Here is a 113978-nt window from a genome sequence, read left to right as displayed (position 1 = left end):
CTGCACGCGATCGGCGCCATCGACGACGACACCTCGCCCGATCTCTGGGTGGAGATGGGCATCTGGTCCGAGGCGGGCCCCGAGCTCATCCTCGACCTGACCCGCGTGGACTTCCTGGGGACGGCGGGGCTGAACTCGCTGCTCCAGTCGCGCGACATGATGGGCTCCGAGGGCAAGCGGCTGCGGGTGTACTGCGGGTCGAGCCGGCCCGCACGGCGCGCGCTCCAGGTGACCGGCGCGATGGACCTGTTCGACGTCGTCGACCGGATCCCCGAGGAGCCGGCGTCGTCGCGGAACATGCTGTTCGGCGTGCCGGACCCGGACGTCCGCCTGAACGGTCAGCGCCGCTCGAACGACGAGTAGCCCGCGGCGGCCTCGTCGTCGCAGGCCCGCAGCACGCCCGCGACCCCGCCGGGCACCGCGTACGGCGCGACCGGCTCCGCCGGGCACGACAGCGCCTCGATCGTCGACAGGCCGTCGGCGTCGAGGGCGCCGATCGCCCGGTCGACCCACTCGACCTGTCCCTGCAGGCAGGCCGCGTCGTTGCCGTACCCGAGGGTCGGCGCCAGCGGCGCGAACAGGTTCGGGAAGCCGGGGTGCGCCATCCCGAGCAGGCCCGGCCCGGTGCCGAGCAGCCGCCCGTCGCGGCCGACGACGTCGATCCCGGCCCGGGTCGCGCCCGGGTCGAACCCGGTGGCCAGCACGATCGCGTCCAGACCGACGACGGTCCCGTCGGCCAGCCCGACCCCCTCCGGCCGGATCCGCGTGACCGGGTTCCGGGCGAGGGGGAGCACCTCGACGTCGTCGCGGTGGAAGCTCTCCAGCCAGCCCTGGTCGGTCGCGACGGGGCGCAGGCCGTAGTCGTCGCCGTCCGGGACCAGGGCCGCCGCGAGGCGGTCGTCGCCCAGCCGCGCCCGCATCCGGTCACGGACGACCGCGGCCGCCGCGGCCCGCAGTGCCGGGTCGGACGCGAGCCCGGCGAGCCGGGCCGGGTGCAGCGCCAGCGGGTCCTCGTCGTAGACCGTCCCCAGACTGTGGAGTCCTCTGTGGACAGACGGATGTCCGGTGCCGGACGGTGTGGACCGGACCGCCTCGCGCATCGCGGGCAGCCGGTCGCGGTAGGCCGCGCGCTCCGGCCAGCCGAACATCGGGTTGGCCGCGGGCAGCACGAAACGCGGGGTCCGGGCCAGGACGGTGAGCCGGCCGACCCGCCCGGCCAGGGCCGGGACCAGCTGGACCGCGCTCGGCCCGCAGCCGACGACGCCGACCCGCAGCCCGTCGAGCTCGGGTCCCCCGGCGGGCCACGCTCCGGTGTGGACGACCGGCCCGGTGAAGTCCGACCGGCCGGGGACAGCGTCGGTGCGGGGCGCGGTGAACGCCCCCGTGCAGCGGACCAGGAACCGGGCCGACAGCTCGTCGTCGCCGGTGCGGACCCGCCAGCGGCCGCCGTCCCAGCGGGCGGCGGTGACCGGTGTGGACAGTCGCAGGTCGCGGTGCAGGTCGAGCCGGTCGGCGACGAACCGCAGCCAGCGCAGCACCTCGTACCCGGCCGGGAAGCGCTCGCTCCAGCCCCAGTCGCGGTACAGCTCGTCGGAGAACAGGTACTGGTACGCGGCACCCTCGGTGTCGATACGGGCACCCGGGAACCGTTGGTGGTGCCACACCCCGCCGGGCTCGGGCGCGGCGTCGACGCAGGTCACCCGCAGACCGCGCCGGCGCAGCAGGTGCAGCGCGTACAGCCCCGCGACCCCGGCGCCGACGACCACGACGTCGTGCTCGTCCTCCACCGGCCCAGCGTGGCCGATCCGGGACGTCGCCGGACCGACCTGTCTCAGATCGACACGCGGCGCCCGGTGGGCGAGGCTGGGTCCGTGGTTTCCGGCAGGGCGCGGTAGCGCCGGTGGACACGGTCCTCCTCGGGGTCGGCGGTCTCGTGCTGCTGCTCGTCGGCGCCGAGCTGCTGGTCCGGTCCGGCAGCAGGCTCGCCACCCGGCTGGGTCTGTCCCCGATGGTCATCGGGCTGACCGTCGTCTCGGTCGGCACGAGCCTGCCCGAGCTGGCGATCGGCATCGACGCGGCGCGCTCGGGCAGCCCGGGCATCGCCACCGGCAACATCGTCGGCACCAACCTGGCGAACCTGCTGCTCGTGCTCGGTCTCGGTGCGCTGCTGCGGCCGGTCGCGTTCGACCGGCGCACGCTGCGTTACGACCTGCCCGCGATGGTCGCCGCCGCGCTACTGCTGTTCGCCCTGTCGCGCGACGGGTCGATCGGCCCGGCCGGCGGGGTCCTGCTGCTGCTCGCCGCCGTCGGCTACGTCGTACTGGTGCTGCGCACCTCCCCGCGCGAGGACGTCACCGCCGAGGCCGACGCCGGCGACGGGCGCGGCGGCCCGCTGGTGCAGCTGCTGGTGCTGGTGGTCTCGCTGGCGCTGGTCGTGCTCGGCGCGGAGTGGCTGGTCGACGGCGCGGTGCAGGGGGCGCTGGTGCTCGGCGTCGACGAGGCGGTGATCGGGCTGACGGTCGTCGCGCTCGGCACGTCGGCACCCGAGCTGGTGACGATGCTGGTCGCCGTCGCACGGCGGGAGACCGGGCTCGCCGTCGGGAACCTGGTCGGGTCCAGCGTCCTGAACATCGCGCTCGTCCTGGGGGCGACGGTGCTCGCCGCACCCGGCGCGACGATCGCGGTCCCGCCGGACGTCGTCGACGCCGACCTGGTGCTGCTCGTCGTCGCGACCCTGGGGACGGGGCTGGCGATGCGGACCGGGTCCCGCCTGTCGCGGCCCGAGGGCGGGCTGCTGGTGCTGGGCTACGCGGCCTATCTGACCTGGTTGGTCCTCACCCGGGTGTGAGCGGGTGTCGCACACTGGGCGCATGACCGCTTCCGACGACGCATGGTCCTGGCCCGACGCGACGACCGCGGCGCACGACCTCGCCGCGCACCTGGAGGACGCCGCCCGTGCCCTGCGCGACGGCCGCGCGGAGGTCCGCCGGTCCGCGACCGGCACCGCGTCCGACGGTCACCGGCAGCTGGAGATCGACCTGACCTGGAGCGAGGACGCGTCCTAGTACTACAGTCGCGTTTATGGGTTGTGGCTGCGGTGTTGGTAGTGGTGCTGTTGGGCGGTGTGTTGGTGTCTTCGTCGCCAGCGTGAGCGGCGCAGCACGTGGCCGGGGTCGGCGATCGTGTCCAGTGCGAGGGTGGCGATGAGGTGGCGGATCTCGGGCAGGCTCAGCGCGATGAGCTCGCCGCTGTCGGCGTGGAGAGCCCCCTTTTTGACCGTGTCACGGTGAGGAAGGCGTGCGCGAGCATGGAGAGAGTGATGTGCCGGTACCAGCCGGTGTATTGCCGGACTTGGTAATGATCGAGGCCGGTCTGGCCTTTCGCGGTCTGGAAGGTCTCCTCGATCGCCCACCGCGCGCCGGCGACCCGGGCCAGCTCGCTGAGCGCGACTCGCTTGGGCGTGTGGCAGAGGTAGTACGCCAGCTCTGAGGGGGCAGTCAGGCTGCGGCGGGCCAGCAGCCAGTACTCGGCGTCGGGATCGCGTTCCCCGTTGATCCGCGCCCGCGCCCACGCGTAGCGACGGTCGCCCTTCGATCCGGCGCCGGCTGACCTGCTGCGCCACGCGGTGGCCGGCAGTCCTGCGATGAGCGCGTCGGCCCGGTACTCGCTCCCGATGATCGACGAGGTGGTCTTGGCGATCACGCGCTGGTTGGAGGGGATCGCGAGCACGTAGCTCATCTGACGGTCTTCGAGGCTCTTGCGGAGCCGGTAGTGCTGTCCGTAGACGGCATCGCCGGTCACCCACGACGCCGGAACCCCGCCGTCGATCGCGCGGGCGATCATCTCGACCGCCAGCTCGGGCTTGGTGCGGAACTCACGATCAGCAGGGATCCCCGCACGGTCACATCGGGGGCGATCCTCGGTCCACGCCTTCGGCAGATACAGCTCCCCGTCCAGGAACGTCCGCCCATGCGGCGTCGCATAGGTCAGGAACACACCGACCTGCGCGTTCTCAATCCGACCCGCCGTGCCGGTGTATTGCCGCGCGACACCCGCCGACCGGTCTCCCTTCTTCAGGAACCCGGTCTCGTCGACGACGAGGATCCCAGCCCGGTCGCCCAGGTGCGCAACGACATACGTGCGCAGATCGTCCCGCACTGCATCGGGATCCCAGTCCGTCGTCGACAGCAGCCGCTGCATCGGATCCGGCACCGGCTGACCGGCCTGCTCGGAGATCGTCCACGAGTTCTTCCGCTCCCGCTCCGAGAGCAGCCCCCGCACATACGCGACCGCGTTCGCCCGCGGCTCCGAACGCGCGAACCGCGACCCAATCAACCGCGCGATCTCGTCCAGACCCGCCGCCCACTCCCGCACATCCGCCACACCAATATCGTCACCCACCGCCAAGGGTTAACACAGTCACGAACACCAGAACCGGAAACACACCGATCACCCTCAACATAAACGCGACTGTAGTACTAGGGCGGGATCAGCGCGCGGCGAGCTCGGCCCACACCCGCTTGCCTCGGCCCCGGGTGTCGCAGCCCCAGGCCTGCGCGACGGCGTCGACGAGCTGCAGGCCGCGCCCGCGCACCGCCCGCAGGTCGAGCGGCTGGAGCAGCGGGCTGCCCGCGCCCTCGTCGTCGACCTCGATCCGCAGGGCGTCCCGGCCCCGGACCAGGGTCAGGCGGAACGCGGTGCGGGCGTGGTCGACGACGTTCGCGACGAGCTCCTCGATGACCAGCATCGCGTCGGCGAGGGTGCCGGGGGCGAGGTCCCAGCCGACGAGGACGCGTTCCGCGGAACGCCGCGTCTCCCGGCCGACCCCGGCGTGCGGGACGTGCTCGGTGACGACCCGGTCGGCGTCGCCGGTGCCGGGCTCCTCGACCTGCACGACGACCACCCCGGCATCGTCGCTGAGGTGACCGCCGCAGTGCGCGAGGGCTGCGTCGGTGAGGGCGCGCGCGATCGTGTCGGCGTCGGCGCCCGGGTCGAGCGAGGCCAGCGTGCGCCGGGCGCCCTCCTCCCCCAGCTGCTCCCAGTGCCCGCGCACGTGCGCCTCGGTGATGCCGTCGGTGTAGAGGACGAGGCTGTCGCCCGCGGTGAGGGTGACGGCCTCGTCGGCCACCATCGGGGTGGTGCCGATGCCGAGGACCAGCCCGCCGCCGCCGTGGAACTCGGCGGTGCCGTCGGCCCGTCGCACGAGGGCGGGCGGGTGACCGGCCGAGGCGAGGTCGGCGTGCCAGGTGTCGGAAGGGCCGCGGCGCAGCGACGCGAGCGCGGCGGTGACGAAGCTGATGCGGCCGTCGAACCAGACGTGCAGGACGTCGTTGACGGTGCGGAGCACGGCGGCCGGGTCGTTCTCGAAGTGCGCGGCGGTGCGGGTGGCCGAGCGGGCCAGCGCGGTCGTCCGGGCGGCGCCGGCGCCCTTGCCCTGGACGTCGCCGATCACCACGGCGACGCCGTCGGGGGTGGGGACCGCGTCGTAGAAGTCGCCCATGACCTCCACGCCGGAGCCGCCGGGCAGGAAGCGGGCCGCGATGTCGACCCCGGGCAGCCGCGGGGGCTGCGCGGGCAGCAGCGACTCCTGCAGCGTCCGGGCCAGCGTCTCGGGTCACGTCTCGTCCGGCCGCGGGCCGACCGGTTCGCCGTGCCGGTGCCAGGCGGCGGACGGTGCCCCGATGACCGAGAGCAGCTGCAGCTTCTCGTGGGTCTCGCTGCCCGGGACGGCGGTGTAGACCAGCAGCAGCTGGGACTGCTCGGTGTCGAGCAGCGTCTGGCAGTGCAGCTCCAGTGCGCCGACCTCGGGGTGGAGGAGGCGCTTGACGTCGTCGATCCGGACGCCGACCTCGTGGCTGTCCCACAGCGCGCGGAACTCCTCGTTCTCCGGGTACAGGAGATCGGCGAGGTGGGCCGCGCGGGACCCCGGCCCGCGCCGGGCCGCGACCGCACGCAGGCCGGAGACGTAGCGCCGCGACAGGAACGCGTGGTCCTCCTGCGGGTAGAGCAGACGGGCGCCGGGCTCGGTGAACCAGCGGTAGCCGATGCTCCGCGACGGGCCGGTGAAACCGGTGGTGTCGCCGGTCAGCGCGACCCCCAGTGAGGTCTGGCGCAACGTCTCCCCGAGCTCGGTGACGATCTCGGCGGGGGTGTCGACGAGGCGGTCGAGGATGCGCAGCAGGCCGGGGCCGATGTGCTCGCTGGTCGCGCCGCGGGCGGGCGGGTGCTGCCCGGCGAGGCGGAACAGGTGGTCGCGCTCGTCGAGCGAGAGGTGCAGCCCCTGGGCGATCGCGGCGATCATCTGCTCCGACGGCCGCGGGCCACGCTCCCGTTCGAGGCGCGCGTAGTAGTCGGTCGACATGTGGCACAGCGCCGCGGCCTCCTCACGGCGCAACCCGCTGGTACGTCGGCGCTGCCCCCGCGGCAGCCCCACGTCCTCCGGTTGCAGTACCTCACGGCGCCGCCGCAGGAACTGGGCCAGGCCCACCCGGTCGATCATCTGTACCGCCTCTCGGTCGCTCCTGGCTCGTTCCTACCGGGTCGCGCAGCACGCAGCCACGGACTGTCGATCCGCCCCGGCGGCCCGGGGGGGCGGACCGCTCAGCCTCGGATCGTCAGGCCGTGGTTGCCGGTGCCGCGGGGGTCGAACGTGGTCGGCACACGGCCACCGACCCGAGGAGCTCACCGTGCCGAACGAACTCTTCCCGCTCGACCCGACCACCACCGTGCCGCCGGGCCGCCCGGAGGAGCACCGCACCGGCGAGCCGGCTCCGGCCTCGACACTCTCCGCGGCGATGCGGACCAGCCTGGACCGCTCCGGCGGCGCCGTCGGGATCCTCCTCGCCGCCACGCCCGCCGTCGCCTTCGTGGCCGCCGACGCGGCGGGTGGTCTGACCTGGGCGTTCATCGCTCTCGCCGTCGCCGCGCCGGTGACGTTCGGGGTGCGCCTGGCCCGCCGGGAGTCCCTGCGGGCCGCCGTCGTCGGTCTGGCGGTGGCCGGCGTGTGCGCCGCCGTCGCCGCGTTCTCCGGGGAGGCCCGGGCGTTCTTCCTGCTCCCCACCCTGATCCCGGCCGCGCTCGGCGTGCTGTTCCTCGGCTCGGTCCTCGTCCGCCGCCCGGTGACCGGGACCCTGTTCAACCGGCTGGTCGGCGGCCCCGAGGACTGGCGCGGACACACCAGGCTGATGCGCGTCTACACCGTCAGCACGCTGGCCGGCGTCGTGCTCCACGCGCTCAACCTCACCCTGCGCGCCGTGGCCTACCTCGCGGACCAGCCCGCCGTCCTGGCCGCGCTCGGCGTCGCCGCCGTACCGGCCTTCGCCGCACTCGCCGCGGGCACCCTCGTCGCCGCCCGCCGCGCGATCGGCCCCCGCGTCGCCACCGCCGTCGCCACCACCGCCTGACCACCGCCCGACCTCGAACACCGCACCCACCAGGGAGACACCATGTCCAGCACCCGCGACATCACCATCGGCGACCTCACCGGCCGGCTCGCCGTCGTCACCGGCGCCAGCGACGGCATCGGGCTCGGCATCGCCACCCGGCTCGCCGCCGCAGGAGCCGAGATCGTGCTGCCCGTCCGCAACCGGCGCAAGGGCGAGGCCGCGGTCGACGCGATCCGCACGCAGGCCCCCGGCGCGACCGTGTCCCTGCGCGAGCTCGACCTGTCGTCCCTCGGCTCCGTCGCCGCGCTCGGCGCCACGCTGCGGGGCGAGGGCCGCCCGATCCACATCCTGGTCAACAACGCCGGCGTCATGACCCCGCCGCGGCGGGTGACGACGGTCGACGGGTTCGAGCTGCAGTTCGGCACCAACCACCTCGGTCACGTCGCCCTCGTCGCGCACCTGCTGCCCCTGCTGCGTGCGGGCCGGGCACGGGTGACCTCCCAGCTCAGCGTGGCCGCCCGCCGCGGACGGATCGCCTGGGACGACCTGCAGGCGCAGGTCGGCTACGGCAACGGGATGGCCGCGTACGCCCAGTCGAAGGTGGCGTTCGGACTGTTCGCCCTCGAGCTCGACCGCCGCAGCCGCGCCGGGCACTGGGGCATCACCAGCAACGTGTCCCACCCCGGGATCGCCCCGACCAGCCTGCTCGCCGCGCGCGCCGAGGTCGGTCGCGAGCAGCCCGCTCGGGGACGACGGGTGATCGGCGCGCTCTCGGCCCGCGGCATCCTCGTCGGGACCGCGCAGAGCGCCGGGCTGCCCGCGCTGTACGCCGCGACCTCCCCGGACGCGCACGGTGGGCGGTTCTACGGGCCCGACGGGTTCGGGGGTCTGGGTGGTGCGCCCGCCGAGCTGAACCTCTACCGGCCCCTGCGCAGCACCGACGACGCCGAGCGCATCTGGCGGGTCTCGCAGGAGCTCACCGGGGTCTCGTTCGACGGTGGGGACACCGTCGCGACCGAGGACACGGTCGTCCTGCGCCGCGACGTCGGGTGAGGACGAGGGAGTCCGGCCCGGCGTCCGCGTACTGCGCCACCTCGTCGTCTGTGCGTGAGCACCGGACGACGGCGCCGCTCCTCAATCCTGGGTACAACGGGTGCCGACCCGCAACGCGTCCGTCCGGCCGAACGACAGTCCCGCCAGACGGACACACGGAGGGCGACCAGTGGCGATCTCGATGATGCGGGCGGCGCGGCTGACCCGGGAGAACCGGACCACGGCCCGAAGGCTCGCGGACAGACACCGGCGACTCGTCACCGACGTCGAGATCGAGCGCGACGCCCACGGTCTTCGGCGGATGAACCTCTACTACACGACCCTCGTGCCGTTCTGCGTCGCCTTCCTCCGACTGAAGAACGTCGACCTCGGCGTCCTCGAGGAGATCACCCTCCCGAGTCCGACGACGTTCTCGCCCGCTGAATCCGCCGGTCCGACCCGGACGACGGCGGCGGTACACGGACTCGCTGCGACTGTCGGAGGAGCGGTACTGGGCGCCGGGGCAGGGTCCGCGGCCTTCGCCGGGGTGGGTGCCTTCGCGGCGGCATCGACGGGAACCCCGATCTCGTCGCTCGCCGGTGCCGCAGCGACCAACGCGACCCTCGCGTGGCTGGGTGGCGGTTCACTCGCCACCGGAGGTGGGGGCGTCGCCGCAGGGACAGCAGTCCTGACGGGAGTCACCGCCGCCCCCGTACTTTTCCTCGGGGCCGCGTTCATCGAGTGGAAGGGACGTCGGGACCTTCGCGACCAACGCGAGGTCGAGGAGCAGCTGTCGACCCGGGAATCGGCGATGGCGGCCGACGAGCAGCGGTACGCGGAGATCATCGAAGGGAGCCGCCGGTTGCGCATGGTCCTCTCGGAGCTGCAGGACCAGATCGCGAGCAGGCTCGACGAGTTCGTGTCGTCGGTGCAGCGGAACGACGACTTCACCTCCTACTCCACCGAGGAGCAGACGGCGGTGATGACGATCGTCCGACTGGTCTCCACCGCATCGCGGACCATGTCGGCACGGCTGACGGACGACACGGGTTCGGTCAGCTACGACTCCGTTCGGATCATCGACCGGGCCCGGGAGGTCCTCGACGCCGTACGGACCACGGGCGGCGACCCGACGGCCATGGGGTCGGCGGCGTGAGCGAGCAGCGGAAGCCGCGGACCGACGACGCAGGACGTGACGCGATGTGGCAGGCGGTGGTCGATACGATCACCCGCAGGGCAAGAGCCCACACCCTGGAGGCGTTCTCCACGCGCGACGAGGCCGCCGCCCTGGCTGTCAGGTTCGACGGTCACCGCGTCGAACATCGCGCCGGCCATCTCTTCGAGCTGTGGCACAAGCACAGCTTCAACACCGACGCCATCACGAAGAACGCGACCGCACGTGCACGTGTCACCGCGTCCGACGGCGAGCCGACTGCCGCCGCAGATCTGCGCATTCTCGACGGCGGGCGCGTCGTAGGCGAGGTCCAGGCCAAGCTGTACGGACGCGCGTCCGCTGCCGCTCGTACGCTGGCGCACCCCCGGTACACGGGGATGCAGCGCCTCGTCGCGGCGGACAAGCGCGAGCAGGTCGAGAATCTCCTCGACAAGGCGCTGCGGCGCGACGCCGATGGCATCTATCAGGACGACTACTCGGACACGCGTGCCCACCTGGCGGAGATCGTGTCGCACGGCGATGTCACGAGCACCCCGGTCGACACGGGAGATGTCCACCGCGCCGCGGAGAACATCGCCCGCTGGGGCGACGGACTGGCGCTCCGAGCGGCGGGGCGGGAGATCGTTTCGGCTGCGGCTGCCGGCGCGGCAGTGAGCGGAGGTCTGGCCGGGGCGACGGCGGCGGTCCGTGAGGTCGCCCGCGTGCGTTCCGGTGAGACGACAGCCGTCGAGGCCGCCTGTTCTGCAGCCGGTGCCGCCGCGAGGGCCGCGGCCCGAGCTGGCCTCCTGTCAGGTCTGGGTGCCGGCGCGAAGGTCGCCATGACGGCGCTGAAAGCCCCCGCCCCGGTTGTCGCGAACGGTCTACCGGGAGCCGTCGCATCGGCGGTCTTCGGCGTCGCCGACGCGGCGGTCGCATTCGCGTGCGGCGACATCGACCGTGGGGAGTTCGCCGCCACCACCGGGGAGGTCACCTTCCAGGCCGGGATGGCGTGGGCAGGCGGAGCAGTGGGCCAGGCGGTGTTCCCTGTTCCGGTTCTGGGAGCTCTCGTCGGAGGCTTCGTCGGCCAGGTGTCCGCCACGGTGGTCGCACAGGGCATTCAGATGGCGATGGAGGTGCTCCGTTCGCAGGGACAGAGTGACTCGACGCTGTCGCTGCTCGACGCCGAGGCGGATGCGGCCGTGGAGATGGCGCTTCTCCTGAGCGAGGCCGAGCGGGCGCTGGGAGCCGAGAACTCCGCTCGCATCGGTGTCGCCGTCGTTCCTCAGCTCGAGCATGCTCTGAGGCTGGGAATCGCAGCAGGCCCGCAGACTGGCGTCGCAGAGCTGCTCGGTATCGCCCGTCGTACCGACGGCGAGTCACTGTTCGAGCAGATCGACGACTTCGGCCCGTGGATGGCGGACCCGACGACATCGTTGTCCCTGTCCACCGTCTAGAACAGGCCGACCACCGCGTGCTCACCTCGTCCTGACCGCCACAGCGGCAAGCTGACGTCGGCGGTCGGAGCGACCGGCGTTCACACCGGTCGGAACTGTGGAGACAAGGGGAATCGAACCCCTAACCCCCGCCTTGCAAAGGCGGTGCTCTGCCAATTGAGCTATGTCCCCTGGTGGGTCCCGATCACGGTACCCCGGGAGGCGGGGTCAGCGGGTGGTGGCCTCGTGCCACAAGTCGTCGGACCCGACGCCGCGGAAGCGGGACCAGCCGAAGTACGCAGCACCGGCGGCGACGGCCAGCACGAACAGCTTCTTCATCGGAGGTCTCCTCGCGAGTGACTGTCGGAGGGGGGAAGGTGTGGGCCTAGCTGGATTTGAACCAGCGACCTCATCGTTATCAGCGATGCGCTCTAACCAACTGAGCTATAGGCCCGTGCAACAGGAGAAACACTACCGCACGGGGTCGAGCGGGTTACGAGGGGGTCCCCCTCCGCCCGGCCCCGTGCGGGGTGCGCGACGACGCTCCGGTCAGTCCCGCTCGGAGAGCGTGACCTCAATACCGCCGACCAGGTCGGCGGCCACGTTGTAGACGAACGCGACCACGGTGATGGCCACCGCGAACAGCAGGCTGTTCACCGCGCCGACGACGGCGGCGAGCCAGAAGACCCGGCCGACGCTGATCAGCGAGCCCCCGGTCTCCTGCTGCGAGGTGACCAGGTCGGCATAGGTGCCGTTGAGCCGGTCCCAGACGCCCATCCCGCCGAGCACGCCGTAGAGGACGCCCGCGGCGACCATCCACACCAGCCACAGCACGACGGCCAGCGCCAGGGCCATCTTCAGCACCGACCACGGGTCGAGCCGCTTGAGCTGCAGCAGCGCCTGGCGCGGGGGCCGGTTGCGGACCGACGCGCGCGGCGTGTCCGCCGGGGCCGTGCCGTTCTCGCGCTGCTCCGGGTCGCGGACGGCGGTCGTCGCGCCGGCCGCACCGGCGCCGGGGGCGGTCATGAACGCGGTCGGGGCCTCGCTCAGCAGCGAGTCCGCGACCGAGCCGCCGTCGCGGTCGTCGTGGGTGTCGGGTACCCGGCGCCACGGGGGCGGCGAGGCCGCAGCCGGGTCGGCCGCGGGCTCGGCGTCGTCGCGCGGGCCGGGGACGTGGTCGGCCGGGGCCGCCGCCGTCGTCGACGGGTCGTGGTCGGCGTCGGTGGCGACGGTGCGGGCCTCGTCCTGCGACGGGGTGCGGTCGTCGGTGCTCACGAGTGGGAGCTCTCCTCGCTGGTCGTCGCTCGGTACTGCTCCGGTCCCACGGCGTGTACCGGGTGGCCGGTCCTGCGGACCGGCCACCCGACGTGCACTACGCCTGCTGGCCCGGGTCCTCCTCGGTCTCCTCCGCGTTGCGGGCGACGGCCAGCAGCGTGGAGCTCTCGCCCAGGTTCATCAGGCGGACTCCCTTCGTCTGCCGGCCGGCCTTCCGCACCTCGCGGGCGGAGGTCCGGATGACCCCGCCGGTGGAGGTGATCGCGTACAGCTCGTCGTCGATACCGACGATGAGCGCACCGACCAGCGTGCCACGCCGACGGTCGTACTGGAGGGTCAACACTCCCTTCCCGCCACGGCCCTGAACGGGGTAGTCCTCGATCGGGGTGCGCTTCGCGTAGCCACCGGTGGTGGCGACGAGCAGGTAGGTGTCGGAGCGGATCACGCCGAGGGCCAGCAGCTTGTCGCCCTCGTTGAACCGCATCCCGAGCACACCGGAGGTGGCGCGGCCCATCGGGCGCAGCGCGTCGTCGGACGCGGTGAACCGGATGGACTGGCCCTCGGCGGACACGAGGAGCAGATCGTCATCACCCGAACAGAGGACGGCGCCGACCAGCTCGTCGTCGTCGCGCAGGTTGATGCCGATGAGGCCGCCGGCCCGGTTGGAGTCGAAGTCGGTCAGGCGCGACTTCTTCACCAGGCCGTTGCGGGTGGCCAGGACCAGGTACGGCCGTGCCGAGTAGTCCTTGATCTGCATGACCTGGGCGATCTCCTCCTCCGGCTGCAGGGCCAGGAGGTTCGCCAGGTGCTGGCCGCGCGCGGTGCGGTTCGCCTCGGGCAGCTCGTAGGCCTTGAGCCGGTAGACCCGCCCGCGGTTGGTGAAGAACAGCATCCAGTCGTGCGTGGAGCACACGAAGAAGTGGTTGACGATGTCGTCCTGCTTCAGCTGCGCCCCCTGCACGCCCTTCCCGCCGCGCTTCTGGGCGCGGTACAGGTCGGTCTTCGTGCGCTTGGCGTAGCCGGTGCGGGTGATCGTGACGACGACGTCCTCGACCGCGATCAGGTCCTCGTCGGTGACGTCGCCGTCGTAGCCGACGATCCGGGTGCGACGGTCGTCGCCGTGGGCCTCGACCAGCTCGGCGAGCTCGTCGCGGACGATCTCCCGCTGACGCTCCGGACGGGCCAGGATGTCCTGGTAGTCCGCGATCTCGCGCTCGATCTCGGCGAGCTCGTCGATGATCTTCTGGCGCTCCAGCGCGGCGAGGCGCCGCAGCTGCATGTCCAGGATCGCCTGGGCCTGGATGTCGTCGACCTCGAGCAGGTCGATCAGGCCGGCCCGGGCGACGTCGACCGTGGCCGACGCCCGGATCAGGGCGATGACCTCGTCGAGCGCGTCCAGCGCCTTGACCAGACCACGCAGGATGTGGGCCCGCTCCTCGGCCTTGCGGAGCCGGTAGCGGGTCCGCCGGACGATGACCTCGATCTGGTGCCGCACGTAGTGCCGCACGATCTGGTCGAGGCGCAGCGTGCGCGGGACGCCGTCGACGATCGACAGCATGTTCGCGCCGAAGCTGTGCTGCAGCTGCGTGTGCTTGTAGAGGTTGTTCAGCACGACCTTGGCGACCGCGTCGCGCTTGAGCGTGACGACGATCCGCATGCCGATGCGGTCCGAGGACTCGTCGACGATCTCGGAGATCCCGGCGATCCTGCCGTCGCGGACCATACCCGCGATCGACTCGATCAGGTTGTCCGGGTTGACCATGTAGGGCAGCTCGGTGACCACCAGGGTGGTGCGGCCCTTGGCGTCCTCCTCGACCTCGACGACGGCCCGCATCCGGATCGAGCCGCGCCCGGTCCGGTAGGCGGACTCGATGCCGTCGCGCCCGACGATGAGGCCGTGGGTCGGGAAGTCCGGCCCCTTGATGCGCTCCATGAGCGCTTCGAGCAGCTCGTCGTCGGTGGCGTCGGGGTTCTCCAGGCACCAGGCGACGCCGGCGCCGACCTCGCGCAGGTTGTGCGGCGGGATGTTCGTCGCCATGCCGACCGCGATGCCGGAGCTGCCGTTGATGAGCAGGTTCGGTACCCGCGACGGCAGGACGACCGGTTCCTGGGTCTTGCCGTCGTAGTTGTCCAGGAAGTCGACGGTCTCCTCGTCGATGTCCTGGAGCATCGCCATCGCCAGCGGCGAGAGCCGGCACTCGGTGTACCGCATGGCCGCGGCCGGGTCGTTGCCGCGCGAGCCGAAGTTGCCCTGCCCCTGGATCAGCGGGTAGCGCATCGACCAGGGCTGGGCCAGCCGCACGAGGGCGTCGTAGATCGCCGAGTCGCCGTGCGGGTGGTAGTTGCCCATGACGTCGCCGACGACGCGGGCGCACTTGACCGGGGCGCGGTCGGGCCGGAAGCCGTTCTCCCCCATCGAGTAGAGGACGCGGCGGTGGACCGGCTTGAGACCGTCCTCCACCAGCGGCAGCGCCCGCCCGACGATCACGCTCATCGCGTAGTCGATGTACGAGCGCTGCATCTCCTGCTGGATGTCGACCGGTTCGACCCGGCCCCCACCCTCTCCGCCGCCTGCCGCGGGGGCGGCGGGGTCGATCGTGTCCGTCACGAAGTCTCCTCGTGCGTGTTCATACGTGCGTCTGGATCAGATGTGTGGATCAGACGTCCAGGAAGCGCACGTCCTTGGCGTTGCGGGTGATGAAGGACCGGCGGGACTCGACGTCCTCACCCATCAGCACCGAGAACAGCTCGTCGGCGGTGGCGGCGTCGTCCAGGCTCACCTGCAGCAGCAGCCGGTTCGTCGGGTCCATCGTGGTCTCCCACAGTTCCTTGGCGTCCATCTCGCCGAGACCCTTGTAGCGCTGCACGCCCTGGTCCTTGGGGAGCTTCTTGCCCGCGGCCCGACCGGCCTCGATCAGGCCGTCGCGCTCGCGGTCGGAGTAGGCGTACTCCGGCTCGGCCCCGCGACCGGACCACTTGAGCTTGTACAGCGGCGGCTGCGCCAGGAACACGTGCCCGTTCTCGATCAGCGGGCGCATGAAGCGGAACAGCAGCGTGAGCAGCAGCGTCCGGATGTGCTGGCCGTCGACGTCGGCGTCGGCCATCAGTACCAGCTTGTGGTACCGCAGCTTGGCCAGGTCGAAGTCGTCGTGGATGCCGGTGCCCATCGCGGTGATGATCGACTGAACCTCGGTGTTCTTGAGGACGCGGTCGATCCGGGCCTTCTCGACGTTGATGATCTTGCCGCGGATCGGCAGGATCGCCTGGTGCATCGAGTCGCGGCCGGCCTTCGCCGAGCCGCCCGCGGAGTCACCCTCGACGATGTAGAGCTCGCAGCTCTCCGGGTCGCGCGAGCGGCAGTCCGACAGCTTGCCGGGCAGACCGCCGATGTCGCCGGCGCTCTTGCGGCGCACGAGCTCGCGGGCGCGGCGTGCGGCCAGGCGGGCCTGGGCCGAGGAGACCGCCTTGGTGACGATCGTCTTCGCCTCGGTGGGGTTGCGCTCGAACCAGTCGGCGAGCCACTCGTTCGACACGCGCTGGACGAACGACTTGACCTCGGTGTTGCCGAGCTTGGTCTTGGTCTGGCCCTCGAACTGCGGCTCGGAGACCTTGACCGAGACGATCGCGGCGAGGCCCTCGCGGATGTCGTCCCCGGACAGCGCCGGGTCCTTCTCCTTGATGAGCTTCTTGTCGCGCGCGTACTTGTTGACCGTCGCGGTCAGCGCGTGGCGGAAGCCCTCCTCGTGGGTGCCGCCCTCGTGCGTGTTGATCGTGTTCGCGAAGGTGTAGACCGACTCGGAGTAGCCCGAGTTCCACTGCATCGCGACCTCGACCTGGTGGCCGGGGCCCTCGCCGGTGTAGCTGACGATCTTGCGGTGGATCGGGTCCTTCGACTTGTTCAGGTGCGCGACGAAGTCCTCCAGCCCGTTCGGGTAGTGGAAGACGTACTCCTTGGGCTTGGCCACGTAGCCCTCGGCGTCGGGCTCGGAGTCCGCGTCGATCTCCGGGACGGGCGCCTCGATCGGGTTGCCGTCCTCGTCGACCGCGTCCGACGACGGGACGCCCGCCGGCTTCTCCGGCCGCCGCTCGTCGCGCAGGACCATGGTGAGGCCCTTGTTCAGGAACGTCTGCTCCTGCAGCCGGCGACGGATCGTCTCCAGCGTGTAGCTGGTCGTCTCGAAGATCTTCGGGTCGGCCCAGTAGGTGATCGTGGTGCCGGTGTCGGCCTTCTTCGTGGTGCCGGCCTCGATGAGCTCGCCGGGCACGGCGTACTCGTAGTGCTGGCGCCAGATCTGGCCGTCGCGGCGGACCTCGACGTCGAGCGCGGTGGACAGCGCGTTCACGACCGAGACGCCGACACCGTGCAGACCACCGGACACGGCGTAGGACTTGTCGTCGAACTTGCCGCCGGCGTGCAGGCTGGTGAGGACGACCTCGAGGGTCGGCTTCTTCTCCACCGGGTGCATCTCGACGGGGATGCCGCGACCGTCGTCCTCGACGCGGATGCCGCCGTCGGACTGCAGGGTCACGACGACCTTCGTGGCGTGACCGGCCATCGCCTCGTCGACCGAGTTGTCCACCACCTCCCAGATCAGGTGGTGCAGGCCCCGCTCACCGGTCGAGCCGATGTACATGCCGGGCCGCTTGCGGACCGCCTCCAGGCCCTTGAGGACCGTGATGGACGACGCGCCGTAGGCGTTGTTCGCTGCCTTGTCGGAAGCCACGGGTAGCTGCTTCTCCTCGCCACGTGAACCGCCCGCGCGACGCGCGCACCACCGGTGCGACGACGACGGAGCGGTTCCACCGACCGGGCGCTCTGGTCATGTCTTGGGGAGCCACCCGGGAAACACCTGTCGATCCTACCCGTCGGGACCGACGGAAAGGCGGGAAGGACCCACCCAGAAGCGCCACAGACGGGCGAACGGCGTCCGGTGCGGGATCGGACGTGCCCCTGCGGGGCCGAGCGGACCGGCGGCCGTGTCATCCCGCGCTCACCGCCGACGAGAGCGGCGCGTGCGCCCCCGCGCAGCTCCCCACCCGATCCGGGCCCCCACACGCGTCCGTGGCGCCGTGACGCGTCCGCAACGTGAGCGGCCCGGTTCGCACCACCCGGTCGGCGGTCGATGTCCGTGCGGAACGGGGGCTCAGCCGTAGGTGTCGCGGGGGCCGCGGCCGCGGACGTGCCGCGGACCGTGCCGCCAGCTCGGCCCGCTCGGCCCGACGACCCGGATCCGGCGCACGACGTCCGGCCCGACCGCGGCGGCGAGCCGGGTCAGCAGCTGACGCTGCAGGGTCCGCAGCTGGGTGGCCCACGCCGTCGACTCGGCCTGCAGGGTCAGCTCGCCGTCGCGCAGCGAGACCGGTGTGCAGTGGTCGGCGACGTCCGGCCCGACCAGCTGCGGCCACCGGCCGAGCACGGTCGCGTCGGTCAGCCGGTTCGACCAGCCGCGGTCCACCGACACCCGCGACACCAGACGTCCGAACGGCTGCGGGTCCCGGTCGTCGGGCCCCGCCCCCGACCAGCGACGACGGCGCCCCCGCCCGGAGACCACGCGCAGCTTGGGCCGGTCGGCCTGGGCCCGCTCCTCGGCCTTGCGGGCCGACGCCTCGCGGGCCGCGCGCAACGCCTCGCGCGCGAGGTCGGCCCCGCGCAGGTTCGCGCGGTCGCCGGCGAGCAGGTCGCCCTGCTCCCCCGGGACGCCGCCGCCCGGTACGTCCCCGCCCGTGACCGCGTCGTGACCGGGTCCGGTGTCGCGTCCGTCCCCAGGCGCCGCGCCGTCGGTGTCCGGTCCCCGGCGTCCTGTCCTCCGGTTTCCGGTTCCGGAACGGCGTCCGTCCCCCGGCGCTCCTGAGTTATCCACAGTATCCACAGCCTTGTCCCCAGAATGCCGTGACACGTTCGAGACCTGCCGGGGTGATCACGCGGGCACCTCGCCGTCGCGGCTCACCTTCCGGTCGCCGACGGCGAACCGGACCCCGTCGAGCTCCGCGGGCACGTCCTCGGCCACCGCGGCGGTCACCAGGACCTGCTCCGCGTCGGCCACCAGCCCGGCCAGCGCGCGGCGGCGGGCCGAGTCCAGCTCGGCGAAGACGTCGTCCAGCACGAGGACCGGCTCGACGTCGTCGGCGTGCAGCAGACGGTAGGACGCCAGCCGCAGCGCCAGCGCGAACGCCCAGGACTCGCCGTGGCTGGCGTAGCCCTTCGCCGGTCCCTCGCCCAGGGCGAGGTCCAGCTCGTCGCGGTGCGGGCCGACCAGGCAGACCCCGCGTTCGACCTCCTGGGACCGCACTTCGGCCAGCCGGTCGAGCAGCAGCGTCTCCAGGTCCCCGGTCGACGACGGCAGCTCCGCGACCCCCGCCGTCCCGAGGCTGGACCGGTAGTCCAGGCCGATCGGGTCCGACGACGGCGCGATCGCCGCGAACGCCTCGCGGGCGTAGGGCGCCAGCGCGACGACGAGCTCGCGCCGCCCGGCCAGCAGCGCCGCGCCGGTACGGGCGAGGTGCCCGTCCCAGACCTCCAGCGTCGCCAGGTCGTCGGGCAGCTCCGGGTCCGCGGCCACCGGCGCCCGGGACCGGCCGCGGGCCCCGCGCAGTGCCGGCTTCGCGGACTTCAGCAGGGCCGAGCGCTGGCGCAGGACCTTGTCGTAGTCGGCGCGGACGCCGGCGTAGCGCGGGAACCGCGCGACGAGCAGCTCGTCGAGGAAACGCCGGCGCTCCGACGGGTCGCCCCGCACGAGCGCCAGGTCCTCCGGCGCGAACAGCACGCTGCGCAGGATCCCCAGGATGTCGCGCGGCCGCGAGACCGGTGAGCGGTTGACCCGCGCCCGGTTCTGCTTCCCGTTGTTGATCTCCAGCTCGACGCCGAGCTTCCGGCCGTGGTGGTGCACCTCGCCGCGGACGACGGCCTGCTCGGCCCCGCGCCGGATCAGCGGCGCGTCGGAGGAGACCCGGTGCGAGCCGAGGGTGGCGAGGTAGCCGATCCCCTCGACCAGGTTGGTCTTGCCGACGCCGTTGGACCCGACCAGCACGGTCACGCCGGGGTCGAGCTCCAGCTCGGCCTCCGGCCAGGACCGGAAGTCGGTGACCGAGAACCGCCTGAGGTACACCGCCTGGTCACCCTTCCCGTCCGGCTCGGCGCCGGGTCACTGCTGCGTCGAACCGCCGCCGGACGACGGTCCCGCCTTGTCGCCCGGGGCACCGGCCGGCCCGGACTTCTTCACCGCGTGCCCGCCGAACTGCTGGCGCAGCGCGGCGACGGCCTTCATCGCGGGCGACTCGGCCTGCCGGGAGGAGAACCGGGCGAACAGCGCCGCGGAGATGACCGGCAGCGGCACCGCGTGCGCGATGGCCTCCTCGATCGTCCAGCGGCCCTCGCCGGAGTCGTCCACCCAGCCCTCGAGCTGGTCGAGACGGGGGTCCTCCTTGAGCGCGTCGACCAACAGGTCGAGCAGCCAGGACCGGACGACGGTGCCGCGCGACCAGGCCTGGATCACCCCGGGCACGTCGGTGATCAGCTCGCTGGCCTCCATCAGCTCGAAGCCCTCGGCGTAGGCCTGCATGAGGCCGTACTCGATGCCGTTGTGGACCATCTTCGCGAAGTGGCCCGCGCCCACCGGCCCGGCGTGCGCGAACCCCTCCTCGCGCGCGCCCTCGGGCCGCAGCGCGTCGAAGATCGGCATGGCGCGCTCGATGTGCCCGGGCTCGCCGCCCGCCATCAGGCCGTAGCCGTTGTCCTTGCCCCAGATCCCGCCGGAGACGCCGCAGTCGACGTAGCCGATGCCGTGCGCGTCGAGCAGCGCGGCGTTGGGCTGGTCGTCGGTGTAGCGGGAGTTGCCGCCGTCGATGACCAGGTCACCGGGCTCCAGCGTGGTCGCCAGCGTGGCGACGGTGTTCCGGGTCGGCTCGCCGGAGGGCACCATGACCCACACGACGCGCGGCGCGGCCAGCGCACCCGCGAGCTCCGCGAGCGACGTCACGTCGCTGACCTCCGGGCGGGGGTCGTAGCCGACCACCTCGTGCCCGGCGGCCCGCAGCCGCTCCCGCATGTTGCCGCCCATGCGGCCGAGTCCGATCATGCCGATCTGCACGGCAGTGGCCCCCTTCGCGTCCGTGCCGCCGGCATGCCCCGCAGGGCACCGGTGGCCCTCGTCGATCACACCGGGGACGAGTCTTCCCCCTCGCCGGGACGCCCGCCCGGCGGGGGTCAGCCCGGCAGCCGCACCGGCATCAGCAGGTGCAGGTAGCCGGACTTCTCCGGCGACGGCGCCTCGCCGGCGTCGTCGGTGGCGGGCTTGGGCACCGGACGGACCAGCGCGGGCCGGTTCGGCGTGGTGAACGTCAGCTGGGCGCGGTCGGTGTGCAGCGCGCCGAGCGCGTCGAGCAGGTAGCCCGGGTTGAACGCGATCGTCAGCGGGCTGCCGTCGAGCGCACAGGGCAGCTCCTCCTCGGCGGACCCGACGTCGTCGCCGCCGGCGGCCAGGCGCAGCCCGTCCTCGCCGAACTCCATCCGGATCTGGGCGACCCGGTCCGCGACGAGCGAGACACGCTTGATCGCCTCGACCAGCAGCGCCACGTCGAGCTCGACGGCGGTGGTGTGCTCGGCCGGGATCAGCTGGCGGAAGCGCGGGAACTCGGCGTCGAGCAGCCGGCTGGTGGAGCGGCGGCCGCCACCGGTGAGGCCGAGCATCCCGTCCCCGGCCGACAGCGCGATCTCCACGGTGCCGGACCCGGCGAGGGTCTTGGCGACCTCGGCCAGGGTCTTGGCCGGGATCAGCACCGCGGTCGAGATCGAGGCGTCCTCCGGGGACCACTCGAGCTCACGGACGGCGAGCCGGAACCGGTCGGTGGCCGCGAGCGTGAGCTGCGAGCCCTCGATCTCGAGCCGGATGCCGGTCAGCATCGGCAGCGTGTCGTCCCGCCCGGACGCGACGGCGACCTGGGCGACGGCGGCGGCGAGCGCGTCGGCGGCGACCGACCCGGCGCGCTGCGGCATGTCGGGCAGCTGCGGGTAGTCCTCGACCGGCATCGTCGGGAGGCTGAACCGGGAGTTGCCGCAGTTGATCGTGGCGCGGGAGCCGTCGACGGTCAGGTCGACCGGCTTCGACGGGAGCGCGCGGGTGATGTCGGCCAGCAGCCGCCCGGAGACGAGCGTGCGGCCCGGCTCCCCGACCGTCGCGTCGAGCTCGACGCGCGCCGACGTCTCGTAGTCGAAGCCGGAGACGGTCAGCTTCTCGCCGGACTCGCCGTCGGACTGGATGAGGACCCCGCCGAGCACGGGCACCGGCGGACGAGCCGGGAGGCTGCGCGCCACCCAGGCGGCCGCGTCCGCGAGGACGTCGCGTTCGACCCGGAACTTCATCTGGAGACCTTCCCCGGTAGCGCCCGGCTCGGACCACGGCGCGGGGCCGGGTCGTCGACGGGACGGCGGTGCGGCGGCGGACCGGTTCGTCCTCCGGGTCCGGCCGGCGCCGTGGCCCGGAGGGGGCTGCGGAGCGGAGTGGCCGGAACGGGATCGGAAGCCGGGGTTCGCCGGGACGCTCACGGTAGAGCCTCGCCCCGACAGTTTCCACGCCACCCCGGTGCCCGTTCGGTGTCCCCGTCCGTGACCCCCGTCCGGGGGTCGGTCCACACAGGTGTTCTTAGGAAGAAGAGATAGAGAGAGATAAACCGTCGTAGTACTAAGTCCTGTGCACAGTGTGGATGGAGCGCATCCCCGCTGGTCAGCAGGCCGCGTCGGCTGGGGATACGGCGGTGGGGGCACCCGTTGACAGGTCTGTGGAGCGGTGGACCGACGGCGTCGACCCCCATCCGTCCCCGGTTCATCCCGGGTTCACCACAGAGTTGTCCACGGATCCCGGGCGATCCGTCCACGGGGCTGCGACGATCCATCCACAGAGTTGTCCCCAGATGTGGGTGGAAACGTGGTGGATCGTGGACCCAGGGTGATGGCGGGCACAGACCGTTGGGCACTCCCGCGTTGCACGATGAACCCACAGACGTCCCACCCGTCACAGGAATGTCGACGGAGCGTGACCGGCGGGTGAGCGCAAGCGATCACCGGGACGAGTGGCGAAGCGCCGAGTGCCCACTACCGGACGACGAACGGGAGTGGTGGGACCGACACGCGGGTGACGCCACGCCGGACCCGATCGGTACCGCGCCGGACGGACCCGGTGTCCCGGGCGTCCGCGGCGGCGGGGGTGCCGATCGCCCGGGGACGGCCCGGAACGCGCCGCAGCGGCGATCTGGGGGCCGTGGTCCCTGTGGGTTGCACGGGATCGGTCCCGGTGCGCGCGGTGACCGCTGAGAACGCGTCCTGCCTGGTCACGGCGGGGCCGGCCGGGGCTGTGGAGAAGCGGTGCGACCGGTGGACAACCCGCCTCGGCGGGCCACCGGCCGAGGTCAGTGCCGGGCGCGCAGCTTGATCCGCGCGGTCAGCTCCTGCACCTGTTCGAAGGTCTTCCGCCGGAGCGAGATCTCGTTGCGGATCTTCTTGTCGGCGTGCATGACGGTCGTGTGGTCCCGGCCGCCGAAGGTCTGCCCGATGCGCGGCAGCGACAGGTCGGTCAGCTCGCGGCACAGGTACATGGCGATCTGGCGGGCCTGGGCGAGCGCCTTCGTCTTGCCGGGCCCGGACAGCTCGTCGAGCGTGAGCCCGAAGAACTCGGCGGTGACCGCCATGATCGTCGGTGCGGTGATCTCCGAGGCCGCGGAGTCCGGGATCAGGTCGCGCAGCACGATCTCGGCGAGCTGGGTGTCGACGGCCTGCCGGTTCAGCGACGCGAACGCCGTGACCCGGATCAGCGCGCCCTCGAGCTCGCGGATGTTGCGCTCGATCCGCTCCGCGATGAACTCCAGGACCTCACCGGGGACGGCGAGCCGGTCCTGCGCGGCCTTCTTCCGCAGGATCGCGATCCGCGTCTCCAGCTCGGGCGGCTGGATGTCGGTGATCAGACCCCACTCGAACCGCGTGCGCATCCGGTCCTCGAGGGTCTCGAGGCGCTTGGGCGGCCGGTCGGAGGAGACGACGATCTGCTTGTTCGCGTTGTGGAGGGTGTTGAACGTGTGGAAGAACTCCTCCTGCGTCCCCTCCTTGCCCTCCAGGAACTGGATGTCGTCGACCAGCAGCACGTCGACGTCCCGGTAGCGGCGCTGGAAGGCGACCTTGCGGTCGTCGCGCAGGGAGTTGATGAAGTCGTTCGTGAACTCCTCGGTACTGACGTACCGGACCCGCATCCCGGGGAACAGCCGCTGGGCGTAGTGCCCGACGGCGTGCAGCAGGTGGGTCTTGCCCAGCCCGGACTCGCCCCAGATGAACAGCGGGTTGTACGCCCGCGCCGGCGCCTCGGCCACCGCGACCGCGGCGGCGTGGCTGAACCGGTTCGAGGCACCGATGACGAAGGTGTCGAAGGTGTAGCGCTCGTTGAGCCGGGTCTGCGACCGCGGCGCGACCGGGTCGCCCGCCTGCGGTGCGGTGTAGGCAGGCCACGAGGTCTGGCCCTCGCGCGAGCCCGGCTCCGGGCGCCCGGTGGGCTGCGGCGCCCATCCCCCGGACGACGACGGAGCCGGCTCGGCCGACCAGCCGCGGTCGGTGCCGGAGGGGCCGCCGTCGTCACGGCGGGACCCGCCGGCGAAGCCGTTGCCGAACCCGCCGTCGACGGCGGGCTGCGGCCCGGTGTCCGGACCGGCGCCGTCGGCGGGGGCGTGCTCGCGCGCGGGGCGGTCGTGTGCGGGACGGGCGCCGTGGTCCCCGTCGGTCGCCGCGGCCGGGTCGTCGCCGGCCCGGTCACCGGTGCCGGTGTCGCGGACGCTGTCCCCCGCGGTGACGCCGCGGTGCATGCCGAACCCGGGCGGGTCGGGGACCTCGGTGCCGCCGGACGCCGCGGAGGCGTCGACGACGACGGCGAGGTTGACCGCCACACCGAGGTGGCGGCCGAGGGCGTCGCTGATCGGCCTGCGCAGGATCCGCTCGATGGCGTCCTTCGCGAACTCGCTCGGCGCGGCGAGCAGTGCGGTGCCGTCGAGCAGGCCGAGGGGACGGGTCAGGCGCAGGAACGCGCGCTGCTGCGGGGAGAGGGCGGGTGTGCCGGACTCGGCCGACGCGCCGGAGAGATCGGCGATGACCCGGTTCCAGACCGCGCCGAGATCGCCCGGCTGGTCGGTCATCCGCGTTTCCCCCTCCCGATCGACCGCCGTCGGCGGTCTGCTCCCCCCGGAGCACTGGCGATGAGCCGTCCGGACACGAGGACTCGGCCTCAGGGGCGATGTATCCCCAGAGTTGTCCACACTTGTGCGTAAAGGTACGCAGCAGGTCCCGGCCGGTGCGCATCGGGGCGCCGGCCGTCGGTCGTGTGGAGGTCTCGGTCGGGGTGCGGGCGGTCGTTACTCCCGCGCCGGTCCCGGGCGGGGTCGGCGACGCTAGCAGCAGCCGTCGTGGCGGCCGTCCGGCGGGGTCGCGGCGCCCGGTGGGGGCGGTTTGACCCCCTCGAAACGCGCTGCGTACCCTTGACGACCGGACACCTGGTCGGATGGGCGTGTCGCGCCCGTCGAACGCGGCTCCCCGCATCTGTTGCGGAGTGCCGTGTGGCCGGTGGCCCGCGAACCCGAGCCAGTGACCGTAGACATCTCGGCGTCGCAGGACGCCTGCGAACCGCCGACCAGGAGCCGACCGTGAGCAAGCGTACTTTCCAGCCGAACAACCGCCGCCGGGCCAAGACGCACGGCTTCCGGCTGCGCATGCGCACCCGCGCCGGCCGCGCGATCCTCGCCGCGCGCCGTCGCAAGGGGCGCGGCAACCTCTCGGCCTGACGGCCGGCGCCCCCACCGGCCCGCGCCGTGCTGCCGGCACACGCCCGGCTCACCCGCCGGCCCGAGTTCGCCTCGACGATCAGGCGCGGACGACGTGCCGGCCGGTCGAGGCTGGTGGTGCATCTCGACCTGACCCGCGCCGGCGGCGTGCCCGAGCACGCCTCGCCGAGGGCGGGTTTCGTCGTGAGCAAGGCCGTCGGCAACGCCGTGGTCCGGCACCGGGTCTCCCGGCGGCTGCGGCACCTGGTCGCGGACCGGCTGACGGCGCTGCCCGCCGGCGCCGCACTCGTCGTCCGTGCGTTGCCGCCCGCCGGTGACGCCTCGTCCGCCGAGCTGGCGGCCGACCTCGACTCCGCACTGCGCGCGGCGCAGCGGCCGCGCCGTCCGCGCCCGGCCGCGGACGGCCCGCGATGAGCACGGCACACGACGCGGCCCCGACGGGTGAGGAGGCTCCGATGGACGACGGAGGGCCCCCGGCGCCCGGCCCGGTGTCGGCGTGCGGGCCGCGATGGCCGCGGTGCGCTGGTACCAGGTGTGGATCTCCCCGAACCTGATGCCGAGCTGCCGGTTCCACCCGAGCTGCAGCGCGTACTCGGTCGAGGCGTTCCGCGAGCACGGCTTCGTGCGCGGTCTCGGCCTCACCGTATGGCGGTTGCTGAAGTGTGCCCCGTGGCACCCTGGCGGGTGGGACCCGGTGCCGCCGCGCCGGCGGCGCAGCGACGGGGTCCCGCGCAGCGGCACCGAACCCGATCCCGGGCCGGAGCAGACGTCCACCGACCCGCCCCGGACCGAAGGCCTCTCACGCGGTACGGACCGCTGACCCGCGGGCCCCGCCCGAGACCACGAGGAGCAACGCAGCAGTGCTGGACTTCATCTACTACCCCGTCAGCTGGATCATGTGGGTCTGGCACAAGGTCTTCGGCTTCGTCCTGGGCGACGACAACGGGTTCGCCTGGGCGCTGTCGGTCGTCTTCCTCGTCTTCACGCTGCGCGTCATCCTCTACAAGCCGTTCGTCGTGCAGGTCCGCTCCATGCGCAAGATGCAGGAGATGGCCCCGGAGATGCAGAAGCTCCGGAAGAAGTACGCGAACGACCGCCAGAAGCTCGCCACGGAGATGCAGAAGCTCCAGCAGCAGAACGGCGCCAACCCGCTCATGGGCTGCCTGCCGATCCTGGTGCAGATCCCGGTGTTCATCGGTCTGTTCCACGTGCTGCGCGAGTTCAAGCCGGGCAAGACCGAGAACTACGTCTTCAACGCGGCCGAGAACGCCTCGTTCGTCGACTCGAGCCTGTTCGGCGCGAAGCTGGGCTCGGCCGTGTGGCCGCTGCAGAACACCGCCTCGGTCGCCGAGCTCGGCGGCAACCTGGTCTCGCAGTGGATCGTGATGATCCCGCTGATGATCGCGGCCGGCATCTTCACCCACATCACCGCGCGCCACTCGGTCGCCCGCCAGCAGGCGCAGATCGCCGCCGGCACCGTCGCGGCGAACCCGCAGGCCGAGATCATGCAGAAGCTGATGCTCTACGTGTTCCCGATCGGTGTCGTCGTCGGTGCGCCGTTCCTGCCGCTCGCGGTCCTCTTCTACTGGGTCGCCAACAACCTGTGGACCCTCGGCCAGCAGTACGTCGTCTACCGCAAGATCGACGCCGAGGAGACGGACAAGGCCGAGAAGGCCACCGAGTCCGCCAAGGCCCGCGCCCCGCGCCCCGGCCAGAAGCCGCTCCGCGACGTCCGTCGCGGCACCGCCGAGGACGTCCGCGAGATCGCCGACGAGCCGATCCAGCCGGCCGAGGAGGAGGCCGCCGAGGCGGCGGCGTCCGAGGCCCGCGCCACCGGATCCGACGGCGCCTCCGCCGACACCGGCACGACCCTCGACGGGCAGCGCAACGGCACGGCCCGCAACGGGAACGGCAACGGCTCCGGCAACGGCAACGGCCAGAAGAAGCCCGGGGCGAAGCCGGTGCAGAAGCGTCCGGGGGCGAAGGCCCGGCGCGGCAAGCGTCGCTGACCGTTCCACCGCACCACCCCGACAGACCCCGGCGCGCCCCGCCGGCCCCGGCGGACCCCACCGCCGCGCGGGCCCGGGCGCGACGGACCGCGAACCGTTGACGAGAGGAGTTGCGCGTGCCCACCACCGCCAAGGAGCCCGCCGAGGGTCCGGACGTGCAGGACAAGCCGTCCGGCGAGAGCCTGCTGATCCAGGAGGGCGACGTCGCAGGTGACTACCTGGAGCGCCTGCTGGACATCCTGGACTACGACGGCGACATCGACCTCGACGTCGAGGGCGGCCGCGCCATCGTCAGCATCGAGGGCGCCGAGGACGACGCCGACCTGCAGAAGCTCGTCGGCGACAAGGGCTCGGTGCTGGAGAGCTTGCAGGAGCTGGCCCGCCTGGCCGTCCAGCAGCAGCTGGGCAGCCGCAGCCGGCTGATGCTCGACATCGCGGGCTGGCGGCGGCACCGCCGCGACGAGCTCACCGAGCTCGGTCTGGAGACCGCCCAGGAGGTCAAGGCCAGCGGCGAGTCCGCGCGGCTGCGACCGATGACGCCGTTCGAGCGCAAGGTCGTGCACGACGCCGTCGCCACCGTGAAGGGCGTCGTCTCCGAGAGCGAGGGCGAGGAGCCGCGTCGCCAGGTCGTGGTCCACAAGAAGTGACCACCTCCCCCATCCCGACCCCGGAGGTCGCGGAGAAGGTCTTCGGCGACCGGACCGGGCTGGCCGTCCGCTATGTCGAGTACCTCGCGACCTCCGGGATCGAGCGCGGGCTGATCGGCCCGCGCGAGCGGGACCGGCTGTGGGACCGGCACGTGCTGAACTGCGCGGTCCTCGGTGAGGTCGTGCCCGCCGACGCCCGGGTCGCCGACGTCGGCTCCGGCGCCGGGCTCCCCGGGATCCCGCTCGCCCTGGCCCGGCCCGACCTGCGGATCGTGCTGATCGAGCCGCTGGCCCGCCGGGTGGAGTGGCTGGACGAGGTGCTGGGCGACCTCGGCCTGGACATCGTCGTCGAACGGGGGCGTGCCGAGGAGAAGCCCGTTCTGCGACGATGGGAGGGGGCCGACGTCGTCACTGCCCGGGCCGTCGGACCGCTGGCCCGGCTCGCGGGCATCTGCCTGCCCCTGCTGCGGCAAGGGGGTGCGATGCTGGTGCTGAAGGGCGCCTCCGCCCCGGACGAGATCGCCCGCGACGCCGCGGCGGTCCGTGCGCTCGGAGGGGGCGAGCCCCGGATCCACGAGACCGGAGCCGGTGTGGTCGATCCGCTGACCACGGTGGTCGAGATCCCGCGGACCGGCGCGCCCCGCCGCAACCGGAGGAAGGAACGGCGATGATGGGTGCCGGAGCGCCGTTTCACGTGAAACACCGACCGGGCACGAACCGTCCAGGAAGCGAGGGTCGCGCATGAGTGCCGGATGGACCCCCATCGCGGACGAGGCCGAGCGGGCCGCACGCGTCCTGCACCCCGACCGGCACGGCATGCCCCGCCCGGCCGCGCGCCGCATCATGGGCGTCGCGAACCAGAAGGGTGGGGTCGGGAAGACGACCAGCACGGTCAACCTCGCCGCGGGCCTGGCCCTGCACGGCATCCGGGTGCTGGTGATCGACCTCGACCCGCAGGGCAACGCGTCCACCGCACTCGGCGTCGAGCACCGCACCGGCACGCCGTCGGTGTACGAGGTGATGCTCGGCGAGATCCCCCTCGAGGAGGCCGTCGCGGTCAGCACCGCGTCGCCGAACCTGCTCTGCCTGCCCGCCACGATCGACCTGGCCGGCGCCGAGATCGAGCTCGTCAGCATGGTCGCCCGGGAGTCCCGGCTGGCCCAGGCGCTGAACGACGAGACGCTGTCCCGGCTCGACGTCGACTACGTGCTCATCGACTGCCCGCCCTCGCTGGGGCTGCTGACGGTCAACGCGCTCGTCGCGGCGTCCGAGGTGCTCATCCCGATCCAGTGCGAGTACTACGCGCTGGAGGGGCTCGGGCAGCTGCTGTCCAACATCGACCTCGTCCGGTCGCACCTGAACACCTCGCTGCACGTGTCGACCATCCTGCTGACCATGTACGACGGCCGCACCAAGCTCGCCGACCAGGTCACCTCCGAGGTCCGCCAGCACTTCGGCCCGACGGCGCTGCGCACGGTCATCCCGCGCAGCGTGAAGGTCTCCGAGGCCCCCGGTTACAGCCAGACCGTGCTCGCCTACGACCCCGGCTCCCGCGGCGCGATGAGCTACATCGACGCGGCCCGGGAGATCGCCGAGCACGGGGCGAGCGGCGCCTACCGCCCGGACGGTCGCTGAGATGGCCGAGCGCAAGGGTGGACTGGGCCGCGGTCTCGCCGCGCTCATCCCCACCGGCCCGTCGGAGTCCGGTGACCGGCCCGGGAACAACGGACCCGGCGCACCCCTGCACCGCCCGGCCCCGGCCGTCCGGCGCGACGACCACGACCCCGAGACCCCGGTCGTCGACGGCGGCGCGGAGTACCGCGAGATCCCGCTGCGGCGGATCGTGCCCAACCCCAAGCAGCCGCGGACCCAGTTCGACGACGACCAGCTCGCCGAGCTGGAGCACTCGATCCGTGAGTTCGGGCTGCTGCAGCCGATCGTGGTCCGACGGGCCGGTGTCGACTACGAGCTGATCATGGGCGAGCGCCGGTGGCGCGCGGCCCAGCGCGCCGGGCTGGAGACGCTGCCCGCGATCGTCCGGCACACCGCCGACGACGTGATGCTCCGCGACGCGCTCCTGGAGAACATCCACCGCGTCCAGCTCAACCCCCTCGAGGAGGCGGCCGCCTACGAGCAGCTGCTCGCCGAGTTCGGCGTCACGCACTCCGAGCTCGCCGACCGGCTCGGCCGCAGCCGGCCCGTCGTCACCAACATGATCCGGCTGCTGAAGCTGCCGGTGTCGGTGCAGCGTCGGGTCGCCGCAGGCGTGCTGTCCGCCGGGCAGGCGCGCGCCCTGCTCGGCCTCGAGGACGCCGGGCAGCAGGAGGACCTCGCCACCCGGATCGTCGCGGAGGGCATGTCGGTCCGCGCGACCGAGGAGGCCGTCGTGCTCGCGCGGCAGGAGGGTCCGCCGCGGGAACGCAGGGTCCGCCGTCGCGGCGATCAGCGCCCGGAGTTCGTCGAGCGCGCCGACCGGCTGGCCGACATGTTCGACACCCGGGTGAAGGTCGAGATGGGTCAGCGCAAGGGCCGCATCGTCGTGGAGTTCGGGTCGGTCGAGGATCTCGACCGGATCACCGGGCTGATGGGGATCAGCGAGCGCGACTGACCGGACACCACTCCCCCTCACCGACGGCCGTCGTCCCCGTGGACGGCAGCCGTCGGTCTGTCCGGGTACGGGGGTGGCTGCGGGGTGGGGCGCGGTGGAGGGCTTCTGAGGGCGCGCTGAGACGGCTTCTGGCGCTTCCGAAGTGTGCCCGGCAGGTGGGAAGGCCGGGGTGGGTCTCAGGAGACGTGTGGGTCCGCTGAGCCGGTCGAGCTGCCCGATTCGTCGCTTTTCTTGGCCTGTCCATCCTTGCCGGGAGCGTACTGGTCAGGACACTGCCTGATCAGTCGTACGTCCGTCTGAACACAGCGGCGTCGATGGTGGGCGCGCGTACTTCGGCTCGTGGTGGGTCCCCGGCGACGGTCGTGCGGAGTGGTCGTCGATCGGGCTCGGCCGGCGAGTGGGGCGGGGGCGTCCTGTCCCGGGGTTCTGCGGTCCGTGTGTGCCTGGGGGTCGCGGCTCTCTCCGGCGGTGTCGGTCCGGGGCGTGGTCGGGACGGCGTCGCTGTTTCACGTGGAACATCGTTGGGCGGCCGTGGCGGGCGCCGGGGTGCTCCGGGTCGAGGGGTCGGGCTCGGTCGTGGCTGAGGCGGCCTGCGGGAGGCTCAGGGTCCCGTGGGAGATCCGGGGTGCTGTGTCTCGGTACTGCTGTCCCCCCGCGACCTGGGGTCCGGTCTGCAGGTGCGAGTCGGTTCGCAGGCTTCGTCCCGGTCCCGGTCCCGGCCTCCGGACGCGGGGTAGCGGTGTACGCGGCTCGACCTGGTGGCACTGTCGGGCCCGGGGAGACGACTCGGCTCGATGGTGCGGTCCGGTCCGGTGGTGCTGCTCGGACGGGTGGCGCGGCTCGGTTTGGTGGCATGGCTCGGCCTGGCGGCACTGCCCGGCCCGGTGGCACTGTCCGGCTCTGATGGCGCGTCCGGTCTGTCGGTGCCGATCGGGGGGTGCGGTCCTCCCCCGCGGTGCACGGGCCCAGCCCCGGGACGGGGGTCGCAACCCCTGGGTGGTCCGCCCACGCTGCGGACCGCCGCGCCGCGACCCGGTACGTGCCGCACGGACACGACGACCGGGTCGACGACTCATCCCGCCGACGGTGTCGGGGACGGCCGCCCCGGGCGCGTCGACCCGGTGTGCGGCGGTCGGCATCCGGGACGATCGCGCGTGCCGTTGCGTTGAACCCTGCCACTGGCCTCCGGCCCACGGCGCCTGGTCCACCGATGCCCGGACCACCGGCGCCCGGCCCAGGAGCGCTCGGCCCAGGAGCACTGTCCGGGAGCTCCCAACAGCCTGCGAGTGCTCAGCCCTGGGAGCTCTCGGCCCGGCGGCACGACTCCAGGGGCGCGAGACCGGGGCGCGAGACCGGGGCGCGGACCGCACAGTGCAGGACCCGCAGTGCAGGACCGGGCAGTGCAGGACCGGACGGCGCGGGGTGCCGATCGGAACGGTCGAGGTATGGCGGAGTGGGGCACTACAAGGCGACCCACTGCGAAGACCCGGGCGCACGCCGAGCAGCTCCGACCCGACCGATCCGGCCCGGCGTCGCGCGCGTGTTTCACGTGGAACACCGCGATGCCCGAGGATGGCCTGGTGCTCACCGACGCCGAGCTCGCCGCTCGCGCCGACCGCGCCGTCGACACCGCGGTGTCCGCCGCGCGGGACCACGGCTACCGCCCCGGCACGCCCCGCGTCCTGCACGACCTGTTCTCGGTCGTCGTCGCGCTGGAGCCGGAGCCGGTCGTGGTGCGTGTCCCCACCGTCCTCCCGCCCGGCCTCGACCCGGCGGCGCAGGCGGCGCAGCAGCGGCGCGAGATCGCGGTCTGCCGGTGGGCGTCGGACGCGGGACACCCCGTGGTCCGGCCCGCGCGCCCGGAGCGACCCGTCGCCGCCGGGGACCTGTCCCTCACCTTCTGGGAGCGCCTGACCGTCGTCCCGGACGGCCCGCCCGACGCCGGTGCGAGCGGCGCGACGGTCGCCCGGCTGCACGCCGCGCTGCGACCGTGTCCGGTCGAGCTGGACTGGATGCACCCACTCGACGACTCCGTCGCGGCGATGCTCGACGCGCTGCGGCAAGACACAACCCACGTCTCCCCCACCGACCGCGACCGCGCGCTGCGGGAGTGGGCGACGATCCTCCCGGTGCTCGGCGACGAGGCGGGCTGCGCCGACCGGTTCCCCAACACACGACCGCAGCCGGTGCACGGGGACTCGCCGGCGTACAACGTACTGCGGACCCCGGACGGTCCGTACGACGCCGACCTCGAGCACGTCTGCGTCGGACCGGTCGAGTGGGACCTGACCTTCGCCGGTCCCGAGGTCGTCGCCGCGTACGAGCGGGCGGCCGACCGCCCCGTCGACGCCGAGCTGCTCGCCCTCTGCGTGGCGGCCCGGCTCGTGCAGCTCGTCGCCTGCTTCGCGATGGTCCCGCAGCAGCCAGGTCTCGGGGACGGGATGAGCCCGCTCCTGGAGCTGTGGCGGGCGTCCGAGCCGTGCGGCGGCGTGCTCGGCTGATGTTCCACGTGGAACCACACCGCTGTGGTTCCACGTGGAACATCGCTCAGCCCTGTCGGGCCGCCGCGCGCTCGACGAGCGCCAGGTAGACCGTCGCGAGGTCGGAACCGTCCGCGGCCACCGCGGTCGGGAGCAGCGAGGTGTCGGTCAGGCCCGGCGACACGTTCATCTCCAGGACGTGCACGTGACCGTCGGCGTCGACGATCGCGTCGGTGCGCGACACGTCGCGCATCCCCAGCAGCCGGTGTGCGGCCAGGGCGGTGTCGGCCAGCGCGTCCAGCACGTCCGACGGCAGCCGCGCCGGGCAGTGGAACGTGGCCGCACCTGGCGTGTAGCGGGACGTGTAGTCGTAGAACCCGGACGGCACCTCCACCTCCACCGGCGGCAGCGCGCGGGGCTCCTCGCCGTCGTGGACGACCGACACCGCGACCTCGGTCCCGGCGACGAACCGCTCGACGAGGACCGTCTCGGCGTAGGCGAAGCAGCTGACCATCGCGGCCGGCAGGTCCGCCGCGTTCCGGACCACCTGCACACCGAGCGCCGAGCCGCCCTGGTCCGGCTTCAGTACCAGCGGCAGGCCCAGGCGCTCGACGATCGCACCGAGCACGCCCTGTGCGCCCAGCTCACGGAAGGTCGAGTGCGGCAGCGCGACCCAGTCCGGCGTCGACAGGCCCGCGCGGACGAGCTCGGTCTTCACGCTCGGCTTGTCCCACGCCCGCCGGCACGCCCCGGACGGCGTCCCGACGAACGGGATGCCCAGCAGCTCCAGCACCTGCTGCACGGCACCGTTCTCCCCCTCGCCCCCGTGCAGCGCGACGGCGACCGCGTCCGGCCGGTCGGTCGAGAGCCGCTCCAGCAGGCGCGCGTCGACGTCCCACTCGCGGACGTCGACACCGTTCGCGCGCAGCGCACCCGCCAGTCGACGACCGGATCGCAGGGACACCTCACGCTCGTGGGACAGGCCTCCGGCCAGCACGGCCACCGTTCGATCGCTCACGCGGGCATTCTGCGCCATGAACGGGAACGCCCCGGACCGGGAGCCGGTCCGGGGCGTTCCACGTGAAACATCGCCGTCGTCGGACGGCGTCAGGTCGTGTCCGGTGACGGGCTCTGGGTGCCCCGGGTCAGCTCGGGGCGGACCGGTGTCCCGAACGTCCGCACGACCTCCATCTCGGCCTCCAGCACCGCCGCCAGCCGCCGCACGCCCTCGGTGATGCGCTCGGGCGTCGGGAAGCAGAACGACAGCCGCAGCTGCCGGCTGCCGAACCCGTCGGCGTAGAAGCCGGTACCGGACGCGTACGCGACCCGCGCGGTGACCGCGCGGGGCAGCATCGCCTTCGTGTCGACGCCCTCCGGCACGGTCAGCCACACGAAGAACCCGCCGTCGGGGACGTTCCAGGTGCAGCCCTCGGGCAGGTACGTCTCCAGCGCGGCGAGCATCGCGTCGCGACGCTCGCGGTAGTTCTCGCTGAACGTCTTGATCTGGCTGCGCCAGTCGTGGTGCGACAGGTAGAGCGACACCAGCATCTGCGTGAACGACGGCGGGCACAGCGTCGCCGACTCCGCGGCCAGCACCAGCCGGTCCCGCACCAGCGGCGGCACCAGCGCCCAGCCGACCCGCAGCCCCGATGCGAACGTCTTCGAGAACGACCCCAGGTACAGCACGTCCGGGTCGTACGAGCGCAGCGCCGGGTGCACCTCGCCGTCGAACCCGAGCATCCCGTAGGGGTTGTCCTCGACGACCATCACGCCGTAGCGGCGGCACAGCTCCAGGATCCGCGGGCGCCGCTCGTGCGCCAGCGTCACGCCGGCCGGGTTGTGGAAGTTCGGGATCGTGTACAGGAACTTCGGGACGATCCCCTGCCGCGCCAGCGACTCCAGCGCCTCGTGCAGCAGCTCCGGGACCAGTCCGTGCTCGTCCATCGCGACGTGCACGACCCGCGCCTGGTAGGCGGCGAAGCTGCCCAGCGCGCCGACGTAGGACGGTCCCTCGGCCAGGACGACGTCGCCCGGGTCGACGAAGATCCGGGTCAGCAGGTCGAGGGCCATCTGCGAGCCGACGGTGACGACGACGTCGTTCGGGTCGGCCTCGATGCCCTCCTCCCGCATGACCTCGCAGATCTGCTCGCGCAGCTGCGGGACACCCTGGGCGGAGCCGTACTGCAGCGCGGACATGCCGTCCACGTCGACGAGCTCGGCCACCTCACGGGCGAGGGACTGCAGCGGCAGCGCCGCCAGGTTCGGCATGCCACCGGCCAGCGAGACGACCTCGGGACGGCTCGCGACGGCGAACAGCGCCCGGATCTCCGACGCCGTCATCCCGGCGGTGCGGGTCGCGAAGCGCTCGGTGGGGGCGAGCGGGACCACGGCCCCCTCCCCTGCCGCCGCTGCCTGCGCGGCCGCCGCGGCCGCGGAACGGCGGACGTCGGGCTGCTGCGGGCGGTCGGGCAGGGTCATCGCGTGCTCCTCTGCGAGGGGAAAAGGCTCGCCGAGTGTAACCGCGACGGGTGATCGGCCCGCCCTTCGTCGTGACGTTCGTACCGGTGGGCCCTCTCGGGGTGACGGGATCGCGAGAATCCACCTAGTCTCGGGCTGCGCGGGGTCACCGGACCCGGGGCGGCCAGGGGGACGGCTGCTCCGGCGCCGGGGTCGGGACCACGCCCCGGACGGGCCGGGCCGCGCAGCAGCGCGTGCATCGCGCGACGACGACATCCGGAGGTCGGATTCCGTGTCCTGGCACGTTGCCGCGCTCAACCTCGACAACCTCGGCGATCTGCCGAAGCGGTGTCGGAACTGCGTCTACTGGGAGCTCTCGCCCCAGCTCGCCGACCAGGCCGAGGGGTACGGCACGACCGACCTGGAGAAGGAGGCCTGGCTGTCCGAGGTGCTCCTCGAGTGGGGCTCCTGCGGCCGGGTCGTCTACGTCGGCGGTGCCCCCGCGGGGTACGTGCTGTTCGCGCCGCCGGCGTCGGTCCCCCGTGCCACCGAGATGCCGACCGGACCGGTCAGCGCCGACGCCGTCCTGCTGACCACGATGCAGGTGGCCCCGGAGTTCGCCGGCGAGGGACTGGGCCGGGCGCTCGCCCAGGCCGTCGTGAAGGACCTGACCCGGCGCGGGGTGAAGGCCGTGGAGGCGTTCGGCGACGCCCGTCCCGGCACCGAGTCCGACTGCGTCGTCCCGGCGGACTTCCTCCGCTCGGTCGGTTTCAAGACCGTCCGCCCGCACCACCGCTGGCCGCGGCTGCGGATGGAGCTGCGCTCGGGGCTGGAGTGGAAGTCCGACGTCGAGGCCGCGCTCGAACAGCTGTTCAACACGGTGACCATCCCGATGCAGACCGCGGCGCCGCGCCCGACGGCGACACCGGCCCGCGCGGGGTCCTGCCAGCTCTCGTTCGTGCCGCCCGCAGGGACGATCTGAGGGCGCTCTGAGCGGGCCGTGGACGGCCTCGGTGGCCCGGCCCCGGGTAAGGGGGCCGGGCGGGGCACTGCGGGTCGTGACGGGCCTCAGACGGCCCGGATCTCGTCCCTCGCGTACTCGCGGGCCAGCACGTCGTTGAAGGTGAACGTGCCGGTGGGCTGGTCGTCCTGTCCGAGCAGGTACAGCCGCTTGACGGCGACGAGAATGCCCTCGGCGACGACGTCGCGGAAGCCCGGGTCGAGCAGCTTGCGGCGGTCCCCGAGGTGGGTCAGGTACCCGACCTCGACGCGGACGGCCGGCATCCGGGTCCGGCGCACGAGCTCCCAGGTGCACGTCTGGCTGCGGCAGTCGAGCATCGAGGTCCGGGTGAGCAGCTCGCGCTGGATCAGCCCGGCGAGCGCCTCGCCGACGTTCGACGTGGTGCCCGACCCGTTGCCGAAGTAGTAGGTCGCCAGACCCTGCGCGTGCGGGCTGAAGCTCGCGTCGGTGTGCAGCGACACGACCATGTCGGCGCCGACGTCGTTGGCGAACTGTGCGCGCTCGGTGTCCGGCGGGTTGCCGTTCTCCGGGCGGGAGAGCAGGGCCTCCATGCCGGTGGCCGACATGCGGCCGACGACCCGGCGGGCGAGGTCCCACATCAGGTCGGCCTCGGTGACCCCGCCGACGTCGACACCGCGGTCGTGCCCGCCGTGCCCCGGGTCGATGACGATGCGCTTGCCGCGCATCCGCGGGCCGGCCCGGCGCAGCAGCTCCTGCTCGCGCATGAGGTGCGGACGCCCGCCGGTGACCTTGCGGCCGAGCTGGCGCAGCGCGCGCAGCGTCTCCGGGCCGCAGACACCGTCGGGGGTCATGCCGTAGTCACGCTGGAAGCGGATCAGGGCCTGCTCGGTCTGCTGGTCGAACAGCCCGCTCGGCCGGCCCGGGTTGTACCCGAGCTCGAGCAGGCGTTCCTGCAGGTGGGCGACGTCGTCGCCGGTGGTGGGGGTGGAGAGCGTGAACGACAGCATCCGGTCGCCCAGGCTCCAGCCCGCCTCCCGCAGCGCACGGGCGGTGTCCGGGCCGACGATGCCGTCGGTGATCAGGCCACGGCCCTGCTGGAACATGCGGACGGCGCGGTCCACGCCGTCGTCGAACATGTCCTGGGCGCGCGAGCCCGGCGGAACCGCCGGGAGCAGACCGAGCTGTCCCAGCGTCGTCCGGATCTCGCGTACGGCCGGACCGCAGTCCCCGCGCCGGAGCAGCTGCATGCACCCCTCGCTCGCAGTCGTGAGGCGCCGTGCGACGCCCGTGATCGGTCGGTTTCGCCCGGTGACCGGACGCGTGCCGGACTCATTGTGCCCTGCCCCGCCCCCGGAGGAGTGCAGCGGGGCGGATACGCGCGTGTCCCGGTTGTGATCAACCGGGACACGCAGCGTTATCTCCGTGCGCTATGCAGCGCACGGACAGTGATCAGATGTGGTCGGCAAGATCGGCGAGGAGCGCCGCCTTCGGCTTCGCGCCCACGATCTGCTTCACCGGCTTGCCGCCGGAGAACAGGATCATCGTGGGGACCGACATGACCTGGTAGTCGCGGGCGACCTCCGGGTTGGCGTCAATGTCGAGCTTGGCGACGGTCAGCTTCTCGGAGTTCTCGCCGGCGATCTCGTCGAGCACCGGGGCGACCATCTTGCACGGGCCGCACCAGGTGGCCCAGAAGTCGACCAGGACGGGCTTGTCGCTCTTCAGGACGTCCTGGTCGAACGAGCTGCTGGTGACGTCGACGGTGTTGTTGCCCATGGGGTTCTCCTTCGGTCGCGGATGCGGGTCTGTCGGGTGCCGGTGGGCGGTCAGTGCGCGGCGTCGGCGACGGCGGCCGCCGGGGCGGTCTCCTCCGAGCCGTAGCCGCCGCCGGCCAGCTCGGAGCTGACCTCGTGGCCGGCCAGCCAGCGCTCGGCGTCGATCGCGGCCGAGCAGCCGGAGCCCGCGGCGGTGATCGCCTGGCGGTAGGTGTGGTCGACGAGGTCGCCACAGGCGAAGACGCCCGGGACGTTCGTGTAGGTGGTACGTCCGTCCACCTGCACGTAGCCCTCGTCGTCGACGTCGACCTGGCCCGCCACCAGCGCGCTGCGCGGGTCGTGGCCGATCGCGACGAACATGCCGGTCACGTCGAGCGTGCTGGTCTCACCGGTCACGGTGTCGCGCAGCTGCAGCTGCTTCACCGAGCCCTCGCCGGTCACCTCGGTGACCTCGGAGTTGGTGCGCCAGCGCATCTTCGGGTCGTTCTGCGCCCGCTCGTACATGATCTTCGAGGCGCGGAACTCGTCGCGACGGTGGATGACCGTGACGGTCTCGGCGAAGCGGGTGAGGAACGTGGCCTCCTCCATAGCCGAGTCGCCGCCGCCGATGACGGCGATGTTCTGGTCGCGGAAGAAGAAGCCGTCGCAGGTGGCGCACGAGCTGACGCCGCGGCCGAGGAGCTCCTGCTCGCCGGGGACGTGCAGGTAGCGCGGGGCGGCACCCATCGCGAGGATCACGGCGCGGGCCCGGAAGGTCTCCTTGCCGACCCGCACCTCCTTGACGTCGCCGTCGAGCTTCACCTCGTCGACGTCCTGCGGGCGCAGGTCCGCGCCGAAGCGCTCCGCCTGGCCACGCATCTGCTGCATGAGCTCGGGGCCCATGATCCCCTCGGTGAAGCCCGGGTAGTTCTCCACCTCGGTCGTGGTCATCAGGGCGCCGCCGAACTGGCTGCCCTCGAACACGAGCGGGGCGAGCTGGGCCCGCGCGGCGTACACCGCAGCGGTGTAGCCGGCCGGCCCGGACCCGATGATGATCAGGTTGTGCACCGTGTCGTCGGTGGTCACCGGTACCGATCCCTCCTGGCGCGCCCGGGCGACGGGCGCGATGACGGGGCCTGCGGGTGCCGGCCCGGGTGGCCGGCTCCTGCGTCGTGGCTGCCGTATGGCTCGAACGCGATCCTAGACAGGGGCATTCCCGCTCGTCGGTGCCGTGGGACGTGGGCCGCGTGACCCGGGAGTCGCCGGTGCCCTGCCGGGTCAGCCGGTGGTGGTCTCGGCGAGCACCCGCGCGGAGCCCGGCCCGCAGTCCGGCGGTACGGCGACGAGGCGGTAGCGGCCCCGTTCCGGCCCGCCGAGGACGAGCAGGACCGCCGGGCGGCCGTCGACGGAGTGCGGGCGGGCCGTCAGGAACGGAGCGTCCGGTCGCGGGTCGCCGGCGGCGGTGAGGCAGGCGCGGACCCGGGCGGGGTCGTCGAGCGCGCCGACGGGGACGGCCGCGCCGGCGGCGGCGGACCGGAGCTCCTCCGGGGCGGTCCCGGCGACCGGGACGACGACCGGTGCGGTGGGCACGAGGGCGGCGACCCCGATCCCGGCGACGACGAGTGCCGCCGCGGCGAGGGCGAGCGCGCGCCACGGGGTGCGGCGGCCCGGCGGCGGGCCGTCGGCCGCCGGAGTCCCGCCCCGCTCCGGTCCGGGAGCCGCTCGCGCCACCTCCGCGGCGAGCCGCGCCCGCATCCGCGCCGCCACGTCGTCCGGCATCGCCACCGGACCGAGCTCCCGGGCCACCCGCGCCCCGACCTCGGCGAACTGTTCCTCGTCGACATGACACGATGCAGGTGTCCGGGGGTTGTCGTCGTTCCGACGAGTGACGTTCAACGAGTTGTCGTCGGGTCGGTGAGAACTGCTCATGCCTCGTCCTCCCGCAGTACGGGGGCCAGCCGGGCCCGCGCACGGGCCCGGCGGCTCTTCACCGTCCCCGGCGCTACCGCCAGCATCTCCGCCGCCTCCGTGACGCCGTAGCCGAGCCCGTCCACGAGCACCAGCGCGGCCCGCTGGTCCACGGGCAGCAGGGCCAGCGCGTCGGAGACGGCGAGCCGCACCACGAGCCCGCCCGCGTGGTCCCGGGCCGCGACGACCGTCTCCAGGGCCCGCAGCCGGTCCCGTCGCCGCCCGGCCGCGCGGAGCCGGTCGACGCAGTCGTTCACGAGGATCCGGTGCAGCCACGTCCCCGTCGCGGCGTCACCGCGGAACCCGGGCGAGCGGAGCGCGGACAGGAACGCCTCCTGCACCGCGTCCTCGGCCTCGATCCGGTCGCCGAGCATCCGCAGGGCCACCGACCAGAGCCGGTCGGCGTACCTTCGGAACATCTCGTCCAGGTCGGGCGGGGCCCGGTCCGGGATCCGGTCGACGGTCGTCACCCGCGCACGGTAGGCAGCGCCGGGGGGTGCTCACGGGCGTTGCCGGGCCGATCCGTCGCGATCGCGAACGGGGCGGCTCAGGGTGCGGTGCGGCGGAACCCGATGTCGTCGATCTGGGTCTGGTTGTTCGGCCCGAGGTTCGTGATCCACAGGAGCACGTGCTGGGTGGGGCGGCCCGGGTCGAGCCCGACCGTCGTCCGTCCCGAGGACAGGGTGACGGTGTCGAGCAGCGTCGTCTCCGCCAGCGTCGGCTCGGCCGACGGGGCCGAGCGGACCTCGACCACCGCGCCCGCGGTCGGCGAGTCGATGGTGAGCCCGGTGAGCGGCTCGGCGGCGTCGAACGAGGCCAGCACGCCGATCCCGGGCTTGAGCGCCGGGAAGGGCTGGAAGTAGCGGCTCGTCGTCCACACGGTGGAGGGGTCGCCGTCGACGACGTTGCCGACGGTGCCGGCGTTGTCCGCGTCGCCGACCGGGTCGAACACCGTCGCCGACACGTCCGGCACCGCGGTACCCGTCCCGGACGACGCGGCCGGGGCCTGCGCAGCGGGTACCTGCTGCTGCACCGGGGCGCTCGCCGCGGGCGGGACGACCACCGGCGGGGCGCCGCCGCCACCGAACAGCATGCCCAGCTGCACGGCGACGTACCCGAGCACGATCAGCACGCCGACGGCGAGCACCCCGAGACCGATCCGCAGGTTGCGGCGGCGCCGGGGGTCGTTGCGGGTGTCGGGCAGCCGGTCGGAGTCCTGCCACACGTCGTCGGGCTCGGCGGGGGCGCCGTCGTGCACCGGCGGGAAGAAGGCCTGGTCGGCGTCCTCGGCGACGACGTCGGCCAGCATCCGGTGCATCGCCGCCGCGGTGTGCACCCGGCTGACGCCGTCGCCCTGGCCGAGCGCGCCGCTGCACAGCGTGTCCAGCTCCAGCGGCACACCGGGCCGCAGCTGCGACGCGGGCCGCAGCCGGCCCGCGGGCGTGCGGTCGGCGGCGACGAGCCCGGCGCGGGCGGCGTCGGACACCGACAGCGGCCAGCGCCGGGTGAGCAGGCAGTAGAGGATCCCGCCGAGCCCGCGGACGTCGTCGGCGGCGGACACCGACGGGCGCGGGAGCAGGAAGGCGAGCATGGCGCGGCCGTCCGGGGTGATCCGGACGCGCTGCGGGTGGTCGCAGCCGAGCACCAGGCCCTGCTGGTGGGCCTCGGTGGCGGCGGCCGACAGGGTCTCGACGGCCTTGGCGGCCCGCTGCGCGCGGACCGGGCCCTCGGCGACGGTCTCGGCCAGCGAACGTCCGGGCACCCACTCGGCGACGGCGGCGCCCAGCACGTCGGCCGGCAGGCCGTGCGTGCCCGGGGCCAGTACGTCGAGCAGCCGGGCGCTGCCGGAGTGCTCGAAGCAGCCCGAGCGCAGGGCACGCACGATCATCTCGCCGGCGCGCGCGGTGCCCTCCGGGTCGTCGGACCGGTCGTCGGCGGGGAGCCTGCGCAGCAGCGTGACGCCGACCGGGCGGCGCAGCACGGTGTCCTCGGCGCGCCAGAACTCCGCCCCGGCGGCCGGGTCGGACCCGATCCGCTGGCGGAGCACGTAGCGCTCGGTGAGCGGCGAGCCCGCGGTGGTGCCCGCGGTCTCGCGGACGGGCGGGATGCGCTCGGTGGGCCGGGCCTGGGCCGGCACCGCGGGCACGGCGGCCGTCGGCTGCTCGTCGGCGGGTACCCCGGCGGTCCCGGGCGCGTCGGCGGTCGCCGTGGCGTCGGTGGGGTCGAGCGACGGGTGCGGACGGGGGGCCGCGTCGTCCTCGACGGGGTGGGGGCCGGTCCGGGCAGTGCGCTCGCCGATCTGCCCGCTCAACGGCCTCGCCCTCCCCTGGCGCTCGGTGTCGTGTCCGGCGTCAGCCTACGGCACTCGGTCGGATGTGGACGAGCCGAGAACACGCCCCCGGACCCGTCTCCCCTGTCTTCGGAGACGGGGGCCGATCGGTTTGCCTCCCGGTCCTCCGGATTCGCCGAGAAGCACCTGTGATGCGACGAGCGGTCAATACCGGACGGCGAACGACGGCGGTGTTCCTTGTCTCCCCCGATCGCTCCCCGGGCCTCAGGAGCCGTGGGCGCGTCCGGACGGCGCCGGTCCCGGTGGCACGGGGACGTCCGGGGGCGTGTCGGGCCCGGGACCGGGGCCGGGGCCACCGGCCGGGCCGGGTGCGGCGGCCGGACGCAGCCGGCGCAGCACCCGCCGGACCACCAGGACCACGAGGACACCGCCGGCGACCGCGGTCAGCCAGACCGTGACCGTCCCGTAGACCGTCGACCGCACCCGTAGCCGGGTGTCCGGGCCGAGCGCGACGCCGTCGGGGGTGAGCAGGCCCGCGTCGACGCTGAACACCCCGGAGCGGGTGACCTGGGCGCTGACCCGCACCTGGACGCGGCCGCGCGGCGGGACCGCCTGCACCTCGATCGGGGCGACCCGCAGCCCGGTGGTGCTCGACAGCACCACCCGCACGTTCATCGTCACCGGCAGCCCGTTGGCGACGGTGATCAGCAGCGGTGCGTCGCTGGTCCCGAGCGAGTACGGGCTGGGCGGCTCCACCACACGCACCGACGCGCGGATCTCGGCGATCCGGTCGGCGACGACGGTCTCCTCCCGCTCGGCGCGGGCCGGGTCGCCCCGCCACCACGACGACACCGCCCGCAGCGTGCCGGTCACCAGCGGGTCGAACACGTCGGCGGGGCTGGCCCCGACCCCGGTGCGGGCCTCGGCCGCGGCCCGCAGCGCCTCGATCGTCCGGACCTGGTCGGCCACCCCGGACACGACCGTCCCCGGGATCTCCGCGCCGCCGGCCTGCGGCGGGTAGAACAGCTGTGTCCCGCCCGCCTGCACGTCGCCGCCGATGAGGGTGGACAGGCCGGTCGGGGCGATCCGGCCGTCGTCGATCAGCGAGGTCAGGGCGGTCAGCACCCCGGCGGCGGCCGGCCCGTCCGCGGCCCAGCGGTGCGGCGGCGCGACGACCAGCGGGCCGCCGGCGTCCCCGGCCCGGAACGCGAGCGCCCCGGCGAGGTCCTGGCCGGCGAGCCCGCCCACGTCCCCCTGCTGCACCTCGACGCCCGCGGGTCCGCTCGCGGCCTCGGTGAGCAGCGGGTCGGTGAGCAGCGCGGAGTCGTCGCCGTCGCGGCCGGTGCCGTCGGAGCCGCCCACGCGCACCCGGCCGGAGGCCGCCGTGCCGGTCACCCCGTCGGCGGAGAGCAGCAGCCGGGTCCCGCCACCGAGGGCGTCCAGCGTCGCCTCGTCGACGACGCCGTCGGCGGGCCACACGACGCCGTCGAGGACCGTGGTCCCCAGCTCGGTGGACAGGGTCCGGCGGCCGCGGTCCAGCGCGGTCCGGGCGAGGTCGGCCTGGCCGCCGCGGACCAGGGCGACCAGGTCGGCGTCCGACGGCGGCAGCGCGATCACGCAGGTCCCGCGCGCGGCGGCGGTCAGCGCCGCGAGCCACTGGCCCGCCGCCTCCGCGCCGCGGCCGGGCACGGACTCGTCGGGGCCGGTGACGACGCCGTAGCCGTCGCGCATGGCGGCCGCGGTGGCGACGAGCTCGGGGTCGATCGCCAGGCAGAGCGCGGCCCGGGTCGGGGACCCGGCGGGCGCGGCCGAGCCCAGCGCCTCGACGAGGCCGCGCAGCCGGCCGCCGTCGGCGAAGGAGGTCGCGAGGTCGTCGTCGGTCAGCAGCGGCGGCTCGCCGGGCAGCGGCGGGACCCGGCGCGGGGCGTCGGTGATCGGGTACAGCATCGTCACCGGTGCGGCGGCGACCGGCGACGACGGCGGCGCGGCCCCCGGCAGCGACGACACCGGCAGCATCGTGCGGACCCCGGCCAGCCGCGACGGCGTGCCGTCGACGGTCCCGTTGAGGTTCACCAGCAGCGGGTAGGTGCCCGGGCCGGGCAGCGCCAGCGTCGACTGCGGGGGTCCGGTGAGCGGGACGGCGTAGCGGAACGGGACCGACGCGCCCGGCGCGAGCGGACCGAGGTCGGCGAACGGCGGCGTCGCGTCGTCGACCGCGGCCTCCCCGGCCAGCGCGGTCCGCAGCCCCGCCTCGCCGGCGAGCACCGGCCCGCGCTGCACCCGGACGGCCAGGTCGTCGACGATCCCCGGTCCGGTGTTGGTGACGGTCCCGGTGACGACCAGCTCGCCCGGCCCCGCCGAGGTCACCACCCGCGGGGTCATCGTGCCGACGTCGAGCCGGACCGGGGCGACGGGCTGCTGGGCCGGTTGCTGTGCCGGGCGATCCCGGGCGGCGGCCTGCGGGGCGCCCGCCGGGAACGCCGCGGGCAGGAACAGCGCCACCACCGCGGTGAGCACGATCGCGACCAGGGCCGCGACCCGGCTCACGCCGTCTCCTCCAGCAGGTTGGCCGCATGCCGGATCAGCCGGCGCTCGTCGGCGTAGGCGAGGCGGCCCTCGAGCTCGTCGAGCGGGACCCAGGCCACCTCGGAGACCTCGACGTCCTCGTCGCAGAGCTCGCCGCCGAGCGCGCGCATCAGGTAGTGGTGGACCGTCTTGTGGACGCGCCGGTCCTCGGCGACGAACCAGAAGTCGATGGTGCCCAGGGGAGCCAGCACCTCACCGATGATGCCGGTCTCCTCCTGCACCTCGCGCACCGCGGCCTGCTCCGCGGTCTCACCGGCCTCGATGTGGCCCTTGGGCAGCGACCACAGCAGCCGGCCCCGGCGGTCCAGCCGGCCGATCAGCGCGGCGGCGCCGGTCTCGGGGTGCACGACGAGCCCACCGGCGGACGTCTCGTCCACCGTGCGCAGCCGGCGACGGCGGTCCGGGGACCGGTCGGCGCGCCCGGCACGGCCGGCGCGTGTGCTCCGGCCCTCACGGCCGGGTTCCGCGCCGCGCCCTGCCGAGGAGCGGCCGCGGGAGGTGGACATGTGGCGATGGTAACGAGGAGGTGGCTCGAAGGGGGGTCGACGAGCCGCCCTCGGCCGTGGCGTCACCCGGTCGCCCCGCCGTCGATCAGCGGTCGAGCGGTACGGAGCGACCGGAGGACCCGTGCCCACCGGCCGGGCGCGTTGCCTAGACTGGCCCGTCGTGTCCTCGTCGTCCCCGTCCTCCACCGCCCGACAGGTGACCCGGCCGACCCGACCTCCGGCCGGATCCGCCCCGGACCCGGACGAGCTGCAGCGAGCACAGGAGAACGCCGTGGTCGCACTGCTCGACGTCCCGGCCGTCGCCGACGAGCTGGCCGCCCGTTTCGCCGCCCGCGGTCACCTGCTCTACCTCGTCGGCGGCAGCGTCCGTGACGCGGTGCTGCGCGGCACCGGCGCGTCGACCCGGGACTCCGGGGACCTCGACTTCACCACCGACGCCCGCCCCGAGCAGATCCTCGCGATCGTGCGCGGCTGGGCCGAGGCGGTCTGGGACACCGGGATCGCGTTCGGGACCGTCGGGCTGCGCCGCGACGGGCAGACCCTCGAGGTGACGACCTTCCGTGCCGACACCTACGACGGCACCTCCCGCAACCCCGAGGTCCGCTTCGGCGACACCGTCGAGGGCGACCTGGTGCGCCGCGACTTCACGGTCAACGCGATGGCGGTCGAGCTGACCGGGTCGCACCGCCGCTTCGTCGACCCGCACGGCGGGTTCGCCGCGCTGGCCCAGGGCGTCCTGGACACCCCGGACACCCCGGAGCGCTCCTTCTCCGACGACCCGCTGCGGATGCTGCGCGCCGCCCGGTTCGTCTCCCAGCTCGGGTTCACCCCCGCCGCGCGGGTCACCGCCGCGATGACGGCGATGGCCGACGAGCTGACCCGGATCACCGCCGAGCGGGTGCAGGCCGAGTTCACCAAGCTGATGATCGGCGACCACCCGCGGCGCGGCCTGGAGCTGCTCTGCGACACCGGCCTGGCCCGGCACGTCGTCCCCGAGGTCCCGGCGATGCAGCTGGAGACCGACGAGCACATGCAGCACAAGGACGTCTACACCCACTCGCTCGTCGTGATGGAGCAGGCGATCGAGCGCGAGACCGACGGGCCGGACCTCACCCTGCGCCTGGCCGCGCTGCTGCACGACATCGGCAAGCCGGCGACCCGGCGCAAGGAGCCGGACGGGCGGGTCTCCTTCCACCACCACGAGGTGGTCGGGGCGAAGATGACCCGCAAGCGGCTGCGGGCGCTCAAGTACCCGAAGGCCCTGGTCGACGACGTGTGCCAGCTCGTCTACCTGCACCTGCGGTTCCACGGCTACGGCAAGGGCGAGTGGACCGACTCGGCCGTGCGCCGCTACGTCGCCGACGCCGGCCCGCTGCTGGAGCGCCTGCACCGGCTGGTGCGCTCGGACTGCACCACCCGCAACCGGCGCCGGGCCTCGGCCCTGCAGCGCAACTACGACGGCCTGGAGGACCGGATCGCCGAGCTGCGCAAGCAGGAGGAGCTCGACGCGATCCGCCCCGACCTCGACGGCAACCGGATCATGGAGCTGCTGGGCATCCCGCCGGGTCCGGCCGTCGGGAAGGCCTACCGGCACATGCTGGCGCTGCGGATGGAGCAGGGGCCGATGGACGCCGAGCAGGCCGAGGTCGCCCTGCGGGCCTGGGCAGCCGAGAACCTCTGATCCGGACGTGCGTCCCGTACGGACGTACACGTCGATGGACGTTCGTATTACACGAACGTATGGACGATCATGTCCGGTGTACGACGTTGCGGCGAACGGGTGGCGGCATCGCGTCCGCGCCGGAGGTGCGACCATGGACCCGTGCGGGAACACCGCGCCACGCGAGGCGCCGCTCTTCCCCCGGTCACGCCGGGGAGTCTGCTCGTCGCCGCCCCCGGTCTGGGCGACCCGAACTTCTCGCGGACGGTCGTCTACATGATCGAGCACCGTCCGCAGGGCAGCCTCGGGGTCGTGCTCAACCGGCCGGGCCAGGCGGCCGTACGGGACGTGCTCCCGCGGTGGGCCGGGCTCACCAGCGACCCCGGGACCATGTTCGTCGGCGGTCCGGTGGAGGCGCGCACCGCGCTCTGCCTGGCCGCCCTGCGGACCGGGGAGACCGGCCGCGGGCTCGGCGGGCTGATGCCGGTCCGGCCGCCGGTGCAGCTGGTCGACCTCGACTCCGACCCGGCTCCGCTCGCGCAGCGGCTGCGCGGCCTGCGGATCTTCGCCGGGTACTCCGGCTGGGACGCGGGCCAGCTGGGCGGCGAGATCGCCCGGGGTGACTGGTACGTCGTCCCCGGCCTGCCGGACGACCTGCTGACCACCGTCTACGACCAGCTGTGGGAACGGGTGCTGCGCCGCCAGGGCGTCCCGCTGGCGCTGCTCGCCACGTTCCCGCGTGATCCCGCCTGGAACTGAATCCCCGCGGGCGGTGTGCGACCGGTGGTGGGCCCACCCCCGGTCGGGACGCCGCGGCCGGTGCCGCGCAGCGCGGGTTCGCCACGACCGTGCCCGGGGGCCGCTGACCGGCCTACCGTGGGGTCGTGCTGTTCGACCGTCGTCCCCAGCCCGATCCCGTCGGCCCCGGGCAGGAGTCGGTGTGGGACTACCCGCGCCCGCCCCGGGCCGAGCGGGTGCCCCGGCACGCGGAGCTGTGGCACGGCGGGACGCTCGTCGCCGCGTCGGACGACCTGGTCCGGGTGCTGGAGACCAGCCACCCGCCGACCTGGTACCTGCCCCGCACCGCCTTCACCGACGGCGTGCTGGTGCCCGGTGAGCAGCGCACGTTCTGCGAGTGGAAGGGCGTCGCCCACTACTGCGACGTGCGCGTCCCCGGCGTGCCGCCGCTGACCGACGTCGCCTGGTGGTACCCGCGGCCGGACGCGCGCTACCCGGAGCTGACCGACCGGGTCGCGGTCTACGTGGCGCCGTTCGAGCGGATCACCCTCGACGGGGAGACGGTCCGCCCGCAGCCCGGCGGGTTCTACGGCGGCTGGGTCACCGACGAGGTCGTCGGCCCGTTCAAGGGCGGGCCGGGCTCCCGCGGCTGGTAGCCCGCCCGGGGTCGGGTCCCGGGGATCAGGCCCCGCAGGTCGGGCCTCGCAGGTCAGGCCTCGCGGGCGAGCCCGGTGCGGGCCCCGGGCTCCGAGCCCGGCTCGGTGCCGGTCGCGTCGCGGCAGCCCGCGACCAGGTCGCAGCCGGCGCAGACCCCGCCGCAGCTCGGGGCCGCGGCCTGCGCGGCGATCGCCGCCGCCGCGGCCCGCGCCCCGACCGCGCCACCGAGACCGGCGAGCACGACCGTCCCGACCAGCGCGATCGCACCCAGCACCCACGGGGCGGCGCCGGTCCGGTCCAGGAACAGCAGCACCGTCCCGCCGACCAGGGCGATCGCCCCCGCGGCCCCGACCGGCGGCGCGGCCACCCGGTTGGCGATCGCGAACGCGTCGGCGGTCCGCAGGCTGTCCGCGGTGCGGACGCCGACGAAGCGGTTGCGCGGCAGCCGGCCGGTCGCCCCCAGCACGGCGAGGACGACGAGGACCACCCCGGCCAGCAGGAGCAGGGCGGCGAGGAGCAGGCGGAGCGTCGTGGGCACGTGACCAGGGTAGAACCCGGGGGAACGGGGATGCCCGCCCCGGCTACCCTGGTCACATGTGCACGGCCCGCCGACTTCCCGGCGCGGCGTCGTAGCCACAACACGGCGCCGCGACGGCCCCTCCTGCGTGATGCGCCCTCCTGCGTGATGCGCACGAGGGGCCGCGACGTGTTCCGGGCCCCGAGTCGGGCCGTCACGACAGGCATCCCCGAGGTGAGACGGACATGAGCACCGAGACCACGACCGCGTCCGAGCAGCGCGCGGACCGACCGGCGTACCGCTACGACGCCGAGATGGCCGCCCGGATCGAGCGGAAGTGGCAGGACTTCTGGGAGACCGAGCAGACCTTCCACGCCCCCGACCCGGGGCAGCCCGGCTCGGAGAAGCCGAAGGTCTACCTGATGGACATGTTCCCCTACCCCTCCGGGGCGGGGCTGCACGTCGGGCACCCGCTGGGCTTCATCGGCACCGACGTGCTGGGCCGCTACCTGCGGATGAACGGGCACAACGTGCTGCACCCGATGGGCTTCGACGCCTTCGGGCTGCCCGCCGAGCAGTACGCCGTCCAGACCGGGACGCACCCGCGGACGACGACCGAGGCCAACATCGCCCGCTACCGGCAGCAGCTGCGCCAGCTGGGCCTGGGTCACGACCCGCGCCGCTCGGTGTCCACCACCGACATCGGGTTCTACCGCTGGACCCAGTGGATCTTCCGCGAGATCTTCGAGTCCTGGTACGACGCCGCGGCCGACCGCGCCCGCCCGATCACCGAGCTGCGCGCCTCCTTCGAGGACGGCAGTCGCGCCACTCCGGACGGCCGTCCGTGGGCGGAGCTGTCCGAGGGTGAGCGGCGCGCGGTGGTCGACGGCCACCGGCTGGCCTACATCTCCGAGGCCCCGGTCAACTGGTGCCCCGGCCTGGGCACCGTGCTGGCGAACGAGGAGGTCACCCCCGAGGGACGCTCCGAGCGCGGCAACTTCCCCGTCTTCCGCCGCAACCTGAAGCAGTGGATGATGCGGATCACCGCCTACGCCGACCGGCTGGCCGACGACCTGGACAGGGTCGACTGGCCGGAGTCGGTCAAGGCGATGCAGCGCAACTGGATCGGCCGCTCCGAGGGCGCCAGGGTCCGGTTCCCGGTGCAGTCCGGCGCCGACGCGATCGAGGTCTTCACGACCCGCCCGGACACCCTGTTCGGCGCCACCTACATGGTGCTGGCGCCCGAGCACCCGCTGGTCTCCTCCCTGGCCCCCGTGCAGTGGCCCGACGGCACCGACCCGCGCTGGACCGGTGGCGCCGCGACGCCCGCCGAGGCCGTCGCCGCGTACCGCGCCGAGGCCGCCCGCAAGTCGGAGCTGGACCGGCAGGAGAACAAGGAGAAGACCGGCGTCTTCACCGGCGCGTACGCGACCAACCCGGTCACCGGCTCCCCGGTGCCGGTGTTCGTCGCCGACTACGTGCTGATGGGCTACGGCACCGGCGCGATCATGGCGGTGCCCGCCGAGGACACCCGCGACTGGGACTTCGCGGCCGCGTTCGGGCTGCCGCACGTGCGCACGGTGCAGCCGCCGTCGGACTGGGACGGCGGCGCGTACACCGGCGACGGCCCGACCATCAACTCCGCGAACGACGAGATCAGCCTGGACGGGCTGGGCGTCGACGAGGCCAAGCGCACGATCATCGACTGGCTGGCCGCGAAGGGCGCCGGCGAGGGCGTCGTGCAGTACAAGCTGCGCGACTGGCTGTTCTCCCGGCAGCGCTACTGGGGCGAGCCGTTCCCGGTCGTCTGGGACGAGCACGGCCCGATCGCGCTGCCCGAGGACCAGCTGCCCGTCGTCCTGCCCGACGTCGACGACTACTCGCCCAAGACCTACGCCCCGGACGACGCGAACTCCGAGCCGGAGCCGCCGCTGTCCCGGGCGCACGAGTGGGTGGCCGTCGAGCTGGACCTGGGTGACGGCCCGAAGCAGTACCGCCGCGAGACCAACACGATGCCGCAGTGGGCCGGGTCGTGCTGGTACTACCTGCGCTACCTGGACCCGGAGAACACCGAGCGGTTCGTCTCCGCCGAGGCCGAGAAGTACTGGATCGGCAAGGACGCGGCCCGGTCGGTCGCCGACCCGGGCGGTGTCGACCTGTACGTCGGCGGTGTCGAGCACGCCGTGCTGCACCTGCTGTACTCGCGGTTCTGGCACAAGGTCCTGTTCGACCTGGGCCACGTGAGCAGCGAGGAGCCGTTCCGGAAGCTGTTCAACCAGGGCTACATCCAGGCCTGGGCCTACACCGACGCCCGCGGGACCTACGTGCCCGCGGAGGAGGTCGTCGAGGTCGTCGGCGAGGACGGCACGAGCGCCGGTTTCACGTGGAACGGGCAGCCCGTCACCCGGGAGTACGGGAAGATGGGCAAGTCGCTGAAGAACGTCGTGACGCCCGACGACATGTGCGACCGCTACGGCGCGGACACCTTCCGGCTGTACGAGATGTACACCGGCCCGATGGACGCCTCGCGGCCGTGGTCGACGCGGGACGTGGTCGGCCCGCAGCGGTTCCTGCAGCGGGTGTGGCGCAACCTGGTCGACGAGGGCACCGGAGCGGTGACCGTCGTCGAGGACGCGCCGTCGGAAGAGATCCTGCGGTCGCTGCACAAGGCGATCGCCGGTGTGCGCGAGGACTTCCCGGCGCTGCACTACAACACCGCCGCCGCGAAGCTGATCGAGCTGAACAACGCGCTGACCAAGCGCGGGGCGCCGGTGGAGCGCGAGGTCGCGGAGGCGCTGGTGCTGATGCTGGCGCCGCTGGCCCCGCACATCGCCGAGGAGCTGTGGCAGAAGCTCGGTCACGAGGACACGCTGACCTACGCGTCGTTCCCGGTCGCCGACGAGCGCTACCTGGTGGCGGACACCGTCGAGTACCCGATCCAGGTCAACGGCAAGGTCCGCTCGCGGGTCACCGTCGCCGCCGACGCCGGCCAGGACGAGATCCGGGCGGCCGCGCTGGCCGACGAGAAGGTCGTCACCGCGCTGGACGGGGCCGAGCCGAAGAAGGTCATCGTCGTGCCGGGGCGCCTGGTCAACGTCGTCCGGTAGGGAACGCAGGCGACCTCCTGCCCGTTGAGCGGGCAGGAGGTCCGTCATGAGCGCAGTCCTGACCCTGATCGTCGTCCTGGCCGTCGTCGCGGCCGTCGTCTGGCTGGTGCGTCGGCACAACGCGGACAAGGCCGCCGCTCTGGCCGACGCCCAGGCCGAGTCCCGGCGCTGGGTGGAACGCCTCGGCGGCCAGGTCTTGGCCCTGACCGGGACCGACGACCCGAGCCGTCAGGCGCTGGCCGACGCCGCCGAGCGCTACACCGCCGCGGGCTCGCAGATGGAGCAGGCGCGCACGGCCGCGCAGTGCCGGCAGGTCACCGAGACCGCCTACGAGGGTCTCTACTACGTCCGCGCCGCCCGCACGGCGATGGGCATGGACCCCGGGCCCGAGCTGCCGCCGCTGCCGGGCCAGTCCCGCGCCGGTGAGGTCACCGAGGACCGCGAGGTCGAGGTGGAGGGTCGCAGCCTGGGCGCGTCGCCGCGGCCGACCGACCGGAACAGCCACTACTACCCCGGCGGGACCGTCGCCGGGCGTCCGGTGCCGCGCGGCTGGTACTCCGAGCCGTGGTGGAAGCCCGCACTCGTCGCCGGGGCCTGGGGTGTCGGTTCGGCGCTGCTGTTCACCTCGCTGTTCAGCGGGATGGCCGGCGCCGACCCAGCCGCCTACGCCGACGGGTTCGCCGACGGCGCCGCCCTCGACGACCCGGGCTTCGACGGCGGTGCCGACGGCGGCTTCGACGGCGCCGACCAGGGCGGCTTCGACGGCGGGGGCCTGTTCGACAACGACTCCGACTTCGGCGGGGACTTCTTCTGACCCGCGCGCTGTAACGGCCGGCCCCCGGGCGGCATCCCCTCGTCCGAGCGACCAGCCCGTGGTCGCACGGCGAGAGGGGCCACGTCATGACGTACTACCTGCAGGCGATGCGCGGGTTCTCCGACTTCCGGGGGCGCGCCCGGCGGGCCGAGTACTGGATGTTCGCCCTGGTCTACCTGGGGATCTACCTCGTCGCCGGGACCCTGGACGTGGTCCTGGGGACGACGCAGCTGCTCGGCGCCCCGGTGCTGGCGACCGTGGTCGCGCTCGTCCACCTGGTGCCCGCGATCGCGCTCCTGGTGCGGCGGCTGCACGACACCGGCCGCAGCGGGTGGTGGTACTTCATCGGCCTCGTCCCGCTGGTCGGGGTGGTGCTGCTGATCGTGTGGCTGGCGGCCGACGGCGAGCACCGTCAGAACGCCTGGGGTGACGACCCGAAGCGCGCCGAGCGTGCTCCCGCGCAGTTCGTCGCGCCGCAGGCCGGGCCGTACGGGGTCCCGCCGCAGTTCCGCTGAGGCAGCGGGCCGGACCCGGCCGGTCAGGCGCGGGACCCGCGCCGGACCGGCTTCTCCGGCCGCCGGGTCGCCCCGTTCCCCGGGTCCGGCGGCCCGGACAGGGCCGGCTCGGCGAGCCAGGCCTCCACGGCGTCGAGCACGAACGCGGCGTCGTCGAGGGCCGCCCGCGCCTCCGCCGCCGGAGCGGTCACGTCCGAGTGGTCGGCCAGCGCCCGCCGGTTGTAGAGCGACCGCAGCAGCCGCCCGGCCCGCGGGTCCAGCGACCGTTCCCGCACCACCCGGCGCACGAACGCGCTGACCACCTCGGAGTGCTCGGCGCGGGTCTCCCCCAGCACCAGCAGCGCGGTCTCGGCGGCCCGGAACGCGGCGTGGAACGCGCGGGAGACCGCGGCGTCGCCGAAGCCGTTCTCGGCCAGCACCCGGGCCCCGCCCAGCTCGACCCGGGCCCGCGCGATCCCGCCGTGCACCCGCCGGGTCACCGGACCCGCACCGCCTCGGCGCGGGCACGCACGACCGTCGGGTCGGCGGCGCGGACGAGCTCGCCCTGGCCGACCGGCAGCACGCTGATCGTCAGCCCGGTCCGCCGGGTGTGCTGCCACAGCACGTCGTCCATCGCGCGTACCTCCTCCCAGGGCAGGATCGGGAACCCGTCGTCGTCGAGCACCACGAGCAGGTCGATCGCGGACTCGACCGAGCCCTCCCCGCTGGCCCAGGACCCGAACAGCAGCACCTGGCGCAGCCGGGGGCCGTAGAGCAGGGCCAGGTCGTCGGCGACGGCGGCGGGCACGTCGTCGTTGGACGGGTCCGGGTCGGGGTGGCGTGCCCGGAGCCGCTCGCCGTCGTCGGCGCCGATCAGGCCGGCCGCGACCAGCCAGTCCGCCGCGCGCCGGCGGGAACGGGCGTCGCGGAAGCGGTACCACTGGTCGCGGACCTCGGGGAACTCGAACAACGTGTTCTTGAACCGGCGGAACGCGCCCCGGCCGTCGATCGCGCGGTCCAGCAGCGCCGCGGCCCGGCGGTGCTGCACGCCCGCGGTGAAGTCGGACATGTCCCGGTAGGACTCCCGGCTGGTCACCGGCCGGATCTCCACCCAGTCCGGACCGGGCCGGTCGTCGCCGGACACGCCGTGCACCTCGGCGTCGGCCGGGTCGAGGTACCAGGTGACCTCCGGCGTGCGGTCCTCGAGCGCGTCCGCGAGCGCGGACAGGTCGAGGCGGGCGGGGTCGAGCACGGGGCGACTCTATGCCCGGTCCGGTGCGCGTGGCAGCCGCCGCGGGACCCTCAGTCGTCCTCCTTCTCCCCGGAGCCGAAGAAGAAGTGCGCCACGAGGACCGCCCCCCAGATCCCGATCGGGAAGATCGGCCAGAAGAACGGGAGGCCCTCCCCGTCGGATGACGAGGCGAACGCGGTGACGACCCAGATGCCGGTCAGGATGACCGAGGTGCCGGCCCACGAGCGCCACTCGGTGAGGTGCTCACGCCTCGCCTCGGCCTTCTCCACCTGCGCCGTCTCGGCACGCACCGACGGCAACGTCGTGCGTTCCACCGCGGGCAGGTCGGTGACCAGCCGGTCGAGGTCCGCGCGGACGGTCGCCGCGTAGGCCTGCTGCAACCGCTCGTCGTACTCGGTCAGTGACAGCCGGCCCTCGTCGTGCGCCAGCTTCAGCCGTTCCGCGGTCTCGCTGCGGTCGGCGTCCGACACCCGCATCACGGACCGCTCGTCGTCCCTGGACTCCCCCATGCCCGACGAGCGTAGCGACGGGGAGGGCCACGGGGGTCTGTCGTTCGGACGATCCCCGCCCCCGGGGCGGGGCCGAACGGGTGGCGACGGCGACGCCGACGAGGCACAGCAGACCGCCGGCGAGCGCGGCCGGTGCGGGTACCTCCCCGAGCAGCGCCCAGGACAGCCCGACCACCAGCGGCGGGATCGCGTACGTGGTGGCGGCCAGCCGGCCCGCGGTCGTGCGGGTCAGGGCGTACCCCCAGGTCAGGAACGCGACACCGGTCGGGAACACCCCCAGGTAGACGACGCCGGCGACGGCCGTCGGCGGCGCGGTGGCGAGCTCGGTGACCAGCGACGGCAGGAACGGCAGCAGCGCGACGGCCCCGGCGACGGCGCCCGTCCAGGTCATCGTCAGGGCGTCGACCCGGGGCAGCAGCCGCTTCTGTGCGACGGCCGCGCCCGCGTAGACCAGTGCGGCGAGCAGCCCCAGCAGCACCCCGGACAGGTCGGCGCCCCCGGCGGAGGAGGCCGCCGCGATCAGGGCCACCCCGGCGAACGCGACGCCCATCCCGGCCAGCAGCCGCGCGGGGAAGCCCTCCCCGAGCAGCAGCCCGGCCAGGACGGCGACGACCACCGGCGCCACGTTCACCAGCAGCGCGGTGGTGCCGGCGTCGAGGTGCCGCTCGGCCGCGTTCAGCGCGAGGTTGTAGACGCCGAACCAGGCCGCACCCCAGATCGCCACCGCCGCCAGCAGGCGTCCGCGCGGTGCCGGCGGGGCCGGGGCGCGTCGCCGCGCCCGCACCACGGTGAGGATCGCGGTCAGGGTGAGCGCCCCGACCAGCATCCGGCCCGCGGCGAGCGTGCCCGGGGAGAGGTCGTGCCCGACGGCACGGATGCCGACGAAGGCCGACGCCCACAACACCACGGTGACCGACGCGGCGAGCGCCGGGAGAGCACGGGTCGAGCGGTTCATGGGGACCAGCCTGGCGCTCCGGATACTTCAGCACCAGCGATGATTCCTTCTCCTGGATTCAGTGCCGCTGTACTGTCGAATCGTGCTCGACACCCACCGCCTGCGCGTGTTCCGGTCCGTCGTCGCCAGCGGCTCGGTCCAGGCCGCGGCCGCGAACCTGGGCTACACGCCGTCGGCGGTCAGCCAGCACGTCACCACCCTCGCGCGGGAGACCGGGCTGACCCTGTTCGAACGGGCCGGGCGCGGCCTGCGGGCCACCGCGGCCGGGGTCCGGCTGGCCGAGCAGGCGGATCTGGTCCTGGCCCGGATCGGGGAGGCCGAGGCGGTCGTCGCCGACCTGCGGGCCGGGCGGACCGGCACCCTGTCGGTGGCCTACTTCGCCTCGGTGGGCTCGGCCTGGCTGCCCCGCGTGGTGCGCCGGCTGACCGGCGACTTCCCGGGCGTCCGGCTGGACCTGCGGCTGCGGGAGTGGCTGCCCGACGACCCGGCCGACCGCGCCGACGTGCAGATCGCCGTCGAACGGCCGGACTTCGCGGCCTGGCCCGGCTTCTCGGTGACCCCGCTGCTCTCCGACCCCTACGTGGCGGTCCTGCCCGTGGGGCACCCGCTCGCCGGCCGGGACGAGGTCGAGCTCGCCGAGCTGGCCTGCGAGCGCTGGGTGGACAACGACTTCGCCCGCGGCTGGTGCCGCCGCAACCTCGTCGAGGCGTGCACGGCGGCGGGGTTCCGGCCGCCGTTCCACGTCGAGGCGCACGACTACCCGACCGCGCTCGCCTTCGTCGCCGCCGGGATCGGGCTCACCGTGCTGCCGCGCCTCGGGGCCGCCCACCTCCCCGCCGGGACGTGTGCGGTGCCGGTCGTGCGGCCGACCCCGGTGCGGTCGATCCTGGCCGTCGTCCGCGACGCCGTCGCCGCCGCACCGCCGGTGGAGGCGGCCCTGGCGGAGCTGCACGCCGCGGTGGCGGCGGGACCGGCCCCGGTGTGATCCCGGCGCGGGTCAGCCCTGGGGGCGGACCACGATGTCGGTGAGGTGGGCGTCGCGGGTCGCGGTCAGCGCGGCCAGGATCGCGGCACCGACCGACTCCGGGCGCAGGAACCGCGAGCCGTCGTACTCCCCGCCCTCGTGGGCGACGACCCGCTCCTGCATCGCGGTGTCCACCCGGCCCGGGTGCACGGAGGTGACCCGGATGCCGTGCCCGGACTCCTCGGCGCGCAGGGCGTCGCCGAACGCGCGCAGCGCGAACTTGCTCGCCGCGTAGGACCCCCAGCCCGCGCGGGCGGTGAGCCCGGAGCCGGAGTTGACGAGCACGACGTCGGCGCCGGTGTCGGCACCCGCCGCGCGCAGTGCGGGCAGCAGCAGCCGGGTCGCCTCGGCGACCGCGACGACGTTGACGTCGAACTGGTGGCGCCAGGTCTGCGCGCTGGTCTCCGCGACGGTGCCCAGCTCCCCGACCCCGGCCGAGTGGACCAGCGCGTCGAGCCGGTCGATGCCGTCGAGGGCCGTGGCCAGCGCGTCGTCGTCGGTGAGCTCCACCGCCACGGTGCGGACCGCGACCGGGCCCGCCTCGGTCAGCTCGCCGGCCAGGGTCTCCAGCCGCTTCTCGTCCCGGCCGCCCAGGACCAGGTCGTAGCGCGGTGCGAGCAGCCTGGCGGTGGCGGCGCCGATGCCCTGGGAGGCACCGGTGATCAGGGCGAGCGGGCGGCGGGGAGCGGTCACCCGGTGAACCTACGACGACCGGCCCCGTCCTGCGCGAGGACGGGGCCGGTCGTACCGGGGAGCGTGCGCGCTCAGAGCTGAGCTTCGTTCCGCAAGCTTCTCTCAGACCCGGCGGGCCGAGTTGAACGGCATCCGGTCGATGTCGGAGATCTTCACCGGCTGGCCGCTGGTGGAGGCGTGCACGATCTGGCCGCCGCCGATGTAGATGCCGACGTGGCTGACCGGGCTGTAGAAGAAGACCAGGTCACCGGGCTTCAGGTTCGACTTCGACACCGGGGTGCCCACCTGGGCCTGGGCCCGGCTGGTGCGGGGCAGGTCCTTGCCGGCCTTCGCGAAGGCGTAGCGGACCAGGCCGGAGCAGTCGAACGCGCTCGGGCCGGTGGCGCCCCAGCGGTAGGGCTTGCCGAGCTGGGCCATCGCGGTCGACATCGCGCCGCTGCGCGCGGCGGCGGCCTGCGCGGCCGGGGCCGCGGCCTGCGCCGCGGAGGAGACCGACAGCGCGGCCGGGTTCGCGCCGAGCGCCGGCAGGACGTTCGCGGCCGGCGCGACGTCACGGGTCACGGTCTCCGCGACGGGTGCCGCGGAGGCGGCGGCGTCCGTGGGGGCCGCGGTGGCGGCGGGGAGCACGGACAGAACTGCGGCCGCGGCGGCGGTGGTGGCCACGACGGCGACGCGGAGCGCCGGAGCGGAATGACGCTGGGGCACGGTGGGGTCCTCGGGATGTTGCACCACCGGAGGAGCGGTCGGGGCGGGACCCGTGGGCGCCGGTACGAAGGGGGAGTTCCGGTGGGGACCGGACGGCACTCACGACCCGCCCGCGTCGTCGCCCGGCGGTGACCCTGCACCCCTCACCCCGGATGGGCGGTGGTCGCACAAGGCCGGACCGCACATTACGAACAGATATCGCTCGGATAAATGACGCAGAGCACATTCATTGCATGACTGCGCTCACGACGAATAACGAGAACATTCCGGATCGGTAATGTCGTCTTCCGGAACGTCTCCGGTACGGCAACGGCCCGGGGATGACCTGCGCGGTCGTCCCCGGGCCGTTGTACCGAGAAACGGATCAGTTGTCGATCTCGCCCCGGATGAACGCCTCGACCTTGTCGCGCGCCTCGGAGTCGCGGTACTGCTCCGGCGGCGACTTCATGAAGTAGCTCGACGCCGACAGGATCGGTCCGCCGATGCCGCGGTCCTTGGCGATCTTGGCCGCCCGCACCGCGTCGATGATGATGCCCGCGGAGTTCGGGGAGTCCCAGACCTCGAGCTTGTACTCCAGGTTCAGCGGGACGTCACCGAACGCGCGGCCCTCGAGCCGGACGTAGGCCCACTTGCGGTCGTCCAGCCAGGACACGTAGTCCGACGGGCCGATGTGCACGTTGCCCTTGCCCATGTCCCGGTCCACCTGCGAGGTGACGGCCTGGGTCTTGGAGACCTTCTTGGACTCCAGCCGCTCGAGCTCCTTCATGTTCAGGAAGTCCATGTTCCCGCCCACGTTGAGCTGCATCGTGCGGTCCAGCTGCACGCCGCGGTCCTCGAACAGCTTCGCCAGCACCCGGTGGGTGATGGTCGCGCCGACCTGGGACTTGATGTCGTCGCCGACGATCGGGACGCCGGCGGCGCGGAACTTCTCCGCCCACTCCGGGTCCGAGGCGATGAAGACCGGCAGCGCGTTGACGAACGCGACGCCCGCGTCCAGCGCGGCCTGCGCGTAGAACCGGTCGGCGTCCTCGCTGCCCACCGGCAGGTAGGACACCAGCACGTCGGCCCCGGTGTCGCGCAGCACCTGCACGACGTCGACGGGCTCGCCGTCGGCCTCGGTGATGGTCTCCCGGTAGAAGCGGCCGAGACCGTCGAGGGTCGGACCGCGCTGCACGGTCACCCCGAGCGGCGGCACGTCCGCGATCTTGACCGTGTTGTTCTCGCTGGCCGAGATCGCGTCGGCGAGATCCTGACCGACCTTCTTCGCGTCGACGTCGAACGCGGCCACGAAGGTCACGTCCCGGACGTGGTACCCGCCGAAGTCGACGTGCATCAGGCCGGGGACCTGGGCCGACGGATCGGCGTCCGCGTAGTAGTGAACCCCCTGGACCAGCGACGCCGCGCAGTTGCCCACGCCGACGACCGCCACCCGAACCTGGCTCATGTCAGGCTCCTCCTGTTGTCTCGTCCTGTCGTACCCCGCCGGTCGCGGGCCGGGATGGCCCGCCGCCGGGGAAGGTCCTCTCGTCGCGGCCGTCCGCGGCGCCCTGCTCGGCCCGTTCGGTCGCGATCAGCTCGTTCAGCCAGCACACCTCGCGCTCGGAGCACTCCAGCCCGAGCCGGTGCAGCTCGCGGGTGTAGCGGTCGACCCCCTCGCAGGGCCTGCCGAGCGCGGTGCGCAGACCGTCCCGGCGTTCCTCGACGGCCCGTCTGCGGCCCTCCAGGATCCGGATCCTGGTCTCCGCCGGTGTCCGCGCGAAGAACGCCAGGTGCACGTCGAAGCTTCCGTCCTCCCACGCCTGGGGGCCGGCCTCGGCGAGCATGGCCGCGAACCGGTCCCGGCCCGCCGGGGTGATGCGGTAGACCCGCCTGCCCCGTCGCAGCCGTCCCGGAGCGCGTCCGTACTGATCACCCGCCTCGTCGGTGGTCTCGGCGATCGACCCGGCCCGGAGCAGCCGGCGCAGGGCCGGGTACAACGAGCCGTAGGAGAACGCGCGGAAGCCGCCGAGCCTGCGGCCGAGCTGCTTGCGCAGCTCGTACCCGTGCAGCGGACCGTCCTGGAGCAGGCCGAGGACCGCGAAGTCCAGCATCGCGACCTCCTCCGTGCGGACCGCCGACCGGTCATCCTATCGGTCCGATACATCGATCCGTCCCCTCCATGATCGTCATCACAGGCGGTCACGGACCGGACGAGTGCCCCGACCAGGCACGGAACGGTCGTGCCCGCAGGGGCCCGTGCGGGACGGCGATGGGTCCGCGGGTCCGTCCCGCGTACCCTGGTCGGGTGCTCAGCCCGCGACAGGTGGTGGACTACGCCCTGCAGCGCCGTGCTCTGCTGGCCGATGTCCGGGCCGGCCGGGTCGGCCGTGAGGAGGTGTGCGATGCGGGTGCCTACCTGCTCCGCGCCGCGCGCTTCCACGGCACGGCCGCCGGTCGGGCCTGTCCGGTCTGCCGGCACGACGAGCTCGCCCAGGTCTCGTGGGTGTTCGGCGAGAGCCTGCGCCACGTCTCCGGCTCGGCCCGCTCCGCGGCGGACCTCGAGCAGCTCGCGGCGCAGGTCGCCGACTTCTCCGTGCACGTCGTCGAGGTGTGCACCGAGTGCCGCTGGAACCACCTGGTCCGCTCGTTCGTCCTCGGCACCGGCCGCCCCCGCCGCGGCCGGCGGAGTGCGGGTGGCTGAGTCCGATGGCGCCCTGCCCGACGAGCACGACCACCCGGACCGCGCGCACCGCGCCGGTCCGCTGCCGGATCCCCTCCGCCCCGGGCACCCCCGGCCCGGGCCACTGCGGATCCGGTCCACCGCATCCCACGGAGCCGCCCGGTGAACGACGAGCGTGACCCCCGGCGCACCCCGCCGCCGCCCCCGCCCCCCGGTCCTCCGCGGTCCCGTCCCCCGATGCCCCCGCCGGCACCCCGACCGGGCGTGGGCCCCCGTCCCCCGATGCCCCCGCCCCCCGGTCGTCCACCGGTGGGCGGCCGTCCCGCACCCGCGGGGCCGCCGCCGCGCCCGGTCCCCCAGTCCCCTCCGCCGCTGCTGACCCACGACGACTCCGGGGTCGGCCACTTCGACCCCGTCGTCCGGCCCGCCCAGGCCGGTCCGCGCACGGCCGCCCCGCAGCGCACCGGCCGTCCGCCGGCCCGCGGTGCCGCGGCGGCCGCGGCGGCACCGGCCACGGCCGCCCGTCGTGGCGGCGGTGGCGGCCGCCCGCCCGGCCCGCCCGGTCGTCCCGACGGTCGCGGTCCCGGGGACGGCGGTGACGGGCGGAAGAAGCCCGGCCGTCGTCGCCGGCTCCGGCGCTGGGTGATCGGGCTCGCCGCGTTCGCGGTGATCGGCCCGCTGGTCGCGTTCGCGATCGGCTGGCTGGTGTTCCCGGTCCCCAAGGCCGACGACATCGCCGTCACCCAGGTCGCGACCTTCACCTACACCGACGGCGCCCCGCTGGCGACCGTCCGGCCGGACAACGTCAACCGGACCAGCGTCGACCTGTCCCAGGTGCCGGTGCCGGTCCAGCAGGCCGTGCTGTCCGCCGAGGACCGCACGTTCTTCTCCAACCCCGGCTTCGACATCACCGGCATCGCGCGGGCGGTGATCAACCAGCTGTCCGGCGGGATCGGCGGCGGCTCGACGATCACCCAGCAGTACATCAAGGTGACCACCGGCAACGACCAGTACTCGCTGTTCCGCAAGTTCCGCGAGGTCGTGCTGGCCGCGAAGATGTCCAAGGAGATGACCAAGGAGCAGATCCTCGGCAACTACCTGAACGCGATCTACCTGGGTCGCGGCGCCTACGGCATCCAGGCCGCCAGCCAGGCGTACTTCGGGAAGAACGTCCAGGACCTGAACGCCTCCGAGGGCGCGATGATCGCCGGGCTGATCCAGTCGCCGTCGCGCTGGGACCCGGCGAAGAACCTCGAGATGTCCCAGCAGCGGTGGAACTTCGTGCTCGACGGCATGGTCTCCCAGGGCTGGATGACCCAGGCCGACCGGGCGCAGCAGAAGTTCCCGCAGTGGCGCGAGGCCTCCGCGGCCGAGGGCGGCGGCATCCCCGGCGACGACAAGGGCCACATCTACAACGCGGCCCGGGCCGAGCTGGAGAAGCTCGGGATCTCCGAGACCGAGATCAACACCCAGGGTCTGACGGTCACCACGACGATCGACCCGAAGGCCCAGGAGGACGCGGCGACGGCCGTCCAGAAGGTCATGGACGGCCAGCCCGGCAACCTGCGGTCCTCGCTGGTGTCGGTGAACCCGAAGACCGGCGCGATCATTGCCTACTTCGGCGGGGAGAACGGCGTCGGCCTCGACTACGCCTCGGTGCTCAAGCAGCCCGGCTCGTCGTTCAAGCCGTTCGTGCTCGCGGCGGCGCTGCAGGCGAACCCGCCGGTCGGCCTCGGCACGATCTACGACGGCTCCTCCCCCCAGGAGCTCGCCGGCACCACGGTCACCAACTCCGAGGGCGTGAGCTGCGGCCAGTGCTCGGTGAAGGAGGCCATGACCAAGTCGATCAACACGGTCTTCTACCGGATGGGTCTCGACGTCGGCCCGCAGCGGGTCGCCGACGCCGCGCACCAGGCCGGCATCCCCGCCGACCTGCTGCCGAACCCCACCGGCGGCATCTCGCTGGGTGACCGCGAGGTCCACCCCGAGGACATGGCCGCCGCCTACGGCACGTTCGCGGCCGACGGCATGAAGCGCGACCCGTTCCTGATCGCGAAGGTCACCGCCAGCGACGGCCGGGTCATCTACGACCGCGGCAGCACCGACAACGGCCAGCAGGTGATGCCGGCCGAGGTCGCCCGCAACGTCACCGAGTCCATGACCGACGTCGCGAGCTCCTCGCGGATCGGGCTGGACGGGCGTCCGGTCGCCGCGAAGACCGGCACCGTGCAGAGCAGCGTCCAGGGCCAGAACAACGACGCCTGGACCGTCGGCTACACCCCGTCGGTGTCCACCGCGGTGTGGGTCGGCACCGACGACAACACCCCGATCAAGAACTCCGCGGGCCGCCCCGTCTACGGGCGGATGCTGCCCGGCTCGATCTGGCAGTCGTTCATGAACGACGTGCTGCAGGGGACGCCGGTGGAGCAGTTCTCCGACTTCGAGCCGATCGGCCAGGCCCCGGCCCGGGCCGTCTCGAACGACTCGGGGCAGGGCGACGACCAGCAGCCGACCACCACCCAGGAGCCCGGCGACAGCCGCGACAACGGCGACCGCGGGGACCGGGGCGACCGCGGGAACCGCGGCGACCGGGGTGACTCCTCGGGCGACGGCTCCGGTGACGGATCCGGCGACGGCAGCAGCGGCGACCCCGGCAACGACGGCAACAGTGACGGTCCGCCCGGCTCCGACGCGGGCCGGGACCGTCCGGGCCGCGGGGGCGACAACTGACCGCAGGCGGCCGGCCCGGAGCCGCACCGCCCGCCCCCCGCGACGCGCCGGGGGCGGGTGTCCGGGACCGGGAGATCCCGACCTGGACCGAGCCGCTGGCGCGCGCCGCCAGCCGGGTCGTCGGCGGCCCGCTGGGCCGGCACGCACTCGTCGGACGGTCGCGCTGGTGGACCCCGCTGCGGGTGGTGCTGCTGCTCGCCGTCGTCGTGCTGGCGCTGGGCTGGCTGGGCAAGGCGGCCTGCCTGCAGCAGTACCGCACCCCCGACGGTGCGCTCGCGCTGGACTGGCGCAACGACCGTCAGTACGTCGCGATGTGCTACTCCGACACCGTCCCGCTCTACGGGCTGGAAGGTCTCGCCGACGACGCCGTCCCCTACCGCGACGCCTGGTTCGAGACCGCCGCCGACGGCTCCCGCACCGCCCGGTACATGGAGTACCCGGTGGTCACCGGGATGTTCCAGTACCTCAACGCGCAGCTGACCGACGGCTGGCAGTGGCTGGCCGAGCGGCTGCCGCTGCCGACCGCGCTCGACGTCGTCGTCTACTTCGACGTCACCGCGATCTGGCTGGCCATGGCCTGGCTGGTGGTGGTGTGGGCGGTGCTGATGCTCCGCCCGGAACGTCCGTGGGACGCCGCGCTGGTCGCGCTGTCCCCGCTGGTGGCGGTGCACGCGTTCACCAACTTCGACACGCTCACCGTCGCGCTCGCGACCGGGGCGCTGCTCGCGCTGCGCCGAGACCGTCCGGTCTGGGCCGGGGTGCTGCTCGGGATCGGCGGCGCGGCGAAGCTCTACCCGCTGCTGTTCCTGCTGCCGGTGCTGCTCGTCGGCTGGCGACGCCGCGCCGACGGCGGCCTCCCGCGAGCCGCGTGGACGATCGGCGCCGCGGTCCTCGCCTGGGTGGCGGTGAACCTCCCGGTCGCGCTGGCCTGGCCGCGCGGCTGGGTCGAGTTCTTCCTGCTCAACCGCACGCGCCCGGCCGACCCGGACTCGATCTGGTACTCGTTGTACTGGTTCACCGGCTGGTCCGGCTTCGACGGCCCGCTCGGCGACGGGCAGTCCCCCACCGTGCTCAACACCGTCACCGCGGTGCTCATGGTGCTGGCGTTCGCCGCGATCGCCTGGCTCGCGCTGCGCGCGCAGCGCCCGCCCGCGGTCGCCGAGCTGGCCTTCCTGACGGTCTCGGCGTTCCTGCTGGTCAACAAGGTGTGGAGCCCGCAGTACTCGCTGTGGCTGGTCCCGCTCGCGGTGCTCGCCCTGCCACGCTGGCGGCTGCTGCTGGCGTGGATGGTCGTCGACGCGCTGGTCTGGGTGCCGCGGATGTTCCAGTACCTGGGTGTCGCGAACAAGGGGCTGCCGCCGGAGCCGTTCCTGGTGACCGTGCTGGTCCGCGACGCCGTGGTGGTCGCGCTGTGCGTGCTCGTCGTCCGGCAGATCCTGCGGCCCGGCACCGACCCCGGCCGGGACCCGGAGCCCGTGTGGCCGGTCGGCCCGCGGGTCTCCCGGTCCCGCGTTCCCGCCGTGCCCGCCGCTGCGGCGTCCGCCGTGGCGGTGCCCGCACGGGGCGGGCGGCGTCGGCGAGGGGACGGCGGCGGTTCCGGCGCCACCGGTTCCGTCGGGGCGTCCCGGTCCGGTGGCACGTCCCGGTCCGGCGGCGTGACCCGGTCCGGCGGTGCGACTCGGTCCGGCGGGACGTCTCCGTCCGGTGGCGCGGCCGGTTCCGCGGGCTCCGGCCGCTCCGGCGGCGCGGCGGCACCCGAGCCGTGGCCGTCCCGGGCGGCCCGCCCCCGGCGCGACCCCGCGGACTGAACCGCGGCTGCTCCTCGCGTCGCCGCACCCGTTGTGCGGTGGCCGCGCCCCGGCGGTTGTTGCTCCCTCGCGGTCGCCGCACCTGTCGTGCCGGTCGCTGCACCTCCCGGCGGTCGCCCCCGGCGGTCGCCGCACCCCCTCGCGGTCGGGGCACTCCCCCGCGGTCGCCGTCCCCCGCCGCTCGTCGCACCCCTGGTGACGTCGACGCACCGCTCGTGCGGTCGCCGCACCCTCTGCGGCGGGTGCGACGACCTCGCCCGGGGTGCGACGGCAGGCGTCGTGGTCGTCCCGGGCGGCGCGCACCGGGGCCTGTGCGGCGCGCACCGGCGCGACGGCGGCGTGCCGCCTACCGCCCGTGCCGCCTACCGCCCGTGCCTCTCGCCGCCCGTGCCGTCGGGCGCCGACCGTAGGGCCGGGCGCCGACCGCGTGCGCCGGGTGCCGGGCGCCGCACAGGGTGTGGTGGCGCCGCACAGGGTGTGACGTGTGCGGCGGCGACGGAACCTGTGCGGCGCCCGGGCGGGTGCGACGATCGGTGCATGGCCGACGACGTGGTGGTCCCGGAACCGGTGCAGCGCCAGCTGCGGGAGCGTGTCGAGGCGGCGCTGACGACGCTCCCCCCGGCCGAGCGCCGGGCCGCGTCGGAGGCGGATCGGGCGGGGAAGCGGGCCGCCGCCGTCACGCTGACGCTGCTGCCGGTCCCCGGTGCCACCGGCGACGGCCGTCTCGCCGACGAGGTCGCGTTCGTCCTGACCCGGCGCGCCCGGTCGCTGCGGGCGCACTCCGGGCAGTGGGCCCTCCCGGGCGGGCGGCTCGACCCGAGTGAGACCGCCGAGCAGGCGGGGCGCCGCGAGGTGTCCGAGGAGATCGGGCTCGAGCTCGGACCGGACCGCGTGCTCGGCCTGCTCGACGACTACCCGACCCGTTCCGGCTACGTCATCACCCCGGTCGTGCTGTGGGCCGGCGGCGCGGGCGAGCCGACGCCCAACCCGGACGAGGTCGCCGAGCTGCACCGTCCGCCGCTGGCTGAGATCGACCACGAGCCCCGGTTCCTCACGATCCCCGAGTCCGACGCCCCGGTGATCCAGGTGCCGCTGTTCGACCGCTACGTCCACGCCCCCACCGGCGCGGTGCTCCACCAGTTCCGCGAGGTCGTCCTGCACGGTCGTGCGACGCGGGTCGCGCACCTGGAGCAGCCGGTGTTCGCCTGGCGCTGAGGAACCCGACCGACGTCCCGGGGCGCGGCCGGGCGGTGCCCGTCGCCGGTCGGGACGGCGCGGTCACCCACGGCGGGGCCGGCGTCGCCGAGCGGCCGGCCGACCTCGGCGGTGCCACGGACGGGGCGCTCCCGTTCCGCTGCTCGGGCCGATCCGGGCGGCCCGCTCACCGCCAGGGTCCTACCGCCTGAGCCCGCCTCAGGTGTGCTCCCGCAGGAACGCGATGTCGCGGGCCTGCCCCTCGGCCGGGGTCTCCACCACGACCGGCGCCCCCGCCGCCGCGACGACGGCGGCCAGCTCGTCCGGCGGGATCGTCCCGTCGTCGATGTTGGCGTGCCGGTCGCGGGCGGAGTCGAACGCGTCGCGCGAGTTGTTCAGGTGGATCAGGTCGATCCGCCCGGTGATCCCCCGGACCCGCTCGACGATCCCGGCCAGCTCCTCGCCGCCGGCGAAGGCGTGGCAGGTGTCCAGGCAGAACCCGACGCCGAACTCGCCCACCGCGTCCCACAGCCGGCCCAGTGCGTCGAACCGGCGGGCCATGGCGTTGTCCCCGCCCGCGGTGTTCTCGATCAGGACGGGCACGTCGAAGCCGTGCTCCCCGGCCTGGCGCTCGACGAACTTGCGCCAGTTGTCGATCCCGACGGCCGGGTCGTCGTCCTTCGTGACGTGCCCGCCGTGCACGACCAGGCCGAACGCGCCGACCTCGGCGGCCCCGGCCAGGTGCTGCTGCACGATCTTGCGGCTGGGGATGCGGATCCGGTTGTTCGTGGACGCGACGTTCGCGGTGTAGGGCGCGTGCACCACCACCGCGACGTCCGACGCGGCCAGCTCCGCCGCCCGTGGGTGCGGCGGCGGCTTCTTCCAGCCCTGCGGGTCGGACAGGAACAGCTGGATCACCTCGGCGCCGACCTCGGCGGCCGCGGCCAGGGGGTCCTCGGCGTCGCGGACGTGTGCTCCGATCTGCATACGGGCACGGTAGCGAGGACCCCCGACAGCCGTCGGCCGCCGGTCAGGCGTCGGCGATCGAGAAGTTCACCAGGCCGCCCTCCACCGAGGTCACGGTCACCCGGGCCGGCAGCTGCTCGCCGCCGACGGTAAGGGTGCAGGTCTGCACGGCGCCGGGGCGCGGGGCCAGCTCGCCGTCGCAGGTCGTGGTCTCGACCGGCCGGCCCATGGATGCGGTGACCTGCTCACCGACGGTCCTCGCCAGCACCTCCGGCGACACCGGCCGGGCCTCGGTGGTGATGTCGAAGTTCACCGTGCCGCCGTCGACGGCGCTGACCGCGGCCACGGCGTCGACCGGCTGGCCGCCGGTGGTGAACTCGCAGCGCAGGGTCCGCCCGACCTCGGCGGCCAGGTCGGACGGGCAGGTCACGGTGCCGGCGTCGATCGCCACGCCCTGCCCGCCCAGCTGGGTCGCGATGGTCGAGGCGACCTGGTCGCGCGGCACCGACGAGGAGCAGCCCGCCGCCGCCAGCAGCCCCGCGGCCGCCACGAGCGCGGCGAGGACCCGCGGCGCGCTCACGCCGCACCGCCGGTCAGCAGCGCCCGCCAGGACTTCCCCGCGGTGCGCCCGGTGGCGATGTCGTGCACCGCCCGGCTCGCGACGAACGCCTCGCCCACGGCGGTGTCGAACAGGGCCGCGGTCGCGGTGTCGGCGCCGTTCGGGCGGACCAGCGCGATCCGCCGCCGCTGCCCGGCGACGGTGGCGCGGAAGCCCCCGCCGAACTCGTACCAGGGGAAACGGACGTCGGTGACGGCGTCGAGCGGCTCGTCGAAGACGGGGCCGGTGTCGGCGACGAACGACAGCCGTCCGTCGGCCAGGACCAGGATCCCCGGTGTGTTCATGAGCCCGGACAGGATCCAGGCGTGGCTGCGGAAGTGGGTGGTGCCGGACACGAGCTCTCCCCCGTGGTCGTCGGCGCCCGCGGACCGGGCACCCGTACGACGACCAGCGTCTCCGCGGGCACGGCCCGAACCCATCCCAGCGATCTGGGGAACCGCGTACCCGCAGGTCGGGGCCGGAACGGCCGTTGCTAGGCTGTACCGGCATCCCCGCAGCTCCCGCGCATCCGCCGGAAACTGTCGGGGTGCACTGAGAACCTCCTGTCACGGCCGTCCGGGCCGTGACCGTTTCGAGTCCATAGGAGGTGAGTGGTTCTCATGCGTCATTACGAGGTCATGGTCATCCTCGACGGCGGCCTGGACGAGCGCACTGTGCAGCCGTCCCTGGAGCAGTTCCTCACCGTCGTGAAGAACGACGGCGGATCGGTCGAGAAGATCGAGGTCTGGGGCAAGCGCCGCCTGGCCTACGAGATCAAGAAGCAGGGCGAGGCCATCTACGCGGTCCTCGACATCACCGCTGAGCCGGCCACCGTCACCGAGCTGGACCGCCAGCTGGGTCTGAACGAGTCCGTGCTGCGCACCAAGGTCCTGCGCAAGGACGTCACCCGCACGCCGGCGCCCGCCGCCGGCTGATTGGAGCCGTCATGGCCGGCGAGACCGTCATCACCGTCGTGGGCAACCTGACGGCGGATCCCGAGCTGCGGTTCACCCCGTCCGGCGCCGCGGTCGCCAACTTCACCGTGGCGTCCACCCCGCGCACCTTCGACCGCCAGTCCGGCGAGTGGAAGGACGGCGAGGCGCTCTTCCTGCGCTGCAACATCTGGCGCCAGGCGGCGGAGAACGTCGCCGAGTCCTTGACCCGCGGCGCGCGCGTCGTGGTCCAGGGTCGTCTGCGCCAGCGGTCGTTCGAGACCAAGGAAGGCGAGAAGCGCACCGTCGTGGAGATGGAGGTCGACGAGGTCGGCCCGTCCCTGCGCTACGCGACCGCCAAGGTCAACAAGGTCAACCGGGGCGGAGGCTCCGGTGGCTTCGGTGGCGGCGGCGGTGGCTACGACGGTGGCGGCGGCGGTGGCGCCCGACAGGGCGGCGGTTCCGGCGGTGGAGGCAACTCCGGCGGCGGCTATGACGACCCCTGGGGTTCGGCCCCGCCCGCGGGCAGTGGCGCCGCGTCCGACGACGAGCCCCCCTTCTGATCCACGTACCTCTCCGCCCGTGACGGGCGGAGGACGATCTCCAGGAGCACCACCATGGCCAAGGCCATCGTGCGCAAGCCGAAGAAGAAGGTCTGCGCTTTCTGCAAGGACAAGGCCCAGCTGATCGACTACAAGGACACCGGTCTGCTGCGGAAGTTCATCTCCGACCGCGGCAAGATCCGTGCCCGTCGGGTCACCGGCAACTGCCGGCAGCACCAGCGGGACGTCGCCGTCGCGGTGAAGAACTCCCGTGAGGTCGCCCTGCTGCCGTACACCTCGACCGCTCGCTGAGGAAGGGGAGACACATGAAGCTCATCCTCAACGCCGACGTCCCGAACCTGGGTGCCCCGGGTGACATCGTCGAGGTCAAGGACGGCTACGGCCGCAACTACCTGCTCCCGCGCAAGCTCGCGGTCGTCGCCACCCGTGGCGCCGAGAAGCAGGTGGAGCAGATCCGCCGGGCCCAGAAGACCCGCGAGATCCGCGACCTGGGCCACGCCCAGCAGGTCGACTCGCAGCTGCGCAACATCAACGTGACCGTCCCGGCCAAGGCCGGCGACACCGGCCGTCTGTTCGGCTCGATCACGCCGGCCCAGGTCGTCGACGCCGTCAAGGCGGCCGGCGGCCCGCTGCTGGACAAGCGCAGCATCGACGTCCCGGGTCACCTCAAGACCCTGGGCAAGCACCAGGTGCAGGTCCGCCTGCACCCGGAGGTCACCACCGAGCTGCCGATCGCGGTCGTCGCGAGCTGAGCGGTCCGGTGGTCGTACGACCACCGAGCGTGAACAGGGCGGTGTCCGGAGCCATGTGCTCCGGGCGCCGCCCTTTCGCGTGTCCGGGGCCGGCCGGAGGGGCGTCGTGCACACGGTGCGCAGTCCCGGATGGACGATCGACACCGATCGGACGACCCCACACCGGATGCCTTGTCACGCAGCCGACACGCCGTGCGGTGACGACCCACTCGTCGGGCGGGCCTGTGGACGCGCCGGGCGGTGAGCGGTCCGCCGGGCGCTCCGACACGCCCGTACGCGGCGTGCGACGACACGCCAGAGCAAAGTTGTCCACAGCTGTGAGTATGCCTCTGACCTGCGCAGACGGCCCATTCCGCTGCGCTGTCCCCAGGTTGTCCCCAGCACGGTCCCGGGACGGGCGGCATCCGTGCACAGTTCATCCCCAGTTCGATCACCAGGCCGGTTCGCCACGGGCGGTACGGCCGACCTAGTGTCGGCCGTACCGGTACGCGAGCGCCTTGCTCCCCGGGCCGCGCCCGCCGCGGTCCGTCGGGCACCGCGCCGGCCGGCAGATCACCGACGACGGTCGCGGGTGGGCAGCACGTACCACTCGCGCGTCGAACGTGCGTTCGGTACTGTGTCCACCGGGGGTGACGCTGCGTATGGCTCTGACGGACGATCGTCCCGGCAACAAGCCCCGTGCGGTCCGTGACGGCGAGAAGGCCTCCGGACCCGGCGAGGGCGCCACGTTCGACCGTCAGCCCCCGCAGGACCTCACGGCCGAGCAGTCGGTGCTCGGCGGCATGCTGCTGAGCAAGGACGCGATCGCCGACGTCGTGGAGGTCCTGCAGCCGGAGGACTTCTACCGGCCCGCCCACCAGACCGTCTACGAGACGATCCTGGACCTCTACAGCCGTGGCGAGCCCGCGGACGCGGTGACCGTCTCGGCGGAGCTGCAGCGGCGCGGTGAGCTCGTCCGCCTCGGCGGCGCGCCCTACCTGCACACCCTCATCGCGACCGTGCCCACCGCGGCGAACGCGGCGTACTACGCCGAGATCGTCGGCGAGAAGGCGGTCCTGCGGCGGCTGGTCGAGGCCGGCACCCGGATCGTGCAGCTCGGCTACCACGGTGCCGACGGCGGCGACGTCGACGACGCGGTGGACCGGGCCCAGGCCGCGGTCTACGAGGTCACCGAGCGCACCACCACCGAGGACTACACGGTGCTGGAGGAGCTCCTCCAGCCCACGATGGACGAGATCGACGCGATCGCCTCCCGGGGCGGCCAGTCCACGGGTGTGCCGACCGGCTTCGCCGACCTCGACCAGGTCACCAACGGTCTGCACCCGGGCCAGATGGTCGTCGTCGCGGCCCGGCCGGGTCTGGGCAAGTCGACCCTGGGTCTGGACTTCGCCCGCTCCTGTTCCATCAAGAACGGCATGACCAGCGCGTTCTTCTCGCTGGAGATGAGCAAGTCCGAGATCGTCATGCGTCTGCTGTCCGCGGAGGCCCGGATCCGGCTGGCCGACATGCGCGCCGGCCGGATGTCGGACGAGGACTGGACGCGGATGGCGCGGCGGATGTCGGAGATCTCCGAGGCGCCGCTCTACATCGACGACTCGCCGAACCTGACGCTGATGGAGATCCGGGCCAAGGCGCGCCGGATGAAGCAGCGCTACGACCTGAAGCTGATCATCCTGGACTACCTGCAGCTGATGACCTCGGGCCGCAAGGTCGAGTCCCGTCAGCAGGAGGTCTCGGAGTTCTCCCGGCAGATCAAGCTGCTGGCCAAGGAGCTCGAGGTCCCGGTGGTGGCCATGAGCCAGCTGAACCGTGGTCCCGAGCAGCGCACCGACAAGCGGCCGATGCTGTCGGACCTGCGTGAGTCCGGCTCGATCGAGCAGGACGCGGACATGGTGGTGCTGCTGCACCGCCCCGACGCGTTCGAGCAGGACGACCCGCGTGCCGGTGAGGCCGACCTGATCCTGGCCAAGCACCGTAACGGCCCGACCACGACGATCACCGTCGCCCACCAGCTGCACTACAGCCGGTTCTCCGACCTCGCCCACGGCTGAGGCCGCCGGTCGCGCGACCGCGCGCCACGGCCACCCCGTCCGTCCGGGGAGGCACCGGTCACTGCGCGGTTCCGCCGGGGAGGCACCGCGCGGTGCGCGGTGCGGGGGTGCCGGGTCAGGCGGTCCCGGGGTGCGCCTGCGGCCCGGTGGTGGCCGCGACGGCCAGGGCGAGGCCGGCCACGAGGATCCCCGCGACGACGACCGGCACGCTCACCAGCACGGCACCGAGCAGCAGCACGACCAGCGCGATCCCCAGCAGCATCGTCGGGAACGGGCCCGAGCCGTGCACGGTGCGCCGGTCGCGGGCGAACCCGGCGAGCAGCCGTCCGCCGTGGCGGGCCGGGGCGTGCAGTGCGGCGTTCAGTGCGGAGAACCGGCGGACCAGTCGCGGGTCGGTCAGTCGCAGCTGCACCTCGATCTCGTGCAGTCGACGGTTCTCGCGCTCGCTCAGCACCTCGGAAACCCCTCGTGTCCACGTCCCGGCAGACACGGTCGTGCCGCCGTCCGGCGCGGGGCGTCGTCGATCCGGCCTGGTACCGACGTTACGTGACCGATTCGTGATCTCGCCGACCGGGCCGCCCGGCTCACATGCGCCCGTCCTCACACCGGGGACGGGGCCCGGGGTCACCAGAGGGAGACGCGGTCCCGGCGGGGGCCCGCGGGGGCCCCGAGGCGGGCGATCAGCGCGGCCCACGAGCGTGCCGTCCCCGGTGTCCGGGACGGCCGGGGGCGGAGCCAGCGGACCGCGAGGTCCGGGTCGTCCGGGTCGACGTCGAAGCGTTCCCGGCGCGGGAGCCGGGTGGCGCTGCGCAGCTCGACGACGGTCCCGCTCGCGACGGACTGGACGCCGTAGAGGCAGCCCGGCGGGACGAGCAGCCGCTGCGGGCCCTCGAGCAGGGCGACGGCGAGCCGGCCGAAGGTGTCGGCGTCCGGCCGGGCGTCGATGACGACGGCGTAGCCGCTGCCGCGGGGGACGCCGAGCAGCACCGCGTCGCCGGGATGGCCGAACAGGCCGAGCACGGCGTCGCGGGCCGGGCGGCGCCGTCGTCGCACGGTGAAGGCGGTGAGGTCCGGGCCGGACGCGTCGGCGGCGGTCGGGTCGAGCAGCAGCGCGCCGGGCACCACGGTCCGTACGACGTCCACTCGACCTCCCTCGGGTCCGGTCACCGCGTGCGACGGGCGCGCGATGGGCTGCGGTTGGGGTACCGGAGACGACAACGAGCGGCCTCGGCCCCGGTGACGCTGCGCGAGTCCACGTTGCTCCGATCGGGTTCACAGCGGGCTTTCAGCCCCCGTATCTACTATCGGAGCTAGTACTGCTGCGACGAAGGGGTGGCGCATGACCGACGACCCGACGCCGGGTACCCGGTGCCGTGCCTGTGGCGGTGCCGCGGGCACGGTCGTGCTCGACCTGGGCGAGCAGCCGCCGTGGGACCGGATGCCCGCGCGGGACGCCCCGCTGCCCGACTCGGCCGCCCCGCTGCGCATGTGGCTGTGCGCCGGCTGCGGTCTCGCCCAGCTGCAGACCGACGCCGCGGTGGCCGAGGAGCTGCACGGCGTCGAACCGCGGGCGATGGCCGAGCAGAGCGACCGCTCGGTCGGCCGGCTCGCCCGCGCCGGGCTGGTCCGCCCGGGCGGCCGGGTCGCGGAGTTCGGCAGCCCGCACGGCGGGTCGTGGCTGCCGCGGCTGACCGGGCGCGGCATGACCGCGCTCGACCCGGACGCGGTGTCCGCGGCCGGGCGGGCCGACCTCGTCGTCGACTTCTACGGGCTGCTGCACGAGCCCGACCAGGCCGATGCGCTCGCCCGGCGCGTCGCGCTGCTCGCCCCCGGCGGGACGCTCGCGCTCCAGCTGCTGTCGCTGGGCACCGTGCTGCGCGACGGCCAGTGGTTCGATCTGCGCCACGGCCACTACGGCTACTGGTCGCTGCCCGCCCTGGACACCGCACTGCGCCGGCACGGCCTGGGCGTGCACCGGGCGTGGTGGTACCCGCTGTCCGGCGGGACCGTGCTGGTCACCGCCCGGGCCGGGGCCGAGCCCGACGCCGAGACCCGCCGCCTCGTCGACGAGGAGCGCGCCCTCGCCGTCACCGAGCCGTCCGGGTTCACCCGGCTGCAGGCGGCCGCCGACGACACCCACCTGCTGCGCGACTGGCTGGTCGCCGAGCGGGCGGCGGGACGCACCGTCGCCGCCTACGGCGCGGCGTCCCGCGCGGTGCCGCTGGTGTGCCGCGCCGGGCTGGACGCGTCGCTGCTGGCCGCCGTCGGGGACGCCTCGCCGGCCAAGCAGGGCCACCGCATGCCGGGCAGCGACGTGCCCGTCGTGTCCCCCGACGAGCTCGCCGGCCTGCGCCCGGACCGTGTCCTGCTGTTCCTGCCCGAGCTCCTCGACGAGGTCCGCGCCGCGTTGCCGCAGGTGGAGGCGGCGGGTGGTCGCTGGGTCGTGCTCGCCCCGGGACCACGTGCGGTGGAGCCCGTGCACGCTCTGTCCGGCTGCTGAACCGGCGGCCCACCGACCGGGGGAGCATGGGGGGTTGCGGTTACCCTCGGACCCGGGAGGCAACATGCGTGGTCGACTCGGCGAGCTCGAGGGCGCCGTGATGGACGTGCTGTGGGGCGACGCGGGTCCCTGCCGGGTGCGCGACGTCCGCGCCCGCCTGGCCCCGGCCCGTCCGCTGGCGTACACGACCGTCATGACGGTGCTCGACAACCTGCACCGCAAGGGCTGGGTGCAGCGCGAGCTGGACGGCCGCGCCTACCTCTACACGCCGGCCGCGAGCCGCGAGGAGGAGACCGCGCGCGCCCTGCGCGACCTGCTCGACGGCCCCGGTGACACCGAGGCCGTGCTCCTGCACTTCGCGCGCTCGGTGTCCGAGCGCGAGTCCGCCGTGCTGCTCGCCGCCCTCTCGGGCCCCGACCGCGGCTGACGCCGTCGCCCGGAGCCGACCGGGCCACCGTGGTCGGGAGAGCGCCGACCGGAGGCGGTCAGGCCGCCCGGTCGCGGTGCGGACGGGACCGCAGCCAGGCCGGACGGCGGCCGGCCGTGGCGGGGACGTCGCCGTCGCGCTCGGCGGTGCGGGTGATGTTGCGGACCATCCCGCCGAAGACGATCCCGTGGAACGGCGCGACCGACCACCAGTACAGGTAGCCGGGCAGGCCGTGCGGGATGAACACCGCCCGCTGGTGGTAGGTCGACCCGCCCGGACGCGGGCGCACCGACATCTCCAGCCAGGCCCGGCCGGGCACCTTCATCTCCGCGCGCAGCCGCAGCAGCCCCTCCTCGGGGTCGCGGTCGCTGCCGGCCGGGCGGGCCCCGCCGGGCTCGATCATCCGCTCCACCCGCCACCAGTCCAGCGCGTCGCCGGTGCGCAGGTCGTGCGGGTCGCGACGGCCGCGGGACAGCCCGACGCCGCCGACCGCGCGGTCCATCCAGCCGCGCACCGACCAGGCCAGCGGGAACGAGTACCAGCCGCGCTCGCCGCCGATGCCCTCGACGACCGTCCACAGCCGTTCCGGGGTGGCGGTGCAGGCCTGCTCGCGCTCGTCGAGGTAGACGTCGCCGCCGGCCCACTCCGGGTCGCTGGGCAGCGGGTCCGACGGCACGTTGGCCACGGTCGCGCCCGACCAGCGGGTCTCGACCTCGCCGTCGGTGATGCGGGACAGGGCCAGCTCGACGGCGCGGTCGTAGCCGATCAGCCCGCCCGGCGGGTCGGGGATGCGGGCCTTGATGTCGTCCTCGGAGCAGACGACCTCGTGCACCAGGGACTCGATCAGCGGCTTCGCGATCGACTTCGGGACGGGGGTGACGACGTTGATCCAGTGCGCGGACAGCGACGGCGACAGCACCGGCACCGGCAGCACCCGGCGCCGGGACAGGCCGGCGACGCGGGCGTAGCGCTGCATCATCTCGTAGTAGGTGAGGACCTCGGGGCCGCCGATGTCGAAGGTCCGGTTCAGCTCGGCGGCCGGCGCGTCGATCTCGGCGACCCGGATCAGGTAGCGCAGCACGTCGCGCACCGCGATCGGCTGGATCCGGTTGTGCACCCAGCGCGGGGTGACCATCAGCGGGAGCCGCTGGGTCAGGTAGCGCAGCATCTCGAAGCTGGCCGAGCCGGAGCCGAGGATCACCGCGGCCTGCAGCACGACCGTCGGCACCCCGGAGCGCAGCAGGGTCTCCCCCACCTCCACCCGCGACGCCAGGTGGGCCGAGAGCTTCCCCGCTCCGGTGTCCGGGTGCAGGCCACCCAGGTAGACGATCCGCTTCACCCCGGCCGCGCGCGCCGCCTCACCGAGGATCAGCGCGGCCCGCCGGTCGGTGGCGGCGAAGTCGGAGTCCGACAGCGAGTGCACGAGGAAGTAGACGACGTCGACGTCCTCGCAGGCCGCGCGGACGCTGTCCGGGTCCAGCAGGTCGCCCTGCACGATCTCGGCGTCGGCGGCCCACGGCACGTCGGCGAGCTTGTCCGGGTTGCGGACCAGGCAGCGCACGTGGACCGGGCCCGCGGACGGGTCCGGGACGAGGTCGGGCTCGGGACCGTGGCCCAGCAGCCGGGGCGCGAGCCGCCCACCGATGTAGCCGGTCGCACCCGTCACGAGATAACGCACGTCGCGATCGTCCCACCGCAGGCCCTGCGCGGCAGGGCGTGCGCTCAGCCCGGCAGGGCGGGCGGCGGGTTCGCCTCGCGCGGGCGCAGCGGGTCCACCGCCCGCGGCGCGACCTCGCGCGACGCGACCAGGGACCGCACCGCGGCGGTCAGCACGGCCAGCAGCGGGACGGCGAGCAGCGCGCCGGCGATCCCGGCGACGACCACCCCGACCGCGACGCCGAGCGCGACCGCCAGCGGGTGCAGCCGGACCGCCCGGCCCATCAGCACCGGCTGGAGCACGTGGCTCTCCAGCTGCTGCACGGCCAGCACGACACCGAGCACGATCAGCGCGGTCACCGGTCCCTCGGTGGCCAGCGCGACCAGCACCGCAACGGCGCCGGTCAGCACCGCCCCGATGACCGGCACGAACGCACCGAGGAACACCAGCGCGGCCAGCGGCAGCACGAACGGCACACCCGTCGCCCACAGGCCCAGGCCGATCCCGAGGGCGTCGACGATCGCGACCAGCACCGTCGCCCGCACGTAGCCGACGAGCGAGGCGAACGCCCGGCGGGCGGCGACGTCGACCCGCGAGCGCCGGGCCCGCGGGGCGAGCAGCCGGACGAACCCCCAGATGCGGCGGCCGTCGTAGAGCATGAAGATCAGCGCGAACAGGCAGAGCGCGAACCCGGCGAGGATCTCCCCGACGGTCGCGGCGGTCGTCACCGCGCCGGAGGTCAGCGTCTGCTGGTTGTCGCGCACCGCCTGCAGCACCTGGTCGCCGAGCACGCCGACGTCGATCCGGAACGGCGTCGCGTCGGCGAGGCCCTGCAGCGAGCCGACGTTGTCGGTGACCTCCGCGACCACCTGGGACGTGCCGTCGACCAGGGTGCTGACGACGGCGGTCAGCAGCCCCCCGAGCGCGGCCAGACCGCCGACCATCACCAGCGCCGTCGCGATGCCGCGGGGCACCCGCCGCTCGTGCAGCCACCGGACCAGCGGGGCGAGCAGCGCGGACAGCAGCACCGCGATCGCCACCGGGACGACCACGACCCGCAGCTCGATCACGAGGAAGACGAGCAGCGCGAACCCGGCGGCGATGACGAGCATCCGGGCGCAGGCCTCGGAGGCGATCCGCAGCGGGCGCGGGATCTCCGCCCGCGGCGACGGGCGGGGGCGCGCCCCGGCGGCCCGCGCCACGGGGTCCGCGATGTGCGGCCCGGTCCGCCCGCCGGAGGTGGCGGCGCGGTGGTGGTGGTCGGCGGTGTCGTCGACCTGGGGCTCGCTGTCGTCGTGCGGGGCGGCGGTGGCCCGGTGGGCGCCGGCCGCGGGATCGGCGGGCCGGGGGGCGACCACACGTGCGTGCCCGGCGCCGGGGTCCTCGTCCGCGGCGTGCGCCGGGTGCGCGTGGTGTCCGTCCGCGGGCGCGCGCCCACGAGGGGCAGGGTCGTCGTCGTGCCGTGGGTGCGGGATGCCGCCCCCGGCAGGAGCGGCGGGCCGCCCGGTCCGCTCCGTCATGACACGACGGTACGGCGGATCGGCCGGGGTGGCGCGGTGCACGCAACGGTGACGGCCCGGCCCCCGAGCACGGCACCCCGGACGGCCCAGCGCCGGAACGGACGGAGCAGTCCCGGCGGCCGTTCGTGACGCTCCGTCGAACTACACCCGTGTAGTCGACACCCCGCGGGCCGGACCGGCACGAAGGGGTGGTGACGTGGTCACGCACCGCCGCATGGTGGCCGCGACGTGCCGGATCTTGGTCGCCGGAGTCGATGCGAGGGTCTGTCGCCGAGGGCTTCCGACGCGCCGGACTCCGGGCCGAGGTCACCGACTGCTCCAGGAGGAGTCCGGATGAACACGCTCCGTAGACAACACGGAGAGTCCCGGACCGGTCACGCCACTCGTACGAGGGGACCTCGGAACCAGAACTGTCACCCCCGTTTCCCCTCTCGGGTGTCACCCGTTGACCGGGTGAGTGGGCCGAACGGCGGTACGAGATGTACGCGATACGGACCAGGCCGTGGGTCCCCACGTGTCAGGCGAGCAGGAGGTACGGCGGGTGTACGAGTTCGACAGCGCTGCGGGTGGCCTCGAGTCGTCGATCCGGGCGCGACGCGCCGCGCAGGAGAGCTGGCCGTTCCCCGGCCGGCACGAGTCGCACGACGAGATCCAGGAGGAGACGCCGATCTTCCACGCCCTCACCGTCGGGGGCTGGCGGGACGGCCGGCGGAGCGGGAGCGCCGGCAACGCCGTGCGCCGCGTCCACCGCGGCACCGTCCGCACGACCCGCCGCGGTGGCGCGGTCCGGCCGACCGGGGACACGGTCGCCGCGTTCCACGCCGAGGTCGCACCGGTCCCGGCGCAGCCGCTCGGCCACGCGCCGCAGGAGCAGGGCGACGACGCCTGGAACGCACCGGGCGACGCCGCCATGGTGATGCTGCGCCGCCGTCGCGACGCCGAGCGCGCCGCGGACCGGGCCGCGATCGCCCACCTGCTGGGCGGTGCCGGGCGGCACCGGCTGACCCGCACGGCCTGAGCGGCGTCCGAGCGACCGGACGGGCATCCGGCCCGGTCGCTCCGCCGGCACGGGCAGCGCGGTACGGCCGTTCGGCGCCCTTTCGGGACCGGATCGGCACGCGAGGCAACCACGACACCCCCGGAGCGTCCCGGGGAGTAGCCGCACGCCACAGGCGTACGGCCGCACGGCAGGACCGGTGGGGACCGGGAGCGCCGAGGACGCACCAGAACATCCCGCGGACACACCTTGGGACCGCGGGATGAGGTGACGACCGGCTGGGGAGCTGGGTCGTCAGCACGCAAGGCGAGGGCCGGGGCGATGGTCGGAGGGAGCCGACCACCGCACCCGGCCCTCGCGCGTGCGGAGGCCACCGGCGTGGCGCGCGCGACGCCGGTGACGCCGTCGGAGCCGACCGGAGCCGTGGGGAGCGCGGTTCCGGGCAGTACGACGGGGCCGAGTGCGGGACACCCTCGTCCCGGACTCGCGTGGCGACATGATCGCCACGGAGTGTGACCGTATCGGGCGGCCGTCCGGGTCACAAGAGGGCATTCGACGCAGCTTGCGCCGTCCCGTCCGGCACACCCGTCACCACGTTCACCGCCGTCCCACCGGACGGCCGTACGACGCGCCGCGACGCGTGCTCGAATCGTTCCGCACGGTGACCCACGGCGTTCTACCCTGCGAGGGATGAGCACCGATCCCGCCGCGACCGGCCCCCGGCGCACCGACCGCCCGCTCGACGAGGCCGGCGTCGTGACGGCCGTGCGACGGGCCGCGGAACGGGGCGCCACCGTCCGCCCCACCGGCGCCGGTGGCCGCGCCCCGGGACCCCTCGTCCGGACCGAGGACGTACTGCTCGACGTGTCCGCGCTGACCGGCGTCGTCGAGATCGGCGAGGACACCGTGCGGGTGCGGGCCGGGGAGACCGTCGCGGACCTCTGCGTCGCCCTCGCCGCCGCCGGCCGGGCGCTGGCCACCGTGCCCGACGCGCCCCGCGCCACCATCGGCGGCGCCACCGGGCTGGGCATGTACGGCGGCGCCCCCGCGGAGGGCTCGCTGTCCGACCAGGTCCGCGCCGTCCGGCTGGTCGACGGCCGCGGCACCGTCCGCGACGTCACCGGACCCGACCTCGACGCCGCCCGCTGCGGGCTCGGCGCACTGGGCATCGCGACCGCGCTGGAGCTCCGCACCGTCCCGCTCACCCGGCTGCAGGTGCACGAGCGCGCCGTCGGCATCGACGAGGTGCTCGGCGAGGACCTGCTCGGCGAGCACGCCTGGACCGAGTGCGACATCGCGGTCGGCCCGTCGGTGCACGCCGGGTCCGCGGTGCTGCGCTGGGCCGAGCCGGAGCCCGAGGCGACCGGTCCGGTCGAGCGCGCCGGCTGGGGGCAGGCGGTGTCGCGGCTGGCGTCGTCGTGGTGGTCCTCCGGGGTGGGGCTGCGGTCCGGGTGGCCGCCGCCGCAGCGCTGGGCGCCCGGGACGGCCGGGCCGCCGCACGAGGTCCTGCCGGACCCGCAGCCGTGGGACCCGGACCTGTCCGAGTGGGCCGTGCCGCGTGCCGCGCTCGGGACGGTCCTGCGCGAGCTGGGGGCCGCCGTCGCCGCGCGGGGGCGGGAGCTGCGTCCCGTGCGGGTGCGCACCGGACGGGCCGAGACCGGTCTGCTGCACCCGGCGTCCGGCCGGGACACCGCCTACCTGCGGCTGCGGACCCGCGGACCGGCCGAGGAGCCGGTCCGCCGGCTCGCGGGCGCGGTCTGCGAGGACGCCGACGGACGGCCCTGCTGGACCACCCGGCACGCCTGGGGGCCGGACGAGCTCGCCGTCGCCTACCCGGGGTGGGAGGCGTTCCGCGCCGTCCGCGACCGGTTCGACCCCGACCGCCGCTTCACCGACCCGCACCTCGCGGCCGTACTCGGCCGCTGACGGGGCGCGGGACCGCTCAGACCTGCCCGCGCAGCCGCGCCGAGATCGACCGCACCGCGGCGAGCGACGCCCGGCGGTCGGCCCGGGTCGGCTCGCCGGCGTCGATGACCTGCTCGCCGCCCACCCACACGTCGTGGACCAGGCGGGAGCCGCCCGCCCACACCAGGTTCGACACGAGCTGCGCGTCGTCCGACGGCGCGACGAACGCGGAGTCGTCGGTGTCGACGTGCACCACGTCCGCCCGCCGCCCGGCCTCCAGCGCGCCGAGGTCGTCGCGGCCGATCGCGTGCGCGGCGTCCGCGGTGCCCATGAGCAGCACGTCGGCGGCGGTGAGGGCGGCGGCGTCGTCGGCCCCGACCCGCGCCATCAGCCCGGCCAGCCGCGCCTGGTGCCAGAGGTCCAGGTCGTCGCAGGAGGCGGGACCGTCGGTGCCCAGTCCCACCCGGACCCCTGCCCGGCGCAGGTCCAGCAGCCGGGCGGTGCCCGCCGCGAGCTTCGCGTTCGAGCCGGGACAGTGCGCGACGGCGACGCCGTGCCGGGCGTAGACGGCGATGTCGTCGTCGGACAGGTGCACCGAGTGCGCGGCCAGCACCCGACCGCCGAGCGCGCCGCCGGCGTCGAGCATCGCCGGGACGGAGCCGTGGGCCTCGCGCACGTGGGTGTCCTCGCCGCGGGACTCCGCGACGTGGGTGTGCACCAGCGCACCGCGCTCGCGGGCGGCCGCGGCGACCGACTCCAGGGCGCCGGGCGGCAGCGTGTAGGCCGAATGCGGGCCGTAGCCGAGCTCGATCCGGCCGTCGTCGTCGGGGATCACGCCGCGGGCGTCGATCCGGGCGGAGACGTCGTCGCGCATCTGCTCCCAGGTCCCGAGCCGGTCCCAGCCGGGCGCGGCGATGATCCCCGGGGTGAGCACGGCCCGCGAGCCCGCGGTGCGGACGGCGTCGGCCAGGGCGTCGGTGAAGAAGTACATCTCGACGCTGGTGGTGCAGCCGGTCCGCAGCAGGTCCAGGCAGCCCGCGAGCATCCCGGTGTGCACGTCCTGTTCGGTCAGCAGGCCCTCCGCGGGCCACATGACCTCGGTCAGCCACGGCATCAGCGGCAGGTCGCCGCCCATCCCGCGCAGCAGCGACATGGGGGTGTGGCAGTGCGTGTTGACCATGCCGGGCATGAGCAGCCCGGGCAGCGGCCGCACCACGGCGTCGGTCGCCGGCGCGTCGGAGGCCGTGCCGAAGAACGCGATCCGGCCGGTGTCGTCGACGTCGAGGACCGCGTCGCGCACGACCGGGAAGCCGGGTGTGCAGGGCAGCGCGACCGGGGCGGTGAGCCGCTGGAGGACCGCCATGTCAGCGGCGGTCGAGCAGCGAGCGCAGCGACCGGAACGGCGGCAGCCAGGCGCCCTCGTCGGGCAGGGTCTCCAGGGAGACGCGGGGCAGCGGCTCGCGGAACACGCCGTCGATGTCCTCGAGGTCGAGGAACGACAGCGTCTCCGAGGCCAGCGCGAACCCGGCGTACTCGCGGAAGCCGATCACCGTGACGTCGGTGCCGACCTCGATGAGCTTCTCCAGCGGCTCCCGGAACGCCCGCCCGTCCCCCGAGGCGACGACGACGTGGCGCAGCCTGCCCTCGGCCGAGCGCATGCCGATGTGGACGAGCATGTCGTCGTCGACGTCGGAGTCCTCGCTGGTCTTCGGCTTGGCGAAGACGGCGAAACCCACGTTGCGCAGGGCCTCGACCCAGGGCCGGACGATGTCGATGCTGCCCGGGGCGACGTTGGTGAACACACAGGCCTCGGCCTCGGCCTCGGGGCCGGCGAGGTCGAGCAGCCAGCGGCCGACGGCGTCGAACCGCGGGCGGTAGGCCGAGGTGGGGCGGGCACCGAGCAGCGAACCGAGGCTCATGTCCATGTTGGGCGCGTCCCACACCAGCAGCACGCGCTCCTGCGGGCCCGTCGGAACGCCGCGTCCGTGTTGCCCCGTCCCGCTGCTCATGCCGGGGAGCCTAGCCGCCGTCGCCCCGCCCGCCCGGCCCGGCGCCCACGCGGGTGAGACTGTCCCCATGGAGAACCCACCGGCCGCGCCGGACCAGGTCGCCGCCCGGACCGCCGCGATCATGCGCGACGGCGACCGGGCGAGCCGTGCGGCGGGCGTCGACGTCGTCGAGGTCGCCCCCGGACGGGCGACGGCGACGATGACCGTGCGCCCCGACCAGGTCAACGGGCACGGGGTCTGCCACGGCGGCTACCTGTTCCTGCTCGCCGACACGGCGATGGCCTACGCCTGCAACTCCTACGGCGTCTCCGCGCTGGCCAGCGGCGCCGACATCGCGTTCCTGCGCCCGGCCCGCGAGGGCGACGTCCTCACCGCCGAGGCCGTCGAGCGCGCCGCGAGCGGCCGGTCCGGGCTCTACGACGTGACCGTCCGCACCGCCGACGGGACGGTCGTCGCCGAGTTCCGGGGACGCACCCGGCAGGTGCCGGGCCTGAGCCCGGTCGCCGCCCGTCCCTGAACGGCCCTCAGCCCTGGTCGTCGCGGGGCCGTAGGCCGTGCGGCTCCAGGAACGCCGGCCGCAGCTCCGGGTCGGGCTCGTCGTAGTAGCGGTGGAAGACCGGGGTCTGCGAGCCCGACATCGGCGGCACGATCCAGCTCCAGTCGGCCGGGCAGCGCCGTCCCGCGGCCTCCTCCTTCGCCAGGAAGGTCATGAACCGCTCGGCCTCGCTGTGGTGGTCGGCCATGGTGACGCCGTCGGCGTCGAAGGAGTAGGTGACCGCGCGGACCAGCTCGACCATCGCCCGGTCCCGCCACATCGTGCGCACCGACCGGGTGTCGAGCCCGAGCCGCTTCGCGATCTCGGGCAGCAGGTCGTAGCGGTCGGTGTCGGCGAGGTTGCGGGCGCCGACCTCGGTGTCGAGGTACCAGCCGTTGAACGGGGCGGCCGGGTACACGACCCCGCCGATCTCCAGCGGCATGTTGCTGATGGCGGGCACCGAGTGCCAGCGCAGCCCGAGCCGGGCGAACCACGGGTGCTCGGGGTGGCGCAGCGGGACCTCGTGCACGGCGTCCGGCGGGACGTCGAACAGCCGGGACCGCCCGTCCGGGCCGGTGATCAGCAGCGGCAGCACGTCGAACCGGCCCGCCGGCTGCGGCCGCGGCCACCCCATCCCGACGACGTGGTCGGTGAAGTCGGCCTGCCCCGGGTCCCCGGTGACGGTGCCGTCGGGGTTGCGGTGCCCGGCGTAGCGGACGAGCTGGTCGTTGCGGATCCGCGGGCCGGGACGCCCCGGGGCGTCCGGCGCGAACACCGTCATCGTCGAGCGGATCTTCCCGCCGCGGGTGGCGGCGCGCAGGTGCCCGACGCTCTCCTGCGCGATGTCGGCCGGGTCGTGCAGGTGGCGCAGGTCGCGGACCTGCAGCGACTGCCAGTACAGGCGCCCGATGCAGCGCGCGGAGTTCCGCCACGCCACCCGGGTGCCGAAGACCAGCTCGTGCGTGGTGTGGGTGTAGGTGCCGACCCGGTCGATCTCGGCGCGGACCTGGCGCAGCCGCTCCGGCAGCGGGACGCCCGGCTCGGTCTCGGCGTACACCTGGCGCAGGAACTCCTCGGCCACGGCCGGGTCGACCGGGGCGGGGTCCCGCTCGTCGGCGACGCCGGGGGGCGGCGGGTGTCCGCCGGAGCGTCCGTGCCCGGTGACCGGGCAGCCACCGGTGCCCTCGGCCGGGGGCGCGACACGGCTCCCGGTCGACGGCGCGCCACGGCCGTCCACCGGCGGTGCGGTGCGGCCCTCCGCCGGGGGTGCGGTGCGGTTCTCCCCCGGGGGCGCGACGCGGACGACCGTGGTCGCGGCGCCCGGGCCGTCGACCCGGGTGAGGACGTGCTCGCGGCTGCCGGCGGCCGGGCGCTGCGATCCCGGGGCCGGGGTGGTGCCGGAGCCCGGGGTGGCTCCGGGGGCCTGGGCCGTTCCCGGGACCGGGGTCGCGACGGTCGCGCGCTCCGGCAGCGGCGTCGCGACCGTGGCCCGCTCGGCCGGGGCCTGCGGGTCCCGCAGCGGCCCGGACCCGCCCGGCCTCTGCTCCCGCGGCTGCCCCTGTTCCCGCGACGGGCCCTGCTCGCGTGGCGGAGCCTGCCGCACCCGCGACCGGTCGACGACGGTCGTCGCCTCCACCCCGGGCCGCGCCACGGCGGTGGTGGCCTGCACGGGGCCCTCGACCGGACCGACCAGCGGGACCATCGACACCGACCGGCCGGACCGCTCCGCGCCGGACTCCCCGGACACCGGGCCGGGACCCTGACCCGGACCTGACGGGGCGCCCGGCGGCGGGCCCGTCATCGGGCGGGGCGTCGGGCTCGGCCGGAAGCCGGGCGGTCGGTCGACCGGCCGCTTCGGTGCCGCGGGAGCGGGGTGCGAGTTCTTGCCGTGCTCCACCGTCGTCACGGGCGTCCTTCGGGGGTCACTCGGGTGGGGATCCGGGTCGGGGGTGCTCCCGACCGTAGTCGGTCACTCTCCGTGTGTCACCGGTGCCGGGGGCGTGGTCGGCGACGTACAGCAGGTCACGAACCGGTCGTCCCTCCAGCCGGGCCCGGTCCTCGAACTTGGTGACCGGACGCCACGACGGACGGTCCTGCCAGCCGTCCGGACGGAGCGGGAAGCGGTCGTCCGGGCGCAGCGACGGCTCCGCGGAGACCACCCGGCGCATCTGCTCGGCGTAGTGCGGCCAGTCGGTGGCCAGGTGCAGCAGTCCACCCGGGCGCAGCCGTGACGCGGCCAGCGCGGCGAACTCCGGCTGGATCAACCGGCGCTTGTGGTGCCGCCGCTTGGGCCACGGGTCGGGGAAGAAGATGCGCAGACCGTCCAGCGACGCGGGCGGGACGACCCGGGTCAGGAGCTCCACGGCGTCGCCGCGCAGCAGCCGCTGGTTGGTCAGGCCGCCCTGCTCGATCCGCATGAGCAGCTGGGCCAGGCCGGGCTCGAAGACCTCGACGGCCACGTGGTCGATCCCCGGCTCGGCCGTCGCGAGCGACGCCGTCGTCTCACCCATGCCGGACCCGATCTCCAGCACGAGCGGCGCGGTCCGGCCGAACGTCGCCGCCGGGTCCCACACCCCGGACGCCACGACGTCGTCGACCTCGGAACCCCACGTCGACCACAGCCGGTCCCAGGCGGACTGCTGGCCCTCGGAGAGCCGGACACGCTGGTGGACGTAGGAGCGGATCCGGGTGTCGTGCGGGTGCGGGGTCTCCGGGGCGGTGGCCCGGTCAGGCACCGGTGTTCCGGCCCGCGGGCAGCCGCACGTGGGCGGTCGCGCCGGGCAGCCGGCCGCGGACGTAGCCGGCGGCGGTGACGCCGAAGCAGGCGACGATCGCGGCGGCGGAGGCGGCGTTGCGCTCCTTCGCCTCGCGGATCACGCCCGCGGGCAGCACCTTCATCGTGTAGCTGCTCTCGGTGGACAGCGAGTCCCCGGTCCCGACGACCTTGGACACGGCGGCCTTGGAGATCCCCTCGGCCCAGCCGCGGCGCAGCAGGTAGCGCCAGGAGACGCGGTCGTCGGACACCCGGTGGTCGACGGCGGCGCGCGGCTCGAACAGGATGCGCGGGTTCCGGCCGTCGGCGACGTAGGCCTGCCGGGCCCGGATGCAGAGCTCGGTCTCCTCGCAGCCCAGCGGGTTCTTGCCGATCCGGCCCATGTCCTCGGCGAACCCGCCGACGCGGGTGAACACCTCGGCGCGCAGGGACATGTTGCAGCCCATGAGGTTGCGCATCTCGGCGCGTTCGGTGGGCTGGCCGGTGTAGGTGCAGCCGACGACCCAGTCGAGCTCACCGGTGGCGTTCGGGTCCCCGGGGGCGGCTCCGGGCAGCGTCCGCGGACGCCCGTCGGGCCACTTCGGGTGCGCGACCCCGCCGACGCCGATGACGTCCGGGTCCTCGTACGGGGCGAGGAGCGCGTGCAGCCAGCCGGGGCGGGCCGCCGCGTCGTCGTCGAGGAAGACGACGACCTCACCGGAGGCCAGCTCGACCGCGGTGTTGCGGGCACCCGACAGGCCCTGCTTCTTGTCGTTCGCGACGACGACCACCCCGAGCGGCCCGAACTCGCGTTCGGCCCGCTCGCGTAGGCGTTCGTTGTGGTCGACGACGACGATCGTCTCCAGCGGGGTCACGTCCTGGTCGAGGACCGAGTCGACGGCGGCCTTGATGTCGAACCAGCGCTTCTCGGTGTAGACGCAGACGACCACGGTGGCGGTCGGCAGGGCGCTCACGGCGTTCGGGCTCCTCATGCTGCGGGATCCGGCGGGGGCTGCCGGAACGGGCGGCGCCGTGGGGCCTAGCGGGCGTACCCCGAGGCCTTGCGGCGCTGCTCCATGCGACGGTGCTCGGCCATCAGGGTACGCAGCACGCGCGTGCCGTCGGCGAAGGTCCGCAGGTTGGTCTCGCCGAACATGCGCTCGCGCTCGACCGACGGCACCTCGGTGATCGTCAGGTCGGCGGCCGCGACGCGGCAGTTGAGCACGGTCTCGATCTCGAAACCGTCGCCCCAGAGCATCGAGCCGTCCTCGGGCTGCGGCGCCGCCGGGTCCGGGAGCTCGAGCTGCGGGAGCAGGTCGGCCCAGAAGGCGTTGTAGCCGTAGCAGAGGTCGGAGTACCGGGTGCCGAACAGCCGGTTCGCGACGGTGTTCAGGCCGGCGTTGCCGGACTTGCGCAGCAGCGTGATGTCGTCCGAGCCGCCGCCCTTGCAGAACCGGCTGCCCTTGGCGAAGTCGGCGCCCTTGACCAGCGCGTTCACGAAGGCCGGGATCTCGTTCGGGTCGGCCGAGCCGTCGGCGTCGAACATGACGATGACGTCACCGGTCGCGGCGGTGAAGCCGCAGGCCATCGCGTTGCCCTTGCCCTTGCGGGTCTGGGTGATGACGCGCGCCCAGGGCAGCGTGCGCCGTGCGACGGCGACCGTGTTGTCGGTCGAGTTGCCGTCGACGACGATGACCTCGTGCACGGCCGGGCGCACCGCGGCGATGGCCGGCAGCACGATCTCCAGGTTCCGGGCCTCGTTGCGGGTCGGCACGATCACCGACACCGCCGGGTTCGCGCTGCGGCGCGGAGCCGGGCGGGGCCGCGGGCGACGGAAGCCCTCGGGTCCCTCCGGCTGCGGCGCCAGCGGAGCGCGCCCGCCGGGTCGGGCAGGGCTCGCCGGGAACGGCGACTGTCCGGCACCGGCACCGTTCTGACGCCCGGGGCGCGCGGGGGCGCTCGCATCGGGCGTGACGGTCGGGCGGGCGGGCGTAACGGCGCTCACACTTCCTCCATACAGGTCCGCTTACTCGTCCAACGACGCGATCACGGTCCGGTTGCGGTTCTGGTGTCGGGCGTCTTCGGTATTGCCCGATCAGTGGACGTCCCTGGAGCCCGTGGGGTTGCCCCGGTCGGCTGATTCGTCCGTGTCCACGCTGCGGTTCAGCCTTGCCCATGAGAAGGGACGACGATCACCCGGGTCCGCTGCGCAGTCCTACGGATCCGTCCCGGACCGGTCCCTCCGACACTGTCCGGCATGGACCGGGAACCGCTGTCGGGCAGCATCGGACCGCCGCTGCGCACCGCGCTCGACCAGGCCCGCGCCGATCTTCTGGCGACGTTGTCGGTGCAGGTCGACGGCCTGGCGGCGGACGCGGCCCGGCGCGCGGGGCGGGCCGGCGACGTCCGGTGGTGGACGGCCGCGCTCGACGGTCCCGCCCGCACCCTCGACGACGCCTGGGCGCGCCGCAGCGGACCGGTCCTGCGCCGCCGTGCGGCCGCGGCCGCGCTACGACATCAGGGCGCACACGTGACGCATGTCACTCACGGTCCGTCACCGTCGTGTGGCGGGGCTCTCGTCGCCGCGGCGGCCCGGGCGCTCGCCGTCGCGCCGGGCCGGGAACGCGGGGCGTGGTCCGGGGCGGTCCTGTCCGGATCGGCGGTGTCGGTGCTGTCGCTCCTCGTGGCCGGCGCGCGGCTGCTCCCGGCCGCGGGCCCCGGGGTGCTGCCCGCCCTCGCCGGGCTCGTCCTGCTGGTGGGCGCGCTCGTCGCGGCCCGGGTGCGGGCGGTCCGCTCCACCCGGGACCGTGCGCTGGCCCGGCGGGTGCGCGACGCGGTGCTCGTCGCCGCGGACCGCGAGCTGCTGCGGTGGATCTCGGACGCGGAGCGGTCGCCGACGGGGTGGGCCCTGCCGCGGCGGGCGCCGCACCCCATGCGCCCCACGGAGGAGCGCCCCACCGGGGAGCCGGCCCGTGCGTCCTGAGCCGCCGGTACCGGTCGGGAGCACGGTCCTGGCGGGCGCGGTGGTCGCGGCGGCGCTGCCTGTCCCCTGGTGGATGCGGGTGCCGCGGGCCCGCTCCGGCGTCGTGGGGTCGATCCCGGTGTCCGGGCCCGCCGCCCGCGACGCCGACGGCGACGGCGTGGCGGAGACGCTCGTCGTCGACACGGGGCGGGGCCCGGAGTTCTGGACCGACCTCGACGGCGACGGTCTCGCCGACGCCGTGACCGGTCTGCCCGGCGACCCCGGTTGAGTCCCGGGGTCAGTCCTCCGGCTGGTCGGCCGGGGCGCGGCCCTCGCCGTCGGTGCTCGCGCCGCGCCGGAACCGGCCGACGCCACGGCGCTGCTCGGCGATGGAGCGGTCGATGTCCGCGGACACCTTCTGCTGGCGGCGCCGCTCGCGGATGCGCAGCAGCACGAGCATCGAGACGCCGTAGGCGATCCCGACGATCAGCAGCACGGCGCCGATCTTGAACACGATCTGCTGCACGCCGGTGATGCTTTCGATGTCGATCACCGAGATCATGCCGAGGACGCCGAGGGTCAGCAGGTGGAACAGCACCACCAGCAGCCGGTTGATGGAGTGCGACGTCTCCGTGTTCTGGAAGACGTCCTCCAGGAACGGCTGCCCGGTGCGCAGCAGGATCTGGCCCACGACCACCGTGATCGCCACTCCGACCACGACCAGTGCGAGATAGCCGCCGGTTCCCTCCACAGTGGGCCCCTCCCCGTGCGTGTGCAGGGTTGGAGACTACCCCGCGCGACCGGTTCGACGCGCTCTGCGCGCGAGGTGTTCATCCGTTTCAGGAGCGGGCGGCGAGCAGCTCCCGCAGTGTGTCGAGCAGCTCGTCGGTCGACACCCCGCCGGTGAGCGGCGCGCCGGTCAGCGTGCGCAGGTAGAGGCCGTCCCCGACGAGCTGCACCAGCCAGGCCACGACCGGGTCGTGGATCTCCTCGCCGAGCGCGGCGAGCCCGTCGGCGTCGACGTCGGCCAGCGCGCTCCGCGCGGCCTCCCCGGAGGTGGTGCCGTCGGCGATGCGCAGGGTCGCGAGGTAGGTGCGGGTCAGCCCGACCGGCGAGGTGTTGCCCGGCATCGAGGTGCGCAGGTAGTAGGCCACGGTGCCCGCCGCGTCCGAGCGCATGAGCTCCGCGTCCCGGGCGCTGCGTTCGCGCAGCCGCTCCAGCAGGCCGCCGACCAGCGATTCCTTGGAGTTGAAGTGGTAGAGCAGCCCGCCCTTGGACACCTCGGCCGCCGCCGCCACCGCGTCGAGGGTGGCGCCACCGGGCCCCTGCTCGATCAGCAGCGTCTCGTATGCGTCGAGGACCCGGTCGCGGGCCGAGCCCGGTCCCCGTGTCCCCGCGTTCCGTCGTTCGGAGTGGGACGCCATGGGCGAAGCCTAGTGCCCGTGCCCCGCCTCACAGTCCCGGCCGGGAATGGACTGTACCGTCTGGACGGTATAAAGATGTACCGTCCGGACGGTAAAGCTGCGTCCGGATCAGGGCACCACGGGACGACGAGTACGAGGGAGAACGGCGATGTCACGGCCGGAGGTCGGCGCAGGGGACGCGGCGATGGACAGGGGCGGGCCGGACGTGGCGCCGCGGCCCGGGCCGCGCGCCTGGCTCGCGCTCGCGGTGCTCGCCATCCCCACGCTGCTGGTGTCGATCGACAACACGGTGCTCGGCGTGGCGCTGCCGGAGCTCTCGGCCGCGCTCCGCCCGGACGCGGCGACGCTGCTGTGGGTCGTCGACATCTACCCGCTGGTGCTCGCCGGCCTGCTGGTCACCATGGGCACCCTCGGCGACCGGATCGGCCGCCGCAGGCTGCTGATGATCGGCGTCGCCGGCTTCGGTGCGGTCTCGCTGCTCGCCGCGTTCGCCACCTCGGCCGCCCAGCTCGTCGCGGCGCGCGCCCTGCTCGGCGTGTTCGGCGCGATGCTGATGCCCTCCACGCTGGCGCTGCTGCGGTCGGTGTTCCTCGACCGGACCCACCGCAGGCTCGCGCTGGCGATCTGGGCGACCGGGTTCGCCGCGGGCGCGGCACTCGGCCCGATCGTCGGCGGGCTGCTGCTCGAGCACTTCTGGTGGGGCTCGATCTTCGTGATGAGCGTGCCGCCGATGGCGCTGCTGCTCGTCGTCGCGCCGCTGGTGGTGCCCGAGTCGCGGGAGACCGAGCCGGGCCGGCTCGACCTGGTCGGTGTGGTGCTGTCGCTGCTGACGATGGGACCGCTGGTCCTGGCCCTCAAGCTGGCCGGGTCCGCGGGCGGGGTGACGCCCGCCGTCGTCGCGTCGGTGCTGGTGGGTGTCGGCTCCGGGGCCGCGTTCGTCGCCCACTACCGGCGACGCGTGCGGCGCGGCCTGGACCCGCTGATCGACCTGGAGCTGTTCGCCCGCCCCGTGCTCCGGCACAGCGCGCTGGCCAACGCCACCACCATGTTCGGGCTCACCGGGCTGCTGTTCTTCTCCGCCCAGTACCTCCAGCTGGTCGTCGGGTACTCGCCGCTGCAGGCGGGCCTGCTCCTGCTGCCGGGCTTCGTGGTGACGGTCGTGGCCGGGCTCGCCGCCGCGCGGCTGGCCCGCCGGTTCGCGCTGCACCAGCTCGTCGCGACCGGGCTCGCGCTCGTCCTGACCGGCTACGTGGTCTGCCTGTTCCTCCAGGTGGACTCGGCGGTCGTGCTGCTGATGACGGCCGCGGTGCTGATCGGCGCGGGGATCGGGCTGTCCGAGACCGTCACCAACGACGCGATCCTCGCCGCCGCCCCGCCGGAGAAGGCCGGCGCCGCGGCCGCGGTCTCCGAGACCGCCTACGAGGTCGGTGCGGTGCTCGGCACCGCGCTGGTCGGCGGGGTGCTGTCCGCGGTGTACCGGGCGGGTGTCGTGCTCCCCGACGGGACGCCGTCCTCGGCCGGGGAGACCCTCGGCGGGGCGGCGGACGTCGCCACGACGATGCCCGCCGACACCGCGGCGGTCCTGCTGGCCTCCGCGCGGGAGGCGTTCGTGCACGGGGTGGACGTCGCGTCCGGGGTGGCGGCGGTCGCCGTCGCGGTGGTGCTGGTGACGGCCGGGCTCGGTCTGCGCCGCGCGCACCGGGACGTCCTGGCGGCCGGTGCCTCCGCAGTGGACGCCGACGCCGGGCACGCGGTCGCGCGCCGCTGACCGCTCGTCGCGGGGTGTGAGCATCGGGTGACCACCCGTGACGGTCACGGGTGACCGTCCGGCCGCCCGGACGGGTGGTTCCGGCGACGCGCGGCCCCGTCGGACGCTCGTTCGGCGGATCCGGTGTGCCCCGGCTGGTTCACTACGGCTCGTCCGCGGCGACCGGTGCCGGTTGCCGGTGCCGACTCCACACGGGAGACAGCCGTGCCGTACGAGGTGGTCAGCGCCTACACCCTGGTGCTCGGGGAGCACCCCGGTGACTCCGTGGACCGCGACGCCGGGGATCCCGGCACCGAGGACCACGACGCCGTCCCGGCCCGCCCGGAGGTCTCGGTCCACACCACCGCCGAGGACGCCTGGCGTGCGCTCGACGCCGGCGTCCGTGAGCGCTGCGGGATGCGGCCCCGGCCGCGCCGGCGGATCGACCCGGACGCCGTCGTCCGGCTCGCCGACGCCTGGCGGGCCGGTGATCCCGGCACGCGCTACTGGCAGGTGACCGCGCACCGGCTGCCGATCATGGTCCCGGAGCTCGCGCGCGCCGTCGCCTCCGCGCGCTGACCACTTCCGTTCCTGAAAGCCCTAAGTGGGTTCCGGGAATGCGTTGAAACGGTCGCTTCCGGCCTGCGGGTGAATTTCCGCGACGCTTCTCCCGGAATGTGTGTGCCGATGTCACGGATCGTCGCCGAATCGGTCACCGGGAACAGGTTGCGTTCGTGTGACATGCCTGTCACCTGGGCGGACATCGCCGTCGTCCGTCGGCTACTGGATCGATTTACATGATCGGTGCTGTGCCTGACCTCTCAACTCCACCCATGGGTGGCGCACTATTTCGCAGGTAGCCTCGGAAACCACCTTTTCCCGTCTGGGCCCGTTGCCGACTCCGGTCGCGGGCCCGTCGTAGTTCCCCCGGTGACGGGCCGGGGCCGGCGAGGAGAACAGGACGACATGACTGCAGCGACCGTTCCGGGCACCGACAAGGCACCGACCACCAACCAGGGCGTCGCGGCCTGGGTCCAGGAGATCGCCGAGCTGACCGCCCCGGACCGCGTCGTGTGGTGCGACGGTTCGGACGAGGAGTGGACCCGGCTCACCGACCAGCTGGTCGAGCAGGGCACCATCGTGCGGCTCGACCCGGAGAAGAAGCCGAACTCCTTCTACGCCGCGTCCGACGCCGGCGACGTCGCCCGCGTCGAGGAGCGGACCTTCATCTGTACCGAGACCGAGCGCGGTGCCGGGCCGACCAACAACTGGGTCGCGCCCGCCGAGATGAAGCGGACGATGACCGAGCTGTACCGCGGCAGCATGAAGGGCCGGACCCTCTACGTGGTCCCGTTCTGCATGGGCCCGACCGACGCCGAGGACCCGAAGCTGGGCGTCGAGATCACCGACTCCGAGTACGTCGTGATCTCCATGAAGATCATGACCCGGATGGGCGCGCACATCCTGCCGCTGCTCGACGAGGCCGGTGACCGCTGGGTCAAGGCCCTGCACTCGATCGGCGCCCCCCTGGCCGAGGGTCAGGCGGACGTCCCGTGGCCGCACAACGAGGACAAGTACATCAGCCACTTCCCGGAGACCCGGGAGATCTGGAGCTACGGCTCCGGCTACGGCGGCAACGCCCTGCTGGGCAAGAAGTGCTACGCGCTGCGCATCGCCTCGGCCATGGCGCACGACGAGGGCTGGCTCGCCGAGCACATGCTGATCCTCAAGCTGATCAGCCCGGAGGAGAAGGCCTACTACGTCGCCGCCGCCTTCCCGAGCGCCTGCGGCAAGACCAACCTCGCGATGCTGCAGCCGACCGTGCCCGGCTGGCGCGCCGAGACCGTCGGCGACGACATCGCCTGGATGAAGTTCGGCGAGGACGGCCGGCTCTACGCCACCAACCCCGAGTTCGGGTTCTTCGGCGTCGCGCCGGGCACCAACTGGAAGACCAACCCGAACGCGATGCGCACCATCGAGGCCGGGAACGCGCTGTTCACCAACGTCGCGCTGACCGACGACGGCGACGTGTGGTGGGAGGACCTCGAGGGCGACCCCCAGCACCTGACGGACTGGAAGGGCAACGACTGGACGCCCGACTCGGACGCCAAGGCCGCGCACCCCAACTCCCGCTACACCGTGCCGATCGACCAGTGCCCGGTCGTCGCGCCGGAGTGGAACGACCCGAAGGGCGTGCCGATCTCGGCGATCCTGTTCGGTGGCCGTCGCAAGACCACGGTCCCGCTGGTCACCGAGGCCCGCAGCTGGCAGCACGGCACCTTCATGGGCGCGACGATGTCCTCGGAGAAGACCGCGGCCGCCGCCGGCACGGTCGGTGAGGTCCGCCGCGACCCGATGGCGATGTTGCCGTTCCTCGGCTACAACGTCGGCGACTACTTCGCGCACTGGGTCAACACCGGCAAGGGCGCGGACGCGGACAAGCTGCCGAAGATCTTCTACGTCAACTGGTTCCGCCGCGGCGAGGACGGCCGCTTCCTGTGGCCCGGTTTCGGTGAGAACAGCCGCGTCCTGAAGTGGTGCATCGAGCGCCTGGAGGGCAAGGCCGCCGCCGTCGACACCCCCATCGGGTTCGTGCCGACCGCCGACCAGCTCGACCTCGACGGTGTCGACGCCGAGCGCGCCGACGTCGAGGCCTCGCTGGCCGTCGACGTCGAGGAGTGGAAGGCCGAGATCCCGCTGATCGAGGAGTGGTTCGCCAAGATCGGCGACGACAACCTCCCGACCTCGATCCGCGACGAGTTCGAGGCACTGAAGCAGCGCCTCGGCGCCTGACCCACCGCGGCCCCGGCCGCGCGAGACCCACGGAGCCCCCGCACGCCGTCCGGTGTGCGGGGGCTCCGTGCTGCGTGCCGACCACACCGGCGTCGTCAACGAAAGTGTTGATTCGTGCGCTGCGGTGTGGTTTGTTCGTCGCGTCCGTTTCCGGAGCCCGCGGGTGGCTCCGACCGGCTCGACCACAAAGGAGTGGCACGGCATGGACGGGACCCCTGCCCCGGGCGCGACGACGCTCGGCACGCAGCCCTCGGGCGCCGCCACCTCGACGCGCGCCGCCGCAGGTAGCTTCATCGGCGGCGTCGTCGAGTGGTACGACTTCTTCATCTACGGCACCGCCGCGGCGCTGGTGCTCAACGACGTCTTCTTCCCCGACGCCGACCCGGCCGCGGGGACCCTGCTGGCGCTCGCGACGTTCGGGATCGCCTACCTCGCACGACCCGTCGGCGGCATCGTCTTCGGTCACATCGGCGACCGGATGGGCCGGCGGGCGGCCCTCGTGGCAACACTGATGTTGATGGGCGTCGCGACGTTCCTCATCGGTGTGCTCCCGACCCACGCGGCGATCGGGGTGTGGGCGCCCGCGATCCTCGTCGTGCTGCGGCTGGCCCAGGGCCTGGCCGCCGGCGGCGAGCTCGGCGGTGCGTCGGCGCTGGCCGTCGAGCACGCGCCGCCCGGGCGTCGCGGGTTCTTCGGGGCGTTCGCGATGTCCGGCTCCTCGGCCGGGATCGCGCTGGGCTCCGGGGTGTTCGCCCTGGTGCTGACCCTGCCCGAGGACCAGTTCCTCGCCTGGGGCCGGCGGGTGCCGTTCCTGCTCAGCGCGCTCGTCGTGGTGGTCGGGTTCGTCATCCGGCGCAAGGTGCCCGAGCCCGAGGTCTTCGTCGACGCCGTCGCCGACCCCGCCGCGGGCCCCGCGGCCACGGCGCCGGTGCAGGCCCGCCTGCCGCTGCTCGGCGTCCTGCGCACCTACGCCCGGCCCGCGCTGGTCGCGGTGGTCGTCTACTCGGCCCAGGTCATCGCGTTCTACCTGGTCACCGTGTACTCGGTCTCCTACGCCCGGGCGAACCTGGACGTGTCGGTGCCCGCGCTCGTCGTCTCCGCGGTCACGCTGACCACGCTCGCCAACATCGCCATGAACCTGGTGTGGGGCGCGCTCTCGGACCGGGTCGGCCGCCGTCCGGTGCTCATCGGCGGGGCGATCGTCCAGGCCGTCTTCCTGTTCGCGTTCTTCGCGGTGCTGCCGAGCGGGAACTTCCTGCTGATCCTGGCCGCGATGCTCGGGACGCTGTCGTTCGGGCAGGCCGCGATCGTCGGAGTCGTGCCGGCCTACTTCTCCGAGATGTTCGGCACGACGGTGCGGGTCACCGGGATCGGGCTCGGGGTGGGGGTCGCGTCGATCGTCGGCGGGTTCACCCCGCTGGTCGCCGCGGCCGTCGCCGGTGCCGGGGGTGGCTGGGTGCTGATGTCGTCCATCGCGGCCGGGGTCTGCGTCGCGGCCTGCGGCGCCGTACTGCTCCTGCGGGAGACCCGCGACCTCGACATCACCCGGATCGGGGAGGACTCCCGGGGCTGAGCGGCGCACCACGTCACGGGGTCCCGTCCGCCGTCCCCCGCGGACGGGACCCGGGTCGAGACTCGGTAACGGCGTTCCCACGACCGGTGACAGCGAACGTTGCTCGACGTAACGTGCCCGACCGGGCCGGCTCCACGACGGCGTCGGTCGCGCACGGTGCACGAGCAGGGGGCGGCATGGTCACGATGGAGCGACCGGGAGAGCCAGGGGCCGGGGGGACGGGCACGGCCCGTCGTCGCGACCCGAAGCAGATCGCGATCTGGGTCGCGGTGGCGGTGGTGGGGGCGATCGCCTGGTCGATCGTCGCGTTCACCCGCGGCGAGCAGATCTCCGCGGCCTGGCTGGTGTTCGCCGCGGTCGCCTCCTACGCGATCGCCTACCGCTTCTACTCCCGCTTCATCGCCCATCGCGCGCTGCGCGTGGACGACACCCGGGCCACCCCGGCCGAGCGTCTCGACGACGGGCAGGACTTCCAGCCCACCGACCGCCGGGTGCTGTTCGGCCACCACTTCGCGGCCATCGCCGGCGCCGGCCCGCTGGTCGGCCCGGTGCTCGCGGCGCAGATGGGCTACCTGCCCGGCACGATCTGGATCATCGTCGGTGTCGTGTTCGCGGGCGCGGTCCAGGACATGGTCACGCTGTTCTTCTCCACCCGCCGCAGCGGGCGCAGCCTCGGCCAGATGGCCCGCGAGGAGATCGGGCCGGTCGGCGGGACGGCGGCCATCGTCGCCGTCCTCGCGATCATGGTGATCCTGCTGGCGGTGCTGGCGCTGGTCGTCGTGCAGGCCCTGGCAGACTCGCCGTGGGGCACGTTCTCGCTCGCGATGACGATCCCGATCGCCCTGTTCATGGGCTTCTACCTGCGCTACCTGCGACCGGGGAAGATCATCGAGGTCTCGGTGGTCGGCGTCGCGCTGATGCTGCTGGCCATCGTCGGCGGCGGCTGGGTGCAGAACTCGTCGTGGGGCGAGGTCTTCCACTTGACCGCGAACCAGCTGACCCTCGCGCTGGTGGTCTACGGCTTCGCCGCCTCGGTGCTGCCGGTCTGGATGCTGCTCGCGCCGCGCGACTACCTGTCGTCGTTCATGAAGGTCGGCGTGGTCGTGCTGCTGGCCGCCTCGATCCTGCTGGCCTGGCCGTCGCTGCAGATGGACGCGCTGACCCGGTTCGCCTCCGACGGGCAGGGCCCGGTCGCGGCGGGCTCGCTGTTCCCGTTCGTCTTCATCACCATCGCCTGCGGTGCGCTGTCCGGGTTCCACGCCCTGGTCGCCTCGGGCACGACGCCGAAGCTGATCCAGAAGGAGTCCCAGATCCGGGTCATCGGCTACGGCGCGATGCTCACCGAGTCCTTCGTCGCGATCATGGCGCTGGCCGCGGCCTGCATCCTCGACCCCGGCCTGTACTTCGCGATGAACATGCCCGCGACGGTGCTCGGGCCGACCGTCGAGACCGCCTCCGCCGCGGTGCAGCAGATCGGATTCACCATCTCCCCCGCCGACCTGACCGCGGCCGCGCAGGCCGTGGAGGAGCAGACCCTGGTCGGGCGCTCCGGCGGGGCTCCGACGCTCGCCGTCGGGCTGTCGACGGTGTTCTCCCAGGTCTTCGGCGGCGATGCGATGCGCGCGTTCTGGTACCACTTCGCGATCATGTTCGAGGCGCTGTTCATCCTCACCACGGTGGACGCCGGCACCCGCGTCGGGCGCTTCATCCTGCAGGACACGATCGGCAACGTCTGGCCGCGCTTCCGCGACACGAGCTGGCGGCCGGGCGCCTGGATCTGCAGCGCGGTCATCGTCGGGGCCTGGGGCTACCTGCTCTACGCCGGCGTCAACGACCCGCTGGGCGGGATCTACCAGCTCTTCCCGCTGTTCGGCATCGCGAACCAGCTGCTCGCGGCGGTCGCGCTGGCCGTCTGCACGACGCTGCTGATCCGCACCGGCCGGGCCCGCTACGCCTGGATCACGCTGGTGCCGCTGGTGTTCGACGCCGTGGTCACGCTGACCGCGAGCTACCAGAAGATCTTCTCCGACAACCCCAAGCTCGGGTTCTGGGCCCAGCGCGACCAGTACCAGGCCGCCCTCGACGCCGGGAAGACGAGCCTGGGGACCGCCAAGACCGTCGAGGCGATGCAGAAGGTCGTCGTGAACACGACCGTCGACACCGTGCTCACCGCCCTGTTCGCGGTGCTCATCGTGATCGTGCTGGCCGACTCGGTCCGGGTGTGGGTCGCCGCGCTGCGCGGACGCCCGCTGCCCGGCGGCTCCGAGGACCCGTACGTCGAGTCCCGGATCCAGGCGCCGGCCGGGCTCATCGCCACCCGCGAGGAGCGCGAGCTCGCGCGGACCGGGGGCTCCGGATGAGCCGGGTCCGGGCGTTCTGGACGTTCCTGCGCGAGCTCGCCGGGGAGCGCGACTACGAGCGGTACCTGGCCCATCGGGCGGCCCACCATCCGGGTGCGCCGGTGCTGGGCGAGCGCGAGTTCTGGCGGGAGCGGACCGACCGTCAGGACCGCGTCCCGTCCGCCCGCTGCTGCTGACCCGGGTATTTCACTCCGATGGAGCAGTGCCCGGACGGACTCGGTCACCCACTGTGGACGGCGGAGGGTGCCGAAGGGGGCGTCGTTGCACGGTGTCGACGAGATCGGCCCAGCGTGGCGCCCCAGCAGGTAGCCTCTCGCGGGGAACCGGGGACGTCCGAGTGGACGAACCCGCACCCGTCGTGTGCCCCGAACGGGACCCGGCTCCGTCGCTCGTCGTGACGGTGGCCGACCGGTCCCGGCCGGAAAGTCGCGGCGGAGGCGGAACACCGGGCCGTCCACGGCGATACACACCGTGAACGTCGTCCCCGGGGCGACGACACAGGTACGGCGGAGGTGTGAGGCGAGATGCTGGACGTCCGGGTGTCCGAGGACACGGACATCGACGCGCTCGTCGCGTTCGTCGAACGGCTGGCGTCGGCCGGCCGCGGCGGCGCGGCACCGCGGACGGCGGCGGCGCGGATCACCGGCGACGTGCGCGCCGGCCGGGTGCCCGCCGGTCTGCGGACCCTGTCGACCGCGCTGGGGGCCGCGGCCCCGCCGCGCCCCGAGGAGGACCCCGCCCACCCGTCGACGCTGCTCGGCGTGGTGGCCGAGGAGCCGCTCGTCGTGCTCTCCGACACCAGCCCCGGCGAGCTCGCCAGGGCGCTGGCCGAGCTGACCGGCTACGGCATGCGCGTCCTGCTGACCGGTGCGCCCGCCGAGCGCGTCGCCGCGGTGCACGACGCGCTGCCGGCGAGCGTCGCGGGCCGCGTCGCCACGTCGTTCCCGGAGCTGCCGGTCCCCGAGCTGCAGCGGCTGCGCCGCCTGCTCGCCCGGGTCGGCGCCGACCGCGCCGCCCGGCGCGGCCAGCAGCTCCCCGACGCCGACGGCATGCCCGACCCGGCCGACGTCGCGGGCTGCTGCGAGCGGGCCGGACGGGTCGTGGCCGGAGCCGAGACCGGTGAGGCCCGGATCGTCCCCGGCCTGCTGCGCGACCTCGACGCCGACCGGCGCGGGGCCGTCACCCAGGTCGCCCGCTGCGTGCTGCGCTCGCTGGAGTCCATCGCCGCGGCCCCGGACGCCGACCGGCTGCGCGAGGTCGTCGGCCGCCTGGTCCACCAGGGTCTGCGCGCCGAGTTCGAGGCGCTCCAGGGCCACTCCGCCCGGCAGCGCGACGACCGCGCCCGCTACGCCGCGGGGCCCGCGATCGAGATCGTGGAGCCGCTGCCCCAGGGCGGCGCCGACGTGGTCCGCCGCTACCTGGACTTCCTCGACTCCGGCGGCCGGACCCGGTCCTACTTCCGCCCGCAGGAGCAGAAGGACGCCGAGCCGCACCTGCGCCGCTTCCGCGTCGCCGGTGAGGCCCCGCAGAACTACGACCACGTGGTCGCGATCGTCCACCACCTCGACCTGGCCCGCCGCGACGACGAGATCGCACGGCTGTGCTCGGTGCTGGGGCTGCCGATCCCGCGGGACCCCTCCGAGCTGCCCGCGCTCACCGACACCCTGGACCGGGTGGCGGCGACCGCACGGTCGGTCGGCGCGCTCCGCCACGACGTGCTGTTCCTGCAGCAGGACTCCCCGGTCTCGGTGCCGGACCTGGCCGCCGCGGAGCGGGTCGCCCGCGCGATCGTCGACTACGACGAGCACGGCGACCCCGCCGAGGCCGCCGACGAGCTGGAGCGCCTGGCCGCCACCTGCGCCGACCGGGTGCCCGACGGGGCACGGGCCCCGGAGCACGAGGCCGTCGTCGCGGCGCTGCGGGCGCACGACCCGCAGGCCTACACCGACGCGTGCGAGGAGCTCGACCGCGCCCGGCGCGAGGTCGCCGACCGCGACGAGCTGGACCGGCTGCTCGGCGAGCTCGCCGGGACCCATCCGCAGCTCGCCGAGACCTGGGCGGCCGACGCGGGCCGCGGCGTCCCGGGCTTCGGCCTGGTCGTCGCCGAGCCCGTCGACGACGTCCTCGGCACGCTGCCCCCGGCGGACACCGCCGACCTGGTGGTCGTGCTGGGTGCGGGTGCGATGCAGGCCGACGGGCTGCTGCTGACCGCGGCGGCGCCGCGGATGCTCGCCGTCGTCGGGGACGAGCCGCGGGCCGCCTCGTCCGGGACGACCCTGCTCGAGGTGCTGAACCAGGCATCGGCGCGGTTCCTGCGCGGCACCGGGGACCGCACCGCCGCCGTGCGGCCGGACCCCGCGGTCCCGGTCGTCCCGCCGCTGTCGTCGGTGCCCGCCGCCCGTACGGCCGCGGAGGCACCGGAGGTCCCGGTCGCCGTCCCGGCGCAGGCCGGACCGGTCACCGCCCACGAGGCGGTCGAGACGCCGGTGCCCGCACCGCGCCCGGCCCCGCGCGGGTCGGACACGGCGCCGCGTGACGACGCGCCGTCCCGCCCGTCGACGCCGTCGGCGATGGCCCCGGGCCCGCGCCCGGCCGTCACGGGCGGCCGGGAGGACTGAGCGTCAGCTGCTCGCGCGGATCCCGTCGGCGACCTGCGCGAGCAGCACGAACGGGTCGGTGTCCGGCGGCCCCGCCGGCTGCCAGCGCTGCCCCGAGCCGGGGTCGGCGACGCGGTACAGCGTCCAGCTGCCCGGCCCGGGGTCGTCGGCCCGCAGCTGCGCCAGCGCCGTCGACGACCACGCCGCACCCAGCTCCGGGAACGCGGGCGGCCGCCGGTCGAGGATCGTGACGGTGCTGCCGGCCGTGGTGTAGGCGATCCGGCGCCGGTCGCTCTCGCCGTCGGGTACCTGCTCGGTGCACCAGGTCGCGAGCTGCGTGCGGACCTGCTCCGGGACTCCCATGGCGCGACATGGTCCCCGATCGGGCCTCGCGCGGGGAAGGGCGGCCTCCGTCGGAGGTCGTAGGCCGCAGTGCCGACCTGCGCCCGATGTGCCGGGGACCCGTTCCGGCGAGGCTCGACGGCATGATCACCGCACGCCGGACCGGCGGCCCGCCCCGCCGCGGCTCCGCCGCCATCGCCCTGCTCGTCGTGCTGGTCGCGGCCCTGGTCGGCGGCTGCGCGGCCCCGGCCGCCCCGGCCCCCGACCCGGCCCCGCGGGCGGCCGTCCCGACCGCCCCGCTCACCCCGGCCGACGTCGACGCCTGGCTGGACGGCCTCGTCCCCGCCGCGCTCGACCGGGCCGGGATCGCCGGGGCCGCGGTCACCGTCGTCCGCGACGGGCAGGTCCTCGCCACCCGCGGCTACGGCTCGGCCGGACCGGGCAGGCCGGTCGACCCCGACCGGACGCTGTTCCGGGTCGGGTCGGTGTCGAAGGTGGCCACCGTGGTCGCCGTGCTGCAGCTCGCCGACCGCGGCCTGGTCGACCTCGACGCCGACGTCCGCCGCTACCTCGACATCGACGTGCCGATGCCCCGCGGCCCGGTGACCCTGCGGAACCTGCTGAGCCACACCGCGGGCTTCGAGGAGCAGATCCGCGGCCTCATCCGCACCGCGCCGGGTGGTCCGTCGCTGCGGGAGTTCCTCGCCACCGACCCGCCCGAGCAGGTCAGCACCCCCGGCACCGTGCCGTCGTACTCCAACTACGGCTACGGCCTGGCCGGGCACGTCGTCGAGCGGGTCACCGGGGAGCCCTTCGAGCGCTACGTGCAGCGCGAGGTGCTCGACCGTGCCGGCATGACGACCGCGACCTTCGACCAGCCGCTGCCCGCGGCCGCCGCCGGGGCGATGTCGGAGGGCTACACCAGTGTCGACGCCCCGCCGGCGCCGTTCGAGATCGTCAGCCCGGCCCCGGCCGGGTCGCTCAGCGCGTCGGCCACCGACATGGGCCGGTTCGCCTCCGCCCTGCTCGGCGCGCCGGGCTCGACCCCGCTGCTCTCCCCCGCCGCGTGGGCGCTGATGCAGCGCCCGGCGCTGGGCCCGGACGCCCTCGGCGCGCTCGCCGACGGCCCGCGGATGACACCCGGCCTGTTCGACGAGAGCCGCAACGGCCACCTCGTCCTCGGCCACGGCGGCGACACCCAGTGGTTCCACTCGCACCTGCAGCTCTACCCGGCCGAGCGGATCGGCGTGTTCGTCACGACGAACAGCAGCGGTCGCGGCGGCGCGGACACCCTGGAGCTGCGGCGCGCGGTGACCGAGGGGTTCACCGACCGCTACCTGCCCGGCGCGGCGGGCCCGGCGCCCGCCCCGGACGCCGGCACCCCGGCCCGGGCGGCCGCGATCGCGGGCACCTACGAGTCGGCCCGCCGGTCGGCGAGCACCTTCATGGGGGCGATGAACCTGTTGGGGCAGATGCGGGTGGCGGCCCGCCCGGACGGCACGCTGCTGGTCTCGCCCGCCCCGAACGACGTCCGCCCGGCCGCCTACGCCGAGGTCCGGCCCGGGCTGTGGCGGGAGGTCGGTGGCCAGCGGCTGCTGACCGTGCGCACCGACGCCGACGGCCGGGTCACCGCGCTGGGCCACGACGCGGCGTTCACCGAGCTGCCGGTCGGCCCGCTGCGCGACGCGGCGCTGCTCGGCACTGTGCTGGCCGGCTCGGTCGTGGTGCTGCTCGGCGCGCTGGTCGCCTGGCCCGCGGGGGCGCTGTGGCGGCGCCGGTACGGCGTGGTCGTCGCGGCCCGGCCGCGGACCGACCGGGTCCTGCACGGCCTCACCCGGGCCGCGGCGGCGGCCGCGCTCGTCGCCCTCACGGGCTGGGTGGTCTCGGTGCTCGCGATCGCGTCGCTGGGCGACGTGCCGCTCCCGGTGCTGCGCGGGCTCCAGGTGCTCCAGTGGATCGGGCTGGCGGGCGTGCCCGTCGCGGCGGCCGGGGTGGTCACCGCGCTGCGCGCCCGGGCCGGCGCATGGCCGGTGACCGGCCGGGTGCTGCTGCTGGTCGCGCTGGCCGGCGTCGCGGTGGTGGCGGTCGTGGCGGGCCTGCTGCTGCCGAGCCTCACCTACTGAGCCCTACGATCACCCCACCCGAGGCCGGAGACCCCATGCACCCGCACCCCGAACCGCCGCCCCGCACGGGCGCGGAACGGCTCGACGCCCGGCTCACCGCGCTCGGCCTGGCCGGACCGCGACGCCGTGACGCCGCCCTGGCCGTGCTCGTCGCGGCCGGGACGCTCGCGGTGGTCGCCCCGGTGGTGCTGGCACCGGGTCCGGCCGCGGAGCTGGGCCTCGCGCCGGGCACGGCGGCGCTGGCACTGGGGGTGGTGACCGTGCAGAACCTGCTGCTGGCGCTGCGCCGCACCGCCCCGGCTACCTGCCTGGCGCTGACGGTCGGGCTGGAGCTGGTGAACGTTGTCGTGCTGCCGGTGGGCGCGGCGCTGCGCGGCCCCGCGACGGCGGTCGCGGCCGGCACCTGCGGGTCCCGGCTCCCGGCGTGGCGGGCCGGGGTGCTGGTCGGGGTCGCGGCGGTCGTCGAGACGGCCGTGGTGCTCACCGGGATCGCGGTCCGCCCGCCGGGCGACGCGCTGTTCGGCGCTGTCGGGCTGGTCGTCGCCCAGGTGCTGTCGGCGGTCCTGGTCTACGGCGGCCCGCTGCTGCTGGGCGTGTACCTGCGGACCCGGCGTCGCTACGCCGAGCTCGACCGGGTGCACACCGCCGGTGTCGTCGCGGCGTACCGGGAACGGGCGGACGCCGCCGTCGCCCGGGAGCGGGCCCGGATGGCCCGCGAGCTGCACGACGTCGCCGCCCACCACCTGTCGGCGATGGTGGTGCAGGCCGCGGTGGTCGAGCGGCTGGTGGACCGGGACCCGGACGAGGCGCGCCGGACGGCGTCCCGGCTGCGGGAGCAGGGTCGCCGCACCCTGCACGACCTGCGTCTGGTGGTCGGGGCGCTGCGGGAGCCGGGCGCGGGCGGCGCCGAGGCCGACGCCCCGGTCCCCGGCCTCGCCGAGCTCGACGGGCTCGTGGAGCAGGCCAGGGAGCTGGGCGGCCCGGTGGAGCTGGTCCGGCGCGGGGACCCGGGCGAGCCGTCCCCGGTCGCCGACGTCACCTGCTACCGGGTGGCGCAGGAGGCACTGGCCAACGCCCGTGAGCACGCCCCCGGCGCCCCGGTCCGGGTGACCGTGACCCACGCCGACGGCCGGGTCGCCGTCGAGGTGGTGAACGGGCCAGTGCGCGGCACCCCGGCACCGTCCGCGGGTGCCCCGGGTACCCGCGGGTTCGGGCTGGCCGGGATGCGCGAGCGGGCGCAGCTGGTCGGCGGGACGTTCGAGGCGGGCCGGACCGGCGACGACGGCTGGCGGGTCCGCCTGGTCGTCCCGCACGATCCCGGCCCGGAGACCGGAGGGGGACGCGCGTGATCAGGGTGGTGCTGGCCGACGACCAGGCGGTGGTCCGGGCCGGGTTCCGGATGTTCCTGGAGCTGGCCGGTGACGTCGAGGTCGTCGGCGAGGCGTCGAGCGGGCCGGAGGCCGTCGCGCTGGTGCGCGCGCACCGGCCCGACGTGGTCTGCATGGACGTCCGGATGCCCGGCGGCAACGGGCTCGTCGCGACCCGGGAGATCACCGGCCTCGACGACCTGGTCCCGGCGGTCCTCGTCGTCACCACCTTCGACCTCGACGACTACGTGTTCGGCGCGCTGGAGGCGGGCGCGAGCGGGTTCGTCCTGAAGGACACCCACCCCGACGACCTCGTCGATGCCGTCCGCCGCCTCGCCCGCGGCGACGGGCTGATCGACCAGACCGTCACCCGCCGGGTGATCGCCGAGTTCGCGCGTCGCCGCCCGGCCCCGGACGCCGCACCCGACGGCGGGGTCGCCCCGCTGACACCGCGCGAGACCGAGATCGTGCGGATGCTCGCCCGCGGGCTGTCCAACGCCGAGATCGCCGACGAGCTCGTCGTCGAGACGTCCACGGTCAAGTCGCACCTGGGCCGGGCGATGGCGAAGATCGGGACCCGGGACCGGCTGCAGACCGTGGTGTGGGCCTACCGGACCGGCGTCGCCGCTCCCGGTTGACGGCCCGGACGGCTAGCGTCCGCGTCATGGCACAGCACGAGGTGAGCAGGTTCGGGCACGTCGACCCCGACGGGCTCCCGCCGGACCTGGCGGAGCGGATCGGCGCGATCGCGGAGCGGTCGGGGTTCGTCCCGAACGTGTTCCGCGCACTGGGGCGGCGCCCGCGGGAGCTGCGGGCGTTCCTGGACTACCACGACGCGCTGATGGACTCCGACGACGGACTGTCCAAGGCCGAGCGCGAGCTGGTCGTCGTCGCCACCTCGGGGGCGAACAACTGCACCTACTGCGTCGTCGCGCACGGCGCGATCCTCCGGGTCCGCTACAAGGACCCGGAGATCGCCGAGCGCGTCGCGACCAACCCCTACGCCGTCGAGCTGTCGGAGCGCGAGCGCGCGATCGTCGACCTGGCCCTGCTGGTCGCCCGGAACTCCGAGGCGCTCACCGAGGCCGACCTCGACGACGCCCGCGCCGCGGGGCTGTCCGAGGACGAGATCTGGGACGTCGGCGCGATCACCGCGCTGTTCGCGATGTCGAACCGGCTCGCGCACCTGACCGCGCTGCGCCCGAACCCGGAGTTCTTCCTGATGGGGCGCATCCCCCGCAGCTGAGGGCCCGGTCCGCCGCCGCGGCCGGTGTTCCCGGAACGCCCTGCCCGGGTTCCGGGAACGACGGCCCGGCTGCCGGGGACCGGCCTAGGGTCCGGCGCGGCGGACCGCGTGGGCGGCCGCCGGAGGGAGGACGACGGTGTCCCACGGGATCCTGACCCGCGAGCAGCTCGGCCACCTGCGGCACTGGGACAACCTGTCCCGGCAGCTGCCCAACGACTGGTCGCTGATGCACGGCAAGGGCGTCAGCCAGGACGACTTCGGCGGCTACCGCTTCCAGCTCGCCTACATGGTCTACGGGCTCGCCCTCGCCCACCGGCACCGGCTGCCCGCGGCGCCCGGCCTGTTCGCCCCCACGATCCGCCGGCTGGTCGAGAAGCTGCTCGAGCCCGAGGTGTGGCTCTACTGGCGCGACGTCTCGCGCGGCGGCTCGGTGTTCAACGCCCACCTCTCCGACGGCTACACCGAGCAGTGGGACCCGGTGGTCCGGGACAACATCATGTACTCGGCGTACGTGCAGTCCTGCGCCACGCTGCACGACCAGCTCTTCGGCTCGGACCACTTCGCCGCCCCCGGCTCGCTCACCTTCCGGCACTGGTCGTTCTTCTGGGGCGGGGAGGAGAAGCGGTTCGCCTACGACCGGGACTCGCTGACCGAGCACCTGTACTGGCAGATGGTCGAGACCGGCTACCTCGGCGTCGCGTGCGAGCCGAACTGCGTGTTCCAGATCTGCAACCAGCCCGCGATCCTCGGGTTCCGGCTGCACGACCAGATCACCGGCGGCACCCGCGCCGACGAGGTCGTGGCCGGCTACGAGAAGGCGTGGGCCGACTTCGGCCGTCTCGACGAGGGCGGCCACTACGCCATGATGATCTCCGAGGACACCCGTGAGGTGCGGCCCAACGACCTCCCCTCCCCCTGGGCCGACGCGTGGTGCGGCGCGCTGATGAACACCTGGAACGGCGACTTCGTGCGCCGGCACTACCGGCGGCAGGTCGCCGACTTCCTCGAACCCGGTCCCGACGGCACGTTCTCGGTGCCCTCCGCGCCCGCCCGTCAGGTCATGGGACAGGAGATCGTGTCCGACACCTGCGACTTCGGCTGGGTCGCGGCCTGGGCCTCGGAGATGGGCGACCGGGAGACCCTCGACGGCCTGCTCGCCCACGCCGACCGGTTCATGGCCCCGACCGAGCGCGACGGCGGCCTGTACTACCCGCGCAACGACACACCGCGCGACGCCGACGGGCGGCGCACCGAGATCGAGCCGATGACCGGCAACGTCCTGCTCGGCTACGCGCGGCTCAACGTCGAGGACGGCCTGCGGGGCCTCTACCGCGACCCCTGGCCGGCCGGGCACCACGACGCGCCCCGGCTCGCCGAGGTGGACCGCGACGTCGAGGTCAGCCGGGCCGAGGTCGTCGACGGCGTGCTGCACGCCCGCCTGCGCCGCGACCGGAGCGTCCCCGGTGGGGGCACCGTGACCCTCGCCGGCCTCGCGCCCGGGACCCGGCTGCGCCTGGACGGCACCGAGGTCACCCCGCGCACGCCGTCGGTGCTGGCGGTGCCGGACGGCGCGGCGGTCGACCTGGTGGCCGCGCCGTGACCGCGCCGCCGATCCGCGCGACCTACTCGCTGGTGGACCACCACGGCGTCCCGGTCACCGAGGCGACCTACCGCGGGCGCTGGCAGCTGGTCCGGTTCGGGTTCACCGCGTGCCGGGTGGTCTGCCCCCGCGCACTCGACCTGCTCGACGACGTGCTCGACCGGCTGGGCGCGGCGGCCGCCGAGCTGGTCCCGCTGTACGTGACCGTCGACCCCGGCCGGGACACCCCGGACCGGCTGCGGAGCCACCTCGCGGCCACCCACCCCCGGTTCACCGGACTCACCGGGACCGCGGAGCAGACCGGCGACGCGGCGGCGGCCTTCCGCGTCTTCACCCGCCGCCGCGACACCCCGGACGGCTACGACGTGCAGCACACCGCGATGACCTACCTGCTCGACCCCGCCGCCGTCCCGGCCCGGTTCTGGCCGGACACCCGGGACGCGGCGTCGATCGCCGCCGACCTGGCGGCCGTACTCACGGCCGCGGGGACCCGACCTGCCGGTCGGACGCCCCCGGACGGCCCCACGCCCCCGGGGTGACCCCGTAGCGGCGCCGGAAGGCCCGGGTGAACGTGGTCGTGTCGGCGAACCCGCACCGCGCGGCGACGGCGGCGACCGTCGGGCGGTGCTCCCCGTCGAGCAGCCGGACGGCCCGCCGCAGACGCTCCTCGCGCAGGAACGTGGCGGGTGGCGGCCGGCCCGCGTCGGCGAACACCCGCGTCACGTAGCGGCCGGAGACCCCGAACCGCCGGGCGACGGCGTCGACGGACAGACCGGGGTCGGTGAGGTGGTCCAGGACGAACCGTTGCATCGTCGCGGCGAGGGCGACCGGGCCGGTCGGGAGCGTCTCGGTGCCGTCGAGCGAGCCGAGCAGGGCGTCGAGCATCTGCAGCACCGCCGACGACATCCGGGCGGCCGGCACCGGCTCCAGGCCGTCGGCGGTCTGCTCGAGCGTGGCGAGGGTGGCGGCCAGTACGCGCAGTGCCGGTGTCGAGGCCGGGATCGTGCGCGCGAGGGCCGCGGCGACGGCCGCCTCGTCGAGCTCCGCGCACTCCTCCGTCACCTGGAGGGTGAGGCAGGTGGTCGGCTGCTCGCACACCAGCGACAGCCGGTCGCGGCTGCGGTACAGCACGGCCTCACCGGCGACGGCCCGGGCGACCCGCCCCGCCTGCGACACGCGTACCGAGCCGCTGCCCTGGATCGAGAGGAACAGCGTGTCCGGCGCGTCGTCGAGCGACCCGGAGCGGGTCATGCGGCACGGGTCGGCGGTGATCCGGGAGACGTCCAGGCGGGCGTCGAGCCCGCGCCCGACGAGCTCGCCGCGGAAGGCCGCGGGCCGCCCGCCCGGTGGCTGCACCCGGAGTGGGACGAAGCCGGTCTCGGCGATCGCGCCCCACTCGTCGAAGGAGGAGGCCGTCGCCGAGTACATCCCGCGATGCTAACTCCGCGACGCCCCCCGGACCGTCGCCTCAGAGCACCTTCGACAGGAACGCGCGGGTGCGCTCCTCCTGCGGGTCGGAGAGCACCGCGCGCGGGTCGCCCGACTCGACGATCCGGCCGTCGTCCATGAACACCAGCGCGTCGCCGACCTCGCGGGCGAAACCCATCTCGTGGGTCACGACGATCATCGTCATGCCCTCGCGGGCCAGCTCGCGCATCACGTCGAGCACCTCGCCGACCAGCTCCGGGTCGAGCGCCGAGGTCGGCTCGTCGAACAGCATCAGCTTCGGCTGCATGGCCAGTGCCCTGGCGATCGCCACGCGCTGCTGCTGCCCGCCGGAGAGCTGCGCCGGGTAGGCGTCGGCCCGGTCGGCCAGCCCGACCCGGCCGAGCAGCTCCACGGCCCGCTTCCGTGCGGTCGCGCGGGACTCCCGGCGGACGACGACCGGCGCCTCCATCACGTTCTCCGCCGCGGTGCGGTGCGGGAACAGGTTGAAGCGCTGGAACACCATGCCGATCTCGCGGCGCTGCCTGCCGAGCGCGGAGTCGCGCAGCCGGTAGAGCTTCCCGTTCTCCTCGCGCAGCCCCATGAGCTCGCCGCCCACCCACAGCCGCCCGGTGTCGATCGTCTCGAGGTGGTTGATGCAGCGCAGCAGCGTGGACTTGCCCGAGCCCGACGGCCCGATCACGCAGCAGACCTGCCCGGGCTCGACGACGAGGTCGACGCCGCGGAGCACCTCGACGTCGCCGAAGCTCTTGCCGACCGTCTCGGCCCGGACCATCGGGGTCACGAGGTCTTCCCTCCCGTCCGGAACGAGAACAGCCGCACCAGCGGGGTCGCCTCGGTGACGGCACCGGCGACACCGCGGCCGTAGCGGCGTTCGATGACCCGCTGACCGGCGGTGAGCAGCGAGGTCAGCAGCAGGTACCAGGCCGCGGCCACGATCAGCAGCGGGATGGTCTGGAAGTTCGTCGAGTAGATCCGCTGCACCGAGGTGAGCAGCTCGGTGTAGCCGATGACGACGACCAGCGACGTCGTCTTCAGCATGCCGATGGTCTCGTTGCCGGTCGGCGGGATGATCACCCGCATCGCCTGCGGGAGCACCACCCGGCGCAGCGTCTGGGCGCGGGTCATGCCGAGCGCCCCGGCGGCCTCGCTCTGGCCCTGGTCGACCGACTGGATCCCGCCGCGCACGATCTCGGCCATGTAGGCGGCCTCGTTCAGCCCGAGGCCCAGCAGGCACGCCAGGAACGGCGTGATCAGCGAGTTCGTGTCGAACACGACGAACTCCGGGCCGAACGGGATGCCCAGCGACAGGTTCGGGTAGAGCGCCGACAGGAAGCTCCAGAACAGCAGCTGAGCGATCAGCGGGGTGCCGCGGAACAGCCACAGGTACACCCCGGCCACCCCGGAGAGCACCGGGTTCGGCGACAGCCGCATGACGGCCAGCCCGACGCCGCCGACGATGCCGATCAGCATCGACAGCACGGTCAGCACCAGGGTGTTGGCGAGCCCGTTGAGCACCGGCGCGGAGAACAGGTACTGCGCGACGACCGGCCAGCCGAAGTTCTCGTTGGTCAGCAGCGTGTTGACCAGCATCGCGCCGAGGACCGCGAGCACCGCGATCGCGACCCACCGTCCGGGGTGCCGGACGGCGACCGCGTCGCGGGGCTCGGGGCGGGCGCCGGTGGTCGCCGGCTCAGCCACCGTTGATCGAGGACGTGGCGATGGCGCCGTTGGCGACGTTCCACTTGTCGAGGATCTTCTTGTAGGTGCCGTCGTCGATCAGCGACTGGACGGCGCCCTGCACGGCCTGGGCGTACTGGCCGTCGTTCTTCTTCAGCGCGACGCCGTACGGGGCGGTGTCGTAGGGCTGCCCGACGACCTCGACGGCGCCGTTCGTGGTGGTCTGCGCGTAGGCCGCGACCGGGGAGTCGGCGAGCATCGCGACGATCCGGTTCGAGTTCAGCGCGAGCGTCACGTCGGTCTGGGCCTGCAGCTCGGTCACCTGGATGGCCGGCTTGCCCTCGTCGGTGCACTTCTTGGTGCGGGCCTGCACGTCCTCGACCTGCACGGTGCCCTGCTGGACGCCGACGGCCTTGCCGCAGAGGTCGTTCGGGTCGATCCCGTCCGGGTTGCCCTTGCGGGTGGCGAGGCTGGTGCCCGCGGAGAAGTAGCCGACCATGTCGAGCACCTTGGTGCGCTCGTCGTTGATGGTGAACGACGAGATGCCGGCCTCGTAGCGGCCGCCGGTGATGCCCGGGATGATCCCGGAGAACTGGCTCTGCTCGAACTTCGCGGTCAGCCCCAGCTTCTGGGCGATGGCGTTGCCGAGGTCGACCTCCATCCCGATGATCGTGGTGCCGTCGGGCGCGGTGAACTCGTTCGGCGGATAGGTCGGGTCGGTGCCGACGACCCACGTGCCGTCCTGCCGCACCTCGGCCGGCACCATCGCCGCGAGCCGGTCGTCCTTGGCGACGGCCGGGATCGGCGCGTCGGTGCCGGTGGCCTCGGCGGAGCCGCCTCCCCCGCTGCCGTCGCCGCCGGCCCCACAGCCGGTCAGGACCAGTGCGGTCAGTGCGGACAGTGCGATCCCGGTCAGGGAGCGGACGCTGCGGGTCCTCGCGGTCGTCATGCGGTTGCCTTCCAGGTGAGGCGGGGTCGAACGGCGGGGATCCTGCCACTTACCGGCGGGTCACCGCCGCACGCACGACCGATCCGTTACGTGCTCGTCGCACGCCGGTGGAACGCCGCGCCGGTCCGTGCCCGTTCGCCTACTGTTGGTGCGACGACCGAGTGCCGCGGGATCGACGCGGTGCCGCACCGTCACGGAGGTCCTCGAAGATGTCGCTGTTCCGCAGACTCACCGTCCTGGCAGGAGCGGTCGAGGCCGCCCGCCGCTACGCCCGGTCCAACCCGGACAAGGCGGGCAAGGCCCTCGACTCCGCCGCCCAGTTCGTCGACAAGCAGACCAAGGGCAAGTACACGAACCAGATCGCCGGGGCCGCCCGCAAGGCGAAGGACGTCGCGGGCATCCCGCAGCCCGGCTACGGCTACGGCGCGCCGGGCACCACTCCGCCCGCCCCGGGCCGCCCGGCCGCCGGGAACCCGCCGTACCCGGCGGGCGGTGCGGACGCGCCGACGCAGCGCACCCCGCAGCAGCCCCCGGCGTTCCCGCCGCCGAACCCGGAGCGTCCGCACGGCGCCTGACCCGCTCCCGCGGCGGTCCCGGCCGGGTGCCGGGACCGTCGTATGTGGACGTCCGACGGTCCGTCGTCCACCCGTCGACCTGCGGGGCACCGGTTCTCCTCGGGGCCGGTGACGTGCCAGGATCGGTGGTGACGCGCCTGCG

105 protein-coding genes, 2 tRNA genes and 2 pseudogenes (1 of these 109 running past the window's edge) are annotated in these 113978 nt (G+C 74.0%); 54 read left to right on the top strand and 55 right to left on the bottom strand.

All coding sequences use genetic code 11. The features are described 5' to 3' along the window. Nucleotides 1–363 carry the 3' portion of an STAS domain-containing protein gene (locus KPL60_RS31620; protein ID WP_226354478.1) on the top strand. Its footprint begins 102 nt before the window's first position, so only the last 363 of its 465 coding nucleotides appear in the window; the start codon falls outside the window, past its left edge; its stop codon occupies nt 361–363. On the opposite strand, the gene KPL60_RS31615 is transcribed toward KPL60_RS31620, so the two are convergent. Next, a complete protein-coding gene (locus tag KPL60_RS31615; protein ID WP_226368061.1) occupies nt 339–1787 on the bottom strand; it encodes an NAD(P)/FAD-dependent oxidoreductase in 1449 nt (482 codons plus the stop codon). The genes KPL60_RS31620 and KPL60_RS31615 overlap by 25 nt on opposite strands. 113 nt (nt 1788–1900) lie before the next feature. Between KPL60_RS31615 and KPL60_RS31610 the strand changes: the two genes are divergently transcribed. Continuing rightward, a complete protein-coding gene (locus KPL60_RS31610; protein WP_226368060.1) occupies nt 1901–2848 on the top strand; it encodes a calcium/sodium antiporter in 948 nt (315 codons plus the stop codon). Between the two features lie 22 nt (nt 2849–2870). Beyond that, the gene (locus KPL60_RS31605; protein ID WP_226368059.1) at nt 2871–3065 is read left to right on the top strand and encodes a hypothetical protein; all 195 of its coding nucleotides are present in this window, start codon (nt 2871–2873) and stop codon (nt 3063–3065) included. 163 nt (nt 3066–3228) lie between these two features. Here KPL60_RS31605 and KPL60_RS31600 read toward each other — a convergent pair whose 3' ends face one another. The 3 genes from KPL60_RS31600 to KPL60_RS31590 form a co-directional block, all read right to left on the bottom strand. Continuing rightward, nucleotides 3229–4383, bottom strand: coding sequence for an IS701 family transposase (locus tag KPL60_RS31600; RefSeq protein WP_374228582.1), 1155 nt, complete (start codon nt 4381–4383; stop codon nt 3229–3231). Nucleotides 4384–4489: 106 nt separating this feature from the next. After that, complete coding sequence (locus KPL60_RS31595) at nt 4490–5500, bottom strand: ATP-binding SpoIIE family protein phosphatase (RefSeq protein WP_226368058.1); 1011 nt, start codon at nt 5498–5500, stop codon at nt 4490–4492. A 114-nt stretch (nt 5501–5614) separates the two neighbouring features. Beyond that, nucleotides 5615–6499 (bottom strand): helix-turn-helix transcriptional regulator, encoded by an 885-nt coding sequence (locus KPL60_RS31590; RefSeq protein ID WP_226368057.1) that lies wholly within the window; start codon nt 6497–6499, stop codon nt 5615–5617. A 187-nt stretch (nt 6500–6686) separates the two neighbouring features. Here KPL60_RS31590 and KPL60_RS31585 point away from each other — a divergent pair, with 187 nt between their 5' ends. From KPL60_RS31585 to KPL60_RS31570, 4 genes are all read left to right on the top strand, one after another. Next, entirely contained in the window at nt 6687–7403 is a 717-nt protein-coding gene (locus KPL60_RS31585; protein ID WP_226368056.1) for a DUF3159 domain-containing protein, read from the top strand. Between the two features lie 42 nt (nt 7404–7445). Beyond that, entirely contained in the window at nt 7446–8438 is a 993-nt protein-coding gene (locus KPL60_RS31580) for an SDR family oxidoreductase (protein ID WP_226368055.1), read from the top strand. 181 nt (nt 8439–8619) lie between these two features. Further along, nucleotides 8620–9573: a hypothetical protein gene (locus KPL60_RS31575; RefSeq protein ID WP_226368054.1), complete on the top strand. Its 954-nt coding sequence runs from the start codon at nt 8620–8622 to the stop codon at nt 9571–9573. After that, nucleotides 9570–11024 (top strand): hypothetical protein, encoded by a 1455-nt coding sequence (locus tag KPL60_RS31570; protein WP_226368053.1) that lies wholly within the window; start codon nt 9570–9572, stop codon nt 11022–11024. Before KPL60_RS31575 ends, KPL60_RS31570 begins: the two co-directional genes overlap by 4 nt. A gap of 98 nt (nt 11025–11122) precedes the next feature. Here KPL60_RS31570 and KPL60_RS31565 read toward each other — a convergent pair. The 11 genes from KPL60_RS31565 to dnaA all read right to left on the bottom strand — a co-directional run bounded on the left by KPL60_RS31565 (nt 11123) and on the right by dnaA (nt 24443). Continuing rightward, nucleotides 11123–11195, bottom strand: a tRNA-Ala gene (locus KPL60_RS31565). Between the two features lie 36 nt (nt 11196–11231). Next, nucleotides 11232–11342, bottom strand: coding sequence for a DLW-39 family protein (locus KPL60_RS31560; protein ID WP_208820446.1), 111 nt, complete (start codon nt 11340–11342; stop codon nt 11232–11234). A gap of 41 nt (nt 11343–11383) precedes the next feature. Next, a tRNA-Ile gene (locus tag KPL60_RS31555) sits at nt 11384–11457 on the bottom strand. A 95-nt stretch (nt 11458–11552) separates the two neighbouring features. Next, nucleotides 11553–12278 carry a DUF3566 domain-containing protein gene (locus tag KPL60_RS34985; RefSeq protein WP_226368052.1) on the bottom strand — a complete coding sequence of 242 codons (726 nt, stop codon included), beginning with the start codon at nt 12276–12278 and terminating at the stop codon, nt 11553–11555. A 97-nt stretch (nt 12279–12375) separates the two neighbouring features. After that, nucleotides 12376–14886: a DNA gyrase subunit A gene (gene gyrA / locus KPL60_RS31545; RefSeq protein WP_226368051.1), complete on the bottom strand. Its 2511-nt coding sequence runs from the start codon at nt 14884–14886 to the stop codon at nt 12376–12378. A 49-nt stretch (nt 14887–14935) separates the two neighbouring features. Further along, on the bottom strand, nt 14936–17002 hold the full coding sequence (gyrB, locus tag KPL60_RS31540) for a DNA topoisomerase (ATP-hydrolyzing) subunit B (RefSeq protein WP_226368050.1): 2067 nt from the start codon (nt 17000–17002) through the stop codon (nt 14936–14938). A gap of 420 nt (nt 17003–17422) precedes the next feature. After that, nucleotides 17423–18139: a DciA family protein gene (locus tag KPL60_RS31535; protein ID WP_308016871.1), complete on the bottom strand. Its 717-nt coding sequence runs from the start codon at nt 18137–18139 to the stop codon at nt 17423–17425. Between the two features lie 57 nt (nt 18140–18196). After that, nucleotides 18197–19384 (bottom strand): DNA replication/repair protein RecF, encoded by a 1188-nt coding sequence (gene recF, locus KPL60_RS31530; RefSeq protein ID WP_226368049.1) that lies wholly within the window; start codon nt 19382–19384, stop codon nt 18197–18199. Nucleotides 19385–19420: 36 nt separating this feature from the next. Continuing rightward, complete coding sequence (gene gnd / locus KPL60_RS31525; protein ID WP_226368048.1) at nt 19421–20365, bottom strand: phosphogluconate dehydrogenase (NAD(+)-dependent, decarboxylating); 945 nt, start codon at nt 20363–20365, stop codon at nt 19421–19423. A gap of 116 nt (nt 20366–20481) precedes the next feature. Beyond that, on the bottom strand, nt 20482–21636 hold the full coding sequence (dnaN, locus tag KPL60_RS31520) for a DNA polymerase III subunit beta (protein WP_020628488.1): 1155 nt from the start codon (nt 21634–21636) through the stop codon (nt 20482–20484). Nucleotides 21637–22679: 1043 nt separating this feature from the next. Then, a complete protein-coding gene (dnaA, locus tag KPL60_RS31515) occupies nt 22680–24443 on the bottom strand; it encodes a chromosomal replication initiator protein DnaA (RefSeq protein ID WP_226354460.1) in 1764 nt (587 codons plus the stop codon). A 504-nt stretch (nt 24444–24947) separates the two neighbouring features. Here dnaA and rpmH point away from each other — a divergent pair. The 9 genes from rpmH (at nt 24948) to KPL60_RS31470 (ending at nt 32850) form a co-directional block, all read left to right on the top strand. Further along, nucleotides 24948–25085 carry a 50S ribosomal protein L34 gene (gene rpmH, locus KPL60_RS31510; protein WP_020622600.1) on the top strand — a complete coding sequence of 46 codons (138 nt, stop codon included), beginning with the start codon at nt 24948–24950 and terminating at the stop codon, nt 25083–25085. Between the two features lie 27 nt (nt 25086–25112). Continuing rightward, nucleotides 25113–25499: a ribonuclease P protein component gene (rnpA, locus tag KPL60_RS31505; RefSeq protein ID WP_226368047.1), complete on the top strand. Its 387-nt coding sequence runs from the start codon at nt 25113–25115 to the stop codon at nt 25497–25499. An 82-nt stretch (nt 25500–25581) separates the two neighbouring features. Then, nucleotides 25582–25905 (top strand): membrane protein insertion efficiency factor YidD, encoded by a 324-nt coding sequence (gene yidD / locus KPL60_RS31500; protein ID WP_308016870.1) that lies wholly within the window; start codon nt 25582–25584, stop codon nt 25903–25905. Between the two features lie 40 nt (nt 25906–25945). Next, complete coding sequence (gene yidC, locus KPL60_RS31495) at nt 25946–27094, top strand: membrane protein insertase YidC (RefSeq protein WP_226368046.1); 1149 nt, start codon at nt 25946–25948, stop codon at nt 27092–27094. Nucleotides 27095–27249: 155 nt separating this feature from the next. Further along, nucleotides 27250–27741 (top strand): R3H domain-containing nucleic acid-binding protein, encoded by a 492-nt coding sequence (locus KPL60_RS31490; RefSeq protein WP_145983423.1) that lies wholly within the window; start codon nt 27250–27252, stop codon nt 27739–27741. After that, nucleotides 27738–28412, top strand: a complete 675-nt coding sequence (gene rsmG / locus KPL60_RS31485; RefSeq protein ID WP_226368045.1) for a 16S rRNA (guanine(527)-N(7))-methyltransferase RsmG — start codon at nt 27738–27740, stop codon at nt 28410–28412. The genes KPL60_RS31490 and rsmG overlap by 4 nt, the downstream gene beginning before the upstream one ends. Before the next feature lie 70 nt (nt 28413–28482). Then, nucleotides 28483–29376 carry a ParA family protein gene (locus KPL60_RS31480; protein WP_060713924.1) on the top strand — a complete coding sequence of 298 codons (894 nt, stop codon included), beginning with the start codon at nt 28483–28485 and terminating at the stop codon, nt 29374–29376. A gap of 1 nt (nt 29377) precedes the next feature. Then, a complete protein-coding gene (locus KPL60_RS31475) occupies nt 29378–30349 on the top strand; it encodes a ParB/RepB/Spo0J family partition protein (RefSeq protein ID WP_226368044.1) in 972 nt (323 codons plus the stop codon). A gap of 1562 nt (nt 30350–31911) precedes the next feature. After that, nucleotides 31912–32850 carry a phosphotransferase gene (locus KPL60_RS31470; RefSeq protein WP_226368043.1) on the top strand — a complete coding sequence of 313 codons (939 nt, stop codon included), beginning with the start codon at nt 31912–31914 and terminating at the stop codon, nt 32848–32850. 46 nt (nt 32851–32896) lie between these two features. On the opposite strand, the gene KPL60_RS31465 is transcribed toward KPL60_RS31470, so the two are convergent. Beyond that, nucleotides 32897–33847, bottom strand: a complete 951-nt coding sequence (locus KPL60_RS31465) for a D-alanine--D-alanine ligase (protein WP_062399020.1) — start codon at nt 33845–33847, stop codon at nt 32897–32899. 89 nt (nt 33848–33936) lie between these two features. After that, on the bottom strand, nt 33937–35307 hold the full coding sequence (locus KPL60_RS31460; RefSeq protein WP_226368042.1) for a PLP-dependent aminotransferase family protein: 1371 nt from the start codon (nt 35305–35307) through the stop codon (nt 33937–33939). A gap of 271 nt (nt 35308–35578) precedes the next feature. On the opposite strand from KPL60_RS31460, the gene KPL60_RS31455 reads away from it, so the two are divergent. Continuing rightward, complete coding sequence (locus tag KPL60_RS31455; protein WP_224401046.1) at nt 35579–36268, top strand: GNAT family N-acetyltransferase; 690 nt, start codon at nt 35579–35581, stop codon at nt 36266–36268. Between the two features lie 86 nt (nt 36269–36354). Here KPL60_RS31455 and KPL60_RS31450 read toward each other — a convergent pair whose 3' ends face one another. The 8 genes from KPL60_RS31450 to KPL60_RS31415 all read right to left on the bottom strand — a co-directional run bounded on the left by KPL60_RS31450 (nt 36355) and on the right by KPL60_RS31415 (nt 45372). Beyond that, nucleotides 36355–37515 carry an N-acetylmuramoyl-L-alanine amidase gene (locus KPL60_RS31450; protein ID WP_073573702.1) on the bottom strand — a complete coding sequence of 387 codons (1161 nt, stop codon included), beginning with the start codon at nt 37513–37515 and terminating at the stop codon, nt 36355–36357. Nucleotides 37516–37717: 202 nt separating this feature from the next. Next, a complete protein-coding gene (trxA, locus tag KPL60_RS31445) occupies nt 37718–38044 on the bottom strand; it encodes a thioredoxin (RefSeq protein ID WP_020622767.1) in 327 nt (108 codons plus the stop codon). Nucleotides 38045–38094: 50 nt separating this feature from the next. After that, nucleotides 38095–39108, bottom strand: coding sequence for a thioredoxin-disulfide reductase (trxB, locus tag KPL60_RS31440; RefSeq protein WP_073573701.1), 1014 nt, complete (start codon nt 39106–39108; stop codon nt 38095–38097). Nucleotides 39109–39300: 192 nt separating this feature from the next. Continuing rightward, entirely contained in the window at nt 39301–39951 is a 651-nt protein-coding gene (locus KPL60_RS31435; protein WP_226368041.1) for a hypothetical protein, read from the bottom strand. Continuing rightward, a complete protein-coding gene (locus KPL60_RS31430; protein WP_226368040.1) occupies nt 39948–40460 on the bottom strand; it encodes a sigma-70 family RNA polymerase sigma factor in 513 nt (170 codons plus the stop codon). Before KPL60_RS31430 ends, KPL60_RS31435 begins: the two co-directional genes overlap by 4 nt. Before the next feature lie 77 nt (nt 40461–40537). Beyond that, on the bottom strand, nt 40538–42301 hold the full coding sequence (locus tag KPL60_RS31425; protein WP_226368039.1) for a protein kinase family protein: 1764 nt from the start codon (nt 42299–42301) through the stop codon (nt 40538–40540). A 243-nt stretch (nt 42302–42544) separates the two neighbouring features. Then, complete coding sequence (locus KPL60_RS31420; RefSeq protein ID WP_226368038.1) at nt 42545–44827, bottom strand: DUF6049 family protein; 2283 nt, start codon at nt 44825–44827, stop codon at nt 42545–42547. Beyond that, nucleotides 44824–45372, bottom strand: coding sequence for an NUDIX hydrolase (locus tag KPL60_RS31415; protein WP_226368037.1), 549 nt, complete (start codon nt 45370–45372; stop codon nt 44824–44826). Before KPL60_RS31415 ends, KPL60_RS31420 begins: the two co-directional genes overlap by 4 nt. 196 nt (nt 45373–45568) lie before the next feature. Between KPL60_RS31415 and KPL60_RS31410 the strand changes: the two genes are divergently transcribed. The 3 genes from KPL60_RS31410 to KPL60_RS31400 all read left to right on the top strand — a co-directional run bounded on the left by KPL60_RS31410 (nt 45569) and on the right by KPL60_RS31400 (nt 48426). Further along, nucleotides 45569–47053, top strand: coding sequence for a CCA tRNA nucleotidyltransferase (locus KPL60_RS31410; RefSeq protein WP_374228798.1), 1485 nt, complete (start codon nt 45569–45571; stop codon nt 47051–47053). 141 nt (nt 47054–47194) lie between these two features. After that, the gene (locus KPL60_RS31405; RefSeq protein WP_073573695.1) at nt 47195–47791 is read left to right on the top strand and encodes a YqgE/AlgH family protein; all 597 of its coding nucleotides are present in this window, start codon (nt 47195–47197) and stop codon (nt 47789–47791) included. A 125-nt stretch (nt 47792–47916) separates the two neighbouring features. Continuing rightward, on the top strand, nt 47917–48426 hold the full coding sequence (locus KPL60_RS31400) for a DUF427 domain-containing protein (RefSeq protein WP_226354449.1): 510 nt from the start codon (nt 47917–47919) through the stop codon (nt 48424–48426). A 53-nt stretch (nt 48427–48479) separates the two neighbouring features. Here the strand turns inward: KPL60_RS31400 and KPL60_RS31395 are convergent, their stop codons facing one another. After that, nucleotides 48480–48965, bottom strand: a complete 486-nt coding sequence (locus tag KPL60_RS31395) for an SdpI family protein (protein ID WP_226354448.1) — start codon at nt 48963–48965, stop codon at nt 48480–48482. A 224-nt stretch (nt 48966–49189) separates the two neighbouring features. On the opposite strand from KPL60_RS31395, the gene leuS reads away from it, so the two are divergent. The 3 genes from leuS to KPL60_RS31380 all read left to right on the top strand — a co-directional run bounded on the left by leuS (nt 49190) and on the right by KPL60_RS31380 (nt 53380). Then, nucleotides 49190–52051, top strand: coding sequence for a leucine--tRNA ligase (gene leuS, locus KPL60_RS31390; RefSeq protein WP_305080728.1), 2862 nt, complete (start codon nt 49190–49192; stop codon nt 52049–52051). A gap of 46 nt (nt 52052–52097) precedes the next feature. After that, a complete protein-coding gene (locus tag KPL60_RS31385) occupies nt 52098–52865 on the top strand; it encodes a hypothetical protein (protein ID WP_226354447.1) in 768 nt (255 codons plus the stop codon). An 86-nt stretch (nt 52866–52951) separates the two neighbouring features. Then, the gene (locus tag KPL60_RS31380) at nt 52952–53380 is read left to right on the top strand and encodes a DUF805 domain-containing protein (protein ID WP_226354446.1); all 429 of its coding nucleotides are present in this window, start codon (nt 52952–52954) and stop codon (nt 53378–53380) included. Between the two features lie 23 nt (nt 53381–53403). Here KPL60_RS31380 and KPL60_RS31375 read toward each other — a convergent pair whose 3' ends face one another. The 5 genes and pseudogenes from KPL60_RS31375 to KPL60_RS31355 form a co-directional block, all read right to left on the bottom strand. After that, the gene (locus tag KPL60_RS31375) at nt 53404–53859 is read right to left on the bottom strand and encodes a HEPN domain-containing protein (protein ID WP_226354445.1); all 456 of its coding nucleotides are present in this window, start codon (nt 53857–53859) and stop codon (nt 53404–53406) included. Next, nucleotides 53856–54611: a UPF0158 family protein gene (locus tag KPL60_RS31370; protein ID WP_226354444.1), complete on the bottom strand. Its 756-nt coding sequence runs from the start codon at nt 54609–54611 to the stop codon at nt 53856–53858. The genes KPL60_RS31375 and KPL60_RS31370 overlap by 4 nt, the downstream gene beginning before the upstream one ends. A gap of 50 nt (nt 54612–54661) precedes the next feature. Next, nucleotides 54662–54901, bottom strand: a complete 240-nt coding sequence (locus tag KPL60_RS34980; RefSeq protein ID WP_226368292.1) for a hypothetical protein — start codon at nt 54899–54901, stop codon at nt 54662–54664. A gap of 87 nt (nt 54902–54988) precedes the next feature. Next, nucleotides 54989–55087 (bottom strand): annotated as a pseudogene (locus tag KPL60_RS34975) (DUF1707 domain-containing protein); the annotation flags it as partial. A 127-nt stretch (nt 55088–55214) separates the two neighbouring features. Next, nucleotides 55215–56075: pseudogene (locus KPL60_RS31355) on the bottom strand (DMT family transporter); the annotation flags it as partial. An 82-nt stretch (nt 56076–56157) separates the two neighbouring features. Between KPL60_RS31355 and KPL60_RS31350 the strand changes: the two are divergent. Beyond that, nucleotides 56158–57060 (top strand): LysR family transcriptional regulator, encoded by a 903-nt coding sequence (locus KPL60_RS31350; protein WP_226354443.1) that lies wholly within the window; start codon nt 56158–56160, stop codon nt 57058–57060. Nucleotides 57061–57072: 12 nt separating this feature from the next. On the opposite strand, the gene KPL60_RS31345 is transcribed toward KPL60_RS31350, so the two are convergent. From KPL60_RS31345 to KPL60_RS31330, 4 genes are all read right to left on the bottom strand, one after another. Further along, entirely contained in the window at nt 57073–57792 is a 720-nt protein-coding gene (locus tag KPL60_RS31345) for an SDR family oxidoreductase (RefSeq protein ID WP_226368036.1), read from the bottom strand. Nucleotides 57793–57894: 102 nt separating this feature from the next. Beyond that, the gene (locus tag KPL60_RS34970) at nt 57895–58497 is read right to left on the bottom strand and encodes a C40 family peptidase (RefSeq protein ID WP_226368035.1); all 603 of its coding nucleotides are present in this window, start codon (nt 58495–58497) and stop codon (nt 57895–57897) included. Between the two features lie 364 nt (nt 58498–58861). Further along, nucleotides 58862–59941: an inositol-3-phosphate synthase gene (locus KPL60_RS31335; RefSeq protein ID WP_226354440.1), complete on the bottom strand. Its 1080-nt coding sequence runs from the start codon at nt 59939–59941 to the stop codon at nt 58862–58864. 1 nt (nt 59942) lies between these two features. Beyond that, on the bottom strand, nt 59943–60587 hold the full coding sequence (locus KPL60_RS31330) for a PadR family transcriptional regulator (protein ID WP_226354439.1): 645 nt from the start codon (nt 60585–60587) through the stop codon (nt 59943–59945). Between the two features lie 194 nt (nt 60588–60781). On the opposite strand from KPL60_RS31330, the gene KPL60_RS31325 reads away from it, so the two are divergent. From KPL60_RS31325 to KPL60_RS31310, 4 genes are all read left to right on the top strand, one after another. Then, nucleotides 60782–61177, top strand: a complete 396-nt coding sequence (locus KPL60_RS31325; RefSeq protein WP_226354438.1) for a DUF5318 family protein — start codon at nt 60782–60784, stop codon at nt 61175–61177. A 288-nt stretch (nt 61178–61465) separates the two neighbouring features. Further along, complete coding sequence (locus tag KPL60_RS31320; protein WP_226368034.1) at nt 61466–63886, top strand: transglycosylase domain-containing protein; 2421 nt, start codon at nt 61466–61468, stop codon at nt 63884–63886. Continuing rightward, the gene (locus KPL60_RS31315; protein WP_374228797.1) at nt 63883–65694 is read left to right on the top strand and encodes a glycosyltransferase family 87 protein; all 1812 of its coding nucleotides are present in this window, start codon (nt 63883–63885) and stop codon (nt 65692–65694) included. The genes KPL60_RS31320 and KPL60_RS31315 overlap by 4 nt, the downstream gene beginning before the upstream one ends. Before the next feature lie 537 nt (nt 65695–66231). After that, complete coding sequence (locus KPL60_RS31310) at nt 66232–66909, top strand: CoA pyrophosphatase (protein ID WP_226368033.1); 678 nt, start codon at nt 66232–66234, stop codon at nt 66907–66909. 198 nt (nt 66910–67107) lie between these two features. On the opposite strand, the gene KPL60_RS31305 is transcribed toward KPL60_RS31310, so the two are convergent. The 3 genes from KPL60_RS31305 to KPL60_RS34960 are packed head-to-tail and all read right to left on the bottom strand — an operon-like array spanning nt 67108 to nt 68808. Continuing rightward, nucleotides 67108–67875: a deoxyribonuclease IV gene (locus KPL60_RS31305; protein ID WP_062398963.1), complete on the bottom strand. Its 768-nt coding sequence runs from the start codon at nt 67873–67875 to the stop codon at nt 67108–67110. A 43-nt stretch (nt 67876–67918) separates the two neighbouring features. Then, nucleotides 67919–68434, bottom strand: coding sequence for a DUF4333 domain-containing protein (locus tag KPL60_RS34965; protein WP_226354435.1), 516 nt, complete (start codon nt 68432–68434; stop codon nt 67919–67921). Next, nucleotides 68431–68808 (bottom strand): hypothetical protein, encoded by a 378-nt coding sequence (locus KPL60_RS34960; RefSeq protein WP_226354434.1) that lies wholly within the window; start codon nt 68806–68808, stop codon nt 68431–68433. The genes KPL60_RS34965 and KPL60_RS34960 overlap by 4 nt, the downstream gene beginning before the upstream one ends. A gap of 264 nt (nt 68809–69072) precedes the next feature. On the opposite strand from KPL60_RS34960, the gene rpsF reads away from it, so the two are divergent. The 5 genes from rpsF (at nt 69073) to dnaB (ending at nt 72750) form a co-directional block, all read left to right on the top strand. Continuing rightward, the gene (gene rpsF, locus KPL60_RS31290; RefSeq protein ID WP_062398960.1) at nt 69073–69387 is read left to right on the top strand and encodes a 30S ribosomal protein S6; all 315 of its coding nucleotides are present in this window, start codon (nt 69073–69075) and stop codon (nt 69385–69387) included. A gap of 11 nt (nt 69388–69398) precedes the next feature. After that, on the top strand, nt 69399–69947 hold the full coding sequence (locus KPL60_RS31285; RefSeq protein WP_208822721.1) for a single-stranded DNA-binding protein: 549 nt from the start codon (nt 69399–69401) through the stop codon (nt 69945–69947). A 54-nt stretch (nt 69948–70001) separates the two neighbouring features. After that, complete coding sequence (rpsR, locus tag KPL60_RS31280; RefSeq protein ID WP_085915038.1) at nt 70002–70238, top strand: 30S ribosomal protein S18; 237 nt, start codon at nt 70002–70004, stop codon at nt 70236–70238. A gap of 14 nt (nt 70239–70252) precedes the next feature. Continuing rightward, a complete protein-coding gene (rplI, locus tag KPL60_RS31275; RefSeq protein ID WP_226354433.1) occupies nt 70253–70699 on the top strand; it encodes a 50S ribosomal protein L9 in 447 nt (148 codons plus the stop codon). A 641-nt stretch (nt 70700–71340) separates the two neighbouring features. Beyond that, the gene (gene dnaB, locus KPL60_RS31270; RefSeq protein WP_062403954.1) at nt 71341–72750 is read left to right on the top strand and encodes a replicative DNA helicase; all 1410 of its coding nucleotides are present in this window, start codon (nt 71341–71343) and stop codon (nt 72748–72750) included. A 115-nt stretch (nt 72751–72865) separates the two neighbouring features. Here the strand turns inward: dnaB and KPL60_RS31265 are convergent, their stop codons facing one another. Together KPL60_RS31265 and KPL60_RS31260 are read right to left on the bottom strand one after the other, a co-directional pair. Beyond that, nucleotides 72866–73204 carry a DUF3040 domain-containing protein gene (locus KPL60_RS31265; RefSeq protein WP_226354432.1) on the bottom strand — a complete coding sequence of 113 codons (339 nt, stop codon included), beginning with the start codon at nt 73202–73204 and terminating at the stop codon, nt 72866–72868. Nucleotides 73205–73374: 170 nt separating this feature from the next. Continuing rightward, nucleotides 73375–73893 carry a dTDP-4-dehydrorhamnose 3,5-epimerase family protein gene (locus tag KPL60_RS31260; protein WP_226354431.1) on the bottom strand — a complete coding sequence of 173 codons (519 nt, stop codon included), beginning with the start codon at nt 73891–73893 and terminating at the stop codon, nt 73375–73377. A gap of 196 nt (nt 73894–74089) precedes the next feature. On the opposite strand from KPL60_RS31260, the gene KPL60_RS31255 reads away from it, so the two are divergent. Both KPL60_RS31255 and KPL60_RS31250 read left to right on the top strand, forming a co-directional pair. After that, nucleotides 74090–75250, top strand: a complete 1161-nt coding sequence (locus KPL60_RS31255) for a class I SAM-dependent methyltransferase (protein WP_226368032.1) — start codon at nt 74090–74092, stop codon at nt 75248–75250. A gap of 64 nt (nt 75251–75314) precedes the next feature. Beyond that, entirely contained in the window at nt 75315–75677 is a 363-nt protein-coding gene (locus tag KPL60_RS31250; protein WP_226354429.1) for a BlaI/MecI/CopY family transcriptional regulator, read from the top strand. Between the two features lie 58 nt (nt 75678–75735). Here KPL60_RS31250 and KPL60_RS31245 read toward each other — a convergent pair whose 3' ends face one another. Both KPL60_RS31245 and KPL60_RS31240 read right to left on the bottom strand, forming a co-directional pair. Next, the gene (locus tag KPL60_RS31245; RefSeq protein WP_226354428.1) at nt 75736–77355 is read right to left on the bottom strand and encodes an SDR family oxidoreductase; all 1620 of its coding nucleotides are present in this window, start codon (nt 77353–77355) and stop codon (nt 75736–75738) included. Nucleotides 77356–77399: 44 nt separating this feature from the next. Beyond that, nucleotides 77400–78854: an AI-2E family transporter gene (locus tag KPL60_RS31240; protein WP_226368031.1), complete on the bottom strand. Its 1455-nt coding sequence runs from the start codon at nt 78852–78854 to the stop codon at nt 77400–77402. A 541-nt stretch (nt 78855–79395) separates the two neighbouring features. Here KPL60_RS31240 and KPL60_RS31235 point away from each other — a divergent pair. Together KPL60_RS31235 and KPL60_RS31230 are read left to right on the top strand one after the other, a co-directional pair. Continuing rightward, on the top strand, nt 79396–79872 hold the full coding sequence (locus KPL60_RS31235; RefSeq protein ID WP_226354426.1) for a hypothetical protein: 477 nt from the start codon (nt 79396–79398) through the stop codon (nt 79870–79872). A gap of 669 nt (nt 79873–80541) precedes the next feature. After that, entirely contained in the window at nt 80542–81777 is a 1236-nt protein-coding gene (locus KPL60_RS31230) for a D-arabinono-1,4-lactone oxidase (RefSeq protein ID WP_226354425.1), read from the top strand. 16 nt (nt 81778–81793) lie between these two features. Here KPL60_RS31230 and KPL60_RS31225 read toward each other — a convergent pair whose 3' ends face one another. Next, nucleotides 81794–83119: an amidohydrolase family protein gene (locus tag KPL60_RS31225; RefSeq protein WP_226368030.1), complete on the bottom strand. Its 1326-nt coding sequence runs from the start codon at nt 83117–83119 to the stop codon at nt 81794–81796. Between the two features lies 1 nt (nt 83120). Continuing rightward, a complete protein-coding gene (locus tag KPL60_RS31220; RefSeq protein WP_226368029.1) occupies nt 83121–83765 on the bottom strand; it encodes an NYN domain-containing protein in 645 nt (214 codons plus the stop codon). Between the two features lie 67 nt (nt 83766–83832). Between KPL60_RS31220 and paaI the strand changes: the two genes are divergently transcribed. After that, entirely contained in the window at nt 83833–84282 is a 450-nt protein-coding gene (paaI, locus tag KPL60_RS31215; RefSeq protein ID WP_374228785.1) for a hydroxyphenylacetyl-CoA thioesterase PaaI, read from the top strand. Nucleotides 84283–84289: 7 nt separating this feature from the next. On the opposite strand, the gene KPL60_RS31210 is transcribed toward paaI, so the two are convergent. The 4 genes from KPL60_RS31210 to KPL60_RS31195 all read right to left on the bottom strand — a co-directional run bounded on the left by KPL60_RS31210 (nt 84290) and on the right by KPL60_RS31195 (nt 89057). Further along, complete coding sequence (locus tag KPL60_RS31210; protein WP_308016892.1) at nt 84290–85381, bottom strand: nitric oxide synthase oxygenase; 1092 nt, start codon at nt 85379–85381, stop codon at nt 84290–84292. Between the two features lie 841 nt (nt 85382–86222). Then, nucleotides 86223–87035: a tRNA (guanosine(46)-N7)-methyltransferase TrmB gene (trmB, locus tag KPL60_RS31205; RefSeq protein ID WP_226368028.1), complete on the bottom strand. Its 813-nt coding sequence runs from the start codon at nt 87033–87035 to the stop codon at nt 86223–86225. Beyond that, nucleotides 87028–88026, bottom strand: a complete 999-nt coding sequence (locus KPL60_RS31200) for a glycosyltransferase family 2 protein (protein ID WP_202417942.1) — start codon at nt 88024–88026, stop codon at nt 87028–87030. Before KPL60_RS31200 ends, trmB begins: the two co-directional genes overlap by 8 nt. 65 nt (nt 88027–88091) lie before the next feature. Further along, nucleotides 88092–89057, bottom strand: coding sequence for a glycosyltransferase family 2 protein (locus tag KPL60_RS31195; protein ID WP_226354421.1), 966 nt, complete (start codon nt 89055–89057; stop codon nt 88092–88094). Between the two features lie 252 nt (nt 89058–89309). Here KPL60_RS31195 and KPL60_RS31190 point away from each other — a divergent pair, with 252 nt between their 5' ends. Then, nucleotides 89310–90035, top strand: coding sequence for a hypothetical protein (locus tag KPL60_RS31190; RefSeq protein ID WP_226368027.1), 726 nt, complete (start codon nt 89310–89312; stop codon nt 90033–90035). Then, nucleotides 90025–90303: a DUF6802 family protein gene (locus tag KPL60_RS31185; RefSeq protein WP_226368026.1), complete on the top strand. Its 279-nt coding sequence runs from the start codon at nt 90025–90027 to the stop codon at nt 90301–90303. Before KPL60_RS31190 ends, KPL60_RS31185 begins: the two co-directional genes overlap by 11 nt. A 9-nt stretch (nt 90304–90312) precedes the next feature. Here the strand turns inward: KPL60_RS31185 and KPL60_RS31180 are convergent, their stop codons facing one another. Both KPL60_RS31180 and KPL60_RS31175 read right to left on the bottom strand, forming a co-directional pair. Further along, nucleotides 90313–90765, bottom strand: coding sequence for a hypothetical protein (locus tag KPL60_RS31180; RefSeq protein WP_226368025.1), 453 nt, complete (start codon nt 90763–90765; stop codon nt 90313–90315). Nucleotides 90766–90853: 88 nt separating this feature from the next. Continuing rightward, the gene (locus KPL60_RS31175; RefSeq protein ID WP_226354417.1) at nt 90854–91438 is read right to left on the bottom strand and encodes a TetR/AcrR family transcriptional regulator; all 585 of its coding nucleotides are present in this window, start codon (nt 91436–91438) and stop codon (nt 90854–90856) included. A gap of 148 nt (nt 91439–91586) precedes the next feature. On the opposite strand from KPL60_RS31175, the gene KPL60_RS31170 reads away from it, so the two are divergent. The 7 genes from KPL60_RS31170 to KPL60_RS31140 all read left to right on the top strand — a co-directional run bounded on the left by KPL60_RS31170 (nt 91587) and on the right by KPL60_RS31140 (nt 102529). Then, nucleotides 91587–93206: an MFS transporter gene (locus KPL60_RS31170; protein WP_226368024.1), complete on the top strand. Its 1620-nt coding sequence runs from the start codon at nt 91587–91589 to the stop codon at nt 93204–93206. Between the two features lie 204 nt (nt 93207–93410). Further along, nucleotides 93411–93764: a hypothetical protein gene (locus tag KPL60_RS31165; RefSeq protein ID WP_226368023.1), complete on the top strand. Its 354-nt coding sequence runs from the start codon at nt 93411–93413 to the stop codon at nt 93762–93764. A 387-nt stretch (nt 93765–94151) separates the two neighbouring features. Further along, entirely contained in the window at nt 94152–95978 is a 1827-nt protein-coding gene (locus KPL60_RS31160; RefSeq protein WP_226354414.1) for a phosphoenolpyruvate carboxykinase (GTP), read from the top strand. A gap of 202 nt (nt 95979–96180) precedes the next feature. After that, nucleotides 96181–97551, top strand: a complete 1371-nt coding sequence (locus KPL60_RS31155; protein ID WP_226368022.1) for an MFS transporter — start codon at nt 96181–96183, stop codon at nt 97549–97551. A gap of 185 nt (nt 97552–97736) precedes the next feature. Then, a complete protein-coding gene (locus tag KPL60_RS31150; RefSeq protein WP_226354412.1) occupies nt 97737–99911 on the top strand; it encodes a carbon starvation CstA family protein in 2175 nt (724 codons plus the stop codon). Further along, entirely contained in the window at nt 99908–100087 is a 180-nt protein-coding gene (locus KPL60_RS31145; protein ID WP_073576102.1) for a YbdD/YjiX family protein, read from the top strand. Before KPL60_RS31150 ends, KPL60_RS31145 begins: the two co-directional genes overlap by 4 nt. A gap of 348 nt (nt 100088–100435) precedes the next feature. Further along, nucleotides 100436–102529: a hypothetical protein gene (locus KPL60_RS31140; RefSeq protein WP_226368021.1), complete on the top strand. Its 2094-nt coding sequence runs from the start codon at nt 100436–100438 to the stop codon at nt 102527–102529. 3 nt (nt 102530–102532) lie between these two features. On the opposite strand, the gene KPL60_RS31135 is transcribed toward KPL60_RS31140, so the two are convergent. Then, nucleotides 102533–102871 (bottom strand): hypothetical protein, encoded by a 339-nt coding sequence (locus KPL60_RS31135; RefSeq protein WP_208822755.1) that lies wholly within the window; start codon nt 102869–102871, stop codon nt 102533–102535. Nucleotides 102872–102993: 122 nt separating this feature from the next. Between KPL60_RS31135 and KPL60_RS31130 the strand changes: the two genes are divergently transcribed. The 6 genes from KPL60_RS31130 (at nt 102994) to KPL60_RS31105 (ending at nt 109725) form a co-directional block, all read left to right on the top strand. Continuing rightward, nucleotides 102994–104973 carry a serine hydrolase domain-containing protein gene (locus KPL60_RS31130; RefSeq protein ID WP_226368020.1) on the top strand — a complete coding sequence of 660 codons (1980 nt, stop codon included), beginning with the start codon at nt 102994–102996 and terminating at the stop codon, nt 104971–104973. A gap of 35 nt (nt 104974–105008) precedes the next feature. Continuing rightward, nucleotides 105009–106322: a sensor histidine kinase gene (locus KPL60_RS31125; RefSeq protein ID WP_226368019.1), complete on the top strand. Its 1314-nt coding sequence runs from the start codon at nt 105009–105011 to the stop codon at nt 106320–106322. Further along, nucleotides 106319–106978 carry a response regulator transcription factor gene (locus tag KPL60_RS31120; RefSeq protein WP_226354408.1) on the top strand — a complete coding sequence of 220 codons (660 nt, stop codon included), beginning with the start codon at nt 106319–106321 and terminating at the stop codon, nt 106976–106978. The genes KPL60_RS31125 and KPL60_RS31120 overlap by 4 nt, the downstream gene beginning before the upstream one ends. 26 nt (nt 106979–107004) lie before the next feature. Beyond that, nucleotides 107005–107586, top strand: coding sequence for a peroxidase-related enzyme (locus KPL60_RS31115; protein WP_226354407.1), 582 nt, complete (start codon nt 107005–107007; stop codon nt 107584–107586). 136 nt (nt 107587–107722) lie between these two features. Beyond that, nucleotides 107723–109186, top strand: a complete 1464-nt coding sequence (locus KPL60_RS31110) for a hypothetical protein (RefSeq protein ID WP_226368018.1) — start codon at nt 107723–107725, stop codon at nt 109184–109186. After that, nucleotides 109183–109725: an SCO family protein gene (locus tag KPL60_RS31105; RefSeq protein ID WP_226354405.1), complete on the top strand. Its 543-nt coding sequence runs from the start codon at nt 109183–109185 to the stop codon at nt 109723–109725. The genes KPL60_RS31110 and KPL60_RS31105 overlap by 4 nt, the downstream gene beginning before the upstream one ends. On the opposite strand, the gene KPL60_RS31100 is transcribed toward KPL60_RS31105, so the two are convergent. From KPL60_RS31100 to KPL60_RS31085, 4 genes are read right to left on the bottom strand one after another with little or no spacing between them, the layout of a single operon-like run. Continuing rightward, entirely contained in the window at nt 109661–110614 is a 954-nt protein-coding gene (locus KPL60_RS31100) for an AraC family transcriptional regulator (protein WP_226368017.1), read from the bottom strand. The two genes, KPL60_RS31105 and KPL60_RS31100, sit on opposite strands and share 65 nt — an antisense overlap. A gap of 40 nt (nt 110615–110654) precedes the next feature. Beyond that, the gene (locus tag KPL60_RS31095) at nt 110655–111407 is read right to left on the bottom strand and encodes an amino acid ABC transporter ATP-binding protein (protein WP_226356612.1); all 753 of its coding nucleotides are present in this window, start codon (nt 111405–111407) and stop codon (nt 110655–110657) included. Between the two features lie 5 nt (nt 111408–111412). After that, on the bottom strand, nt 111413–112333 hold the full coding sequence (locus tag KPL60_RS31090) for an amino acid ABC transporter permease (protein WP_178373120.1): 921 nt from the start codon (nt 112331–112333) through the stop codon (nt 111413–111415). Then, nucleotides 112326–113261 (bottom strand): ABC transporter substrate-binding protein, encoded by a 936-nt coding sequence (locus KPL60_RS31085; RefSeq protein WP_178373119.1) that lies wholly within the window; start codon nt 113259–113261, stop codon nt 112326–112328. Before KPL60_RS31085 ends, KPL60_RS31090 begins: the two co-directional genes overlap by 8 nt. A 209-nt stretch (nt 113262–113470) precedes the next feature. Here KPL60_RS31085 and KPL60_RS34955 point away from each other — a divergent pair, with 209 nt between their 5' ends. Then, nucleotides 113471–113836: an antitoxin gene (locus KPL60_RS34955; protein WP_308016865.1), complete on the top strand. Its 366-nt coding sequence runs from the start codon at nt 113471–113473 to the stop codon at nt 113834–113836. Nucleotides 113837–113978 lie beyond the last annotated feature (142 nt).

Source organism: Pseudonocardia sp. ICBG162 (assembly GCF_020496225.1).
Classification (GTDB): domain Bacteria; phylum Actinomycetota; class Actinomycetes; order Mycobacteriales; family Pseudonocardiaceae; genus Pseudonocardia; species Pseudonocardia alni.
This window is presented reverse-complemented; position numbering and strand designations above follow the sequence as displayed.

What these genes read in the sequence shown, in the direction of transcription:
- KPL60_RS31605 (WP_226368059.1), top strand. Translation starts at nt 2,871, where the DNA reads ATGACCGCTTCCGACGACGCATGGTCCTGGCCCGACGCGACGACCGCG.
- KPL60_RS31595 (WP_226368058.1), bottom strand. Translation starts at nt 5,500, where the DNA reads ATGGGCGACTTCTACGACGCGGTCCCCACCCCCGACGGCGTCGCCGTG.
- KPL60_RS31590 (WP_226368057.1), bottom strand. Translation starts at nt 6,499, where the DNA reads ATGATCGACCGGGTGGGCCTGGCCCAGTTCCTGCGGCGGCGCCGTGAG.
- KPL60_RS31580 (WP_226368055.1), top strand. Translation starts at nt 7,446, where the DNA reads ATGTCCAGCACCCGCGACATCACCATCGGCGACCTCACCGGCCGGCTC.
- KPL60_RS31575 (WP_226368054.1), top strand. Translation starts at nt 8,620, where the DNA reads ATGATGCGGGCGGCGCGGCTGACCCGGGAGAACCGGACCACGGCCCGA.
- KPL60_RS31560 (WP_208820446.1), bottom strand. Translation starts at nt 11,342, where the DNA reads ATGAAGAAGCTGTTCGTGCTGGCCGTCGCCGCCGGTGCTGCGTACTTC.
- dnaN (WP_020628488.1), bottom strand. Translation starts at nt 21,636, where the DNA reads ATGAAGTTCCGGGTCGAACGCGACGTCCTCGCGGACGCGGCCGCCTGG.
- dnaA (WP_226354460.1), bottom strand. Translation starts at nt 24,443, where the DNA reads ATGACCGACCAGCCGGGCGATCTCGGCGCGGTCTGGAACCGGGTCATC.
- KPL60_RS31480 (WP_060713924.1), top strand. Translation starts at nt 28,483, where the DNA reads ATGAGTGCCGGATGGACCCCCATCGCGGACGAGGCCGAGCGGGCCGCA.
- KPL60_RS31475 (WP_226368044.1), top strand. Translation starts at nt 29,378, where the DNA reads ATGGCCGAGCGCAAGGGTGGACTGGGCCGCGGTCTCGCCGCGCTCATC.
- KPL60_RS31470 (WP_226368043.1), top strand. Translation starts at nt 31,912, where the DNA reads ATGCCCGAGGATGGCCTGGTGCTCACCGACGCCGAGCTCGCCGCTCGC.
- KPL60_RS31460 (WP_226368042.1), bottom strand. Translation starts at nt 35,307, where the DNA reads ATGACCCTGCCCGACCGCCCGCAGCAGCCCGACGTCCGCCGTTCCGCG.
- KPL60_RS31450 (WP_073573702.1), bottom strand. Translation starts at nt 37,515, where the DNA reads ATGCAGCTGCTCCGGCGCGGGGACTGCGGTCCGGCCGTACGCGAGATC.
- trxA (WP_020622767.1), bottom strand. Translation starts at nt 38,044, where the DNA reads ATGGGCAACAACACCGTCGACGTCACCAGCAGCTCGTTCGACCAGGAC.
- KPL60_RS31435 (WP_226368041.1), bottom strand. Translation starts at nt 39,951, where the DNA reads ATGAGCAGTTCTCACCGACCCGACGACAACTCGTTGAACGTCACTCGT.
- KPL60_RS31415 (WP_226368037.1), bottom strand. Translation starts at nt 45,372, where the DNA reads ATGTCCACCTCCCGCGGCCGCTCCTCGGCAGGGCGCGGCGCGGAACCC.
- leuS (WP_305080728.1), top strand. Translation starts at nt 49,190, where the DNA reads ATGAGCACCGAGACCACGACCGCGTCCGAGCAGCGCGCGGACCGACCG.
- KPL60_RS31385 (WP_226354447.1), top strand. Translation starts at nt 52,098, where the DNA reads ATGAGCGCAGTCCTGACCCTGATCGTCGTCCTGGCCGTCGTCGCGGCC.
- KPL60_RS31380 (WP_226354446.1), top strand. Translation starts at nt 52,952, where the DNA reads ATGACGTACTACCTGCAGGCGATGCGCGGGTTCTCCGACTTCCGGGGG.
- KPL60_RS31335 (WP_226354440.1), bottom strand. Translation starts at nt 59,941, where the DNA reads ATGAGCCAGGTTCGGGTGGCGGTCGTCGGCGTGGGCAACTGCGCGGCG.
- KPL60_RS31330 (WP_226354439.1), bottom strand. Translation starts at nt 60,587, where the DNA reads ATGCTGGACTTCGCGGTCCTCGGCCTGCTCCAGGACGGTCCGCTGCAC.
- KPL60_RS31310 (WP_226368033.1), top strand. Translation starts at nt 66,232, where the DNA reads ATGGCCGACGACGTGGTGGTCCCGGAACCGGTGCAGCGCCAGCTGCGG.
- KPL60_RS31305 (WP_062398963.1), bottom strand. Translation starts at nt 67,875, where the DNA reads ATGCAGATCGGAGCACACGTCCGCGACGCCGAGGACCCCCTGGCCGCG.
- rpsF (WP_062398960.1), top strand. Translation starts at nt 69,073, where the DNA reads ATGCGTCATTACGAGGTCATGGTCATCCTCGACGGCGGCCTGGACGAG.
- KPL60_RS31285 (WP_208822721.1), top strand. Translation starts at nt 69,399, where the DNA reads ATGGCCGGCGAGACCGTCATCACCGTCGTGGGCAACCTGACGGCGGAT.
- rpsR (WP_085915038.1), top strand. Translation starts at nt 70,002, where the DNA reads ATGGCCAAGGCCATCGTGCGCAAGCCGAAGAAGAAGGTCTGCGCTTTC.
- rplI (WP_226354433.1), top strand. Translation starts at nt 70,253, where the DNA reads ATGAAGCTCATCCTCAACGCCGACGTCCCGAACCTGGGTGCCCCGGGT.
- dnaB (WP_062403954.1), top strand. Translation starts at nt 71,341, where the DNA reads ATGGCTCTGACGGACGATCGTCCCGGCAACAAGCCCCGTGCGGTCCGT.
- KPL60_RS31255 (WP_226368032.1), top strand. Translation starts at nt 74,090, where the DNA reads ATGACCGACGACCCGACGCCGGGTACCCGGTGCCGTGCCTGTGGCGGT.
- KPL60_RS31250 (WP_226354429.1), top strand. Translation starts at nt 75,315, where the DNA reads ATGCGTGGTCGACTCGGCGAGCTCGAGGGCGCCGTGATGGACGTGCTG.
- KPL60_RS31240 (WP_226368031.1), bottom strand. Translation starts at nt 78,854, where the DNA reads ATGACGGAGCGGACCGGGCGGCCCGCCGCTCCTGCCGGGGGCGGCATC.
- KPL60_RS31230 (WP_226354425.1), top strand. Translation starts at nt 80,542, where the DNA reads ATGAGCACCGATCCCGCCGCGACCGGCCCCCGGCGCACCGACCGCCCG.
- KPL60_RS31225 (WP_226368030.1), bottom strand. Translation starts at nt 83,119, where the DNA reads ATGGCGGTCCTCCAGCGGCTCACCGCCCCGGTCGCGCTGCCCTGCACA.
- KPL60_RS31220 (WP_226368029.1), bottom strand. Translation starts at nt 83,765, where the DNA reads ATGAGCAGCGGGACGGGGCAACACGGACGCGGCGTTCCGACGGGCCCG.
- paaI (WP_374228785.1), top strand. Translation starts at nt 83,833, where the DNA reads ATGGAGAACCCACCGGCCGCGCCGGACCAGGTCGCCGCCCGGACCGCC.
- KPL60_RS31190 (WP_226368027.1), top strand. Translation starts at nt 89,310, where the DNA reads ATGGACCGGGAACCGCTGTCGGGCAGCATCGGACCGCCGCTGCGCACC.
- KPL60_RS31175 (WP_226354417.1), bottom strand. Translation starts at nt 91,438, where the DNA reads ATGGCGTCCCACTCCGAACGACGGAACGCGGGGACACGGGGACCGGGC.
- KPL60_RS31170 (WP_226368024.1), top strand. Translation starts at nt 91,587, where the DNA reads ATGTCACGGCCGGAGGTCGGCGCAGGGGACGCGGCGATGGACAGGGGC.
- KPL60_RS31160 (WP_226354414.1), top strand. Translation starts at nt 94,152, where the DNA reads ATGACTGCAGCGACCGTTCCGGGCACCGACAAGGCACCGACCACCAAC.
- KPL60_RS31155 (WP_226368022.1), top strand. Translation starts at nt 96,181, where the DNA reads ATGGACGGGACCCCTGCCCCGGGCGCGACGACGCTCGGCACGCAGCCC.
- KPL60_RS31150 (WP_226354412.1), top strand. Translation starts at nt 97,737, where the DNA reads ATGGAGCGACCGGGAGAGCCAGGGGCCGGGGGGACGGGCACGGCCCGT.
- KPL60_RS31145 (WP_073576102.1), top strand. Translation starts at nt 99,908, where the DNA reads ATGAGCCGGGTCCGGGCGTTCTGGACGTTCCTGCGCGAGCTCGCCGGG.
- KPL60_RS31140 (WP_226368021.1), top strand. Translation starts at nt 100,436, where the DNA reads ATGCTGGACGTCCGGGTGTCCGAGGACACGGACATCGACGCGCTCGTC.
- KPL60_RS31135 (WP_208822755.1), bottom strand. Translation starts at nt 102,871, where the DNA reads ATGGGAGTCCCGGAGCAGGTCCGCACGCAGCTCGCGACCTGGTGCACC.
- KPL60_RS31130 (WP_226368020.1), top strand. Translation starts at nt 102,994, where the DNA reads ATGATCACCGCACGCCGGACCGGCGGCCCGCCCCGCCGCGGCTCCGCC.
- KPL60_RS31125 (WP_226368019.1), top strand. Translation starts at nt 105,009, where the DNA reads ATGCACCCGCACCCCGAACCGCCGCCCCGCACGGGCGCGGAACGGCTC.
- KPL60_RS31115 (WP_226354407.1), top strand. Translation starts at nt 107,005, where the DNA reads ATGGCACAGCACGAGGTGAGCAGGTTCGGGCACGTCGACCCCGACGGG.
- KPL60_RS31100 (WP_226368017.1), bottom strand. Translation starts at nt 110,614, where the DNA reads ATGTACTCGGCGACGGCCTCCTCCTTCGACGAGTGGGGCGCGATCGCC.
- KPL60_RS31095 (WP_226356612.1), bottom strand. Translation starts at nt 111,407, where the DNA reads ATGGTCCGGGCCGAGACGGTCGGCAAGAGCTTCGGCGACGTCGAGGTG.
- KPL60_RS31085 (WP_178373119.1), bottom strand. Translation starts at nt 113,261, where the DNA reads ATGACGACCGCGAGGACCCGCAGCGTCCGCTCCCTGACCGGGATCGCA.
- KPL60_RS34955 (WP_308016865.1), top strand. Translation starts at nt 113,471, where the DNA reads ATGTCGCTGTTCCGCAGACTCACCGTCCTGGCAGGAGCGGTCGAGGCC.